This is a genomic window from Paenibacillus sp. sgz302190 (genome assembly GCF_059820445.1).
Genome location: NZ_JBZYAO010000015.1, coordinates 1 through 115,343, shown reverse-complemented (window position 1 = coordinate 115,343; position 115,343 = coordinate 1). Strand labels below are relative to the sequence as shown.

The 115,343-nt window shown below is 53.2% G+C and carries 92 protein-coding genes, 1 tRNA gene, 1 riboswitch and 2 other annotated features (1 of these 96 running past the window's edge); of the genes, 71 read left to right on the top strand and 22 right to left on the bottom strand.

The window, feature by feature from the left end; genetic code table 11:
* Both AC6RNO_RS18090 and AC6RNO_RS18085 read left to right on the top strand, forming a co-directional pair.
* Positions 1-429: the 3' portion of a hypothetical protein gene (locus AC6RNO_RS18090; protein WP_474680612.1), read on the top strand. The gene continues 114 nt to the left of window position 1, outside the view; 429 of the gene's 543 nt are visible here — the last part of the coding sequence; the start codon falls outside the window, past its left edge; its stop codon occupies positions 427-429.
* Between the two features lie 273 nt (positions 430-702).
* Entirely contained in the window at positions 703-1,566 is an 864-nt protein-coding gene (locus tag AC6RNO_RS18085; RefSeq protein ID WP_497106262.1) for a peptidoglycan-binding protein, read from the top strand.
* Positions 1,567-2,741: 1,175 nt separating this feature from the next.
* Here AC6RNO_RS18085 and AC6RNO_RS18080 read toward each other — a convergent pair.
* Together AC6RNO_RS18080 and AC6RNO_RS18075 are read right to left on the bottom strand one after the other, a co-directional pair.
* The gene (locus tag AC6RNO_RS18080; RefSeq protein WP_497106261.1) at positions 2,742-3,773 is read right to left on the bottom strand and encodes an anthranilate phosphoribosyltransferase; all 1,032 of its coding nucleotides are present in this window, start codon (positions 3,771-3,773) and stop codon (positions 2,742-2,744) included.
* Entirely contained in the window at positions 3,770-4,420 is a 651-nt protein-coding gene (locus tag AC6RNO_RS18075) for an ANTAR domain-containing response regulator (RefSeq protein ID WP_474680607.1), read from the bottom strand. Before AC6RNO_RS18075 ends, AC6RNO_RS18080 begins: the two co-directional genes overlap by 4 nt.
* A 504-nt stretch (positions 4,421-4,924) precedes the next feature.
* Between AC6RNO_RS18075 and AC6RNO_RS18070 the strand changes: the two genes are divergently transcribed.
* From AC6RNO_RS18070 to AC6RNO_RS18040, 7 genes are all read left to right on the top strand, one after another.
* Positions 4,925-6,160, top strand: a complete 1,236-nt coding sequence (locus tag AC6RNO_RS18070; RefSeq protein ID WP_474680606.1) for a nitrate/nitrite transporter — start codon at positions 4,925-4,927, stop codon at positions 6,158-6,160.
* A 355-nt stretch (positions 6,161-6,515) separates the two neighbouring features.
* Positions 6,516-8,933, top strand: a complete 2,418-nt coding sequence (gene nirB, locus AC6RNO_RS18065) for a nitrite reductase large subunit NirB (protein ID WP_497106260.1) — start codon at positions 6,516-6,518, stop codon at positions 8,931-8,933.
* A 34-nt stretch (positions 8,934-8,967) separates the two neighbouring features.
* The gene (gene nirD, locus AC6RNO_RS18060; protein ID WP_497106259.1) at positions 8,968-9,318 is read left to right on the top strand and encodes a nitrite reductase small subunit NirD; all 351 of its coding nucleotides are present in this window, start codon (positions 8,968-8,970) and stop codon (positions 9,316-9,318) included.
* A 32-nt stretch (positions 9,319-9,350) separates the two neighbouring features.
* Positions 9,351-11,459 carry a molybdopterin-dependent oxidoreductase gene (locus AC6RNO_RS18055; RefSeq protein ID WP_497106258.1) on the top strand — a complete coding sequence of 703 codons (2,109 nt, stop codon included), beginning with the start codon at positions 9,351-9,353 and terminating at the stop codon, positions 11,457-11,459.
* Positions 11,460-12,125: 666 nt separating this feature from the next.
* Positions 12,126-13,607, top strand: a complete 1,482-nt coding sequence (locus AC6RNO_RS18050) for a spore germination protein (RefSeq protein ID WP_488434685.1) — start codon at positions 12,126-12,128, stop codon at positions 13,605-13,607.
* 25 nt (positions 13,608-13,632) lie between these two features.
* The gene (locus tag AC6RNO_RS18045; protein ID WP_474680601.1) at positions 13,633-14,733 is read left to right on the top strand and encodes a GerAB/ArcD/ProY family transporter; all 1,101 of its coding nucleotides are present in this window, start codon (positions 13,633-13,635) and stop codon (positions 14,731-14,733) included.
* Positions 14,720-15,898, top strand: coding sequence for a Ger(x)C family spore germination protein (locus tag AC6RNO_RS18040; RefSeq protein ID WP_497106257.1), 1,179 nt, complete (start codon positions 14,720-14,722; stop codon positions 15,896-15,898). Before AC6RNO_RS18045 ends, AC6RNO_RS18040 begins: the two co-directional genes overlap by 14 nt.
* 250 nt (positions 15,899-16,148) lie before the next feature.
* Here the strand turns inward: AC6RNO_RS18040 and AC6RNO_RS18035 are convergent, their stop codons facing one another.
* Together AC6RNO_RS18035 and AC6RNO_RS18030 are read right to left on the bottom strand one after the other, a co-directional pair.
* Positions 16,149-16,427 (bottom strand): hypothetical protein, encoded by a 279-nt coding sequence (locus AC6RNO_RS18035; protein ID WP_497106256.1) that lies wholly within the window; start codon positions 16,425-16,427, stop codon positions 16,149-16,151.
* Positions 16,428-16,577: 150 nt separating this feature from the next.
* Positions 16,578-20,969 carry a DEAD/DEAH box helicase gene (locus tag AC6RNO_RS18030; RefSeq protein WP_497106255.1) on the bottom strand — a complete coding sequence of 1,464 codons (4,392 nt, stop codon included), beginning with the start codon at positions 20,967-20,969 and terminating at the stop codon, positions 16,578-16,580.
* Positions 20,970-21,321: 352 nt separating this feature from the next.
* Between AC6RNO_RS18030 and AC6RNO_RS18025 the strand changes: the two genes are divergently transcribed.
* Entirely contained in the window at positions 21,322-22,356 is a 1,035-nt protein-coding gene (locus AC6RNO_RS18025; protein WP_497106254.1) for an HD domain-containing phosphohydrolase, read from the top strand.
* A 204-nt stretch (positions 22,357-22,560) separates the two neighbouring features.
* Here AC6RNO_RS18025 and AC6RNO_RS18020 read toward each other — a convergent pair whose 3' ends face one another.
* Positions 22,561-22,992 carry a DUF6398 domain-containing protein gene (locus AC6RNO_RS18020; RefSeq protein ID WP_474680597.1) on the bottom strand — a complete coding sequence of 144 codons (432 nt, stop codon included), beginning with the start codon at positions 22,990-22,992 and terminating at the stop codon, positions 22,561-22,563.
* A 445-nt stretch (positions 22,993-23,437) separates the two neighbouring features.
* On the opposite strand from AC6RNO_RS18020, the gene AC6RNO_RS18015 reads away from it, so the two are divergent.
* Complete coding sequence (locus AC6RNO_RS18015) at positions 23,438-23,695, top strand: hypothetical protein (RefSeq protein WP_497106253.1); 258 nt, start codon at positions 23,438-23,440, stop codon at positions 23,693-23,695.
* Between the two features lie 491 nt (positions 23,696-24,186).
* Here the strand turns inward: AC6RNO_RS18015 and AC6RNO_RS18010 are convergent, their stop codons facing one another.
* From AC6RNO_RS18010 to AC6RNO_RS17995, 4 genes are all read right to left on the bottom strand, one after another.
* Positions 24,187-25,149: a phosphatidylglycerophosphatase A family protein gene (locus AC6RNO_RS18010; protein WP_474680595.1), complete on the bottom strand. Its 963-nt coding sequence runs from the start codon at positions 25,147-25,149 to the stop codon at positions 24,187-24,189.
* Between the two features lie 113 nt (positions 25,150-25,262).
* Complete coding sequence (locus tag AC6RNO_RS18005; RefSeq protein WP_497106252.1) at positions 25,263-26,234, bottom strand: MBL fold metallo-hydrolase; 972 nt, start codon at positions 26,232-26,234, stop codon at positions 25,263-25,265.
* Positions 26,235-26,244: 10 nt separating this feature from the next.
* Positions 26,245-26,976: a class I SAM-dependent methyltransferase gene (locus AC6RNO_RS18000; RefSeq protein WP_488434679.1), complete on the bottom strand. Its 732-nt coding sequence runs from the start codon at positions 26,974-26,976 to the stop codon at positions 26,245-26,247.
* Between the two features lie 72 nt (positions 26,977-27,048).
* Positions 27,049-27,822, bottom strand: a complete 774-nt coding sequence (locus tag AC6RNO_RS17995; RefSeq protein WP_497106251.1) for a DUF6483 family protein — start codon at positions 27,820-27,822, stop codon at positions 27,049-27,051.
* Between the two features lie 87 nt (positions 27,823-27,909).
* Here AC6RNO_RS17995 and AC6RNO_RS17990 point away from each other — a divergent pair, with 87 nt between their 5' ends.
* From AC6RNO_RS17990 to AC6RNO_RS17965, 6 genes are all read left to right on the top strand, one after another.
* Positions 27,910-28,131, top strand: coding sequence for a helix-turn-helix domain-containing protein (locus AC6RNO_RS17990; protein WP_488434677.1), 222 nt, complete (start codon positions 27,910-27,912; stop codon positions 28,129-28,131).
* 213 nt (positions 28,132-28,344) lie between these two features.
* Positions 28,345-30,900, top strand: a complete 2,556-nt coding sequence (locus AC6RNO_RS17985) for a response regulator (RefSeq protein ID WP_497106250.1) — start codon at positions 28,345-28,347, stop codon at positions 30,898-30,900.
* A gap of 334 nt (positions 30,901-31,234) precedes the next feature.
* Positions 31,235-31,864 (top strand): hypothetical protein, encoded by a 630-nt coding sequence (locus tag AC6RNO_RS17980; protein WP_474680474.1) that lies wholly within the window; start codon positions 31,235-31,237, stop codon positions 31,862-31,864.
* A gap of 751 nt (positions 31,865-32,615) precedes the next feature.
* Positions 32,616-33,665: a GerMN domain-containing protein gene (locus tag AC6RNO_RS17975; RefSeq protein ID WP_497106249.1), complete on the top strand. Its 1,050-nt coding sequence runs from the start codon at positions 32,616-32,618 to the stop codon at positions 33,663-33,665.
* A gap of 228 nt (positions 33,666-33,893) precedes the next feature.
* Entirely contained in the window at positions 33,894-34,655 is a 762-nt protein-coding gene (gene rph, locus AC6RNO_RS17970; RefSeq protein WP_474680472.1) for a ribonuclease PH, read from the top strand.
* Positions 34,639-35,280, top strand: a complete 642-nt coding sequence (locus AC6RNO_RS17965) for an XTP/dITP diphosphatase (protein WP_474680471.1) — start codon at positions 34,639-34,641, stop codon at positions 35,278-35,280. Before rph ends, AC6RNO_RS17965 begins: the two co-directional genes overlap by 17 nt.
* A gap of 72 nt (positions 35,281-35,352) precedes the next feature.
* Here the strand turns inward: AC6RNO_RS17965 and asnB are convergent, their stop codons facing one another.
* On the bottom strand, positions 35,353-37,197 hold the full coding sequence (asnB, locus tag AC6RNO_RS17960) for an asparagine synthase (glutamine-hydrolyzing) (RefSeq protein ID WP_474680470.1): 1,845 nt from the start codon (positions 37,195-37,197) through the stop codon (positions 35,353-35,355).
* A 175-nt stretch (positions 37,198-37,372) separates the two neighbouring features.
* Here asnB and AC6RNO_RS17955 point away from each other — a divergent pair, with 175 nt between their 5' ends.
* The 4 genes from AC6RNO_RS17955 to AC6RNO_RS17940 all read left to right on the top strand — a co-directional run bounded on the left by AC6RNO_RS17955 (position 37,373) and on the right by AC6RNO_RS17940 (position 40,099).
* Positions 37,373-37,729, top strand: coding sequence for a hypothetical protein (locus tag AC6RNO_RS17955; RefSeq protein WP_474680469.1), 357 nt, complete (start codon positions 37,373-37,375; stop codon positions 37,727-37,729).
* 46 nt (positions 37,730-37,775) lie between these two features.
* Positions 37,776-37,889 carry a DUF4023 family protein gene (locus tag AC6RNO_RS17950; protein ID WP_474680468.1) on the top strand — a complete coding sequence of 38 codons (114 nt, stop codon included), beginning with the start codon at positions 37,776-37,778 and terminating at the stop codon, positions 37,887-37,889.
* Between the two features lie 151 nt (positions 37,890-38,040).
* Positions 38,041-38,172 carry a hypothetical protein gene (locus AC6RNO_RS17945; RefSeq protein ID WP_474680467.1) on the top strand — a complete coding sequence of 44 codons (132 nt, stop codon included), beginning with the start codon at positions 38,041-38,043 and terminating at the stop codon, positions 38,170-38,172.
* Between the two features lie 166 nt (positions 38,173-38,338).
* Positions 38,339-38,538, top strand: a riboswitch (cobalamin riboswitch).
* Between the two features lie 1,192 nt (positions 38,539-39,730).
* Complete coding sequence (locus AC6RNO_RS17940) at positions 39,731-40,099, top strand: (2Fe-2S) ferredoxin domain-containing protein (RefSeq protein WP_474680466.1); 369 nt, start codon at positions 39,731-39,733, stop codon at positions 40,097-40,099.
* Positions 40,100-40,229: 130 nt separating this feature from the next.
* Here the strand turns inward: AC6RNO_RS17940 and AC6RNO_RS17935 are convergent.
* Positions 40,230-40,303: transfer RNA gene (locus tag AC6RNO_RS17935), tRNA-Arg, on the bottom strand.
* Between the two features lie 236 nt (positions 40,304-40,539).
* Here AC6RNO_RS17935 and AC6RNO_RS17930 point away from each other — a divergent pair.
* The 6 genes from AC6RNO_RS17930 (at position 40,540) to AC6RNO_RS17905 (ending at position 47,830) form a co-directional block, all read left to right on the top strand.
* Positions 40,540-41,436 carry a HEAT repeat domain-containing protein gene (locus AC6RNO_RS17930; RefSeq protein WP_488434619.1) on the top strand — a complete coding sequence of 299 codons (897 nt, stop codon included), beginning with the start codon at positions 40,540-40,542 and terminating at the stop codon, positions 41,434-41,436.
* A 141-nt stretch (positions 41,437-41,577) separates the two neighbouring features.
* Positions 41,578-42,879 (top strand): trigger factor, encoded by a 1,302-nt coding sequence (gene tig, locus AC6RNO_RS17925; protein ID WP_497106248.1) that lies wholly within the window; start codon positions 41,578-41,580, stop codon positions 42,877-42,879.
* Positions 42,880-43,131: 252 nt separating this feature from the next.
* Positions 43,132-43,722: an ATP-dependent Clp endopeptidase proteolytic subunit ClpP gene (gene clpP, locus AC6RNO_RS17920; RefSeq protein ID WP_474680463.1), complete on the top strand. Its 591-nt coding sequence runs from the start codon at positions 43,132-43,134 to the stop codon at positions 43,720-43,722.
* A 12-nt stretch (positions 43,723-43,734) separates the two neighbouring features.
* Positions 43,735-45,000 (top strand): ATP-dependent protease ATP-binding subunit ClpX, encoded by a 1,266-nt coding sequence (gene clpX / locus AC6RNO_RS17915; RefSeq protein ID WP_474680462.1) that lies wholly within the window; start codon positions 43,735-43,737, stop codon positions 44,998-45,000.
* Positions 45,001-45,095: 95 nt separating this feature from the next.
* On the top strand, positions 45,096-46,193 hold the full coding sequence (gene ispG / locus AC6RNO_RS17910) for a flavodoxin-dependent (E)-4-hydroxy-3-methylbut-2-enyl-diphosphate synthase (protein WP_474680461.1): 1,098 nt from the start codon (positions 45,096-45,098) through the stop codon (positions 46,191-46,193).
* Positions 46,194-47,011: 818 nt separating this feature from the next.
* The gene (locus AC6RNO_RS17905) at positions 47,012-47,830 is read left to right on the top strand and encodes a divergent polysaccharide deacetylase family protein (protein ID WP_474680703.1); all 819 of its coding nucleotides are present in this window, start codon (positions 47,012-47,014) and stop codon (positions 47,828-47,830) included.
* Here AC6RNO_RS17905 and AC6RNO_RS17900 read toward each other — a convergent pair.
* Complete coding sequence (locus AC6RNO_RS17900) at positions 47,827-48,498, bottom strand: N-acetylmuramoyl-L-alanine amidase family protein (RefSeq protein ID WP_474680460.1); 672 nt, start codon at positions 48,496-48,498, stop codon at positions 47,827-47,829. The genes AC6RNO_RS17905 and AC6RNO_RS17900 overlap by 4 nt on opposite strands.
* A 172-nt stretch (positions 48,499-48,670) precedes the next feature.
* Between AC6RNO_RS17900 and lonB the strand changes: the two genes are divergently transcribed.
* The 15 genes from lonB (at position 48,671) to hemG (ending at position 66,209) form a co-directional block, all read left to right on the top strand.
* Complete coding sequence (lonB, locus tag AC6RNO_RS17895; RefSeq protein ID WP_474680702.1) at positions 48,671-50,389, top strand: ATP-dependent protease LonB; 1,719 nt, start codon at positions 48,671-48,673, stop codon at positions 50,387-50,389.
* A 167-nt stretch (positions 50,390-50,556) separates the two neighbouring features.
* Positions 50,557-52,905 (top strand): endopeptidase La, encoded by a 2,349-nt coding sequence (lon, locus tag AC6RNO_RS17890; protein ID WP_474680459.1) that lies wholly within the window; start codon positions 50,557-50,559, stop codon positions 52,903-52,905.
* Between the two features lie 19 nt (positions 52,906-52,924).
* The gene (gene yihA, locus AC6RNO_RS17885) at positions 52,925-53,545 is read left to right on the top strand and encodes a ribosome biogenesis GTP-binding protein YihA/YsxC (protein ID WP_474680458.1); all 621 of its coding nucleotides are present in this window, start codon (positions 52,925-52,927) and stop codon (positions 53,543-53,545) included.
* A gap of 232 nt (positions 53,546-53,777) precedes the next feature.
* A complete protein-coding gene (locus AC6RNO_RS17880) occupies positions 53,778-54,365 on the top strand; it encodes a non-ribosomal peptide synthetase module (protein ID WP_474680457.1) in 588 nt (195 codons plus the stop codon).
* A 304-nt stretch (positions 54,366-54,669) separates the two neighbouring features.
* Positions 54,670-55,071 carry an adenosylmethionine decarboxylase gene (gene speD, locus AC6RNO_RS17875; protein WP_474680701.1) on the top strand — a complete coding sequence of 134 codons (402 nt, stop codon included), beginning with the start codon at positions 54,670-54,672 and terminating at the stop codon, positions 55,069-55,071.
* Positions 55,072-55,183: 112 nt separating this feature from the next.
* On the top strand, positions 55,184-55,720 hold the full coding sequence (locus AC6RNO_RS17870) for a hypothetical protein (protein WP_497106247.1): 537 nt from the start codon (positions 55,184-55,186) through the stop codon (positions 55,718-55,720).
* A gap of 161 nt (positions 55,721-55,881) precedes the next feature.
* Positions 55,882-57,285 carry a glutamyl-tRNA reductase gene (hemA, locus tag AC6RNO_RS17865; protein ID WP_474680455.1) on the top strand — a complete coding sequence of 468 codons (1,404 nt, stop codon included), beginning with the start codon at positions 55,882-55,884 and terminating at the stop codon, positions 57,283-57,285.
* Between the two features lie 35 nt (positions 57,286-57,320).
* Entirely contained in the window at positions 57,321-58,151 is an 831-nt protein-coding gene (locus tag AC6RNO_RS17860) for a cytochrome C assembly family protein (protein WP_474680454.1), read from the top strand.
* A 7-nt stretch (positions 58,152-58,158) separates the two neighbouring features.
* Positions 58,159-58,872: an NAD(P)-dependent oxidoreductase gene (locus AC6RNO_RS17855; RefSeq protein ID WP_497106246.1), complete on the top strand. Its 714-nt coding sequence runs from the start codon at positions 58,159-58,161 to the stop codon at positions 58,870-58,872.
* Positions 58,873-58,877: 5 nt separating this feature from the next.
* Positions 58,878-59,825: a hydroxymethylbilane synthase gene (gene hemC, locus AC6RNO_RS17850; protein WP_474680452.1), complete on the top strand. Its 948-nt coding sequence runs from the start codon at positions 58,878-58,880 to the stop codon at positions 59,823-59,825.
* A gap of 7 nt (positions 59,826-59,832) precedes the next feature.
* Positions 59,833-61,371, top strand: a complete 1,539-nt coding sequence (gene cobA, locus AC6RNO_RS17845; protein ID WP_497106245.1) for a uroporphyrinogen-III C-methyltransferase — start codon at positions 59,833-59,835, stop codon at positions 61,369-61,371.
* Between the two features lie 40 nt (positions 61,372-61,411).
* Entirely contained in the window at positions 61,412-62,404 is a 993-nt protein-coding gene (hemB, locus tag AC6RNO_RS17840) for a porphobilinogen synthase (protein WP_474680450.1), read from the top strand.
* Positions 62,405-62,706: 302 nt separating this feature from the next.
* Positions 62,707-63,771 (top strand): uroporphyrinogen decarboxylase, encoded by a 1,065-nt coding sequence (gene hemE / locus AC6RNO_RS17835; RefSeq protein ID WP_474680449.1) that lies wholly within the window; start codon positions 62,707-62,709, stop codon positions 63,769-63,771.
* 1 nt (position 63,772) lies between these two features.
* Positions 63,773-64,717, top strand: coding sequence for a ferrochelatase (gene hemH, locus AC6RNO_RS17830; protein ID WP_474680448.1), 945 nt, complete (start codon positions 63,773-63,775; stop codon positions 64,715-64,717).
* 34 nt (positions 64,718-64,751) lie between these two features.
* Positions 64,752-66,209 (top strand): protoporphyrinogen oxidase, encoded by a 1,458-nt coding sequence (gene hemG, locus AC6RNO_RS17825; RefSeq protein ID WP_497106244.1) that lies wholly within the window; start codon positions 64,752-64,754, stop codon positions 66,207-66,209.
* Between the two features lie 8 nt (positions 66,210-66,217).
* Here hemG and AC6RNO_RS17820 read toward each other — a convergent pair whose 3' ends face one another.
* Positions 66,218-66,880 carry a cyclic nucleotide-binding domain-containing protein gene (locus tag AC6RNO_RS17820; protein WP_497106243.1) on the bottom strand — a complete coding sequence of 221 codons (663 nt, stop codon included), beginning with the start codon at positions 66,878-66,880 and terminating at the stop codon, positions 66,218-66,220.
* Positions 66,881-66,952: 72 nt separating this feature from the next.
* On the opposite strand from AC6RNO_RS17820, the gene hemL reads away from it, so the two are divergent.
* Positions 66,953-68,251, top strand: a complete 1,299-nt coding sequence (gene hemL / locus AC6RNO_RS17815; RefSeq protein WP_497106242.1) for a glutamate-1-semialdehyde 2,1-aminomutase — start codon at positions 66,953-66,955, stop codon at positions 68,249-68,251.
* Positions 68,252-68,701: 450 nt separating this feature from the next.
* On the opposite strand, the gene AC6RNO_RS17810 is transcribed toward hemL, so the two are convergent.
* On the bottom strand, positions 68,702-70,180 hold the full coding sequence (locus AC6RNO_RS17810) for a phosphodiester glycosidase family protein (RefSeq protein WP_497106241.1): 1,479 nt from the start codon (positions 70,178-70,180) through the stop codon (positions 68,702-68,704).
* Positions 70,181-70,446: 266 nt separating this feature from the next.
* On the opposite strand from AC6RNO_RS17810, the gene AC6RNO_RS17805 reads away from it, so the two are divergent.
* From AC6RNO_RS17805 to AC6RNO_RS17770, 8 genes are all read left to right on the top strand, one after another.
* Positions 70,447-71,334: an RluA family pseudouridine synthase gene (locus AC6RNO_RS17805; protein ID WP_497106240.1), complete on the top strand. Its 888-nt coding sequence runs from the start codon at positions 70,447-70,449 to the stop codon at positions 71,332-71,334.
* A gap of 120 nt (positions 71,335-71,454) precedes the next feature.
* Entirely contained in the window at positions 71,455-72,483 is a 1,029-nt protein-coding gene (locus AC6RNO_RS17800) for a LysM peptidoglycan-binding domain-containing protein (RefSeq protein ID WP_474680442.1), read from the top strand.
* 322 nt (positions 72,484-72,805) lie between these two features.
* Positions 72,806-73,062 (top strand) — a binding site (T-box leader).
* Between the two features lie 411 nt (positions 73,063-73,473).
* Positions 73,474-76,143 carry a valine--tRNA ligase gene (locus AC6RNO_RS17795; RefSeq protein WP_497106239.1) on the top strand — a complete coding sequence of 890 codons (2,670 nt, stop codon included), beginning with the start codon at positions 73,474-73,476 and terminating at the stop codon, positions 76,141-76,143.
* A gap of 61 nt (positions 76,144-76,204) precedes the next feature.
* Entirely contained in the window at positions 76,205-77,590 is a 1,386-nt protein-coding gene (locus tag AC6RNO_RS17790) for a glutamate ligase domain-containing protein (protein WP_497106238.1), read from the top strand.
* Between the two features lie 7 nt (positions 77,591-77,597).
* Positions 77,598-78,986 (top strand): UDP-N-acetylmuramate--L-alanine ligase, encoded by a 1,389-nt coding sequence (murC, locus tag AC6RNO_RS17785; protein WP_497106237.1) that lies wholly within the window; start codon positions 77,598-77,600, stop codon positions 78,984-78,986.
* 157 nt (positions 78,987-79,143) lie between these two features.
* Positions 79,144-79,641, top strand: coding sequence for a hypothetical protein (locus AC6RNO_RS17780; RefSeq protein ID WP_497106236.1), 498 nt, complete (start codon positions 79,144-79,146; stop codon positions 79,639-79,641).
* A 474-nt stretch (positions 79,642-80,115) separates the two neighbouring features.
* Positions 80,116-81,576 carry an IS66 family transposase gene (gene tnpC, locus AC6RNO_RS17775; protein WP_497106235.1) on the top strand — a complete coding sequence of 487 codons (1,461 nt, stop codon included), beginning with the start codon at positions 80,116-80,118 and terminating at the stop codon, positions 81,574-81,576.
* Between the two features lie 461 nt (positions 81,577-82,037).
* The gene (locus AC6RNO_RS17770; RefSeq protein WP_497106234.1) at positions 82,038-83,390 is read left to right on the top strand and encodes a hypothetical protein; all 1,353 of its coding nucleotides are present in this window, start codon (positions 82,038-82,040) and stop codon (positions 83,388-83,390) included.
* Positions 83,391-83,567: 177 nt separating this feature from the next.
* Here AC6RNO_RS17770 and AC6RNO_RS17765 read toward each other — a convergent pair whose 3' ends face one another.
* Complete coding sequence (locus AC6RNO_RS17765) at positions 83,568-84,851, bottom strand: N-acetylmuramoyl-L-alanine amidase (protein ID WP_497106233.1); 1,284 nt, start codon at positions 84,849-84,851, stop codon at positions 83,568-83,570.
* A gap of 148 nt (positions 84,852-84,999) precedes the next feature.
* Between AC6RNO_RS17765 and AC6RNO_RS17760 the strand changes: the two genes are divergently transcribed.
* The 19 genes from AC6RNO_RS17760 (at position 85,000) to AC6RNO_RS17670 (ending at position 100,449) form a co-directional block, all read left to right on the top strand.
* On the top strand, positions 85,000-85,242 hold the full coding sequence (locus AC6RNO_RS17760) for a DUF4321 domain-containing protein (RefSeq protein ID WP_474680436.1): 243 nt from the start codon (positions 85,000-85,002) through the stop codon (positions 85,240-85,242).
* Between the two features lie 174 nt (positions 85,243-85,416).
* Positions 85,417-86,019 carry a Maf family protein gene (locus tag AC6RNO_RS17755; RefSeq protein WP_474680435.1) on the top strand — a complete coding sequence of 201 codons (603 nt, stop codon included), beginning with the start codon at positions 85,417-85,419 and terminating at the stop codon, positions 86,017-86,019.
* An 86-nt stretch (positions 86,020-86,105) separates the two neighbouring features.
* A complete protein-coding gene (locus AC6RNO_RS17750) occupies positions 86,106-86,558 on the top strand; it encodes an RrF2 family transcriptional regulator (RefSeq protein ID WP_474680434.1) in 453 nt (150 codons plus the stop codon).
* Positions 86,559-86,733: 175 nt separating this feature from the next.
* A complete protein-coding gene (gene radC, locus AC6RNO_RS17745) occupies positions 86,734-87,423 on the top strand; it encodes a RadC family protein (RefSeq protein ID WP_474680433.1) in 690 nt (229 codons plus the stop codon).
* Between the two features lie 52 nt (positions 87,424-87,475).
* A complete protein-coding gene (locus AC6RNO_RS17740) occupies positions 87,476-88,510 on the top strand; it encodes a rod shape-determining protein (protein ID WP_474680432.1) in 1,035 nt (344 codons plus the stop codon).
* A gap of 35 nt (positions 88,511-88,545) precedes the next feature.
* Positions 88,546-89,415: a rod shape-determining protein MreC gene (mreC, locus tag AC6RNO_RS17735; RefSeq protein ID WP_497106232.1), complete on the top strand. Its 870-nt coding sequence runs from the start codon at positions 88,546-88,548 to the stop codon at positions 89,413-89,415.
* Between the two features lie 12 nt (positions 89,416-89,427).
* Complete coding sequence (mreD, locus tag AC6RNO_RS17730) at positions 89,428-89,958, top strand: rod shape-determining protein MreD (protein WP_497106231.1); 531 nt, start codon at positions 89,428-89,430, stop codon at positions 89,956-89,958.
* 72 nt (positions 89,959-90,030) lie between these two features.
* Positions 90,031-90,690 carry a septum site-determining protein MinC gene (minC, locus tag AC6RNO_RS17725; RefSeq protein WP_474680429.1) on the top strand — a complete coding sequence of 220 codons (660 nt, stop codon included), beginning with the start codon at positions 90,031-90,033 and terminating at the stop codon, positions 90,688-90,690.
* A 40-nt stretch (positions 90,691-90,730) separates the two neighbouring features.
* A complete protein-coding gene (gene minD, locus AC6RNO_RS17720) occupies positions 90,731-91,525 on the top strand; it encodes a septum site-determining protein MinD (RefSeq protein WP_474680428.1) in 795 nt (264 codons plus the stop codon).
* Positions 91,526-91,531: 6 nt separating this feature from the next.
* Positions 91,532-92,674, top strand: a complete 1,143-nt coding sequence (locus AC6RNO_RS17715) for an FtsW/RodA/SpoVE family cell cycle protein (RefSeq protein WP_497106230.1) — start codon at positions 91,532-91,534, stop codon at positions 92,672-92,674.
* 203 nt (positions 92,675-92,877) lie between these two features.
* The gene (locus tag AC6RNO_RS17710; protein ID WP_497106229.1) at positions 92,878-93,762 is read left to right on the top strand and encodes a peptidoglycan DD-metalloendopeptidase family protein; all 885 of its coding nucleotides are present in this window, start codon (positions 92,878-92,880) and stop codon (positions 93,760-93,762) included.
* Positions 93,755-94,630, top strand: a complete 876-nt coding sequence (locus AC6RNO_RS17705; protein WP_488434597.1) for a M50 family metallopeptidase — start codon at positions 93,755-93,757, stop codon at positions 94,628-94,630. Before AC6RNO_RS17710 ends, AC6RNO_RS17705 begins: the two co-directional genes overlap by 8 nt.
* Positions 94,631-94,651: 21 nt before the next feature.
* Positions 94,652-95,815, top strand: coding sequence for an Rne/Rng family ribonuclease (locus tag AC6RNO_RS17700; protein ID WP_497106228.1), 1,164 nt, complete (start codon positions 94,652-94,654; stop codon positions 95,813-95,815).
* Between the two features lie 55 nt (positions 95,816-95,870).
* Positions 95,871-95,959: a sequence feature (ribosomal protein L21 leader region), on the top strand.
* A 13-nt stretch (positions 95,960-95,972) separates the two neighbouring features.
* Positions 95,973-96,284 carry a 50S ribosomal protein L21 gene (rplU, locus tag AC6RNO_RS17695; protein ID WP_474680423.1) on the top strand — a complete coding sequence of 104 codons (312 nt, stop codon included), beginning with the start codon at positions 95,973-95,975 and terminating at the stop codon, positions 96,282-96,284.
* A gap of 11 nt (positions 96,285-96,295) precedes the next feature.
* Positions 96,296-96,649, top strand: a complete 354-nt coding sequence (locus AC6RNO_RS17690; protein ID WP_497106227.1) for a ribosomal-processing cysteine protease Prp — start codon at positions 96,296-96,298, stop codon at positions 96,647-96,649.
* 4 nt (positions 96,650-96,653) lie between these two features.
* Positions 96,654-96,965, top strand: a complete 312-nt coding sequence (gene rpmA / locus AC6RNO_RS17685) for a 50S ribosomal protein L27 (RefSeq protein WP_474680421.1) — start codon at positions 96,654-96,656, stop codon at positions 96,963-96,965.
* A gap of 141 nt (positions 96,966-97,106) precedes the next feature.
* The gene (locus AC6RNO_RS17680; RefSeq protein WP_497106226.1) at positions 97,107-97,862 is read left to right on the top strand and encodes a Spo0B domain-containing protein; all 756 of its coding nucleotides are present in this window, start codon (positions 97,107-97,109) and stop codon (positions 97,860-97,862) included.
* 9 nt (positions 97,863-97,871) lie between these two features.
* Complete coding sequence (obgE, locus tag AC6RNO_RS17675; RefSeq protein WP_497106225.1) at positions 97,872-99,173, top strand: GTPase ObgE; 1,302 nt, start codon at positions 97,872-97,874, stop codon at positions 99,171-99,173.
* A 190-nt stretch (positions 99,174-99,363) separates the two neighbouring features.
* Complete coding sequence (locus AC6RNO_RS17670; protein ID WP_497106224.1) at positions 99,364-100,449, top strand: anthranilate phosphoribosyltransferase; 1,086 nt, start codon at positions 99,364-99,366, stop codon at positions 100,447-100,449.
* Between the two features lie 145 nt (positions 100,450-100,594).
* On the opposite strand, the gene AC6RNO_RS17665 is transcribed toward AC6RNO_RS17670, so the two are convergent.
* The gene (locus tag AC6RNO_RS17665) at positions 100,595-101,506 is read right to left on the bottom strand and encodes a LysR substrate-binding domain-containing protein (protein WP_497106223.1); all 912 of its coding nucleotides are present in this window, start codon (positions 101,504-101,506) and stop codon (positions 100,595-100,597) included.
* 200 nt (positions 101,507-101,706) lie between these two features.
* On the opposite strand from AC6RNO_RS17665, the gene AC6RNO_RS17660 reads away from it, so the two are divergent.
* Complete coding sequence (locus AC6RNO_RS17660) at positions 101,707-102,183, top strand: DinB family protein (RefSeq protein ID WP_497106222.1); 477 nt, start codon at positions 101,707-101,709, stop codon at positions 102,181-102,183.
* A 239-nt stretch (positions 102,184-102,422) separates the two neighbouring features.
* Here AC6RNO_RS17660 and AC6RNO_RS17655 read toward each other — a convergent pair whose 3' ends face one another.
* The 6 genes from AC6RNO_RS17655 to AC6RNO_RS17630 all read right to left on the bottom strand — a co-directional run bounded on the left by AC6RNO_RS17655 (position 102,423) and on the right by AC6RNO_RS17630 (position 114,771).
* Positions 102,423-102,842 carry a hypothetical protein gene (locus AC6RNO_RS17655; protein ID WP_497106221.1) on the bottom strand — a complete coding sequence of 140 codons (420 nt, stop codon included), beginning with the start codon at positions 102,840-102,842 and terminating at the stop codon, positions 102,423-102,425.
* A gap of 393 nt (positions 102,843-103,235) precedes the next feature.
* On the bottom strand, positions 103,236-103,760 hold the full coding sequence (locus AC6RNO_RS17650) for a hypothetical protein (RefSeq protein WP_497106220.1): 525 nt from the start codon (positions 103,758-103,760) through the stop codon (positions 103,236-103,238).
* Positions 103,761-104,044: 284 nt separating this feature from the next.
* Complete coding sequence (locus AC6RNO_RS17645; protein ID WP_497106219.1) at positions 104,045-104,881, bottom strand: hypothetical protein; 837 nt, start codon at positions 104,879-104,881, stop codon at positions 104,045-104,047.
* A gap of 243 nt (positions 104,882-105,124) precedes the next feature.
* Entirely contained in the window at positions 105,125-105,898 is a 774-nt protein-coding gene (locus tag AC6RNO_RS17640) for a hypothetical protein (protein ID WP_497106218.1), read from the bottom strand.
* A 12-nt stretch (positions 105,899-105,910) separates the two neighbouring features.
* Positions 105,911-114,100 carry a polymorphic toxin-type HINT domain-containing protein gene (locus tag AC6RNO_RS17635; protein WP_497106217.1) on the bottom strand — a complete coding sequence of 2,730 codons (8,190 nt, stop codon included), beginning with the start codon at positions 114,098-114,100 and terminating at the stop codon, positions 105,911-105,913.
* The gene (locus AC6RNO_RS17630) at positions 114,097-114,771 is read right to left on the bottom strand and encodes an RHS repeat domain-containing protein (protein WP_497106216.1); all 675 of its coding nucleotides are present in this window, start codon (positions 114,769-114,771) and stop codon (positions 114,097-114,099) included. Before AC6RNO_RS17630 ends, AC6RNO_RS17635 begins: the two co-directional genes overlap by 4 nt.
* Positions 114,772-115,343 lie beyond the last annotated feature (572 nt).

Genomic DNA, 115,343 nt, shown 5'->3' with positions numbered 1-115,343 from the left:
GGGCCGGCATTCGCGGGCAATTTCATTCAAGCCGATTATCCGGAAACATCGGGATTTTTTAATTTTGACGGCCCTATAAGAACCTCGCATTTGAGTAAAGCCGAGAACTGGAAAAATACGTGGCGCGATCTGAGATACCGGAAGCTGCGGGACATCGGCGAGCCGAAGCCCGGCGTGCGGAATTATGCGCAGTGGTTTCGGGTGTGCCGCATCGGGACGGATAAATCGCTATTCAGCGGCCGAGTCAGGATGGCTACGGATTACGGCAAGGCGTCATACCGTACCGCATCCGCTGAATTCGCGTTCGGCGTTCGCGGCAATGAGGCAGGCGGATTCAAGCCGATCTTTACTGTCGATGGCGACGGGTTTAACGGAACGAGCGATGCGTATGCCAAATTTGCTGTCTACGCAGATGATCTTGACGCTTGATACGGCGAGGCGGATGACCAACCACTTTGCGGGCTGGGGAACCGAGTAGGTGTCAAGGCAGCAGTGTGTGCAATTCCGGATTGGCGGCCGGAGCGCGATTCCGTTATGCCCCCGTCAATCGGCTGAATTCCGGCTCACCGCCGCACAAGCTGAGACCGAGAGCACAAATAATTAAGCCGTTTCATCGGATAATCCTCCTTAATTAGGAAAATCTAAGCCTATCGTCATTTCTACAGGCGAAAGATTCCTTTTGACGAGGAGTGAAGGCAGCTCATGTTTCGAGGCAAAAGTAAGCAAATCTGGATAGCGCTGATCTGTGCGTTCATGCTGTTTGCGTCGTCTACGACGGCGTATGCGTTCGGCAAAGGCTCCAAAGGCCCTGATGTATATGCCGTACAGGGGATGTTGAAATCGCTGGGCTTCTACGGCGGTCCCATAACCGGCTATTACGGCAATCAGACGCGGGCCGGCGTCAAAGCTTTTCAGGAAAAATACGGACTCCCCGTCACCGGCAGAGTGGACGACCGGACGCTGGAATCGATCCTTTGGGCGTACGGCAGGTTGAAAATAACGAAAAACCCCGCTTCGCCCTCTCCGCCGCCGCCAAGTCCAAAGCCGGTGCCCGAACCGCCCCCGCCGCCGCCAAGTCCGAAACCAAAGCCGGTGCCCGAACCGTCCCCGCCGTCGCCAAGTCCGAAGCCAAAGCCGGTGCCCGAACCGTCCCCGTCTCCCGCGGCACCCGCTTTGCCGGCTTTGACCGTGGAAGAGCAGCAGATGGTCGATCTGCTCAACAAGGAACGGACCAAAGCGGGTCTCGCACCGCTTGCCGTAGATACCGAACTGACGCGGGCGGCGCGCCTGAAAAGCCAGGACATGGTCGACCGCAACTATTTTGCTCACAACTCGCCAATCCTCGGCACGCCGTTTGACATGCTGAAGAAGCTCAATATCAAATACAGTACGGCGGCCGAAAACATCGCATGCAACAAAGATGCAACGGCAGCGCATGAGGCTATGATAGACTCCCAGCCTTATCACGCCAACATGCTCAACCGGAGCTTCAAGCAAATCGGCATCGGCGTTATGAACGGCGGCCCGTGCGGCAAAATGTTCACGCAGCTGTTTATAGAAAAGTAGCGCTAACTACTGCCCCACTTTTTGCAGCCTACGGAGCGCAAGGAGTGGGGTTTGTTGTCCAGGAAGTGCATGGAAAGTTATTCAGCCGGGGAAGTGCAAGTTGTTCGAAGGAGAGCAAAGAGTGGGTTTTGCTGCCGGGAGAGGTGCAAGGGTGGGTTTTGTTGTCTGGAGGAGCGCAAGGAGTGGGAAATTAGTGCCTGTAGTTCGCGTGCGTGCAGAAAATCTGCAAAAATCAAGCTACTCAGAGACCCATGCACCAGAGCTGGTCGCACAATCTGCCTGGTTGCGTGAAGAAAAAAACTGCAAAAGTACAGTTTTTGCTCGACGGATGCGCTGACTACAACAAATTCCTGCAAATGTGCAGGTTTTTCGCCGCGGATATGGGATCGGGCTCATTTCGAGCAAAAATTCCTGCACAATTGCAGGCTTTTCGCCAAAATGAGCCGCATACACGGAAAAAGCCTGCACTTTTGCAGGCTTTTCCCTGCCAAGCGGCCTAGCGCCCCCTGCTTCAGCACCTCAACCTGTTGCCTGCCTGGTTGCGTAAAGAAAAAACCTGCTTGCTCGATGGATGCTCACTTTCGCAGGTTTTTCCCTGCCAAGCGGCCTAGCGCCCCCTGCTTCAGCACCTCAGCCTGTTGACTGCCTGGTTGCGTAAAGAAAAAACCTGCAAAAGTACAGTTTTTGCTCGACGGATGCGCTGACTACAACAAATTCCTGCAAATGTGCAGGTTTTTCGCCGCGGATATGGGATCGGGCTCATTTCGAGCAAAAATTCCTGCACAATTGCAGGCTTTTCGCTAAAATGAGCCGCATACACGGAAAAAGCCTGCACTTTTGCAGGCTTGCGCGCCGACGATCCGCCGTTGACCTGCGCGGTGTTTCGGCCGTTGCCGGCGAGCCGCCGTGGACGCCACGCGGTCCTTCGCCCCGTGCCGGCGAGCCGCCGTGGACGCCACGCGGTCCTTCGCCCCGTGCCGGCGATCCGCTGTCGACGCCACGCGGTCCTTCGCCCCGTGCTGGCGTGCCGCCGTGGACGCAGCGCGGCCTTTCGCCCCGTGCTGGCGAGCCGCCGTGGACGCAGCGCGGCCTTTCGCCCCGCAGCGGGCAAGCCGCGCGTGACCGGTCCGAGCCTCGGACCGGTAAAAAAGGGCTGCCACAAACGGCAGCCCCCTTTACATGGCCGTAACCGCGCTTATCGCTTCCGACCATTCCGTATATTTCCGCAGCGCCGTTCCTTGTTCGATAGCGTGGCGGGCCAAATAAATGCCTTCTTCGATGGAGCCGGCATGCCCGGCGACCCAGAGCCGCACGGCGCTGTTCAGCAGCACCATGTTCAGGTAAGGCAGCTCGGCTTCGCCGCGCAGCACGGCGAGGGCGGTTTGGCCTTGCAGCTCAGCCGTCCATTCGACTTCGGGCACTTCCACCATCAGCTCGAAAATTTCCGGATCGACGATGAACAGTTCGCTCGCCCCGTCCCGAATCAGGTAGGTCCGGGTCCGCTTGTCGACGGCCAAGTCTTCCGAACCTTCCATGCCTTGAACGACGATGCCGCGGGTGACGCCCAGATCGATCAGCATATTCGTAATTTTCTCAAAAACGGTGCCGTGAAAAACGCCGACAGCCATGTAAGGCGCTTCCGTAAAACGCAGCAGCTTTTCCGCCGTGTTGAACACGGTGCGCAGGCCGAGCTCCTGGCGCAGGCTGCGCAGCTCGCCGAGCGGCGGGCACCAGCTTTCCGTGGGCACGAACAGGAAGCCGCTGCGTTCTGCGGCCGCAATGAGCGCCTCACGCGAGGCGTGCGCCACCGGGATTTTCAGATCGTGCAGCACGTCCGGCAATGTAATGCCCCATTTGGGCGGCATGGTGGAGGTGCCGTGCAGCGTGCTTGGCAGCCCGCAGGCCGCCAGCACGAACGCCGTAGGGAATGTCGCGATGAATGTGCGCGTGCGGCCGTCGTACGGCCCTGCGCAATCGAAGCTTCCCTGCACAGGATAAGTGCTGCTGCGCTTGCGCAGGGCGTCAATGAACGCTCTCAGCTCTTCCGGCGATTCCATCTTGATCCGCTCCGCCACGAGAAAAGCTCCGATTTGAGCCGGCGTGGCAGCTCCGGTCAATATTTGCTCCGCTGCATTCAGCGCTTCTTCATAAGTAAGATCTCTCGCGCCGCGTTTGCCGCGGCCAACTTCTTTTATCAGGGAAATCATCGTTTACGCCCTCCTTTATTCTCATCCTGCAGCAGTTGATACACTTTGACGATGGAGGTGGCAACGTCTACCATCCGCTTGCGTTCGTTCATAGCCTGCTTGCGCAAAAACTCGTAAGCCTCGGCTTCGGAAATATGCTTGATCTCGCATAAGATCCGCTTGGCCTGATCGATCCATTTGCGCTCCTCCAAACGGGACAAAAGCTGTTCCCGCTCCTGCTGCCACTCCGTCCGCTGAAAATAATGATTGACTCCGAGCAGCAGGGCGCAGTGAACTTCCAAAGCGTTCATCGTCGGGCCGATCAGCCCGTCAATGCCTGCGTCCATTTTGCATTCGTTGCTCGGAAACGTGTGAGGATCGCACCACCAAAAGATCGGGAGGCTGCGCTCCGCATGGGCCCGCAACCGCCAGGGCGCTACCTGGTCGGGGCTTACGGACAGCAGAACCGCATCGGCTTTTCCTATTATGAAAGTTAACTCTTTGGTTGTGGAGGCCGCATAGACACGAAATCCCATATCTTTCAGCATGGATTCGGGCAATGATTCCCTGGCAAGCTCGGTCGGGTCATTCCGCGAATACGAAGACGAAGTGGAGGAGGCTGTGCGAGTCGGTTTCAACTCGTCGATCAGTATAAATGTTTGCAGCATTTGAACACTCTCCATCATGGTTTAGCTTCAAGGAAATGACATATTCATGTTAGGTTATATCGGCGAATGTAATTTAATATACCAAATAATATAGCATAGCCCCTTAATTTTTGTCGATAAAATCCGCTTCAAATCCTTTTCAGAAAATTTATGTTAAGTTTATTGACATAACCTAAAATGAATACTATAATAACATCATGAACCCGCAAGGTTACGGACACAATGGTGTGTCGGTCCCAAAAGGCAATGGCGCCTATCCCTTACAAATACGTAATAGGATAGGCTTTTTATGTTCTCTTATGTGAAAAATGATTACATGTCAGTCACAGCGACGTGGCTGCAGTGGCAAAGAAGCCGATGAACGTTCCGCATTTCTGCGGTTACGTCTGTCGGCTTTTTCTACTGCTGTCAACTACGGCAATCGCGCAGGGAGAACAAGCGGGCAAGTTCGGATAGGAAGCAGCATATAAGGCAATATGCCGTATACAAAGGAGAGGGTACTGTATGGTCGATCGGAAAAGTTTTTTGCAAAGCGGGCACAAAGGGTCTCTGTTCAGCGCATTCATGTATTTTGACATGAGCTTCATGATTTGGGTCATGCTCGGTCCGCTGGCCGTATTGATCGCCAAAGATTTTAATCTGGACGCCGCGCAAAAGGCGAACCTGGTCGCGCTGCCTGCGCTCGGAGGCTCTATTCTCAGAGTGGTGCTCGGATATTTGACCGACAGAATCGGTCCGAAAAAGACGGGAATGATCGGCATGCTGCTGACGGTCGTTCCGCTGGTATTCGGGTGGCAATTTGCGAATTCGCTCAGCGATATGTACTTCGTAGCGTTGATGCTCGGCATTGCGGGGGCCAGCTTTGCGGCCGCTCTGCCGCTGGCCAGCAGATGGTATCCGCCGGAATATCAAGGGCTTGCGCTGGGAATTGCGGGCGCCGGCAACAGCGGAACGATCTTCAGCACGCTGTTCGCCAACCGTCTGGCGCAGCATTATGGCGACTGGCACGTCGTATTCGGCCTGGCTTTGATCCCGCTGGTCATTGTATTTATCATTTTTCTGTTCACGGCCAAAGACAGTCCGACGCAGCCTGCCCCGGCCAAACTCGCCGACTACGGACGCGTGCTGAAGCAGAGGGATACCTGGTTGTTCTGCATCCTTTATATGGTGACGTTCGGCGGTTTTTCCGGTATGGCCAACTATTTGACGATTTTCTTCAACACGCAGTACCAGTTGAATCCTGTCGCCGCTGCGGATTTTGCCACCATTTGCATTATTGCGGGCAGCTTTTTCCGCCCGATCGGCGGCTGGCTCTCCGATAAAATGGGCGGTATCCGGATGCTGATGACTTTGTACGGGGGAATCGGTTTGATGTTGGCTGCCGTCTCGACGCTTCCTGCGCTTGGCCTTACGACGGTGCTTCTGTTCATCGGGATGATGTGCATGGGGATGGGCAACGGGGCCGTGTTCCAGCTCGTTCCGCAGCGGTTCAGCAACGAAGTCGGCATGATTACGGGCGTCGTCGGCGCAGCCGGCGGATTGGGCGGATATTTTCTCCCCAAAATTCTCGGCAACCTGAAGCTTTCCACAGGCTCCTTCACTCCGGGCTTCCTGGTGCTGAGCGGCATTGCGATCTGCTGCATCCTGATCATCGCCATCGTTCAAGGCCAGTGGAAGCGCTCCTGGATCGGCGAGGGCGGCAAAGTGAAGTCCGCACCGACAAGCAGCGTTCACGCTTAAAATTACAGGTTCGGCTGCCGGCCTCCGGGCCGGCGGCAGCAACGAACCGCGTAAAAGCTTTGCTCGTGCAGCTTGAGACCGCCGCCTGCCGGCCTACTGCCCCCCTGCTGCAGGCTGCAGGAGCAAAGACGTTTACGACCACTCGTCTTTGGTAGTTCGAATCGAACTACTCCAGGAGTCGGTCCGACGAAAGTATCATCGGGCCGGTTCCAAGCTCCATATCCCAACTTTTGTCATTCGGGAGCAGTCGATTTTCAAAGCGGTTATGCGCTCCCGGGTGGCCCTTTTTCCCGGAAGGATATGGATCATACACGCAGGGATATAGAGTTTGATCATTTGGAGAGGATGATTTGTAATGGTACAGAAAGAGAAGCTTGTATTGGTCGGGAATGGGATGGCTGGAGTAAATGCGATTGAGCACCTGTTGAAACTGGCGCCGGGCAAATACGAGGTGACGATTTTCGGCAGCGAGCCTTATCCGAACTACAACAGAATTATGCTGTCTTACGTTCTATCGGGAGATTCCAAAGTGGATGATATCGTCATTCATCCGTTTGAATGGTACGCCTCCCATGGAATTACTTTATATACGAATCAAACCGTTACCGGAATCGACACAACCGCCCAAACCGTCACAAGCGATAAAGGGGTTACGGTATCTTACGATAAATTGATTTTGGCTACCGGCTCGAATCCGTTTATGATCCCGCTGCCGGGCGCCGACAAAGAAGGCGTCATGGCTTACAGGACGATTCGCGATTGCGAAGTGATGATCGATTCGGCCAAAAAGTACAAGAAGGCCGTCGTCATCGGCGGCGGACTGCTCGGTCTTGAGGCGGCCCGGGGCTTCCTGAATCTGGGCATGCAGGTCGATGTCGTTCATATTGTCGACACGATCATGGAGCGGCAGCTCGACCGCCCGGCATCGAAGATGCTGCAGACGGCGCTGGAAGAGCAGGGCATGAATTTCCTTCTCGACAAGCAATCGGTGGAAATTATCGGAGACAAGCGCGTCAAGGGCTTGAAATTCAAGGACGGTTCCGTCGCCGACGCCGATCTGATCGTCATGGCCGTGGGCATTCGGCCGAACGTGCAGCTGGCGAAAGATGCGGGCCTCGAATGCAACCCGGGCATTGTGGTCAACGATTATTTGCAAACGAGCGTACCGAACGTATACGCAGTCGGCGAGTGCGCCATGCACCGGGGCATCGCTTACGGTCTCGTAGCCCCGTTGTACGAGCAGGGGGCCGTTCTCGCCAAACATTTGGCCGGGGTGGAAACAGGGCCTTATGAGGGCTCGGTCGTATACACGAAGCTTAAAGTTTCCGGCGTTGACGTATTTTCCGGGGGTAAGTTCATGGATGCCGAAGGGACGAAAGCGATCCGCATTCACGACGAATTTTCCGGCATTTATAAGAAAGTCGTCGTCCAGGACAACAAAATTATCGGCGCAGTCCTATTTGGAGATACTTCCGACGGCACGCGGTTGATGCAAATGATCCGTGAGGGCACCGACGTCAGCGGCATGGAAAAAACGTCCATTCTGAAAGACCCTGCAAGCGGCGGAACAGGCTCGGCGGTTGCGGATATGAGCGACGATACGATTATTTGCGGGTGCAACGGCGTCACCAAAGGAACGATATGCTCGGCGATCAGGGAGCAGGGCTTGACCAGCGTGGAAGAGGTCAAAAACTGTACGACGGCGTCGCGCTCCTGCGGCGGCTGCAAGCCTTTGGTCAGTGATTTGCTGGCTTTTACACTGGGAGATTCTTACGACAAAAACGCGGCGAAAGAAACGATTTGCGGCTGCACCGACCACACTCGCGACGAAGTAGTGGAAGCGATCCGCGCCAAAGGGCTTACTCATGTGCGCGAAGTGATGAACGTGCTCGGCTGGAAAAACGAAGAAGGCTGCTCCAAATGCCGTCCTGCCCTGAACTACTACCTGGGCATGGTGAATCCGGAAACGTACCGCGACGACAGCACGTCCCGTTTTGTCAACGAGCGGATGCATGCGAATATTCAAAAAGACGGCACCTACTCCGTCGTTCCCCGGATGTATGGCGGCGTGACGAATCCTGCGGAACTGAAACGGATCGCCGAAGTGGCCGAGAAATTCAACGTGCCGACGGTGAAATTGACGGGCGGACAGCGGATCGACCTGCTGGGCGTGAAAAAAGAAGATCTTACTGCGATGTGGGAAGAGCTCGACATGCCGTCAGGCTATGCTTACGGTAAAGCGCTGCGCACCGTGAAAACGTGCGTGGGCGAGGAGTTTTGCCGCTTCGGAACGGGCGATTCGATGGGTGTGGGAATCGCCATGGAACAACGTTTCGAGCGGCTGAATACGCCGGCGAAAGTGAAAATGGCCGTATCCGGCTGCCCGCGCAACTGTGCGGAATCCGGCATCAAGGATTTGGGCGTCGTGTCGGTTGACGGCGGTTGGGAGCTGTATGCCGGAGGCAACGGCGGCGTGAAAGTCCGCGTCGGCGATCTGCTCACGACCGTGAAGACCGAGCAGGAAATTATCGAATATACGGAAGCTTATTTGCAATATTACCGCGAAACGGGCAAATACGGGGAGCGGACGAGCGAGTGGGTGCACCGTCTGGGCATCGATCATATTCGCGACGTCGTGCAGGATGAGGCCAAACGTCAAGAATTGTGCGCGAGAATGGATGTCGCCTTGTCCGTGACGAAAGATCCTTGGAGAGCGGCGATCGACAGTAAAAAAATCCGGCAAGATCTGTATGAAGTGGTCGATTTGAAATAGAAAAATACGGTTTCCATGGGAGGAGAGCATGAACATGAACGTAATAGAAGAACAAATGGTATGGGTGAAAGCCGTATCTTATGAAGAATTGGCCGTGAATACCGGCAAAACGATCCGTTATCAAAACGAGGAAGTGGCTTTGTTCAAGCTGAGCAGCGGCAAGCTGCATGCGATTCAAAACCGCTGCCCGCACAAAGACGGGGTACTGGCCGAAGGGATTGTGTGCGACGAGCACGTCTTCTGCCCGATGCATGACCGGAAAATCCATTTGCCGTCCGGCCTGGTACAGCTTCCCGACACCGGCTGCGTACGGACGTATTCGACGAAAATTCAGGACGGCATGGTGTATATCGGCTTTCCGAAAGCGGAAGAGCTGGCCAGCTGATTGCGATTTTCCAAGCAGGGGGGTGAGGCGCCGTGCAAGCAGCGCTGACGGTATTGCCGAAAGAACAAACCTCCTCCCACTGCTGCTTTTGCAGTATGCAGTGCGGATTGGAGCTGGTGCCCGGGGACAAGAGCCCGGGCGTCGCGATCAAACCTAGCCCGACCTTTCCCGTAGCTACAGGCCGGTTGTGCCAAAAAGGGCTGAACGCGCTGGACCACGTGCTCCATCCCGAGCGCATTACGGAGCCGCTGGCGCGGACCTCGGCCGGGCAGGGGAACTGGCAGACTGTGCCATGGAGCACAGCGCTGCCGCAGATTGCGGAGCAAATCAAGGAGCTGCAAGCCGCGTACGGGCGGGATGCCGTTGCCGTCTACGGCGGCGGTTCGCTGACCAATGAGGTCAGCTATTTGCTCGGCAAATTCACCCGCGTGGCGCTGCGCTCCAAATATATCGATTACAACGGTCGATACTGCATGTCCTCCGCGGCGGCGGCGAGCAATCAGGCGTTCGGGCTGGACCGCGGCATGACGATGCCGCTTTCCGAAATTCCGAATGCGAAGTACATCATTTTGGCCGGGACGAACATTGCCGAATGCCAGCCGACCATGATGCCTTATTTGCTGGATGCCAAAAAGAAAGGCGCAACGATCGTCACGATCGATCCCCGCAATACGATGACCTCGAAGGTAGCGGACATTCACGTCCGCCTGCAGCCGGGGTTTGACTCGGTATTTGTCAACGGACTGCTGCACGTCATCGTCAGCGAAAAGCTGTATGCGGAATCGTTCGTCCGGGACCGCACAGCCGGCTTCGAGCAGCTCTCCGAAGCGGTAAAAGCTTACACTCCTGCCCGCGTGGAGGAGCTGACCGGGGTACTCGAGGGCGTCGTGCGGACGATCGCCCGCGGCTTTGCCAAAGCGGAGACCGGCATCGTGCTGACGGCCCGCGGTCTGGAGCAGCAGGTGAACGGTGTGGAGAACACGCTCAACTATATCAATCTGGCGCTCGTGACCGGCAAGATCGGGCGCAAAGGCTGCGGTTACGGGGCCGTAACCGGGCAGGCGAACGGCCAGGGCGGGCGCGAGCACGGCCAGAAGGCCGACCAGCTTCCCGGATACCGCCTGATCGAGGACCCCGCAGCCCGGGAGCATGTCGCCCGGGTATGGGGGATCGATCCCGGCGAGCTGCCGGGAAAGGGCGTCTCCGCCTACGAGCTGCTGCAAAAAGCCGACGAAGGCGAGATCAAGGCGCTCATCGTGCTCGGCTCGAACCCGATCGTCTCCAGTCCGAACAGCGCCATGGTGGAGCGAGCTTTGCAGAAGCTGGAGCTGCTGGTCGTAGTCGATATGTTCGAGACGGAAACGGCCAAGTACGCGGATTATCTTCTTCCCGGCTCTTCTTTTCTCGAAGGGGAAGGGACGCTGACGAACCTCGAAGGCCGGGTGTTTCATCGCGGCAAGGCGCTGGAGCTGCCGGGAAACAGCAAGCTGGATTATCAAATCATTTGCGAGCTGGCGGAGGAACTCGGAAGAGGAGCTTATTTTCAATATACTGGAATTGAAGACGTATTTGACGAACTGGCTCGGGCGTCCGCTGGAGGCAAGGCCGATTACAGCGGCATCACGTATGCCCGCCTGAAGGAGCAGAACGGTTTATTCTGGCCTTGCCCGTCCAAGGAGCATCCGGGAACGCCGTATTTGTTCGAAGACGGCTTCTACCATGCGGACGGGAAGGCCCGAATGTTCGGCATCGTACCCAAAATGCCCGCCGAACCGATTGATGCGGAGTATCCGTTCGTGCTGACGACCGGACGGCTGTCCAATCATTATTTAAGCGGCGCGCAGACGCGGCGGACCGAAGGATTGAACAAAAAAATGCCGGTGCCTGTCGCGGAAATCCATCCGTGGCTGGCCGGCAAAATCGGACTCGGCATCGGCGGCAAAATCCGCATCACGAGCCGCAGAGGCTCGATCGCGCTGCAGGTGAAGGTGACGGAAGGGATTCAGCCGAGGACGGTGTTCGTGCCGTTCCATTGGGGCGACGAACTTTCCGTCAACAAGCTGACGGTCGGCGCGCTCGATCCGACGAGCCGGATGCCGGAATTCAAAATTTGCGCGGTCAAAGTGGAACGCGCCGAATAAAAAAGGACTGCACGACAAGCGGTATGCCGCCGCTTGTCTGCAGTCCTTTTTTTGCGGCCCGGCCGGGGAGAAAGCCTGCAAAAATACATCAATTTGCGCTCTCCATCCGCTGGTCGCGAACAATTCCTGCAAAAGTGCAGCCTTTTCGCCGAACACATAATCTCATGCTCACTTTCAACGAAAATTCCTGCACTTTCGCAGGCTTTTCGCCAAAACAAGCCGATTCCAGAGGGAAAACCTGCACTTTCGCAGGTTTTCTCCCTGGCAAGCTGCTTCCTGCCCAGTTGTGCGGTTCGCGACCTGCACGGGGAGAGGCGTACGCCCGGAAAATCGGTTGTCCTCCTAATTATCCACACTCGCTCCCCTAGCCCTTACAGAGTGTCGCGACTTGCTCGGGCAGCCTGACAATCGCAGGTTTTCCCGCCGGCCCGGCGTGCCGGTTTTTTTGCAGAGGTGCTCCAAAATAAATCTTGAACATTTTGGCATAATAACGATAGAACATTTTGACAATAAAGAGAGGAATTCGGATATGTTTCCCAAGGCAGCGGACTATTTTCTAAAATGGGATACATGGATGGGAGCGTTTGCCGTTTTTGCCGTTCCGTTTACGATATCCAGAATATCCCACTGGCTGCAAGGCAATGATCGGAAGAAAAGGTGAGTTCGATGACGCCATATAACTTAACGGAAAACCTGGATGAGAATTTGCAAATGATCAAAGAAAGCGTAGGGCACAGGCCGGACATTATGTTCCGCAAGTTTAAAATAAACCGTTCCGATTGGGAAGCCAGTGTCGTTTACATGGAAGGTTTGGTGGATAAGGCTGTTCTTCAGGAGCAGGTGATCAAACCGTTGATGAGGGCAAATGATCTGCCTGACCCCGATGCTGCGATTACAGTAGAAGAAATGAAGGCATGCCTGGAGTACTCCGTTATTTCCTTAGCCCAAATTCGTGAGGTTCAATCTTTGGAAGAATGTCTGTCCGAGATTTTGGGAGGAGACGCCGTTCTGTTTATAGAGGGCCTGCCGGAAGCGTTCATCTTGGGCACTGCCAATTGGATAGGCCGGTCGATCGAGGAGCCTGTATCGGAAGCGGTTGTCCGGGGGCCGAGGGAAGGCTTTAATGAAATTTTGAGCCAAAATATGGCGCTCGTTCGCCGCAGAATCAAAGATCCCAATTTAGCGATGATTAATTATCAGGTCGGAAGACGTTCAAAAACAAACGTGTCGCTCCTGTATATCAAAGGCTTGACCAACGAAGGATTGGTGGAGGAAATCAAAAGCCGTATCGAACGCATCGATATCGATGAGGTTGCCGGATCAGGCTATTTGGAGCAGCTGATGGAGGAAAATTGGCTGTCTCCGTTCCCGCAGATACAAAATACGGAGCGTCCGGACAGGGTGGCCAGCGCCCTGATGGAAGGCCGCGCAGCTTTGATGGTGGACGGAACTCCGTTTGCTTTATTGATGCCCGTTACGTTCTATATGCTCATAACGTCATCCGAGGATTACTACGAGCGCTGGCTGCCGTCTTCGCTCATTCGTCTTCTCCGGTTCGGGGCGGCATTTATCGCTCTGTTCCTGCCGGCTCTTTACATCGCTTTGATCTCTTACAACCACGGATTAATTCCGACGAAGCTGGTGATTTCCATCGCCGCGGGGCGGGAAGGGGTTCCTTTCTCGTCGATTATAGAAGCTTTGATTATGGAAATCACGCTGGAAATTTTGCGCGAAGCAGGGCTTCGGCTGCCCAAACAGATCGGGCAAACCGTCAGCATAGTAGGCGGGCTGGTCATCGGCCAGGCCGCCGTGCAAGCCGCCATCGTAAGTCCGATCATGGTGATTGTAGTGGCGTTAACGGCAATCTCTTCTTTTGCCATACCGCAGTATAACGGAGGGCTTGCCATCCGGATGCTGCGCTTCGCCATGATGATGGCGGCGGCTGTAATGGGGCTTTACGGGATTATCCTCTTGTTTATCATTATAACGGTCCATATGTCGAAGCTAAAGAGCTTTGGAGTAGGCTATTTGGAGCCCTTCGTTCCTATTCATGTGAGCAACTGGAAAGATCTGCTCCTCAGGCTGCCTCTTCATATGATGAAACGCCGGCCAGAGATGAATAAACCGCAGGACCGCACGCGGCAGTAGCAGAAAACGAACGGGAGAAGATGCCATGACGATAAAAAGCGAAGAGGGGCTCACAGCTACACAGGCTTCCTTGCTTGTAGCGAAAAGCATGATCGGAACGGGAATTCTCATCCTCCCGTCGGGAGAAACGCGAGACGTCGGTACTTCTGACGGCTGGATTGCCGTCTTTCTGAGCGGAATCATCGTTTTGTTCCTGGGGTATGCAATTGCCAGGCTGAGCCAACATTTTCCCGGGCAAACGTTCTTTCAATACAGCCGGACGATAGCCGGGAAATGGCTGGGCATATGCCACGGCATCGTTTTCGTTCTGTATTTCACCTTTGCTTCCGCATACCTGGTGCGCTTGATGGGCGAAGTGATCCGCATGTACTTGCTGGATACAACCCCTATTGAAGTGATCATCATTACATTTATGAGTGTTGCGGCTTATGTTACGCTAGCTGGCATAAGCTGTATCGCGCGAGTGACCGAACTGTACTTTCCGGTCATTTTGATTATCCTGGTCGCGCTTATTCTGGCCAGCTTGGGCGATTTCAAGACGGACAATATCCGGCCGATTCTAGGCAGCGGATGGGCGCCGGTGTTGAAGGGAATCAAGACCTCCGCTCAAGCGTACAGCGGCTTTGAAGTGATGCTGCTATTTACGGCTTTCATGAAAGAACCGCAGAAAGCGGTGAAAGCTACGCTAAGCGGCATCGGGGTCGTCGTTGTTTTTTACACGCTGATTGTCCTGCTTTCGATCGGTACGCTGACGGCAGAAGAAGTGAAAACGACCACATGGCCGACCATGTCGGTAGCCAAAAACATTGAACTGCCGGGGGGCTTCTTCGAGCGGTTCGAATCGATGTTTTCCGTCCTGTGGGTGCTGTCGATGTATACGGCTTTCGTACCGTACCAATATGCGGCAAGCCTCGGAATAGGGCAATTGTTGAATAAGGATTACCGGATCTTTGTCTTTGCCATTCTGCCCGTGATTTATATGATCGCCATGTTTCCGCGTGATTTGAACGGCGTGTTCAAGTTCGGCAGCATGGTCGGAAACGTTGTTTTGTTTGTTTCGATGGCTATGCCTTTGTATTTTTTGCTTTTGTTAAAGCTGAGGGGGAACCGCCTTGTCAAAAGCTAGAAGAGTCCTCATGCTGTCCTCCCTTCTGCTGCTCGTTCCCGTCGCAGGGTGCTGGGACAGGGTTGAGATCGAGAACGTGGGCATAGTTCTGGGGATCGGATTTGATTTGCCCGCCAAGGAAAACAGCACAAAGACCATGCCTGACGAGCAGAGGCTGTCCATGATTCATCATATTGCCATACCCAAGAGGTTCGCAGCCAAGGAAGGCGGGCTCGCCGTCAAGAACTATGTCAACCTCGCCAGCGAAGGCAGCGTCGTTTTCGATAATATTAAAGAGGTATCAACGAGGATTTCCCGCATTCCCAGCTATGAGCATTTGGCCGTGATTGTAATTAGCGAGGAGGTAGCGCGGACTTTCGAACTGCAAAATATGATCAACTTCCTGCTTCGCAATACAGAGGCAAGAAGATCGATCCGAATCGTGATATCCGAAGGAAAAGTAAACAGCGTTTTTGAAAAGCAAGGAATCAATGACAATCCGGCCCTGAGATTAAGAGGGATGGTCGATGAATTCAATAAGACCCTGCTCATGACATCCGCGATGAAAGTAGGAGACATGTCGGCAAATTTGAGCGGGAAAAATAGCTTCGTCATTCAGCGGGTCGTAACTTTCGGCAAGGAATCGAAAATTTCCGGAGCGGCCGTCATCAGCGGAAAGAAGGCGAAAATGGTCGGTTTGCTGGATGAAAAGGAGGTCGTTGGGCTCAATTGGCTGAGAGGGGAGAGGAAGGAGGACGGGATCGTCAAAGGCATAGAACCCAAAAGCGGAGCGGCGGTCGTCTACGAGGTCCGAAAAATAAAAAGAACCGTCAAACCTAAAGTCGATGGGGATAACATCTCTTTTGACGTCATGATTCAATCGGAAGGCAGATTAAGGGAAGATTGGGCCATCCCCGGAAACGCTCTTGAAGAGGATTTTGTAAAAAGAGCGGAGCAGGCCGCGGAATTATCCGTCAAGGAATCTGTAGAAAAAACGCTCGCCAAAATTCAAAAGGACTTGAAAACAGATGTGGCCGGGTTTGGGAAAAAGCTGGAAATTAAATATCCGCAAGTTTGGAAACGGGTCAAGGACAATTGGGATACCGAGTTTGGTAAAGCGTCCGTAAATGTCCGTGTAAAGATGCAAATTAACGAGTATGGCACGAGAGGAACGAAGAAAGGCTGACCGCTCGGAGCAAACCGCAAGGCCGCGGGTGCAGCTTGGCAAACCCGAACAGGCCGGCAAAGCCGCGCCGCGGCCTTATGCGGACGCTTAAAAACTGCACGGCGGGAGCATGAGGGGGCTTGCTTTGGACACGGCGCGGGCCTCTCACGACCCGGGTTGTTGCGCGGCGAGGCGGGGGCGTGAGGTAGGCGAGAGGTTATGAGACGGCTCGGCCTGCCGAGCCGATGGGAAAACTTGCGAAAATGGCTCGTTAAGTCGAAAAGCCTGCAAACGTGCAGGCTGCCCAAAAACCCTCCACTTTAGGGGAGGTAGCCATAATCTGCCTGGCTGCGCGAAGAAAACCTGCAAAAATACATGAATTTGCGTCCTTGTTCACTGGCCACGAACAATTCCTGCAAAAGTGCAGGCTTTTCAGCGGGGAGATGGGCTCAGGCTCACTTTCAGCGAAAATTCCTGCACTTTTGCAGGTTTTTTGCCAAAATGAGCTGATTTCAGAGGAAAAACCTGCACTTTTGCAGTTTTTTTCCACCTCGATGTCTCCCTACTCATTTTGTTCAGTTCCGCGACCTCACAAGGGGAGGTGTGCGCCCGGAAAAAGTGGTCGTCCTCCAAATTAGCCCCGCTGCTTCCCCAAACCCTCGCAGATTATCGCGACTTTCTCGGGCGGCAAAAATTTCGTTCAGCCGTTCAGCTGGCTGGGCCACAGCACATAGCTGGCGCGGTCCTTTTCGGCGCCCAGCAGCTGCAAGTACTGCCGCTCGGGAGCTTCGGCGATGCGGACGCCGTTCCAACTGTCGACGACGATTTTGCGGAGATGGTTTTGCTTCATGAACAAGCGGAAAACCGTCTTGAGCAGTTGGCCAACCTCCGCTTCGTCGACCGGCACGGCTTGCCCGGTCTGATAAATCCGCTTTCCGTTGTTTTCGATCCAGTACAGCCATTGATCGCCCCGGAAGACGAGATAGTTGCCGTTTTTGCGGGCAAACGAGATGCCCGGATAGTCCGGCCACGGGAGCAGAAGACCGAACGGGTTAGCCGGATCAACGGAGCAGATTAGCGTAACGGGCTCCCCGGCCGGCACCTGCAGGGCCGGAGCCCGGCCCGCGTCCTGATGAAGAAGCGTAATAAAATCTTTGGACGCGAACTGCAAATACGGCAAGTTTTGAATAAACAGGCCGCGCACGACGAGCCCCCATTCTTCCAACTGCCGGAGCAGCGGCAGCAGCGTTTCCCAGGGGAACGGGCAGAGGGCGGCGGCCAAATCCCGGGTTATGATGCCGTAGCTGTCGAGCAAATGCCGGACCCAGGCCGCGGCCGAAGCTTCTTTGTCGTAGCCGGAGCCGCCAAAGATGTCAAGCGGGTACCAGCGGCCGAGCCCGGACTGAAACTTCCCGGGCTTTTTAGTGCCCGCTTGCGCATGCAGGCGCAGCGGGGCGAACTGATCGCCGGCCGCCCGGCCGTCCCAGACGAGATCGAGCAGCTCGGCCAGCAGCGCCGAAGGCGGCCTTCCGGTTTCGATGCCGAGCTTGCTCAGAAAGCAGGCTCCTTTTTGTTCCAGAAGGCCAAGCAGCTCCGGATGGGAGGCCGGTCTAAGCTGCGCCGCCGACAGGCACGGCTGGAACAGCGAACCGCTTTCGGCCGCAAAGAAGGCGATTTTGCCTTCTTTTTCGTCAGGCTCCTTTTTGCCGATCCAAAAAATATCGCCGGACGAACAAAGTAAGTCCAGGTCCTGCTTCCGGTAGCCCGGCTGACGGGCGGGAAACAGCGCCGCTTCCCAGAGGGAAACCGGAAGGAAGAAGCCCTGCAGGTCGCCGATAATTCCGCGCAGCCGCTCTGCGCCGGTATGCTCCGAAGCTGCGGCCAGCTTGCGGCGCAGCGGCATGTGCCGCAAATACGTCTGCGGAGAGATCGCCTCTCCGTTGCGGCGGAAAGCTTGCAGCGACATGCGGATGAGCCGCGATGCGACTTTGCTGCTCGTCCACAGCTCCTCGACGTCCGGGTCGGCAAAGGGAGCCGCTTCCAGCGTGCGCGCTTCCGCCGCCGCGCGGACCCAAGCAGCCGCGGCATCCGGCGGCAGCGCATAGCGGTCCGACAGTTCCTCGACCTTGAAGGACAGCCTGCCATCGGCATACCTTTGCAAAATAAACGTTTTCGCGCTGTCCGAATCGGCGAGGGACGCGTACAGCTCCTTCTCGTCGCTGCAAATGTAATACGCGGCGCCGCGCAGTTCCGTCGTCGCGACGACGCCGCGGTCCTGCAATTGCCGCAGCCATTCCGGCAGCAGCTCTCCGTCCAAAGCGTGCACTTGCAGCAGCTCGGCAAGCGTAGACTCTCCGCGCTCCTTCAAATAGCGGAGCACGTCGTCCGCTGCGCCGAGCGGCGCGTCGGCTTTGGCGAGCCGCCGCTCTTCCGCGGCGATGGCCTGCGGGCTGACCGCATTGCGTACGGCTTCGGCACCGAACACGTCGGCGGCCATCCGCCGGCTGAATCCGAGCAGCTCGATTTGCAAGTCCTGAGAGAGCGCATCCGACTCATACAGCCGGGTCTGCACGTAGTCGGCCTGGAACTGCCCGGCAAGCGGCGACGGAAAATGGCTGCGCTGCACGGCGAAGCGGATTTGCAGGCGGGACACGCCATCCAGCACCTGCTTGAGATGCCCGATATCGACATGTTCCTCCAGACATTCCCTCATCGCCTCCTGAAAAAGCGGGAACCGCTCCTTGAACGGCAGCGCCTCCTTCAGCAATTCCTGGCCGCGCAGCCGCTTCTTCCAGGCCGGCATCCGCGTGAAGCTGCGGGTCAGCAGCAGCGCAGTTTCGGCCAGGCGCTGGAACGCCCCGCCGAACATCGCGGATTGGGCGACCGCTTCGACGACCAGCGTCTCGGCTTGTTCGGATGCGAGCGACATGATGCTTTGCACAATAGCTTCGTCGTAGCCGTCAAAAATAAGCTCGATCCCGTTATCCCGCGCATTCGTATATAGTGCGGAATAGCCGGCTTGCGCCAGCTTCCGGCCGATGGCCATCAGCCAGGTCCGGTTGAGCTTCCGGCCCATCAGGCTGTGTACAATGTAATGCGTATGATTTTGCTCGTCCAGGAACGTCTCGATGACGAAAGTGCGGTCGGTAGGCACCGGAGCGACGGCCATTTGATTGCGGACGAGCCCGATCAGGCTATCGGCGGCTTCCGTATCCATGCCATACTCGCGCATCAGCCATTCCTGGACGCCCACGTCGGCGGCTGTGCGGCTCGTGGCAGGCTCGGGGCCGGCGGCGCCATCCGGCTGCATGTGCAGGCGCGCCTGCAGCTCCCTCCACAGCGCGCCGGTCTGCATGCCGAGCTCGAACGATTTGCCGCCGGCCTCGCCGCGCCAGAACGGAATTTCGCTGTAGCGGTTCTCGGCTTCGCGGACGTAGATCCGCTCCGGCCGGATGCGGACGATGCGCCAGGAAGCCGTGCCCAGCTGAAAGACGTCGCCTACCGACGACTCCTGGATGAATTCTTCGTCGAGCTCGCCGAGATGAAGCCCGGTGTCGCTATGGTGCACGGGGTACGCCGTGCTCTGCGGGATCGTGCCCGCTCCGGTGAGCGCGGCCATCTGCGTTACGGCCAGGGGGCGCAGCCGGCCGGTTGTGCGGTCCCATTCGATCAGCGGCCGCACGAACGGATAGAAGCCGGCGAGCACCTCGAGCATCGCCTCAAGCTTGCCGCGCGGCAGCCCGCGGAAGCTGTCGCTGCGCTCCAGCAGACCGGCGAGCGACGCCGCGTCCCAGTCGTCGCCGAGGCTGACGATGGCGACCGTCTGCTGCGCCAGCACATCGAGGCCGCCCTGCGGGATGCGGATCGCCTCGATGTCGCGCGCCGCGATGCGCCGGCCGAGCACGGCCAGCTCCGGCAGCACGCTGCGGCTGCGCGCGAGCAGCACGCCGCGGCTGACGTCGCCGACGGCGTGGCCGGCGCGGCCGATGCGCTGGATGCCGGCGGCCGCGCTGAACGGCGAGTCGATCTGGATGACCAGATCGACATGACCGACGTCGATGCCGAGCTCCAGCGACGAGGTGGCTACAAGGCAGCGCAGCTCGCCCGCTTTCAGCATGCGCTCGACTTCGAGCCGCTTCTCGCGGGCGACGCTGCCGTGATGGCTCTTTGCGTACTCATACCCGACGTGGTCGTTGAGCCGCAAAGTGAGCCGTTCGCAAAGCCTGCGGCTGTTCGCGAACACAAGCGCCGTGCTGCAGCCTTCCATCAGCTGCAGCAGCTTGACGACAAGAGGCGTCCATACGGCCTCCTTGTCGGCTCCGGCCCGGGCGGGCTCCGGCATCGTCACCCGCAGCTCGTACCGCTTGTCCGCTTTGCTTTCGACAATCGCCACATGCCGCGGCCCTTCGACTTCCCAGCCGCCGAGAAACTGCGCGACGCGCTCGATGGGCTTCTGCGTGGCCGACACGCCGATCCGCTGCACGCTCCGGCCGCACCACGCATCCAGCCGCTCCAGCGAGAGCGACAAATGCATGCCGCGCCTGTCGGCGGCCAAATCGTGGATCTCATCCACGATGATGCGCTCCACGCGCCGCAAAATCTCTCTTGCCCGCGGGGAAGTGAGCAGCAAATACAGCGACTCCGGCGTTGTGACCAGCACATCCGGCGGCGTCCGCAGCATGGAAGCGCGCGTGCTCTGCTTCGTATCCCCCGTGCGCACGCCGGCTGTGAGCGGCTTCCAATCCGGCTGCTGCAGCGACTCGGCGGTATGCTGGATCTCCTCCATAAACTGCAGCAGGTGATGATGGATATCGTTGTTCAGCGCTTTCAGCGGCGTAACGACGAGCGTGCGGACACCGGCGGCATAGCCGTCCTTGTCCTGCATTTTCCGCCTGGCGGTTTGATCCAGGCACGGCAGTAGAGCGGCCAACGTTTTGCCCGATCCGGTAGGGGAGGAAATGAGCGTATGATGTCCGGACGAAATTTGCCGCCAGGCTTGCCTCTGAACGTCGGTCGGTTCTCCGAACCGGGAGGCGAACCACTCCGCTAAAACCGGATGGAAGCCGTATTCATCCTGCAAAAATCGTGTCATTACCGACATCTCCTCGCTCACATTTTCTTCCAAGATAGCATATCTCATCTTCCCGTTCCAGACAGACAGGCATTTTGCTTAAGTCACGGCTCTTATTCCCGCTCAAGTTCGGCAAGGCCGAATAGTTAGGTTTTCTTACCACATAAGAATGTTTAAGTTCTTTACATCGCTAAAGCGCGTAGAACACATTCTTATTGGCGAATAAACCTACCTCTAAACGCGGTCGCTCATCTTCGAAAGACCTCGATAGAGGTTTATCTCAATTTTTTTTCGGGCAAGAAGGGGATGCGCAAGTATATGGATAATTATACTATAGTAAATAAAAGTTAACTGGGCGAGAAGGTAGGGTCCGATGGATAATTTGCACTTTTTTAAAAGTGTCGTGCGTTCCGATTCAATCACTGAGTCTCTGGAGCATTTGCAGAGATTTTCCAAGTACTTGCTGGGCAGCGAGCAAATATGCATTTTTCTTTTTGACAAGAGACGCGGGGTCGAGCATATGGATTCTTATACCAGAAATATTCCCGCAAACAAACTGTCCGGATTGATCAAAGCTTCGAGAAAGACGAATTTGTTCTACGCCGTTCCTGAGGGCAGCGATGTCATTACGGCAATCCCCGCCCAGACGGCCGGAATCGAGTATGGCGCGCTGTTCGCGTTCAGGCTCCAATGCGACGGTTACGTCGGAACGTTGGCTTTTTGCTTCGACGAAAGAACGCAGCCTTCGGAAGACGCCCTCGGCGTATGCAACCTGATCCGTCTGCACATGGAACATTTGATCGATAAAATTCATTTCCGCAAGCAGCTGCATCATTACACCAAATACGAAGGCCTGTTCAACATGCTCAAGATCAAAGACGAGTTCACTTTCGACCATTCTTATAATGTAGCGTTTTATGCCTCGCTGCTGGCTTCGAGGATCGGGCTGCCCGCACCCGCCATCGAACAGATCAAAATCGCCTCGCTGCTTCACGATATCGGGAAAATTATGATCCCGGACAATATTTTGCTGAAGCCTTCGCCATTGAGCGAGGACGAAAAGCAATTCGTCAAGCGTCATCCCTTGCTCGGCTGCAAGCTGCTGAAAGCTTTTCCGGACTCCGACGCCGCCATGCCTGTAGTCAGATGGCATCATGAACGGATGGACGGAAGGGGCTACCCGGACGGGCTGCAAGCGGACGAAATTCCTCTGCAGGTGCGCATCGTCACAATCGCCGACGCATTCGACGCGATGACCTCCAATCGCGTATACCGGCCTTCCTTGCGCATCAATGAAGTCAAGGAACAAATGCGGCAAAATGCGGGCACGCAGTTCGATCCTGTATTAGTCGACGAATTCCTGAAAGCATTGACCGATCAAAGCAAGCTGAGGCTGCTCCAGCAGTGAGAGTAAGCGGGAGCGCCATCCGCAGCAAAGGGCCGAGCGGGCTGTTGAAGCAGCCGCAAGGCCCTTTTTTCGGCTTGTCCAGGCAGGCATTCCATGAAAATACTGAAAATAGCTGAATCGAAGGAACGCAGTACCGTGGAAGCCGGGCCGAATCATGAGAAGCGTCGAATGCTTGCATGGATCCGTTTGCTTCCCCGCTTCCCGTTATTTAAAAAAGCTTTTTGGAATAATAAACCCATCGAGGGATACCAACTGGTTTAATGGATTGCTATGTAGTGACCTTTCCGTGCCAAACTCATTATCCAAATAGCTCATCTTGAACATATCCCGAATCAATTTGGATTTTTGCGAAGAAGTGCTTTGAGCTACACCGAAATATTGACAGATATCCTGGGCAGTCACATAAGGGAGAAAGCTTTTGTCGAACAAGAAATTGACAGTTCCTATTGCATGAATAATTCCCGCCGCCCAGACTTCCAGCTTGCCCGACATAAAGGGAACCGTGCGCTTGCGCCCAAGCTTTTCCACCATTTTAGTAGACAATTGCTCGTACTCTTCATCCAAATATTCTTGACAAAAGCTCTTCACCAATTGGAGCAATCGCTCCTTCTTTTCGAGCATTTTCGGGTCTTTCATTGAAATACTCCCTCCTTTTACTAGAGTTTATCATAGTTCACTAGCCGCTTCCTAGCATGTTGGAATAGTACAGGTTTACACCCTGGATTAGGGGAGTGATTGCATCCCCCATGCCAGAGTCGATGCCTATAATCTGCCTGACGGGTACGAAAAAAGCCTGCAAAAATACATGAATTCGCGCCCTCGATGCGCTGGCCTCGCGCAATTCCTGCAATTGTGCAGGCTTTTCGCCGGCACCTGGGCTCAACATGCATGTTTGTTAAAAATTCCTGCACATTTGCAGGCTTTTCACCTAAATGAGCCGTTATCGCAGAAAATTCCTGCACTTTCGCAGGTTTTTCCATTTATTCAGTATATTTATTTTGGAAGGGCTCTATATACTATTCATTGCTCTTTTAACGTGTATGCTATAATCAAACAAAGACAACCAAGCGAGGTGAAGCTGATGAAATGGGGAGAAATTACTGGGTTGCACCCAGGTCGTTTTGTATTAGTGGAAGCGATCAAAGCAAGCACCAATAACCGAATGCGTCAGTTGGAGGATATGGCGGTTATTCAGGATTACGACAATCCGCAAGAAGCGTGGAGCGGGTACAAGCATTTTCACAAGCTGTATCCGACACGCGAACTGTACGTATTCCACACCAGCCGAAGTGATGTAGAGGTTGTTGAAGAGTTTTTCTCAGGTGTACGGCAACGGTAATGAAGATACAACTCCAGTATGGCTTGCCTATTGTCTCCTTGACCTTAACTCACAACAATCAATCGATTATTTTACCGAACGTCTTATTCGATACCGGATGTGCCGCAACGGTGTTTGATACCGATGTACTTACTCGGATTGGCATTTACATTGACTTTATAAACGGAAGAGCAAAGCGAATGTATGGAGTAGGGGAACAAGTGAAATTTGCTATGAACAGATCATCCCTGAGCTTCAAATTGAACATTTTGCTTTAAACGATTTTCCTATCCAACTCGGATCCATACAAGAGTCTTACGGTTTTGACGGCATACTGGGCATTGATTTTATGATAAGAGCCAAATGTAAAGCCGACTTTGAAACAATGGAAATTACGTTTGCAGATTAAAACAAGCAATGTCCTATATGTTGGGATAGGTATTTTTACTAAATGAATTTAACAAAAATAGCCCCTTCTCCGTTTGTGGAGAAAGGGGCTCACCGTACTGCAATCAATCCTGGGGTTTGTTGAACGTTGAAATATTGTTATGCGCCAGCCGGCCGCAGGCGGCCGCTACGAGCCCGCATACGAGATCGTCCACGAACGTATTGCACTTGCCGCCTGTATGGTCGCTGTCGAGTTCTTTAATGATGCCGATTTTGGCTTTATCCAAATAGCCGAAGTTCGTAAGCGCGATCGTGCCGTACATGAGCGGGATCGCTGTCGCGATCGATTCATCCACGCCAAACAGCCCTTCATCGGTGCCGACGATATGGTTGTACTGCTTGTTGAATTCGCCCTGCTCCACGGCCGTGTCGATTTTGATGGCCAACTGCACCGTATGGAACGTCTGCTGCTTGCGCAAAACGGCCAGCACATGATGCTCGCAAATTTTGCGGTCCAAGTCGGGGGTGTACGGCCGCTGCAGCATATCGACGATATCCACGAGATCGTCAAGCTTCACTCCGCGCGATGCCAGCAGCGCCAGGTTGCGCTGAGTGTAGTCCTCTTTTACATTCTCGGAAATGACTACGCTGGCCGTAGAGGCGACGAGGGCGCAAATCCCTTTGGACAAAAACGATTTCGGCCTTTTATTCGGAAAAAAGAACCGGAATTTGCAATCCACGAAACCGAACAACGAACTCGCCCCGCTGCCGTACATGCCGCAGATGGACATCGCAATCGTCCGGTGAAGGTTATAGGCAGGGTCTTTCATGCTGGCGAGCAGCTCGGGATCATGCTTCACTTTCTTGTCCAGCTCCAGCAGCGTCGTCATAACATTGTACGTTTCCGTCTTGCCGAGCACACCCAGCAAAGTTTCGGCGATCAGCTCGTAAGGAATTTTTTTGATGCCTTTCACTTCAACCAATAAACGGGCTACCGCCGTTTCAATATCCGCCTGCGGGAAATGGTGGAAAACTTCTTCCCTCATTTCTTTCAGGACGAGCGATTTTTCTTTCAGAAAAGATCTCATGACTGAATGCCTCCGTTTCTACGCCGTTTCTGGTTGAATGCGGCGCCCGCTCCCGCGAGCAAAGCCGCCGACTACCATCGTATACCCATTCGCTTCCGAAAACTCGCATTCCTCTAATTCGCTATATATAGGATACGGTCCGCACCCGGCTCCAGCTGCCTGATCCGGCCCTCCGCTTCCAGCAGCACAAGATGCGCGATCGTCTCCGACAGCGCGAAGCGCAGCTGGTGCACGGTCAGCCGGTCGCCGAAGGAGGCGCGACAGACGTCATAGGCGCTGAGCGCCTCGCGCAAGTACCCTTCCATGAGTGCAAGCCGCTCATGATGATGGCGCACGAGCTCCGCTGCGCGGGCGCCAAAATCGGACCAAGGCTCCCGGTGCCCCGGGTAAGCCGTTGTCACCCGCAGCCTGCCGATCTCCTGCAGGCTGGAGAGGTACGCGCCGAGCGGATTGTCTTCCACCTCCGGAAGGAAGCTGACGTTCGGCGATATTTGCGGCAGGACGTGGTCGCCGCAAAAGATCGCCTCCGCCTCGGCGTCGTAGAAGCACAGATGACCCGCGGCATGGCCGGGGGTCTCGATCGCTTCATACGCCCGGTCCCCGAGGCGCACGGGTCCTTCCCGCAGCAGCGTCACCTGCGGCTGCGGCGACACCATCGGGACGAAGCTGGCCATGTGCTTCGTCATCTCTTCCAGCCCGGCGGCGGGCAAACCGTGCCGGGCGAACAAATCGAGCAGCAGCGCCGACATCGGCTGCTCGCCCTGCCACAGGAGCTGTACCTGCCGCCAGCCGGCCTCCGAGAGGAGGACCGGCGCGCCCGTGCGCTCCTGGAACCAGCCGGCCATCCCGTAATGGTCGGGATGGTGATGAGTGAGCACGATCTGCTCGACGTGCTCGAACGCGATCCCGCGCTCCTGCAGCACCGCGTGCCAGAGCGCCTCCGCATCCGGGGTGCGCAGCCCCGGATCGATGAGCGTCCAGCCGGCTTCGCCGCGGACGAGGTAGCTGTTCACCCAGCGCAGCGGGAAAGGCAGCGGAACTTTGACTTGAACGATGTAGTCGTTGCAATCGATAGCTGTTTTCATTCTTGACTCCTTATCCTTCCCGATGTCCGACAAAAATCATGCGGCTGGATTGCTCCGTACTGTAAGGCTGGCCGTCGTAACCGCCGTAGACATGATCGATATGCAGCCCCGCCCGGCCCAGCATCGCTTCAAACTCGCTGCGGCCGTACAGCTTCACCTGTTCCAAATAGCGGCGATCCGGCTTGCCTTCCTCGGAAATGACGATCCGCTTGCGGACGTATCCGTCTTCAATGGCCCGGGTTTCTCGAATCGTAAGCCCCTCTTCCGTCCGTTCCGACAGGGGAACGAGATTGGCCTGCACATGCTCAGGATTGAGGTAATCGACGATGAACTTGCCGTCCGGCCGCAGCAGGCGGCGCATTTCGTGAAAAACCCGCTCGTTTTGCTCCATTTCTTCAAAATATCCGAAAGAAGTAAACAAATTCACAACCGCATCAAAGCTGCGGTCCAGCGGCACCTCCCGCATATCGCCGCGCAGCCATTCCACCTGCTTGCCGCTGTCCTGCTTCACGGCTTCGGCCAGCAGCACTTCCGACAAATCGACGCCCGTCACCTGATAACCGAATTCGGCCAAAGCCATCGAATGGCGCCCCATGCCGCAGCACAAATCCAGCACCTGAGCCCCCCGGCCCAAATGGAGCCAGTCCATCATTTTCTTCACTTCATGGTATGCACCTTGCAAATCTCTGTGCTTATAAACGACTAAATAATCATTCCCAAAACTTTCCTGATACCAAACCATTGCCCCTCACACCTCTGTCTGCAAAAAAATAAAATTTTCCGGGCCGCATGCCATGCCGCCAACGATCAGCAATCAGCCGAATTTTTCATTCAATTGGCTTAAGCCTTCCAGCACTTCTTCCTTGCTCAAATTGCCCGCAAGCAAAACGTCTTCCTCCGCAAGCAGCAGACGCTCATAAAACAACCGGGCCCGCTCCATAAAGAGCTCATCCCCGGGGTGATCCTCCATATAATGAAACAGCACATCTTCCGCCTTGGAAAATCGCCCGTTCTCATCATAATATTCAAACAGCAGCAGCTTCACCTCCGCCGGCAGGTGCAAGCGTGTCAACCGTTCGAGCGCCTGCTCAATGCGGGGAGCGGCCTCTTTGCGAATATCGGCCTGATCCTCCTCGTCCAATCGGTCCAGCATCAGCAGCAGCTCCAGCGATTTCAGATGATACCCGTACGCTTCTTCAGGCTGCTTGTCCGCTTGATGGAGGTCGCCCTGCTCCCTGAACAAATCCGCGACGATCAGCGCTTTGCCCGAATCTAGATTGCCCTGATACGTCAAAAAATCCAAAATGTCCTTGCAGGACAAAGACTGCAGGGAATGGACATTCAACCCCAGCAAATGCCTGCTGGCTTCTTCCAGCAGCCGCTGCGCCTCGCCAAACTGATGCTGCTCCTTATGAAACAAAATGCGGTTCAGCGTAACGGTCAACTGCTCAATTTGCCGCATAAAATAGTCGCGCCTGAACATCGAAGCCGTCTCCTTTCCGGCAAAAATACCTCTTTTCAGCTTACCACGGCTCAGGATGAAACTCAAAAGCGGAGAACGCCCATTTTTGCCGATTGACAGCACCATTGATTGCGGCTCTTCATAAACTATTTTGACTGTATCCCTATACCTTGTATTTCCCAATACCCGAGCAAGGAGGGGTGACACACATCCATGAGCAGCGACCACAAAAACAAGTTTCTACTCACCAACCGCGAACGCGAAGTCTTTGAACTCTTAGTGCAGGACAAAACTACGAAAGATATTGCGCAGCAGCTCTTCATCAGCGAAAAGACCGTGCGTAATCATATTTCCAACGTCATGCAGAAGTTGAACGTAAAGGGTCGTTCACAAGCGGTTGTAGAACTGATCAAGCTTGGGGAATTAAAGATCTGATCCCGGTCAGCGAACGGATCCATGTAAGCCTTCGATGCTTCTTACCCAGGAGCGATTCGAGGGCTTTTTATGTGGAGAAAAAAGCAATCGTGCAAAGGATCCTTTCTCCACAAACGGAGAAGGGACTATTTTTGTTCTTGACCTATACCTTGGGCGTGGGATAATAAAAATAGGAATTTTACCCAAAAATTTTACAGCATAGAGGGGTGGATTATGAGGAAATTTATCGTAATCGTAATCTTGGGCATGATTTTGGTCTATTTGTTGTCGTATGGGAAATCTCTGTTGGACAAGAAGGCGCATGACGCTAATGGCATGCTGAAGCTGTCGTATTGGCAATACAGGGAAGGCGATTCGCCTGCGGGCGAAGACGGCAAACCGCTCTGGTCCGATCCGTCCGGGTATGATGGAGAGGGATGGAGCCCGATAAAGCGGGTGCAGCGGTTTGAAAAGAGCGCCGATCCCGGGATGTATTGGATAAAAACGAAGCTGCCCGAACAAACTTGGCGGGACGCCGGGCTTTATTTGATCATTTACGGAAATTATGAGGTTTTTTTGGACAAGTCCTTGATATACAGCTTCGGAACGATCCGTCCTTCAGGGAAAGTAGCTTACGCGGGAACTCCGAACCGGCTGATCCCCCTTCCGCCGGACAGCGCGGGCAAAACGCTGCTAATCCGCGTCCAGGCTACGAGGGATCGCATCGGAGTGGCTGGAGAAGCGACAATCAGCGAACGGAGCGAACAGATTTTGCTGCTTGTCAAAAAAGAAGCGTTAGCGGCGCTGCTTTCCTTCTTATACGGAACAGCGGGTATCGTCGCCTTGTTGATGTACAAAAAATCCCGAGGAGAGCCGGCTATGTTTGCCTTCGGATGGTTCGCCCTCTGCCTGAGCATCTACTTGTTTGCCCGGCTAGATATTAAAGATTTTTTTGTTGATGCCCCTCTATTGTGGAGCTGGGTTGAAATGACTTCTCTTTATGCGGGTACCGGGGGTTTTATTTGCTTAGTCAGCCATACGGCGGGGGCGGGCCATTATTTCGTTCTGCGGCGCTTATGGCAGGCAAGTCTGCTGTATGCTTTCGGCGCGGCGGTTTTATCCGGAATCGGAGTCATTCCTGTCCAATCGACGCTGGCCCCGTTTCAACTATTCATGATCGCCTCCGCGCTCATTACTTTCGGGGTTGTTTTCTTGCAGGCAATGAAAAACCGCGCGCAAGCCCAGCTTGTTCTAGCCGCGATTGCCATCGTAACCGCATGCGCGCTTCATGACGTCGCGTCGTTTTTATTTGTGCTGCACAGTCCGTTTACTTTGCTGCATGCGGGTATGCTTGCTATGCTTATTATTTTGTTTGTCGTTTTGCGGTTCCGGTTGACCGACACGTTTCGGGCGTACAAGCGGCAGATTGAGCGCAGCAACGAAGCGCGTTCCCGGTACGATAAGTTAAAGGACAGCTTTTTGACGGTTGCATCCCGTGATTTGCAGACGCCTCTAAGCGGCATTGTCGGGATCGCCCAGTCTTTGCTGGATGATGCAAGCGGAAATGCCCGCAGGAGCTTGGAGCTGATCGTATCCAACGGCAAAAAGCTGAACAGGCTGGTGGACGACATTCTCGATTGGAACAGCTTGAAAAATGAGCGGATTGTTTTGCAGGATCGGGTTTTCCCGCTCAGATCCGCCGTGGACAACGCCGTGCTGCTGCTCCGCCCGCTGCAAAAGCCTTCGGTCTCTTTGATCCGGGAAATTCCGGATATGCTGATTTGTGCGGACGAGAGTAAAATGCAGCAAATTATCATTTATTTGCTCGGCATTGCGCTCAAACTTACGGAACAGGGCTGCGTCAAAATTTCCGCCGTTCAGAAACCGGATGTTTTGCAAATCAGCATCGAAGATACGAGCGATGGGATTCCGGAAGAACAGCTTGACATGATTTTTGAAGAGTTTTATCAAATCCTGTCTCTTGATACTGCGGGGCACCCAGGCCAAGGCTTCGGCCTCCCGATCGCCAAAAAATGGATTGAATTCATGGGCGGGACGATAACCATCCGCTCTGTTCCCGACGCAGGCTCCCAACTTATTTGCGAGCTGCCCGTTCCGGTTTTGGATGGCGGTTTGCAGCATGAAGTAGCGGCAGCGGCCGAAGAGGAAGAAGCGGCGTTCTATCCCGAGATTCACCCGGAAACAGCGACGATCCTCGTTGTGGAGGATGAGGAAGCGGACCGGCATGTCATCCGGAATTATTTAAACAAGCTGCCCCAGTGGAGGCTGGTTTTTGCCGCAAATGCCGAAGAAGCGCTGGAAATGGCGCATAAGGTTTACCCGGATCTAATTTTGCTTGATGTGCTGCTGTCGGACAAGGACGGCTACGAGCTGTGCAAAATGCTGCGCCAGTCGCCGCCGGTAGACGATTTGAAAATCATCCTGTTGACGGCAAAGGGGGCCGATGACGAACAAAAAGGGTATGATGCGGGAGCGGACGAATATCTTGCCAAGCCGATTGACCGCTTCGAATTAATCAACCGGATCAATGCTCATATCCAGTCCAGATGGTTTTTGCGCAAAGAAAGACAGCAGTTTTTTACAGACAGGCAGCTCGAGTTTTTGCGGCTGGCTTTCGAATTCAAGGAGGAGAACAAGGAAAAGCTTGCCGATAAGCTGTATGTAAAGTACGAAACGATTAAAAAAGATGTCAGGAAGATCAATCAATATTTCGCTTCCCGTTCTTTTTCGGAAGCGGCCGTACAAGCCAAGCGCAGAAACATCATTTGACCGCGCCCTGAACAAGAAGAGCCCGCGCTCGAACCGGAAGGTTCCGAGGCGGGCTTTTGTTCGCTCAAGCGGCGCCATCCCCCCGAAGCAGCCTTCTCCCTGTTCTTCCCGGAGCGCGCCTCTCCAGGCGAGCATCGCGCCGCTGCTTTGCCGCTCCTTTCGGCCGGTGATGGGCCAGGCCCGCTTGATATCACCGCTTTTGTTATGGGGGGGATCGAAATTCCCCCCGGCAAAAAGTGCGGGGGAACACACGTATACTGTCCGGTATTGGGCATCTCCGGTATAAAGGTGTTAGGTTCATCGAACCCAAACCATACCAACGGAGGAATGCTTCATGAAATTATGGAAAATTGTTTTAACTTTGGTTTTAGCGGTAACAGTCATCTTACCTTCCCAAGCGTTCGGCGCCTCCTCGACTTACAGCGGAGTTAGCGGGAAAAGATGGGTGCAGGAATTCCCCGGGTCCAGCAGTGTCAACGATTTGAGCAGCGGCTTCAAACCGAAGGCCGAAAAGTTCATTAAAGCAATGAAAGACGCAGGCATCACAGTTACGGTGAACGCTACTTTAAGGCCTAAAGAGCGCGCCTATTTGATGCACTATTCGTACAAAATCAGCAAAGGGCTGATCAGTCCGAAAGATGTCCCTGCCATGACCGGAGTCAACATCAAGTGGGTACACCCCGACGATGACAAAAGCTACACAAAATCGAAAAAAGGCGCAACGGAAATGGTCAACGCTTACGGCATTGTAGCGGCCCCTGCGCTTGACTCCGATCATATTCGCGGCAATGCGATCGATATGAACTCCCCGGTTACGAAATCGACTTCGATCAAAAAAGCGGACGGCACTTCCGTTACGATCAAAACGTATGCGGATCTCGTTGCAGTCGGCAAAACGTACGGCGTCTATCATCTGATGCCGATCGATAAAGACCCGGTCCATTGGTCCAGCGAAGCAAACTGAATAAGCGTCAAGCTTTTAAAACCGCCGGTACATCCGGCGGTTTTGTCATGCCCGGAGGGCGTTTGCGGCGCTGCATGGCGGGCAGGCATGAGACTTGAATGGCAGGCCGAGCCGATGGAGAAACCTGCGAAAACCCTATGACGCCGTGGACGTCTACTACGTTCTATTTGCGTATAAAGTGCAGGCTGCCCGGGAACCCACACGCCAGAGCTGACCGAACCATTTGCCTAGTTGCGCGAAGAAAAACCTGCAAAAGTACAGTTTTTGCACGACGGATGCGCTGGCCACGACAATTTCCTGCAATTGTGCAGGCTTTTCGCTTTGAACAGGGGCTCAGGTTCATTTTCATCGAAAATTCCTGCACAATCGCAGGCTTTTCGCCAAAATGAGCCATTCGCATGAAAAAAACCTGCACTTTTGCAGGTTTTCCCTCTGCCAGACCGCCTTCCTTGCTCCACAACCCGTGCAGGAGAGGCACGGCATGGAGAGAGCGTCTGTCCCCCCGCTGGTTCCTCTAACCCTTCATTTTTTCAGTAATCTGATTTTCCAGGTTTTTTGTACGTGTATAGAGATGTGCAGAGAGGGCGGTTTTCTCCCGCTGACAATAAACTTTGTCCCTGCTTGGACAAAAAGTAGTTATAAATCGGACAAAGCCCCGTATACATAGTAGTACCGGAAAGCAGAGTACAGGTTAGACGCGAGGGAAGAGGCAGTTGCAAAACTGCGTACCATTAAAGGAGGAAACAAGCATATGAAACATCAAAATTGGATTCGTTCAGCCGCTATCGCGGGGGTGATTGCCTTGCTGACTACGGGGTGCTCGATTTGGGGCTCCGGGCAAAAAGGCGACATCGATGCTCCTCCGCAAGCCGGTGCGGAGACAGACGCCAAGACAACCTCGTCAGCGGTAACGATCGATATGGCGGCGGACAATTCGTCGCAAATGACGGTTTATGTGAAGGACGCGAAAGGGTTTGTCGCGCCTGTAAGTCTGGGATTGCCGAAGACGCAGTCCGTAGCCCGCACAACGCTGGAGTACATGGTCGACGGAGGCCCGGTTGCGAGCTTGCTTCCTTCGGGATTTCAGGCGCTGCTTCCGAAAGGTACCAAGGTGCTCGGAGTTAATGTGCAGGCGGAGAAGAAGCAGGCTGTGGTAGACTTTTCCAAGGAGTTTTTGAATTATGACCAGCAGAATGAGCGCAAAATTTTGGAAGCAATCACGTGGACGCTTACCGGATTTCCGACGGTTGAAAAAGTGCAGCTTCGCGTGGACGGCAAAGAACTGAAAGAAATGCCGAAAGGCAAAACGCCGCTGGATACGCCGATGTCGCGTCTGATGGGCATCAACATCGAGAAGGCGGGGGATGCCGACTTCGGCCAGGCGACTCCGGTTACGCTGTATTTCATGAATCAAAACGATCAAAATTACAAATATTATGTACCTGTTACTCGCCTTGTCAAAAGAACCGACGATGTCGCCAAAGCGGTTGTCGACCAGCTGATCAAAGGGCCGGATCAGAAAAAAGGCTTGACCGCGGTCATGAACGCGACGACCGAAGTGAAGAGCGTAACGAAATCCGACGGGCTGATTACAGTCGATTTCTCCAACAAGCTGCTCGGTACGGATCAAAAAGCTTCCGCAGACGCGCTGCAGTCGGTGATCCTTTCGCTCACGGAAAATACGGGCGCCAGCAAGGTGCAAATCAAAGTGGACGGCGCCGTAAAAATTACGTCGACCGACAATCAAAACTACAGTAAACCCGTATCACGCCCAGCACATGTAAATCCGGTGAAGCTGTAGGCTGACCGGCTCACGACCTCTACGCGGCCGCTTGTTCGAAGGGCGACTGCGCTAGAGGTCTTCTCGATTACGAAATTCAAAAAAATGTAACTTTCCACATTTAAATGGAAATAAAACGGAAAATTGTTGGGAAAATCCCCTATTTTTTTTACAAAAGCGCTGCACTACATTACAATGATGCATATGGAAGAAGAGCTTCCTACCGGAAGCCCACAGGAGGAGAACTGCATGATGAGAATCAATGGAAGAACAAATGACGAATTACGGCCAATGAAAATAACCCCTCACTATAACAAACATGCGGAAGGGTCGGTGCTGATCGAGGTAGGAGATACCAAAGTCATCTGCACGGCGACCATCGAGGAGCGCGTCCCTCCTTTTATGAAAGGGCAGGGCAAAGGCTGGGTGACGGCGGAATATTCCATGCTGCCGCGGGCTACGCAGGTGCGCAATCAGCGCGAAGCCGCCAAAGGCAAGCTGGGCGGAAGGACGATGGAAATTCAACGGCTTATCGGCCGCGCGCTGCGTTCCGTCGTTAACCTGGAGGCGCTTGGCGAACGCTCGATCACGCTGGATTGCGACGTCATCCAGGCGGACGGCGGCACGCGGACGACGTCCATTACGGGGGCGTTCGTGGCGATGGCTTTTGCGATCAATAAGCTGGCAACGGATAAGCATTTGGCAAAGTTCCCGATCAACGACTTTCTGGCGTCCGTCAGCGTCGGCGTCATCGGCAGCGCGTCCCGTCTGGATCTCAACTATGAAGAGGACTCCCAGGCGAAGGTGGATATGAACGTCGTGATGACCGGGCAGGGCAAATTCGTGGAAATTCAGGGAACCGGCGAAGAGGCGCCGTTTTCGCGTCAAGAGCTGGATGAGCTGCTCGCACTGGCGGAGTCCGGCATTCGGACGATGATCGAGGAGCAGCGCAGGGTGCTCGGACCGATCAGCGATCGCATACGAGGGGTGCAACATGCAGCTGCAGAGTAAATTTGTCGTTATCGCAACGCGCAACGAAGGAAAAGTCAAGGAGTTTGCCGAGCTGTTCGGGCAAAAAGGGTACAAAGTCCGCAGCTTGGCCGATTACACGGATTTGCCGGACATCGTGGAGAGCGGCTCCACGTTCGCGGAAAATGCGCGCATCAAAGCACAGGTCATATCCGCGCATTTGCATGTGCCTGTGCTGGCGGACGACTCCGGCCTGTGCGTAGCCGCTCTCGGCGGAGCGCCGGGGGTGTACTCCGCCCGGTTCGCCGGCGAGGATGCCGCGGACGCCGACAACAACGCCAAGCTGCTGCGGGAGCTTGGCGCCATTCCTCCGGCGGACAAGCCCGCCGCCCAAAGCGGGCATCCGGAGCTGCTCAGCGAAGCTGCCTTCGTCTGCGCCCTGGCGCTGATCGATCCGGTCGGCAACGAGCTCGTTGAAGCCGAAGCGAGCTGTGACGGCTATATGATCGGCGAGCCCAGGGGCAGCGGCGGTTTCGGCTACGATCCGCTGTTTTACATTCCCGCTCTCGGCAAGACGATGGCGGAGCTGACGATCGAAGAAAAAAACCGGATGAGCCACAGAGCCAAGGCGCTTCGCATCTTTTTGGACAAGCTTTCCGCGAATTAGGAAAAAACAATAACAAACCTGCTTATCCGTTCTAAGGATTTAAGCAGGTTTTTCGCTTCTTCCGCCGGCCGATCAGCGGATCGATATTTTGTAAGTGCGCAGCCAGGTGTCCACTTGCGCCAAATAGGCGAAAAGCTGCGGACCGGTCATCAGCTGGCCGAACCAAGGGATATTGAAGTCCGTCGATTCGGATCTCGCCAGGTCACGGATTTTTTTCACGTCGATAAACGGCAAAATCGGGGACGAAGTATCGTCGAGGATGTCGAGCACCCAATTTCTTACCGCCGCCAAATAGTTCGGGTTGTGCGTTTTCGGATAAGGGCTCTTTTTGCGGGTGAGCACGTCATCGGGGAGAACGCCTTTGAGCGCTTTGCGCAAAATGCCTTTTTCCCGGTCTCCGGCCGTTTTAATTTCCCAGGGAATATTCCATACGTATTCGACCAGCCGGTGATCGCAGAACGGCACCCGCACTTCCAGCCCGACGGCCATGCTCATGCGGTCTTTGCGGTCCAGCAAAGTCGGCATGAAGCGGGTGATGTTCAAATAGGACATTTCCCGCATCCGGTTTTGCCGCTGCGTTTCTCCGGCGAGCCGCGGCACTTCGGCCAAAGCTTGCTGGTAACGGCTGCTTACGTATTCCGCAGGCTTGATCCAATCGACCAGATCCGGGGCGAGCAGATCGACGCGATTGGCCAGCTTGAGCGACCAGGGGAAAGTGCCGGCCTCCAGCGCTTCATCCCGGTGAAACCAGGGGTAGCCGCCGAAAATTTCGTCCGCAGCTTCGCCGGATATGGCGACTGTCGCTTCTTTTTTGATTTCGCGGCAAAACAAATACAGCGAACCGTCGACATCGGCCATCCCCGGCGTATCGCGAGCAAAGACGGCGGTTTTCAGCGATTCGACGAGCTCGGGAGTGTCGAATTCGATGGCGTGGTGCACGGTGCCCAAATGTTCAACCATTCTTTTGATCCACGGGGCATCCGCATTCGGCTGAAAGACACTCTCTTTAAAATGTTTGTCATTATCGACATAATCTACCGAAAAAGTGTGCAGGGCGCCTTTTCCGCTCTCCTTATAGCGGCCGGCGGCCAAAGCGGTCAGCGCGCTGGAATCGAGCCCGCCGGACAGCAGCGTGCAAATCGGCACGTCCGACACGAGCTGGCGTTCCGCGGTATCTTTCAGTAGCTCGCGGATGCGGAGCGCCGTCGCATCGACATCGTCCGGATGCGGCTGGCTTTCCAGCTTCCAGTAGGCCCGTATGGACAAGCCGTTGCGGTCAAACACGGCGCAGTGTCCGGGCTTCAGCTCCGCCATGCCCCGGTAAATGCCGTGTCCCGGCGTGCGGGCAGGGCCTACGGCGAATATTTCCGCCAAGCCTTCGGCGCCGACCTCCGCTTTAAAATCGGGGTGAGCCAATATCGCTTTGGGCTCCGACCCGAACAGCAGAACTTCGTTCTGATGAGAATAAAAAAGCGGCTTTACGCCGAGCCGGTCTCTGACCAAGTATAGGGTCTGTTCCTGATCGTTCCAGGCGGCGAAGGCAAAAATGCCGTTGAGCCGGTCGACGCAAGCCCGCCCCCATTCGATAAAGGAAACTAGCAGCACTTCCGTATCGCAAGTGGTGTGAAAGACGTGGCCGCGGGCCTTGAGCTCTTGCGTCAGCTCCGGAGCGTTGTACAGCTCCCCGTTATATACGATCGTGTACGTGTAGTCGCCTTGTTTCCGAATCATCGGCTGGGCTCCGTTTTCCGGGTCCATGACGCTGAGTCGGCGGTGGCCAAGCGCGCAATGCTGCGAGATCCATGTGCCGGAAGCATCCGGTCCGCGCAGGTTCATGGTTTCCGTCATATTTTCTAGAATGGACGGGTATTGAGTCAGGTCTTTCCGCCAATCGATCCATCCCGTGATTCCGCACATAGACGTTCATCCCTTTCCTTAAGAGAGCATGATGATAAAGGGTATGCGTACGGCATTTGGAAAATGTCTGTCCCCCGGGAGGCGCCCCGGCATTTCGGCAGTTTTGTATTTTATTACAAGGACTGTTACAATAAATAAAATCAAACTAGTTACTAAACGATAAAGGTGATGACCGATGAAAAAGAAACATTCCAAAGCCCAGATCGATTATTTGGCAGCGAGAGAACATTTTCTGCAAATCAGCAAGCAAGCCGATAAACGCATTGCCCAGCTGAAGGAGCAAGGCAAAGAAGTCGGACAAGCGGAAATGGAAGAAATTGTGGAGCGCGTCGGATTGCATCGGGCGTACAACGATTTGACGCATGCCGAGAACGTTCTGATCAACTGGACGCATACGGCCATTAAAAGCGAACCGACGTTCGTCAGCAAGCGCGCTGAATTTGAAGAGCTTTACGAAAACATCAAAACGAACGCAGAGGCGAGAGGCGCTATTTTGAATCTGGCGATGCGTTTAAATTTAGAGCTTGCGTGAGACTCTATAGAGGCAGTGCCATTATTTCTTCAGGAGGCGAATGCTCATGGATAGCCATTTCATCAGCAAGCTGCACGACAAGCAGAGAAAAGCCGAGAAGAATTTAAGGACTCAAGGCCACAAACGGCCCGGCGACAAATTGCCGAACCGCAAGCACTGACGTCTGATGGCACCACCAAGAGCCTGTCGGGATATGTTCCCGGCGGGCTTTTGCACCTGCTCTTCAATAACCTGATAGTTACAGCATACTTGAGCGGCCGCGGACCCATACTATAGTTGTAATTACTCAATTCGTCGGGAGGCAGGCCATCATGAGCAAAAGGAAAAGCATGAACTCCAAAATGCAAAGCGCGGCAGACCATTCCAAACAGTCCGAGCGGATTCAAGAAAACCTGAACTCGACCGAGCCCGGTCATCATCCGCCAAACAGACCGTCCGTATAAGCGTACGGAGATCCAGAAGAGCCGCAACCGAACGGGTTGGCGGTTTTTTTCGTGAATGCGAAAGCGCTGCCAAGTAAAATTTAGTTGTCCGCCTCCGCACTATACGGTAAGATGGGTAGTAGAATTTCAGCTAGACTTGAAAATTTCATAACGGAAATGGGTGTTTGTCCGATATTCGTCATGAGCTGTTCGCTTATGCGGTCACCGGCAAGCTTAAAAGGGAAGTCCGGTTCAAAGCCGGCGCGGTCCCGCCACTGTAAACAGGAGAGTCGCAGCAACAAAGCCACTGATTGCACAGCCGATCGGGAAGGCCGCTGCAGACGATGACACTGAAGCCAGGAGACCTGCCTATTTGCACAGCACTGTTAGGTACCTACGGGAGATAGGGAAGGTGTGAGATGAGCTATCGGCAATTCATGAGGATAGGCGTCTTTCCCTTTTTGGTTAAAGGGGAGGGCGCTTTTTTAGATTTGCGCCTAAATGGCGGACGCAGCCGCGCGTGACGCGAAGTGACCTGGCCTGGCCGGATGCGGCCGATTGTTCCCAGCGCGCCTCTCCCGCGCAGGTTTGCTGGGCTGGCTAGTAAGTGTAAAAGCCCCTCCATGCCGTTGGGCGGCGGAGGTACCCGCGCAGGTTTGCTGGGTTGGCTAGCAAGTGTAAAAGCCCCTCCATGCCGTTGGGCGGCGGAGGTACCCGCGCAGGTTTGCTGGGTTGGCTAGCAAGTGTAAAAGCCCCTCCATGCCGCTGGGCGGCGGCACCCACGCAGGTTTGCTGGGCTGGTTAACAAGGGGGTACGAAATGGCCGGGTATGGAGAAAACCTGCGAAAGTGCAGTTTTTTTCTATGAAAATAGTTCATTTTGGCGAAAAAGCCTGCGAAAGTGCAGGAATTTTCGATTAAAACGGTTCTTAGTTTGCGTATCCACCGAAAAGCCTGCACTTTTGCAGGAATTTTTCGCTGCCAGCGTATCGGCGAGCAAAAGGATGTACTTTTGCAGGCTTTTTCGGGTTGCCGATGACATACCAGCCCTAGAGGGCGCGTTTTTCAACGTTTAAGCTTTTTTTGTGCATGTGAACATTTAGTCGGTTTCCGCGGCCAACCGGATTGCGGAATTTTTAAATGCGGAAAAGAAGGTTGACAACTTGCAGCAAGTTATTGATAATCAATAGTAATTATTACTATTAAAATCGAGACAAACAGTTGTGATTGCAACGGGCAATTGCGGCGCATCCGCATCTCCCGGGCGCTCGTACCGGATCCTGAGCTGATCTGTGCCGAACCTTTCTGCCTTGGACGTTTACGTTCAGTCGCGTGTGCTCGACCGACCGCCATTATGCAGTGAAGGCGAGTGAGCTGCTGAAGGAAGCGGCCTATTGCTTTCTTTCCCGCGATATTGCCGTAAGAGCCTCGTTGTGCGATCGTATCGCATTTATCGATTAGGCGTTATTGTCGAAGCGGGGAGCGCGTCAGAGCTTATTTACAGGCCCAGTCACGCTTGTACGGCGGCTTTGATGGCGGATGTGCCATTCTACCTGAATTCGGTTGAAAGGATGATTGAAATGACAACGTGGGATTTATCGACAGTCAGGCATCATGTTCTGATTTGCAACGGCGGCTCGTGCCTGCGCAAACAGGGCGACGAAACGACGGCGGCAATCCGCGAAGAGATTTCCAGGCTCGGCGCCGAGCGGCTTATACATACGACGCGAACGAGATGCAACGGCCGCTGCGAGGATGCCTGTGTCGTTACGGTGTATCCTGAAGGCATATGGTATCAAAAAATGACGCCGGAAACCGGCCGGCGGCTCGTTCGCGAGCATTTGCTGGACGGCAAGCCGCTTGAGGAACATATGATTTATACGTACGAGCATCGCTTCACACCAACGGGAACAAGCGTCCCCGGCGTCGATCGCGCCAAATCGAAGTGACAAGCTTCGCCATCCGCATCAAAGACGATCGGATATGTTTTTGCCCTGCCGCTTGCGGGGCGATTTTTTTTATAGTTTGATAGACGGCAAAAAAGACCGCGAAATCTCGCGGCCTCTTTCATTTAAAGGACGTCCCAGGAGGGATTCGAACCCCCGACCGTACGCTTAGAAGGCGTATGCTCTATCCTGCTGAGCTACTGGGACACATACGTGAATCGCCTGCGGTTTCAATCCGTTTTTGGCGAAGCAAGAGTTATATTATCATATGGTTTTCGTTCAAGTCAACCCCCGAATGAAAAGTTTATTTTGCAATCCGCATCGCAATCAAGTACACTGACACCATCGAGGAGTCCGGCGGTTGGAGCTGCTTTTGTGTTTGCCGAGTTCGCCCGCCAGACTTCCAGATCGTTTTTGAGGTGATGAAAATAGCCGGGCAATTTTTGAATAACGTGGTCCTTTTCCCGAAAACGGAGCAGTTTTACGAGGAAGAGCTGACCCGATTTTTGCAAAGAGAGCAGTATGGCGAAGCTGTGGAGCTGCTGTCTTTTTTGCTGAGATTTCCGCGGGACGGCGACCGCAAGGCGGAACAGTGGGAAGCGCTGCTGAGCTGGCTGCAAACGATGATGCCGAATGCGGTGATTCCCGGGGCGCTTTCGCCGGAAGAGGAGCAGGAGACGACGGAGGAGGAAATGCTTCGCCAGTACGTCGAGGAGAAGGCGTCCGTCGACACCGCTTTCGTCGACAAGCTTTTGCGCATGCTGCGCAAGGGGACGCTCGAACAGCAGCTGGCTGCGCTGGAGCAGCTCGGTTTTGTGAAACATCCGGAGGCCGCCGCTGCGGTCCGGGAATGGCTGCGGGACGCGCCGCGCCATCCGATCCTGCAATTCAAGGCGCTGCAGGCTCTGAAGCACATGGGCGAGAGCGGGGCGATACACCTGTTCAAAAACGGGAAGCACGTTTTCGTCGAGATCGAGGAGACGCCGCTGTGCGCCGAGGAATTCCCGGCTCAAATACGCGACATGATCCGCAGAATCGCGGACACCAGCGAAAGGAATCAGCCGGACTTCGCTTTTTTTGCCGAGCGGACTTGGCAGGAATTTCTCGCCTACGCGTACGGAACCCCCCTCTACAGCGGTCTGCTCGCGCAGGAAGAGGGCATCGTCGATATTTGGGCCTCGGCTCTGCACGCCGTGCTGCAGGAGAAATTGTTCGGTTCCGCCGACCATGAAGAGCATCGGGAAATGTACGGCATCACGGATTCCATGCACCTTTCCTGGAAGCAAGCTTACGCCGCGCTCCGCAAGTATTTGGAGTTCATGACCCCGGAGCAATCTTAGTTCTAAAGCGCGCCTTGAAATGAAAAAGTAATATGTTATAATAGAATGGTTATAATGGCAAGTAGAGGTGTTAGAGTTGTCGCTTCACTCGCCAGAACGTGAAAATATGTCATGGTACATTTTTGGAGGGGAAGGCATAAAATGAAAGCAAGTTGGGAAAAAATAGAGAAGAACGTAGGCGTTCTTGAAGTGGAAGTTGGCGCAGAGCGCGTCGCAGATGCACTTGATAAAGCATTCAAAAAAGTATCCGCGAAAGTGAACGTTCCGGGCTTCCGCAAAGGCAAAGTGCCTCGTTCCATCTTTGAAGCTAAATTTGGCGTGGAAAGCTTGTACCAAGACGCTCTGGATATCATTTTGCCAGAGGCATACGTGCAAGCGGTTGAAGAAGCGGGCATCGATCCGGTCGACCGTCCTGAAGTGGACGTTGAACAATTCGGCAAAGGCCAGGCTTTGAAGTTCAAAGCGAAAGTAACCGTTAAACCGGAAGTAACTCTGGGCGATTACAAAGGACTCGAAGTTGAAGTTTCCGACGCCAACGTTACGGACGAAGAAGTGAACGAAGAGCTGAAGCGTCTGCAGCAGCGCCATGCGGAACTTGTCGTTCTTGAAGAAGGACAAGCAGCAAACGGCGACGTTGTTGTTCTCGACTTCGAAGGATTCGTTGACGGCGAAGCGTTCCAAGGCGGCAAAGCGGAGAAATATTCCCTTGAGCTTGGATCGGGCAGCTTCATCCCGGGCTTTGAGGATCAACTGGTTGGTCTGGCCAAAGACGAAGAGAAGGAAGTTAACGTAACGTTCCCTGAGAACTACCATTCCGAAGAGCTGAAAGGCAAAGAGGCTGTGTTTAAAGTGAAAATTCACGAGATCAAACGCAAAAACCTGCCTGAGCTCGACGATGAGTTTGCCAAAGACGTAAGCGAGTTCGATACGCTTGACGAATACAAGGAAGACACGAAAAAACGTCTTCAAGAGCGTAAAGAAAACGATGCTGCGGCTGCAAAAGAAACGGCGGTTGTCGAAAAGGCGGCTGCTAACGCGGAAGTGGAAATTCCGGCGGCAATGGTTGAAGCCGAGCTTGACGTTATGGTAAAAGAGTTCGAAAGACGTCTCCGCTCGCAAGGCATGACGCTTGAGATCTACTACCAGTTCTCCGGCCAAAACGAAAGCGTGCTGAAAGATCAAATGAGAGAAGACGCCGAGAAGCGCGTCCGCAACAATCTCGTTCTGGAAGCGATCGCGGCGGCAGAAAATATGACCGTATCGGAAGAGGAAATTGACTCGGAACTGGAAAAATACGCGCAATCTTACCAAAGATCTGCTGAAGAGCTTCGCACCCTCTTTGCTTCCAACGGAAGCCTGGACGGTTTGAAGAACGACCTCGTTGTAAGAAAAACCGTAGATTTCCTGCTTGAAAATAGCAAGAATGTTTCCGCAGCAGTGTAAATAAGGTAAGTAAAGGCACGTACGTAATGTTGGCGTGCCTTTCTTTTACCCTATTTTACCTCGGATTATTGCCCGATTGCGCGCGAATTGTCCGGCGGCGCAGGCATTGCCCGAAAAAATGACTTTGCTGCGCAAACGTGTTAAACTAGTGACTAAAGCTGGAAAAAGAGGGCCTGTCGTATGCCGTTCTCTTCTCCGGTGAAAATCCCGTAAAGGGTGAAACATGGCAATTGCCGTTAAGGAGTTGGTACAATGAGTCTTATTCCTATGGTAGTGGAACAAGAGAGTCGTGGCGAAAGGTCTTACGACATTTATTCGCGTCTGCTCAAGGACCGCATCATTTTCATCGGCAGTGCGATCGATGACGATGTTGCTAATTTGGTCATTGCCCAGCTGCTCTTTTTATCCGCTCAGGATGCTGAGAAGGATATCCACCTATATATCAATTCCCCGGGAGGATCCGTAACGGCAGGGATGGGTATCTTCGATACCATGCAGTTCATCAAGCCGGACGTGTCCACCATTTGCGTGGGAATGGCGGCAAGCATGGGGTCTTTGCTGCTGACGGCAGGGGCCAAAGGCAAGCGATTCGCGCTGCCTAATGCGGAAGTCATGATTCACCAGCCGCTCGGTGGCGTCAGAGGTCAAGCGACTGATATCAAAATCCATGCGGATTGGATTATCAAAACGAAGCAAAAGCTCAACCAGATATACGTGGAGCGTACGGGACAGCCGCTTGAAAAGATCGAAAGAGACACCGATCGCGATAACTTTATGAGCGCTGAAGAAGCGAAGGCATACGGGTTAATCGACGAGGTTATCACTCGAAACGACTTGAAATAAAGGAGTGATCCCATGTTTAAATTTAACGATGAAAAAGGCCAACTCAAATGTTCCTTTTGCGGGAAATCCCAAGACCAAGTTCGCAAGCTTGTTGCCGGTCCGGGAGTCTACATTTGCGATGAATGTATAGAGCTTTGCACGGAGATTGTTGAAGAAGAGCTGGGCCACGAGGAAGAGCTGGATCTGAAAGACGTTCCCAAGCCGAAAGAAATCCGCGCCATTTTGGATCAATACGTGATCGGCCAGGAGCAGGCGAAAAAGTCGCTGGCTGTAGCCGTTTACAACCATTACAAACGGATTAATTCGCAAAACAAGCTTGAAGATGTGGAACTGCAAAAAAGTAATATCGTCCTTTTAGGACCGACAGGAAGCGGTAAAACGCTGCTTGCACAGACGCTTGCCAAAATTTTGAACGTTCCGTTCGCCATCGCCGACGCGACTTCTTTGACGGAAGCGGGCTACGTGGGCGAAGACGTGGAAAACATTTTGCTCAAGCTGATTCAAGCGGCCGATTACGATGTGGAGAAAGCCGAGCGCGGCATCATTTACATCGATGAAATCGATAAAGTGGCGCGCAAATCGGAAAACCCGTCGATTACAAGAGACGTATCCGGCGAAGGCGTACAGCAGGCGCTGCTCAAAATCTTGGAAGGTACGGTTGCTTCTGTTCCTCCGCAAGGCGGACGCAAACACCCGCATCAAGAATTCATCCAAATCGATACGACCAACATTCTGTTTATTTGCGGCGGCGCTTTCGACGGCCTGGAGCAAATCATCAAGCGCAGAATCGGTAAAAAAGTGATCGGCTTCAGTACGGACGGCGGCAAAGTCGATCTGAAACCGGGCGAATATTTGTCCATGGTGCTTCCTGAGGACTTGCTTAAATTCGGGTTGATTCCCGAGTTCGTAGGGCGCCTTCCGGTCATTTCCACTTTGGAGCCGCTGGACGAAGAAGCTTTGGTGCGCATTCTTTCCGAGCCGAAGAACGCTCTCGTGAAGCAATATCAAAAAATGCTCGATATGGATAATGTCGCACTGGAATTCGAGGCGGATGCGCTTGACGCTATCGCCAAAGAAGCGATCAAGCGCAACACCGGCGCGCGCGGCTTGCGGGCGATTATCGAGAGCATCATGCTCGACGTGATGTTCGAGGTGCCTTCGAGAACTGACATTTCTACCTGCAAGGTGACGAAAGAAACGGTGCAAAACAAGCTTGCGCCTGTTCTGACGACCAAAGACGGCCAGTCGGCCGGCAAAAAGAAGGAAGAAAGCGCGTAACCCACAATTTCACATTCAATCCTACAGCCTCCAATCCGGTTTCCGTCAGGAAATTGGAGCGGAGGATGTTTGGTGTCATGGGGAGAGAAACCAGGATGTTTCACAGAAAAGAGACGAGAGCTGTTCGGGTCGGGGATTTGACGATCGGCGGCAGCAATGAAGTCATTATTCAAAGTATGTGTACGACGAAAACTGCGGATGTGAAAGCGACTGTAGCCGAAATTCTCCGTTTGGAAGAAGCCGGCTGCCAGATTGTTCGTGTAACGGTCAACAACAAGGAAGCTGCGGAAGCTATCAAGGAGATCAAAAAGCAGATTCATATCCCTCTGGTGGCGGATATTCATTTCGATTACCGTCTGGCGCTTATGGCGATCGAAAACGGCATTGATAAAGTCCGGATCAATCCGGGAAATATCGGACGCCGCGAGAAAGTGGAAGCTGTCGTAAAAGCGTGCAAGGAGCGCGGCATTCCTATCCGCATCGGAGTTAACGCAGGCTCACTGGAGAATCATCTGCTGGAGAAATACGGCTATCCTACCCCTGAAGCGATGGTGGAAAGCGCGCTGTTCCATATCAATATCCTGGAAGAACTCGATTTCCACGATATTATCGTATCGCTCAAAGCTTCGGACGTGCCGATGGCGATCGCCGCTTACTCCAAAGCTGCCCAAGCCTTCAACTATCCGCTGCATCTCGGGATTACCGAGGCAGGCACGCTGTTTACCGGCTCCGTCAAGAGCGCCGCGGGTATCGGAGCGCTCTTGAACATGGGCATCGGCAACACGGTGCGCATTTCACTCAGTACGGACCCTGTGGAAGAAGTGAAGGTGGCCCGCGAACTGCTGAAGACGTTCGGCCTCATTACGAACGCCGCTACGCTGGTGTCCTGCCCGACCTGCGGCCGGTTGGACATCGACCTGTTCTCCATTGCGAATGAGGTGGAGGACTACATTTCCCGGATCAAGGTGCCGATCAAAGTGTCCGTGCTCGGCTGCGCGGTTAACGGGCCGGGAGAAGCCCGCGAAGCCGATATCGGCATTGCCGGCGCGCGCGGAGAAGGCTTGCTGTTCCGCTACGGCGAAATGATCCGCAAAGTCCCGGAAGCAGATCTGCTGAACGAGCTGAAAAAGGAAATCGATTCAATTGTCGATGCATACGAAAAAACCGGAGTCATACCGGGACGCAAACACTAACAGAAATGTGAAGAAGCCGTTTAAGGTGCAGCAAAGGGCCTGAACGGCTTTTTTGCTTTTTGCAGGCCGCGGCAGCACCTGTGAGAGCGCAGCCTGCCAAACAGCAGCCTTGCCAGCCCTTCAGCTCCCCACCTGCCAGAAGTTTTGAATAGCCTCGATCATTCTCGCCAGTTCCATCACAAGTGTCTGGAAAACCCGCCAAATAGTATTCGCTCCCACCAAATAGCATGCCGCCGCACACCGTCTTAAACTAGCTTGTCACCCTGCAAAACTGTAAAAGTGCAGGTTTTTTCTGCGGAAATGGCCAGTTTGGCGAAAAAGCCTGCGATAGTGCAGGAATATTTGGTCATGACGGGCATAACTCAAGTTTCAGGGTTAAAAAACTGCAGATTTGCAGGAATTCATCGTGCCAGGCGCATACGTGAGCAAAAAGATGCACTTTTGCAGGTTTTTTTACCATACGAAACTGCCGACGTGTTTGCACCACGCCATCAGCACTCATCGCACGGGGCCGGTAACGCTTTCGCACCGCGCGATCAGCGCTCACCGCGGGGCGAGAGCAGCACAACAGCGGTCAACCTCGCGCCATAGTAAGCGAGCTTTGCGACGAAAGACCGCCTCCCGCAATGGGCGAGCGATGTTTCACATGCGCGCAGCAAGGGCGAAGCCCGCGGCTGAACGCCGCGATGCATCCGCCATTTGGGCAGCGTCTTTTTTGTCGCGAATATTATGCCGCAACCGGAAGCATAATGAATGAATCTGGAAAGCATTTGCTTTCTATGCTAATTTTTGGCGAAAAATAATAAGGAGAATGAATGATGATCAGGATTCAATTACAACGCATCGGCAAACTGGCGCTCCCGCTGCTTATTGGCGCGTGCCTGCTCCTGCTTCCGTACCCGTCGGCCGCTTCGGCCGATCCGGCTGCGCCGCTGCAGCTGCCTGCCGTGCCGTCCGGCAAGCGGGTTGCAATCGTCATCGACGATTTCGGCAACGGCATGGACGGCACCGAACAAATGATGAGCATGCCGATTCCGCTCACGATCGCCGTCATGCCTTTTTTGCGGACGACTAAGCAGGATGCCGAACTGGCACACGAAAAAGGCCACGAGGTCATTCTACACCTTCCTATGGAGCCTGTGTCAGGCAAGCCGAGCTGGCTCGGGCCGGGAGCGATCACAACCGATCTGTCCAACGAGGAGATCCGCAAGCGCGTAATAGCGGCGATCGACGACGTTCCTTATGCGGTCGGCATCAACAACCATATGGGCTCGAGAGCTACGTCGGACGAACGCGTCATGAAAATCGTCGTCGAGGTATGCAGGGAAAGAGGCTTGTTCCTGCTCGACAGCCGAACTTCCCACAAAAGCGTGATGACGAAGCTGGCCGCGGAAATGGGAGTTCCGTATGCGGAAAACCAGCTGTTTTTCGACGATACTTATACGTACGGCCACATCAGCAAGCAAATGGCCAGATTCAAAAAGCTCCTGCAGCAGCAAGAGCAATGTATAGCAATCGGCCATGTAGGGCCGCCCGGCAAAAAAACCGCGCAAGTCATTCAAGAAGCGATTCCCTCGATTCAGAAAGAGGCGACATTTGTTACGATCTCCCAAATCGTCAAAATGCCGGCGCGTTAACGCGGATGGATCATGGCAAAATATTGCTGGACCGCGCTGCTGATCGCTTCCGCGATGCGAGCTTGATGATGGGAGTCGTTCAGCAGCTTCCGGTCGGTTTTATTCGAAATAAATCCCATCTCCACGATGACTGTCGGACATTTGGTGTAGCGGAGAACGAAATATTTTTTGCCCGGCACGGGAAGCTCATGGGTTCCGTACAGCCGGTTCAGGGAATGCTGCAGCAAATTGGCGAGCAGAATGCTTTCCGATTGATTTTGATAAATGACGAGCGGCCCTCGCCGGTCCGATTTGCCCGACCAGTTAATGTGCATGCTGAGCATCATTTTGGGACGAATGGCATTGGCGATCCCCGCGCGCTGCGCCAAGTCTTTGCGGTGCCTTCCTCCGTACGACCAATGATTGTCCTCGCTTAAGGCGTAGTCCGTATTGCGGTTTATGATAACCCGGTAGCCTTTCTTTTTTAACAGCTTATACGTTTTTTTCGAAATGGCGAGATTCAGGTCTTTTTCCTGGTATTTTCCATACAAGGCCCCGCTGTCGATACCGCCGTGTCCGACATCGAGCAGCACATCGGCATTCGGCAGGAGCGGGTTATCCGCGTGAGCGTCTGCACCTCCGAGACAAAGGCTTAATAACAGCATAATGACAGCCGAACCTAGCTTCATGACGCCACATCCTTTTTACATCAATCTCTCCCCTTTATCCTTCTTCCGAATGAAGACGATCATTCATCCTGCAAAAGTTTGCATAGTTTGGATTAACCTGCTTGCGCCTCGGGAATAATGGGGATAGGGTGCTGGTACGATGGCCATTTTCAAATTTGGGAGGTTATGTATGATGAGTTTAAGTATTATTCTCATGGTAATTCAAGTTTTTTTCGCCGTTGTGATCGGACTGTATTTTTGGAATTTGCTGCGCAATCAGCAGACGAACCGTTCTGCTGTCGATAGAGAATCCAAGAAGGAACTGGAGAAGCTGAGAAAGCTCCGCTCCATATCGCTGACAAAGCCGTTGTCCGAGAAAACGAGACCGTCCTCCATGCAGGATATCGTCGGGCAAAAAGAGGGGCTCAAAGCTCTGAAAGCCGCGCTGTGCGGGCCAAATCCGCAGCACGTCATCATTTACGGCCCTCCGGGCGTCGGCAAAACGGCCGCGGCGCGGGTCGTTCTGGAAGAAGCCAAAAAAAATCAGGAATCCCCTTTCCGGCATGATTCCAAATTTACTGAGATTGACGCAACGACAGCGCGTTTTGACGAGCGGGGCATCGCCGATCCGCTGATCGGTTCGGTGCATGATCCGATTTATCAAGGAGCGGGAGCTATGGGCGTAGCCGGCATTCCGCAGCCCAAACCGGGCGCTGTGACGAAAGCGCACGGCGGCATCCTGTTTATCGATGAAATCGGCGAATTGCATCCGATTCAAATGAACAAATTATTAAAGGTGCTGGAAGACCGCAAAGTATTTCTCGAAAGCGCCTATTACAGTTCGGAAGATACGAATATTCCCAACTATATCCACGATATTTTCCAAAATGGGCTGCCTGCCGATTTCCGCCTGGTCGGGGCTACGACACGCACGCCTAGCGAAATTCCGCCGGCCATACGCTCGCGGTGTCTGGAAATTTATTTCCGCCCGCTGCTTCCCGAAGAAATCGGTGAAATTGCCGAAAAAGCGCTGCAAAAGATCGGTTTTCAAGAAAGTCCGGCAGCGGTTAATGTCGTGAAGAAATACGCCACGAACGGCAGGGAAGCCGTCAACGTCATTCAACTGGCCGCGGGCATTGCGCTGACCGAGAAGAGAAGCGGAATTGCAGCCGCCGACATCGAGTGGGTGGTGAACAGCTCGCAAATCCCGCCCCGGCCGGAAAAGAAAGTACCGCAGCAGCCGCAAATCGGTTTCGTCAACGGGCTTGCCGTGTACGGCCCGAATCAGGGAACGCTGCTGGAAATTGAAGTGATTGCGATCCCGACCGCGTCCGCCGGTGCCGGGAAATTCAATATTACGGGCGTTGTCGACGAAGAAGAAATGGGCGGAGGCTCCCGCACCATTCGCCGAAAAAGCATGGCCCGCGGCTCCGTCGAGAACGTGCTGACCGTGCTCCGCAAGCTCGGGATGAACACGGCCGATTACGATCTGCATATCAATTTTCCGGGCGGCGTTCCGATCGACGGCCCTTCGGCCGGCGTTTCAATGGCGACGGCGATTGCGTCGGCCATACATAAAGTTCCGGTCGACAACAAGCTCGCGATGACGGGCGAAATGAGCATCCACGGCAAAGTGAAGCCCGTAGGAGGTGTCGTAGCCAAAGTGGAGGCGGCTTTTCAGGCCGGAGCGACAAAAGTGATCATTCCTAAGGAAAACTGGCAGGAAATGTTCGCCGATCTCCCGGGCGTTGAAGTGACGGCGGTGGAATCGATCGAAGAAGTGCTGAAAATCGCTCTCGGCATCGAGCTGCAGGATAACGTCATCCCGATGCCGCTATCTCCGGAACGCTCGATCTCCGCTTCCTCCCTGCCGATTCTGCATGCCAAATCGCCAAATACGATCGATTCCTAGGAGTCTGGCGGGTGAATCGCGTACCCCGCTATGCACAAAAGTAACTCCGCCCGCCAGACTCCTAGAAGACTTGACGCAAAATGTCAGGTTGCCGATTGGTGTTTTGCTTGCAGTTTTGATAAAATGTAAAAGCGATAAAGGGATACAATTTCTAGGAGGTGCAGAGGATGGGACCCGGTAAAAACAAAGTGCGCAGACTGCCGCTATTGCCTTTAAGGGGATTGTTAGTCTATCCGAGTATGGTGCTACATCTGGACGTGGGACGGGAGAAATCGGTGAAAGCCCTGGAGCGGGCAATGGTCGATGACAGCATGATTCTCCTCTGCTCCCAGTCTGAGATCAACATAGAAGAACCCTCCAAGGAGGATATTTACCGCGTAGGCACGATCGCCAGAGTCCGGCAAATGCTGAAGCTGCCCAACGGGACGATCCGCGTTCTGGTCGAAGGCGTGCTGCGCGCCGAAATCAGCGAGTACCTCGCAAATGACGAGTACTACGAAGTCACGGTCAGAGAGCTGCCGGAGCAGGAAGTCACCGACCCTGAGATCGACGCTTTGATGCGGACGGTGCTTAACCAGTTCGAGCATTACATCAACCTTTCGAAAAAGGTGACGCCCGAAACGCTTGCGGCGGTTTCCGATATTGACGAGCCCGGCCGGCTGGCCGATGTCATATGCAGCCACTTGTCCCTGAAAATAAAAGACAAGCAGGACATTTTGGAAACGGTCGATGTGCGCGAGCGGCTGGAGAAAATGCTGAACATTTTGAATAACGAGCGGGAAGTGCTCGAACTCGAACGCAAAATCAGCCAGCGCGTCAAGAAGCAGATGGAGAAGACGCAGAAGGAATATTACCTTCGCGAGCAGATGAAAGCGATCCAGAAAGAGCTTGGCGACAAGGAAGGCCGGGCCGGCGAGGCCGATGAGCTGCGCAACCAGCTCAGCGAAGCCGAGCTGCCGGAGAAGGTTAGAGAGAAGGTTGAGAAGGAAATCGAACGGCTGGAAAAAATGCCGTCCACTTCCGCGGAAGGCGGAGTGATCCGCAACTATATCGATTGGCTGCTCAGCCTGCCTTGGTCGAAAAGAACCGAGGACGACCTTGATATCGCCAAAGCCGAAGCGATCCTGGATGAGGATCATTACGGGCTGGAGAAGCCCAAAGAACGGGTGCTTGAATATTTGGCCGTACAGAAGCTGGTCCAAAAGCTGAAGGGCCCCATTCTTTGTCTGGTCGGTCCTCCGGGGGTAGGGAAAACCTCCATCGCGCGTTCCATAGCCAGATCGATGAACCGCCAGTTCATCCGAATTTCGCTCGGCGGCGTCCGCGATGAAGCGGAAATCCGCGGCCATCGCCGCACTTATGTCGGCGCCATGCCGGGGCGCATCATCCAAGGGATGAAAAATGCCGGCTCGAACAATCCGGTATTTTTGCTGGACGAAATTGATAAAATGGCGATGGACTTCCGCGGCGACCCGGCTTCGGCGCTGCTCGAAGTACTCGATCCCGAGCAGAACAGCACTTTTAGCGATCATTTCATTGAAGTACCGTTCGATCTGTCCAGCGTCATGTTTGTGACTACCGCCAACGCCGTGCACAATATTCCCCGGCCGCTTCTGGATAGGATGGAAGTGCTTTACATCCCGGGCTACACGGAAATCGAGAAGCTGCAAATTGCAAAGCGGTATTTGCTGCCCAAGCAGAAGAAGGATCATGGCTTGCAGGAGGAGCAGCTGGCCGTCGATGAAACGGCTCTGATGAAAATGGTCCGCGAATATACGCGCGAATCGGGCGTGCGGAACCTTGAGCAGCAGGTCGCGAGCATGTGCCGCAAAGCGGCCAAACAGATCGTTTCCAACTCGTCCGAGACGGTTCACGTAACCGATGACAACTTGAAAGATTTTCTCGGCCCTGCCAAATTCCGCTACAACATGGCGGAGGAGAAGGACCAGATTGGCGCCGTGACAGGCCTTGCCTGGACGGAAGTAGGCGGCGATACGCTCGTCATTGAAGTGACGGTGATGCCGGGAACGGGCAAGCTGACGCTGACAGGCAAGCTCGGCGATGTGATGAAGGAGTCCGCTCAGGCCGCCTTCAGCTATACGCGCAGCCGCGCGGAGCATTTCGGCATTGCGCCGGATTTTCACGAGAAGAACGATATACACATTCATATCCCGGAAGGCGCAATTCCGAAGGACGGACCGTCCGCAGGAATTACGATGGGAACGGCGCTTATCTCGGCGCTGACGAACATTCCGGTGTCCCGCCAAGTGGCGATGACCGGCGAAATTACGCTGCGCGGCAGAGTGCTGCCGATCGGCGGATTGAAGGAAAAGGCGCTTGCCGCGCACCGCGCAGGCATTCGTACGATCGTTTTACCGCAGGATAACGAGAAGGATATCGTAGAGATTCCCGAGAGCGTCCGCAGCGAAATCACCTTTTTCCCGGTAAGCCATATGGATCAGGTGCTGGAGCATGCGCTGGTAGGCGGCAAGCCGGCCGCACCGGTCGGATCATAACGGAAAGTAGTGAACAAACATGAAGGTCAATCAAGCTGAGTTCGTAATCAGCGCGGTCGGACCTGGCCAATACCCACAGGATGCCTTGCCGGAAATTGCTCTGGCAGGGCGTTCTAATGTCGGGAAATCGTCGCTCATCAACCGGATGATCGGACGTAAAAATTTGGCCAGAACCAGCTCGCAGCCGGGCAAAACCCAAACATTGAATTATTACCGGATCAATCAGGACTTATATTTTGTCGATCTTCCCGGATACGGTTATGCGAAAGTATCGAAAACCGAGCGGGAGCGGTGGGGCAAATTTATCGAAAGCTATTTATTGGGCAGAGAGCAGCTAAAGCTGGTCATGCAGCTCATCGATTTGCGGCATCCGCCGACGAAGGACGATCAGGCCATGTATGAATGGCTGAGGCATCATGAGGTGCCTGTTTTCGTTGTCGCGACCAAAGCCGATAAAATTTCGAAAAGCCAGTGGCAGAAACACGCTAAGATCGTCAGAGAGACGTTAGGCATGGGCAAGGGCGAGCAGCCGCTGCTGTTTTCCTCCGAGCTTGGCCTGGGCAAAGACGAACTGTGGTCCGTTCTGGAACGGCATATCGGGTATGAAGGCTTATCCGAGCAAGCGGAGGAACGTTCCTGATTTTACGAAAAAAATTGATTTTTTATTGTAAATTAAGGAGAGAACTCGGAAAAAGCCGCAGGGATAGCGAGTTTTATTAGTGATAACCCGATGGCATTCCGGCTTTATTTCGATTTTTTCAGATTTTTGGCTAAATTCCATGAAAAGAACGCAGGAATATTAATCCCTCATGTAGTATAATATTAAACAAGGCAACACCAATGGCTTGAAAACAAAGAATCGAGGGATTTTTATGGCACAAAGGTTAGCGACTGAATATGTCAAAACCTGCCTCCAGTTAACAGAAGCCGAGATGTTCAAGTTTTTTCAAATGTTCGTGGATCATCAAGTGACTTTGCAAGTCAAAGTTCTGGAAAACGGCAACCAGGAGGTTGTGTTCCAGGATGGAGCGGGTCAGGAGATCGTCCTGTCGTTTGAGCGGAAATCGGGCCTATATGAATGTACGGGATCCTGTAGATTGAGCAATACTTTGCTGGCTAATTTAATGCGCAAAGCGGTATCCGAGTTCAAGGGAAGCGCGATTGTGAACCGGATTTATACCGGCTACACGATGGTTTATTATTATGAGCGCGGCACGGTCGTCAAAATTGTTGAACAAAAGGACCAATTGGCTACGGTTATTTACGAATTTAAAGATACGCTCGGCCGGTTGGAGCAGTTGTTCCACAAAAAAGAAGTAGAGCGGGAAATCGAGAACATCTACCACGAAATCAATCATTTCCTGGATCTGCGCAATACGGTGCAGGAGCAGGAAATCCGCAAGCAAATCGACGAACGCCTCGAGCAGCTGACACATCGTTTGTTTACGTTAGAGGCTTAATAAATTTCCATACATGAATAAACAAGCGTATAAAGGCCCTTTACAAAAGGGTCTTTTTTGTTGCTGCAGCCGGCAAATACCGCATCAAAACGCATAAAATAATTTGTCAAAAAAAAACTATTGCATTTCTGGACGATAGATGGTATTTTTATTTTCGTTGACAAACAATATAGGAACCAGGATTCACTCAGGACATTGAATGTTGCGAGAGATTATTCCCTCGGGAAGTGAATGACGTAGGTCCTAGCGGATGAAATTTTTTTCAAACATTTTATTCCTAGGAAGGGGGAACCGAAAGATGGAAATGGAATACTCAACTTTCGGAAGACACGTTGCTGTAGATACTTGGGGGGCAGATTTTGAACTACTGAACAATGCAGAATGGCTGCAGGCTCAGATGGTAGAAGCTGCCGAGGTATGCGGAGCAACCGTATTATCTGTACAATCCAAGCAATTTGAACCACAAGGAGCAACAGTGCTAGTCATGTTGTCCGAGAGTCATCTCTCCATTCATACGTATCCTGAGAGAGGTTTTGCCGCGCTGGACTGCTATACTTGCGGCGAGACAGTTGACCCTCAATTGGCAATCGACTTCATGGTGTCCGTTTTGAAACCGGAAACGGTGTATGCGAAGAAACTTGTTCGCGGCATTGGTGAACTGCAAGTGGAAACTCCAGTAATTATGCAAGCAGAGCTTGTAAAATAAGAAGACGATGCGCTAATAGCGGTAACCACGGAGAAATCCGTGGTTATTTGTTTTGTCCCGATCCCATACAATGTTACAGCCAGACATGTCCGCTTAACTTGGAGGGATCGAAGTGAAAAATAAAATGCTGCGCAAAACGGCGATGTTCGCAGTTGTACTTTTTTTGATCGGCTGGCCTTTGTATCAGACGATCGGCATGTTCAGCGACCGCAAGGAAGAACATGATGCTTCGCATTTGCTTTACCAAGTCTCGCTGTTCCAGATCGAGCTGCTGAACAGCTGCCTGGGCGAAGCGGGAAAAGCCAAAAACACCGGCGAGCTCGATGCATGCAGACAGACGCTGTATTCCGCAGGATATACGCATGAGCGGTTTGTGCTTGCCGCCGGCGGGAACGGGTACCTGACGACGCTGGACAGCGTCTCCCAGCTCATGCAGTATGTCCAGCGGCTGCAGATCGGCGGGGAGAGAAAGCTGAAGGCGGACGAAGTCCAGACGCTGCAGGCTGCGGCTGCGAAATTTCAGCAAATTTATGAGGTTTACGAGAAGCTGATGGCTTCGGGCGGGGGAGTCATTGCTTCGCAGAACGAGAAATTGATTTCGCTGGACAAAAGCCTTGCCGAGCTGGTCCGGAAAAAATTGCTTGAATAACGGCCTGGCCGGCATGATTGGTATATCTGGGCAGCAACACGTGCAAACTAACGAAGATAGGCGGAAAAAGCATTCATAAATTATTCAAAAAAAATGTCGGAATGCTTGTTTTGCTGTGCTATAATGATTCATAGAACTTTGGAGAAAGGCAGGTGGAACACATGCATATTATGGCAGTAGGCTTAAACTATCGCACTGCGCCCGTCGAAATCCGCGAGAAGTTTACTTTTGCGGCTTCGGAATTATCGCAGGCACTGACCGAACTGAAACATACGAAAAGCATACTGGAATGTGTCATTGTGGCTACCTGCAATCGTACGGAAATCTATGCTGTAGTGGATCGTCCGCAGGTTTGCAGCCATTATGTAACCAGCTTTATCGAACGTTGGTTCGAAGTGCCGAAAGATCAATTTCAAAAACATTTATATACGTACGAAAATGAAAAAGCGATCGAACACCTATTCCGAGTGACAAGCGGTCTCGACTCGATGGTTATTGGAGAAACGCAAATTCTCGGCCAAGTACGGGACGCCTTTTTATTGTCGCAAAACCTGAAAGCGACTGGGGCGTTTTTCAACACGCTGTTCAAGCAGGCGGTCACCCTTGCCAAGCGGGCTCATTCCGAGACGGGAATCAACGACAATCCGGTATCCGTAAGCTATGCCGCGGTAGAGCTGGGCAAACGGATTTTCGGTACATATGCTAACAAAACCGTGATGATTATAGGCGCCGGCAAAATGAGCGAGCTGACGGTCAAGCATTTGTATGCGAGCGGAGCGAACAAAGTTATCGTTGTGAACCGCACGTACGAGCGCGCTGTCGAACTGGCGGCCAAATTCAACGGCATCCCCTGCGCAGCCGATCAAATGCTCCGGCATTTGGCGGAAGTCGATATTATTATCAGCTCGACGGGGGCTCCCGGCTATGTGCTGACAAGAGACCACTTGCAGGCTGTTTTGCAAAAAAGAAAGTCGCGCCCGCTCTTTATGATGGATATTGCCGTGCCGCGGGATCTTGATCCGCAAATCAGCGAGCTGCAAAATGTGTTCCTGTATGACATCGACGATTTGGAAATGATCGTTGACAAGCATCTGCAGGAAAGAAAGAGGGAAGCGGCGAAGATTGAGACAATGATTGCTGCCGAAATGGACATTTTCGATCAATGGACCAAGACGCTTGGCGTAAGCCCGGTCATCAAGGCGCTTCAGGCGAAAGCGAACCAGGTGCACGAGGAAACGATGGAAAGCATGCTGAAAAAGCTTCCTGATCTGGATGAGCGGGAAGTGAAAGTAATACGCAAATTGACCAAAAGTATCGTAAACCAGATGCTGCGCGATCCGATCCTGCGCATCAAGGAAATGGCTGGAGAGCGGCACGGCGACGAGGCGCTTGACATGTTTACGAAGCTGTTTGCGCTTGAAGAGGTGCTGGAACAGCAAGAGCAGGCAGATGAGCAGGCACAGGAAGCAGAACGAAAAGCGATCGAAGCGGAGGCAAAACGCGCCCAGGAAGACAAACTGCTCGCTATCGGTCTGAAACACGCCGACGCTGTAGCGCAATCTTAAGTGATTCGGCGCTAACAATGCCCAGGAGAGGTGCCATGGTCACACGAAGCTTTTTGATGGACGCGATGATTTATATATATGCCCTGAGCCTGCTGTTTTACTTTTCGGATTTCGCTCACGCGAACCGGAACGCAAAACGGATGGGGACGGGGCTCCTTTTATTTGTATGGGTTTTGCAAACCGCGTATATGGCGTTCGGCTTGTACGGACGCGCGTTCGAGATGGGATTTTCCCGTTCCGACGTGCTCTATTTGTTTAGCTGGCTGCTTGTGACGATATCATTAATTATAAGCAGGTTTGTCAGGATTGAATTATTCGTTTTTTTTATCAATGTGTTCGGCTTTGCCATTCTCGCTCTTAATGTGTTCGGCAATCCTCAAATGATACCGATTTCGAGCCAGTGGGATGTGAACAGCGAGCTGCTGTTTATTCATATTTCGATGGCGGTCGGCAGCTATGCGGCTTTTACGGCCGCGGCGATCTTTTCCGGCATGTATTTGTTCCTCCACCGCAAGCTGAAGGAGAAGGAGTTCTCCGATACGGTCATGAGGCTGCCTTCTTTGGAAAAGATGGAGCAGTATACGTACAGGTCGGTCATTATCGGGGCGCCTTTGCTGCTGCTCGCTTTATGCTTGGGCATTGTCTGGATCGCGCTTCAAGGGAACGGCGGCCTGTTTTTCGATCCGAAGGTTGTCAATTCCGTTTTTGTATTGGCGGCTTACGCCTTTTACTTGTTCCAGCGCCATTCCATGCGTATCTCGGGCAATAAGCTGGCGGCGTGGAACATTGCGGCTTTCCTTATTGTCATGATCAATTTTGTAGTGTCGAACTTTTTTTCCGGCTTTCACAGCTGGATTTGGAGCTGATTCGAATTTGAAGCACCCGTACCCGGTGATGTTGAATGTGGAAGGCTGCCGATGCCTCGTCGTCGGCGGCGGTAAAGTGGCGGAGCGCAAAGTTCTTGCGCTGACGAAAGCCGGGGCGGACGTTACGGTAATCAGTCCGGATGTGACGGACGAACTTACCGGCATGGCGGCCCGCGGCGAGGTAGTTCTTCTCAGGAAGACTTTCGAGCCCGGCGACCTCGCCTCCGGCGTATCGGACGGTGCAACCCGCTACATGCTGGCCGTAGCCGCGACGGATCAAGCGGAGGTCAACAAGCGGATTCACCGGGAAGCGCAGCGTCTCGGTATGCCGGTCAATGTGGTGGATGAACCGCAGATCAGCAGCTTTATCGTGCCTTCCGTCGTCCGCAGAGGGAAGCTTGTAATCGCAGTGTCAACGGGAGGGGCCAGCCCTTCTGCGGCGCGCAAAATTGCGAAAGAACTCGAAGCGGCTTACGGCGACGAGTACGAGGTCTATCTGGATTTTCTCGGCGATGTGCGCTCGAAAATTCAAAGCCTGGTGGAGGATAAAGCGGCAAGGCAGCGGATGTTCAAGCAGATGCTGGAGTGGGACGCGCTCGGACGCATACGGTCCGGGACGTTTGGGATATGGAAGGACGAATTGTTTGCTGAGCTGGAAAGAAAGCCGAATATAGATACAATTATGGCTTTCAGTGGTCGGAATAGAGAGGCAGGGGACTAGTAGAGATGAGAACTATCGTAGTTGGCACCAGACAGAGCGCGCTTGCATTAACGCAAACCGGTCAGGCTGTGAAGCAATTGGAAAAACTGGCTGCCGGGTATGGAATCGAATGCCGGTTCGAGATCAAGAAGATTGTGACCAAAGGGGACCGCATCCTGGACGTGACGCTGTCCAAGGTCGGCGGCAAAGGCCTGTTCGTCAAGGAGATCGAACAGGCTCTGCTGGACGGCGAGATCGACATCGCCGTCCACAGCATGAAAGATATGCCCTTCGAGCTTCCCGAAGGGCTTGTCATAGGAGCGGTGCCCGAGCGCGAGGACGCGCGCGATGCGCTGATCACGCGAGGGCACCGGTCGCTCGACGAGCTGCCGCAGGGCGCGCTCGTCGGCACGAGCTCGCTGCGGCGCGCCAGCCAGCTGCAGCACCTCCGCCCGGACCTCCGCATCGAGTCGCTCCGGGGGAACATCGATTCGAGGCTGCGCAAGCTCGAAGAGGGCAACTTCGATGCGATACTGCTGGCGTCGGCCGGTTTGCACCGGATCGGCTTTCAGGATCGCATCACGGCGTATTTGCCGCCCGAAGCATGCCTCCCTGCCGTAGGGCAGGGAGCGCTGTGCATCGAATGCCGGGGCGGCGACGACTTCGTGCTGGACCTGCTCGGCAGGTTCCAGCATGAGCCTACCGCGCTCGCGGTGCGGGCGGAGCGGAGCTTCCTCGGCAGACTCAACGGAGGCTGCCAGGTGCCGCTCGGCGCTTACGCGAGCGTGAGCGTCAACAGCGGCGGCGGTGCCGCGCCGCTGTTGACGCTCACGGGCATGGTCGGCACACCCGACGGACAGACGCTGCTGAAGGAGACGGCCAGCGGCAGCGATCCGGAAGCGCTCGGCCTGCTCATCGCCGACAAGCTGATCGCGCAAGGTGCGGACCGCATCCTCGCTGCGGTAAGGGAGTGAGCGCGCGATGATCAAAGGAAAAGTATATCTTGTCGGAGCCGGTCCCGGCGACCCCAAGCTGATCACGGTACGCGGTCTGGAAGCGATCCAAAAGGCGGACGTGATCGTGTATGACCGCCTGGCAAGCCCCCGTTTGCTAAAACATCGAAAACCCGGAGCTGAGCTCATTTTTGTAGGCAAGCTGCCGGATAAGCATATGATGAAGCAGGAAGAGATCAACCGCTTGCTGGTCGATCTCGCGCTGCAAGGAAAAGTTGTTACGCGGCTCAAAGGCGGCGACCCGAGCGTCTTCGGACGCGTCGGCGAAGAAGCCGAACTGCTGGCCGACCATGAGGTTACGTACGAAATCATACCGGGAATCACTTCATCCATCGCGGTGCCGGCCTATGCCGGAATACCGGTGACTCACCGTGATTTTACGTCATCCGTGGCGATCGTCACCGGGCATGAGTACCCGAACAAAACGTACTCCAGCCTGGATTGGGAGCATTTGGCGAAGGCGATCGGCACGATGGTGTTTCTGATGGGCGTAGCCAATCTGGAGCAAATCTGCCGGGAGCTGATCCGCTGCGGCAAGCCGCCGCAAATGCCCGTCGCTCTCGTGCGCTGGGGGACGTGGACGGATCAGGCGACGATCACGGGGACGCTGGAGGACATCGCCGAGAAAGTGAAGCAGGCGAATTTCCAATCCCCGGCCGTCATTATCGTCGGCGAGGTTGTCAAACTGCGCGAGAAGCTGGCCTGGGTGGAGAAAAAGCCGCTGTTCGGCCGCAGAGTGCTGGTTACGCGGGCGCGCAGCCAGGCGAGCGAGCTTGTCGATCTGATCGACGAAATGGGCGGGGAGCCGGTGGAGTTCCCGGTCATCCGCATGCAGCCGACAAGCCGGCCGGAAGCGGTCGAGGCTTTGGACCGGGCGCTTGAGAGTTTGCCCCGATTCGATTGGATATTGTTCACGAGCGTTAACGGCGTGGAATATTTCTTCCGCAGACTGCGCGAGAAGCGCATCGATGTTCGCCTTATGGGCGGTGCCCGGATCGCGGCTGTCGGCCCGAAGACCGCTGAAGCTTTGGCTGAACGCGGTTTGATTGCCGACGTGCTGCCGTCCAGATTTCAGGGTGACGATCTGCTGGATGCCATCCAAACCGAGCTGAAGGCGGGCCAGCACGTGCTGCTCCCGACAGCCGATATCGCCAAGGAATACATTCCTGCGAGACTGGCGGAGCTTGGCCTTCACGTTACCGAAGTGGACGTGTACGAGAATGTGCTCGATACCGAGGGCGGTGAGGAAGTGATCGAGCTGCTGCGCAATCAGGCCATTCATATCATTACTTTTACAAGTTCGTCGACAGTGACCAATTTGCTCGAAGCTTTGCGCCGGCTCGGGGCCGAAGATCCCGTCAGCCTGCTGCAGAGCGCCGAAATTGCCTGCATCGGTCCGAAAACGGCGGAAACCGTCCGCCAAGCGGGCCTGCCGATCGCTTATATGGCCGAAGAAGCGACGGTTGCTTCTTTGGCGCAAAGCTTATCGGCGCGCAAGCCGCACTAATGCATATCCTTATTCAAAGAGTCAAGGAGGCCGTAACTATATGAGTTTTCCGATTGTACGCAACCGCCGTTTGCGCGGGTCGGCAGCGATCCGCAACCTGGTCCGTGAGAATCAGGTAACGATTCATGATTTGGTTCAGCCGATTTTTGTCACCCATGGAACGGGCATCAGGGATGAGATCGCTTCTATGCCCGGAGTGTTTCATTTTTCGCTCGACCGGATGGAAGCCGAAATTGATGAGATCGTGCAGCTAGGCATTCAAGCGATTTTGCTGTTCGGCTTGCCTGAGCACAAGGACGCCGAAGGCACCTCGGCCTACGAGGAGAACGGTATCGTTCAGCAGGCGGCCCGCCGCATCAAGGAGCTGCATCCGAACCTTTTGATCATTGCCGACACTTGCCTGTGCCAATTTACGGATACCGGGCACTGCGGCGTTGTCCATCATCATCCGATTACGGGACAAGCCGACGTAGCGAACGATGCGTCCCTGGAACTGCTGGTCAAAACAGCCGTATCCCAGGCCCGGGCAGGCGCCGACATTATCGCGCCCTCCAATATGATGGACGGCTATGTGCAGGCGATCCGCTCAGGGCTCGACGAAGCCGGCTACGAGCATGTGCCGATCATGGCGTATTCCGTCAAGTACGCGTCGGCGTATTACGGCCCGTTCCGCGACGCCGCGCATTCGGCTCCGCAGTTCGGCGACCGCAAAACGTATCAAATGGACCCGGCGAATGCGCGGGAGGCGCTGCGCGAAGCGGAAACCGACGTGATCGAAGGCGCCGACTTCCTGATGGTCAAGCCTGCGCTCGCTTATATGGACGTGATCCGCATGCTCAAGGATAATTTCGATCTGCCTGTCGTCGCTTACAACGTCAGCGCGGAATATTCCATGATCAAAGCGGCTGCGCTGCAGGGCTGGATCGATGAAAAGTCCATCGTTATGGAAACGATGACGGGCTTCAAGCGCGCCGGCGCGGACATTATTCTTACTTACTTCGCCAAAGATATCGCACGCTGGCTGCGTGGCTGATGATTCGCTTCGAATAGCGATTCACGACCGGCAGTCCGGCGGATGAACTCGGCAGAAGGCATACGTATGTGCAATGACGGATTTTATGCGGGCGAACGCATAAAATCCGTCATTATTCATTGGGCAAGCCCAAAGGCAGTTCCGCCCGCCGGACTCCTGAAACTGCTGTGCACCGGAGGGTCTTTTGTCATACTTTTGTCGGAAACCGAAAGCTCCCATCGGTTGTTACAGGCGTATAATTAGGGCATAATGGATGAGAAAAGCACGGAATATTATGGTTTGGAAAAAGAGGAAGGTGCCTCGTGAGTTATAACGATAATTTTATTAAGGCTTGCCGGAAAGAACCGGTAGATACGCTGCCCGTATGGTATATGCGCCAGGCAGGCCGCTACGATCCGGATTACCGCAAAATTAAAGAAAAGTACTCGCTGCTTGAAATTTGCAGCCAGCCCGAGCTTGCCGCAGAGGTTACCATGATGCCGATCAGGAAGCTTGGTGTGGATGCGGCCATTTTGTACTCGGATATCATGAATCCGGTTGCTTCGCTCGGGGTTGACTTCGATATTGTAAAAAACATCGGTCCCGTCATTCATACGCCGGTCCGCACGGCGCAGGATGTAGAAAACCTGCGTCCGATAGACGTTGAAAAGGATTTATCTCACATCATTGAAACGATTCGGATTTTGCACCGGGAGCTGGAGGTTCCGCTGATTTCGTTCGCCGGTGCGCCGTTTACGATCGCGAGCTATTTAATCGAAGGCAAGCCTTCGAAAAGCTATATCCGCACGAAAACGCTGATGTACAGCGAGCCCAAAGTTTGGTACGCCTTGATGGATAAGCTGGGGGATATGGTGATCACGTATCTCAGAGCGCATATCGCCGCCGGCGCCAAAGCGGTGCAAGTGTTCGACAGTTGGGTGGGCGCGCTTTCGCCTTCCGATTTTCAAATGTACGTGCTGCCGACGATGAAGCGGATTTTCAAGGAGCTTGCGGATTTGACCGAGCCGAAAATTTATTTCCCGGGCGTCAGTTCCGGCGAATTGCTGCCTTATTTGAAAGATTTGCAGGCGGATGTCATCGGCCTAGACTGGCGGATTCCGATCCCGGAAGGCCGCAAAAGACTCGGAGACCGGTTTGCCGTTCAAGGCAACCTCGATCCTTACGTGCTGACAGCGCCTATGAGCGTCATCGAGCGGCAGGCGAAAGCCATCATTGACGAAGGCATCGGCAGGCCCGGCTACATTTTTAACCTGGGGCACGGCCTGTTTCCGGAAGCCTCGTTGGAGAAGCTCAAACATTTAACCTCGTTTATCCACGAATATTCGCATGCCGCATTATCCCAGCAAACAGAGAAGAGTGGTGTCTAACATGACAAAACGCCGTATCGGTGTATTGGTAATGTCTTACGGAACTCCGGAAAGTCTGGATCAGGTCGAAGCGTATTATACGCATATTCGGCGCGGCCATCCGCCTACGCCGGAGCAGCTGCATGAATTGACGTCGCGTTATGAAGCGATTGTCGGCGGTTTTTTTCCGCTGCGCGAAAATACGAACAAACAGGTTCAAGGGCTGGAAGATACGCTGAACCGCGAGCATGGAGATATGGAGTTCGTCTGCTATCAAGGTCTGAAGCATGCTCAGCCATACGTGGAGGACGGCGTGGAGCAGATGGTCAAGGACGGCATCGAAGAAGCGGTCGGCGTCGTGCTGGCGCCCCATTACTCGGTCATGAGCGTGGGCGGATATGTGAAGCGGGCGCAGGATAAAGCCGCAGAGCTTGGCTTGCGCATTGATTTCGTACTGAGCTATCATCTGCATCCGAAGCTGATTCAAGCATTGACGGAGCGCGTGGAGTCCGCGCTGGCGAAGTTCGACGCCGCGAGCCGGGACGATGTCCGCGTCATTTTTACAGCGCACAGCCTGCCTGAAAAAATTGTCGAAATGAAAGATCCGTATCCCGATCAACTGCTGGCAACCTCCAAGGCGATTGCCGAGCGGGTGGGCGTGACGAATTGGCAGTTCGGCTGGCAAAGCGCCGGGCAGACCGCGATGCCATGGCTCGGGCCGGACATTTTGGACGTGCTGCAAACGATTCGCAAGGAAGAAAACGTGAAGCATGTGCTGCTGTGCCCGATCGGCTTTGTATCCGACCATCTCGAAGTGCTTTACGATATCGATATCGAGGCGCAGGCTTTGGCCAAGGAGCTGGGCATCCATCTGGAACGTACGGAGTCGCTGAACACGGACCCGCTCTACATGGAGACATTAAGCGACGTCGTTTACGATAAAGTGAAGGAAAGCACGAGCAAATAAATTTTTTCGTATGTGCGCGAAAGGGGAGATTTCCATGAGTGCAGAACGACCGCACATCATCATTATCGGCGGAGGCATAACCGGTCTCAGCGCCGCTTACTATGTCAAAAAGAGATTATCTGCCGAGGGCGTAAGCGCGCGTCTGACGGTCGTGGAGAAATCATCCTCTTTTGGGGGCAAAATTCATACGATTCAGCGCGACGGCTTTGTTATCGAAAAAGGCCCGGATTCCGTCCTCGCGCGCAAGCGGCCGACGATCGATCTGGCCCGCGAGCTCGGCCTGGAAGGGGAACTGACGGGGCTCAATCCGCAAGCCAAGAAAACGTATATCGTACGCAGGGGCAAAATGCACCGCATGCCGCCGGGTCTCGTGCTGGGCATCCCGACGGAAATAGCGCCTTTTATGAAAACAGGGCTGATCTCGCCGCTCGGCAAAGCCCGGGCTGCGCTGGACGTAGTGCTGCCTGTGCGCGAGGAGACGACGGACGAATCGCTCGGGCATTTTCTGGAGCGCCGGCTCGGTAAAGAGGTGCTGGAAAACGTCGTGGAGCCGCTGCTTGCCGGCATTTACGCGGGTGATACGTTCAAGCTGAGCTTGAAGTCCACCTTTCCGCAATTTCAAGCTATGGAACAAAAGCACAAAAGCTTGATCAAAGGAATGATGGCAAGCCGGAAAAACAATGCGGGGGAAAACGCCCATGTGCCCGAGCCACTCAAGGCATCTGCTTTTGTCACTTTCAAAAAAGGGCTGCAGACGCTGGTTGAGGGGCTGCTCGAAAGCTTGTCCGACTGCGACCTGCGGACGGACACCGGCGTCGTATCGGTAAGGAAGACGGAGCTTGGCCTTACGGAAGTCGTGTTTGAGGACGGGCATACGGAAACGGCGGACGGAGTCATCATCGGTACGCCTGCGTATCAGACGGCCCGGCTGCTGGCTCATTTGCAGCTTGCGGAGCATTTGAAGCAGATCGAATATATTTCGGTCGCCAATGTCATTATGGCTTTTGACCGGAAAGACATTCCGTTCGAGCTGGACGCCTCCGGCTTCCTGGTGCCGCGCACAGAAGGGCGCACGATTACGGCGAGCACGTGGACATCGTCCAAATGGCTGCATACGGCGCCGGACGGCAAAGTGCTGCTGCGCTGTTACATCGGCCGCTCGGGCGAGCAGGAATGGCTGAACTGGAGCGACGAGCAGCTCGTGCAAAAAGCCCGCCACGATCTCGGCGAGCTTCTGGGTCTGCATGCAGAGCCGTTGTTTTATGAGATTACACGGATGCCTCAATCGATGCCGCAATATCCGGTTGGCCATTTGGAGAAAATAGATCGGTTTCGCAAGGAGCTGGCTGCGGAAATGCCGGGGGTGTTTGCAGCCGGTGCGGGATTTCACGGGGTCGGTATTCCCGACTGCATCCGCCAGGGGCAAGAAGCCGCTGTACAGCTGGCTGACTACATGGCGCAAAAGCTTCCCGACCCTGCATATGCCCGTTAGGCGCCGGACTAGCGAAGCTTGGACAAATCCAGCCTGAAATCGACGGGCGAGATCGTAAGAATCTGCTTTTCCTCCAGATCGCGGATCACCTGCATGAGCGTATTTTTTTGGACCCCTGCGATCTGGGATATTTCGTCATAATTCAGAACAAGCTTGATGATGATGGAGTTCTCGCTGCGTATGCCGTGTTTGTTCGCCATTGTGATCAGGCTTTTGATGACGCGGGTTCTGGCGTCGAGGAATGTCAGGTCGTAGACGTGCTGGTTCGTATCGCGCAGCCGGCTGCTCAGTTCCCGCATAATGCCGAGCGCTATGTCAAAATGATTGCGCAGCAGGCCGAGGAAATTTTGCGCAGTCAGCGTGACGAGCGCGCATTCTTCCAACGTTTGCGCGGAAGCCGAGCGCGGCTTGCCGTCGATCAGCGACAGTTCGCCGAAGCTTTCTCCCGATTTGCAGATCGACAATATTTTCTCCTCGCCGCTATTGCCGGTCGTATAAATTTTGACGGACCCGCTGATCACCATGTAGAACACCGAGCCCGGGTCTTTTTCGGAAAAAAGCACCGTATTCGGCCGATATGATTTTTTGCTGCAAATTTCGGCTACGGCACCCAGTTGGGCATCGGTCAATTGCGAAAATAAAGGTACCCGTTTGACGAATTCTAGCATCATGTACCGCCTTTAGTCATAAATTGGATTCCGTTTTATTTTACCATATATGGTCTTCGTGGAGGTATGAAGAAAATGAAAAATTCGAGCAGAATCGATACGCGTTCGGCTGCCGCATTCAGCGAAGCGAAGAAAGTGATTCCCGGCGGTGTGAACAGTCCTGTGCGCGCTTTTAAATCGGTAGGCTTGACCCCTTTGTTTATGGAAAAGGGAGCCGGCTCCAGGGTCACCGATATCGACGGAAACAGCTACATCGACTACGTCGGTTCATGGGGACCGCTCATCGTCGGCCACGCCCACCCGGGAGTGGTGGAAGCGATCAAAGAGGCGGCTGAAAAGGGAACGAGCTTCGGCGCACCGACCGAACTTGAAACGGAAATGGCCAACCTCGTTATCGAACGGGTGCCTTCAATCGAGATGGTACGCATGGTGAGTTCGGGGACCGAAGCGACGATGAGTGCCCTCCGGCTGGCACGCGGCTTTACGAAGCGCAACAAGATCGTGAAATTCGAAGGCGGCTATCATGGGCATGCCGATGCTCTTTTGATCAAGGCGGGTTCCGGGGTCGCTACATTGGGCTTGCCCGACAGCCCGGGGGTTCCCGAGAACGTAGCGGTCAATACGATTACGGTGCCTTATAACGACCTGGAGTCGATTAAACTTGTTTTCGGGAAGTTTGGCGAAGATATCGCGGCAGTGATTGTAGAGCCGGTCGCCGGCAATATGGGCGTCGTTCCGCCTGCGGAAGGCTTTTTGCAAGGACTGAGAAGCATTACGCAGCAGTACGGCAGCTTGCTGATCTTCGACGAGGTGATGACCGGCTTCCGGGTGCACAAACATTGCGCTCAAGGGCTGTACGGAATTACGCCCGACCTGACGTGTCTTGGCAAGGTGATCGGCGGCGGATTGCCGGTAGGGGCTTATGGCGGAAGGCTCGATATTATGGAGCACATCGCGCCTGCCGGACCGATCTATCAGGCCGGAACGCTCTCCGGCAACCCGCTCGCTATGGCGGCCGGTTACACGACTTTAAAGCTGCTCGGCCAACCGGGCGTGTACGAGGAATTGGAGCGGAAATCGGCAATGCTGGAAGCCGGATTTAAGAAAAACGCCGCCGAGGTCGGCATCCCATGCACGATCAACCGCGTCGGCTCGATGCTGTGCCCGTTTTTTACCGAGCAGACCGTTGTCGATTACGAAACGGCGAAAACGTCGGATTTGGCCAAGTTCAACGCCTATTTCGGCCATTTGCTTGATCTGGGCGTTTCCGTGGCGCCTTCCCAGTTCGAAGGGATGTTCATTTCCACCGTTCACTCAGATAGCGATATAGCGGAAACGATCGAAGCTCACCGCGAGGCGCTTAAGCGCCTGTAAAAGATGGGCGGGGCACTTCACGCTGCGATGATGCAAATAAGCCCATTTGTAACCTGGAAATGGAAAAGCAGCGAAGGTGTGTTTATAGCCTGAGGAATGGAATGCTGCGAAAAGTATGATCGGTTACATTTACAGTTTGGAAAAAACTGCAAAAGTGCAGGCTTTTTCGATGGAAACGGCCCGTTTGAGGAAAAAGCCTGCAAATGTGCAGGAATTATCGGCCAAACCGGGACCAAGCCTCCGACCCGGCAGAAAAAACTGCACTTTTGCAGGAATGATTCAAGACAAGCGCATCGTGAGGGCAAAAAGATGTATTTTTGCAGGTTTTTTGCGCGTTTGCGCTAATGGTGTCCGAGGTGCAGGAGGGGCGCTGAATCCTCTGAAGCCGTTTACGGCGGCGGAAGAGGGGGAGCAGCAAAAAAAGGTTGACCCATTCGGGTCAACCTTTTTTTAGTTCGCCTTCGGAGAAGCCGCAGGCGCTTGCGTAGGGCTTGCATCGGTTTTCGCTGTTCCCCCTCCGTCAGGGGCAGGGCTCGCGGTTGCAGCAGGCGCTACGCTCGGTTTCGGCGTCGCCGACGGAGCAGGATTCACGCTGCCTGCTGCGGCGCCGGTTCCCGCAGGCTCGCTCGTGCTGCCGCCGCTCGCGCTCGGCGACACAGAAGGCGAAGCCCCGGGCTTCGCCGAAGCACCTGCTTTCGGCGATCCGCTCGCCGTTCCGCCGGGCCCCTCCGAAGCGCCCGGCTTGGCCTGGCCGGTTTCGTCCGTTTCGGCTTTCGCCGATGGCTTCGGCGTCGCTGCCGGCTTCGGCGTTGCCGTCGCCTTGGGCTGGCTCGCTTTTTTCTGAGCCTGCTCTTTCAGGAAATCAGGGTGATCGTAAGCGCCGCCCGGATCAATCGTAGTCAAGCCTTCCCAAACATTATCGACCTTAACGGACTCGGGATGATCGAAGACAAGGAAAGCGGACGGCAAACGGCGTTCGCCGTATCGGCTCGATGGCTTGGTAATCAGATCGTTGTCGTAAACCATTTCCGACGAAGCCCCGCCGTCCAGGAAGCCTGCGTTAATGACGCCGTCTTCAAGGAACAGGTCCTGGACTTCTTTGAGCGTTGCGCCTACGCTGTGCGCTTGGCGGCCGTCGATCACGATGAAGATGACGGTTCCGTCCGCTTTTTGCCCGACGGCTGTTCTGGGCGCTCTGCCCCAGCCGCCGTCCCCGCTTGTAATCAGCCCTTTGCCGTTGGCGATAACACGGGGATAAAACGAAACGGCCTCGGTTACATTAAGCTTCAGCAGCTCGTTGATGCTGTATTTACCGATAATGAGCGTTCCTTCCTTGGTAAAACCTACGATTTGCTGAGGAATGGAGCCTTCCTGGTCGGTGTACAAAATGTTGCCGCCGGACATAATGGCGCCGATCGGGGCAAATCCGTTGCCAAGCCCGTCGGGATCGTTAAATCCTCCGCCGTTCACGCCGGCTACGGCTCCCGTCCGCTGCACCATCGACGTAATCCGCTCGCCTTCACCCTGCTTGGAAGGGACGACTACGCGGATCGTTCTCGGATCGTATACATACATTTTTTTGCCTTTCCAGAATTGGCCGGAAATATCTTCAACCTTGACGAGACTTTCCATAGGACGGTTTTTGTTATACTTCACGGCTTGCAGATCTTGTTTTTCGATAGAGTTGATTTCCGTCAAATCCTGCATTTCTTTGACCAATTGATCGCGGCGCTCGGCGCCGACAAAGATCCAGGCCCAGTCACGGTGCTGCGTCGTGATGACCGTTTTGGCCAAATAAACACGGATGGTTTCGCCAAGAGGCGTTAAAAACAAAAAGCTCGAACAAAGAAACGTACATGCCGCTATAAGCAGAAGCAAGCGTTTCAGCCAGCTCCAGCTGCGAAAATGCTGTAAAATTGCAGTATTCAAAATAATTCCTCTCCTGCTCCATTTTTCTTCAAATTCTAAGATGTCGAAAAAAACAGTACTAGATTTCATTCTATCATATTTACGCATGCAATTGTTAATGGTAATTGTTAAAATAAAGTGGACTTGATTCAAGCATGAAGAAGGAGCTGCCCGATTGTGAAGCGATACTATTTTTTTGATTTTCCAATAGATGTGATGGCCGTTGTTTTTGTCTTTTTGCTGCTGCTGGCCGTATTGCTTATTTTCTTTCATAGAGGCAACCGGTCATGATCGGATGGAAGCGGAAAGGCGAGTGGATGGAGCTTCCTCTCCCCGGCGACGATTGGAGCCCTCTAGCTCCGCTAGCCGCTGAAAGGCTGGGGGCTCTGCTGCCTGTCCCCCGCAAGCTGTATTTGCGGCTGGCTGCTCAAGGGGGCGTGCGCGTGCAGGCGGGAAAGCTGCTGCTGCGGGTTTTTCCCGAGGATGCTCCCGGTTTTGAAGCGGAGTACGGCGAGGTGGAGGTTTTGTACGAGGATGATTTTTGTCTCGTCGTCAACAAGCCCGCCGGGATGTCCGTTCATCCTTCGGAGCGGGGACAGCAGGGGACGCTGGCTTCGGCCGTAGCCTATTATTATGCGTCTACGGGGCAGGCGTGCGCTGTCCGCCATATACACAGACTTGACCGGGACACGACCGGCGCCGTTCTGTACGCCAAGAACGAATGGGCGCACGTGCTGCTCGACGAGGCTATGCGCGACAAGCGGATCGACCGGAGATATGCGGCGATTGCCGAAGGGCGGTTTCGCGCCAAAGGAGGAGCGATCCGCGAGCCGATCGGCAAGGACCGCCATCATTCCGGCAAAAGACGCGTAACGCCGGGGGGCGATGCGGCCGTCACGCATTTTGAAGTCGCGGAGCAGTTGAAACGGGCGGCACACGTGCAGCTGCGGCTGGAAACGGGACGTACGCATCAAATCAGAGTCCATCTCAGCCATATCGGACATCCTCTTGCGGGGGACGTTTTGTACGGAGGGTCTTCTGCGCTGCTGGGGCGCCAGGCTTTGCATGGAGAGCGGCTGCTTTTTCAGCATCCGGTCACGCTGGAACGGGTCGAAGTGCAGGCGCCGTGGCCTGAAGATATGCTGCTTTTGCTAGAGAAGCTTCGAGTTTCGTAAAAATATAGTCATGCCATCTCTTTTTCACCCATATACTTTAGAGACAAATCTTAAGGTATTGGTTGAACATTCCAGTCGTTTGCCTTGCGGCGGGAATTGAAGGAAGGGAGGATTTTGCCAGTGGCTGAACAGCAACCGGGTTTAAGATTCGATATCTACGAGCGCGTCCACTTGCAGGAAGAATTGGCGGGTATTCAAGAGCTGAACGATGTTGAACTGGTGCCGCATATCCAGGTCTTAACGCAGAACGAGCAGGCGATCCTGAAAGGGAATCTGCTGCTCACCGGAAATTATGAAAGCGACGATGGAGCGTCACGACTGCTCGAACATTTGATTCCCGTCGAAATTACGCTGCCCCTCAATCGAATTCATCGGGTGGAAGACATTTTGGTGGAGATTGAAAATTTCGACATCGATCTTCTCTCGGCCAGGAGCTTGAATGTGACGGGAGTTCTGTCTCTGCAAGGCGTAGAGATGGTGTCATCGCCGCCTGACAGCTGGCGGGGGGAAGAGGAAATCACCTTTGTCCATGAAGCCGAGGAGGAGCGTGTGGAAAAGATAAAGCCGGCGCCTCCCGCACCGGTTCAGAAAGCTCCGACGGAGGTGAAGCAAGAGGCGAATGAGCAGGCGGTTCCTGAAGTTCCGGAGTCCAAACCGTTTCCGCCGGCTTACGAGGAACCGCTGCAAAACGAGGCCCCGGCCGCGGAAGCCCCGAAGGTGGAAGCCGAGTCGAAGGAAGTTCCCCAGCAGGAGGCGGCTTCGGTTATTCCGGAGGAGAAAAAGGAGAAAGAGCCTAAGCTCGCTTTCGGCAAAAAGGCGAATGAAGCGATGGAAGTGCAGCCTAGCGGCATAAAATCGCTTATTTCCAAAGCCGGGGCGCTTTTTCACCCGGAAAAACGGAAAGAGGAAGCCGAGGCAAAGGCCGCCGAGGAAGCGAAGGGCGAGGTTATAGAATGGAAGCGCCTGTTCCTGCGGACGGACTCGGGGGTGCAAGAATTCCGCAAATTAAGAATGTGCATCGTGCAAAAGGAAGAAACGCTGGAGTCGATTGCCAAACGCTATCAGTTGAATCCGCGGGAGCTGCAGCTTCTTAACCGGCTTGGCGATCAGGAGCTTGTCGCGGGGCAGGTTCTCTATCTTCCCAAATAACGGGTACATAAGCAAAAGTCTTTGGCTGCGCGAAGAAGCGGCCGAAGGCTTTTTTACTGCATAAGAATGTTTAATGTTCTTTACAGCGCTAAAGCGCGTAGAACAGCATTCTTATTGGCGAATAAACCAACCTCTGAACGCGGTCGCTCATCTTCGAAAAGACCTCGATAGAGGTTTATCTCAATCCCAAAAATGGGTCTAAGCATAAAATATGGAAAAACGGTTATAATGAAAATTACAAATCGACACAATCTGCACGGCAGTATATTGACTCTGATGAAAATGTTCGCTATCATATGGTGTAAATCATTTTGAGCAATACTTGGAAACGTTGATGGGGAGTAGTAGCCGGTATGTCCTTCAGAGAGTGGAACTGCAGCGCTGAAAGGTTCCATAGGTCGCAGCCGATCGAAGTCGCCCTGGAGTTGCAAACGTGATAGAACAATGCGCGCAAGTTGCCATCGGTTCCGCAGCGTTTGCCGGCCGCAGCCGTTATCTGTTTGAGAGCCATGCCTTTCCCTGGCGGGACAGGGCGTGGAATAAAGGTGGTACCACGGAAGCAAGCCTTTCGTCCTTTGCGGCGGGAGGCTTTATTTGTGTTTCTTTACCTCCCAAACCCTCCTACAAGGAGGGCCCCAGCGTATGCTTTCGAAGCCAGTTTTGCTCCGCAAAACTCTGAGGTTTCGCCCCCTGGACAACGAGCGATTGCAGCAGGGAGCGGGGATAGGCGCTTTTGGCGATGAGCAGGTAGAGGGAGCGCTTTCGTCTTTCATACGAGTTTCGGTGAAACTCTCGTCTTCGGACACGCTTGGACGTTATTGAGGGGGAAATGGAAGTATTCCTTACGGAAAACGGATCGCCCGTTCTCTACGAGAACGAAGCCAACAAGAGCGGATCGCCCGTTCCCTGACGGGAACGAGGCCAAGGGGAACGAGACCGCAAAAATTAGCGAACAAACTTCAATGCAAATAATGACATGGAGGTAACTATATGAGCGAAACGAATCAAACGGCTCAGCAATTGCAAATGCCTACGACATACGATCCGAAGGAAGCCGAGCGCAAATGGTACGACTACTGGATTAAAAACGAATTTTTCAAAGCGGGAACCCGTTCCGACGCCGAGACATACACGATCGTTATACCGCCGCCGAACGTGACGGGGATGCTGCATATCGGGCATGCGCTCGATTTTACGCTGCAGGATATCATGATCCGCACGAAGCGGATGCAGGGCTTTGACGCGTTGTGGCTTCCCGGCTGCGACCACGCGGGCATATCTACGCAGACCAAAGTGGAGCAGAAGCTGCGCGAGGAAGGCCGGACCCGTTACGATCTGGGGCGGGAAAAGTTTCTGGAGAAAGTATGGGAGTGGAAGGACCATTACGCGAACACGATTCACGAGCAGTGGGCGAAAATGGGTTTTTCGCTCGACTACTCCCGGGAGCGGTTTACCCTTGACGAAGGGCTGTCGCAGGCGGTTCGCGAGGTGTTTGTCAGCCTTTATGAAAAGGGCTTGATCTATCGCGGCAACTATATTATCAACTGGGATCCGGCCGCGCGGACAGCGCTCTCCGACATTGAAGTCGAGTATAAGGAAGTTCAAGGGAATCTTTACCATTTGGAATACAAAACGACGGACGGCACAGGCTCAATCGTCGTAGCTACGACGCGTCCCGAGACGATGCTTGGGGATACGGCCGTTGCGGTTCATCCGGACGATGAGCGCTATCAGCATCTGATCGGCAAAAAGCTGCTTCTTCCGATCGTCGGTCGCGAGATTCCGGTTATTGCCGACGAGTACGTGGAAAAAGAGTTCGGAAGCGGCGCGGTCAAAATTACGCCTGCGCACGATCCAAACGACTTTGAAGTGGGCAAGCGCCACGATCTGCCGCAAATTCTTGTGATGGACGAAACCGGTACGATGAATGCCAATGCCGGCCCTTATCAGGGCAAAGACCGCTTCGAGTGCCGCAAGCAGATCGTCGCCGATCTGAAGGAGCAGGGCGTACTGGTCAAAATCGAGGAGCATGTGCATCAAGTCGGCCACAGCGAGCGCAGCGGCGCGGTTGTCGAGCCGTATTTGTCCACACAATGGTTCGTCAAAATGCAGCCGCTCGCAGAGGCAGCGATCGAAGCGCAAAAATCCGGCAAGGGCGTCAACTTCGTCCCTGACCGTTTTGAAAAAATTTACCTGCACTGGATCGAAAATGTGCGCGACTGGTGCATTTCCCGCCAGCTGTGGTGGGGCCACCGCATTCCGGCGTGGCATTGCGCCGATTGCGGCCACACGACGGTAACGCGGCAGGACGCCGAAGTGTGCTCGCACTGCCAAAGCGGCAATATCAATCAGGACGAGGATGTCCTGGACACTTGGTTCAGCTCGGGCTTATGGCCGTTCTCTACGCTGGGCTGGCCTGGCGATACGGAAGATTTGAAACGTTATTACCCGACGGACGTTCTCGTTACGGGTTACGATATTATTTATTTCTGGGTGGCGCGGATGATTTTCACCGCTCTGGAATTTACCGGGCAAATTCCGTTTAAAGATGTGCTGATGCACGGTCTCGTCCGCGATTCCGAAGGGCGCAAAATGTCCAAATCGCTCGGTAACGGCGTCGACCCGCTTGAGGTGATCGAGAAATACGGCGCCGATGCGATGCGCTATATGATTTCGACCAGCAGCACGCCGGGGCAGGATCTTCGTTTCCGGTGGGAACGCGTCGAGCAGGCGCGCAATTTTGCCAACAAGATTTGGAACGCTTCGCGCTTTGCGTTGATGAATCTGGAAGGCGTAACCGCGGCCGACATTGATTTGACAGGGTCTTTGGGCACGGCTGACCGCTGGATTTTGCACCGTTTGAACGAAACGGTCCGCGATGTAACCCGGCTCATTGACAGCTATGAATTCGGCGAGACCGGACGCTTGCTTTACAATTTTATATGGGACGATCTTTGCGACTGGTACATCGAGTTCAGCAAGCTGAGCTTGTACGGCGCAGACCCTGCGGCGAAGAAAACGACGCAATCGGTGCTTGCCTATGTGCTCGATCAGACGCAGCGGCTCATTCATCCGTTCATGCCTTTCATCAGCGAAGAAATTTGGCAGCATTTGCCGCATGAAGGAGAAACGATTACGCTGGCGGCATGGCCGACTGTGAACCCGGCGTTCGAAGCGCCGGATGCGATCCGCGAGATGGAGCTGTTGATGGACGCCATCCGAGCAGTCCGCAACATCCGTGCGGAAGTCAATGTGCCGATGAGCAAAAAAATCGAGCTTCTGGTGAAGCCGGCCTCCGATGAAACGCAGGCGATTTTGCGCAGCAACGAAGAGTATTTGCGCCGTTTTTGCAATACGTCGCGGCTGGAGATTGAATCGGATCTGACGGCTCCGGAAAAAGCTATGACGGCTATCGTGACCGGTGCGGAATTGTTCCTGCCGCTTGCCGGGCTGATTGACATCGCCCAGGAGCTGGCGCGTCTGGACAAAGAGCTTCAAACGCTCCACGGCGAAGTGGAACGAATCGAGAAAAAGCTCGCCAATGCCGGCTTCGTTGCCAAAGCTCCGGCCAAAGTCATCGAAGAAGAAAAAGCCAAACTTGCCGATTACGCAGACAAGAGGGACAAAGTGATAGCTCGATTAGCGGAATTAAAAGGGTAATCGTGGAAATTAGAGCTATCGCCTAGTTGCTCCGACATAGTGATTCATATAGTAAATGAGGATGAGATCAATGAATGAAATCAAAGACTCAAGCTCGGCGGCATTCCGGACAGCCAAGGAAGCGATTGATTGGATCGTCGGCAGAATGGAAAAGCTGGGAATAAAACCGGGACTTGCCCGCATGCAGCTGATGATGGAAAAACTCGGCCACCCGGAACGCAGGCTGCAGTTCATTCATGTCGCCGGAACGAACGGCAAGGGCTCGACGTGCGCATACTTATCGTCGGTGCTGCGGACATGCGGTTACGATGTAGGGACGTTCACTTCTCCGTATTTGGAGAAGTACACGAACCGCATTCAAGTGAACGGCACAGATATCGACGACGCGTCACTGCTGCAATTGGTTAATGAAATGAAGCCGATTGTTGACGAAATCGGGGAGACGGAGCTGGGGGCTCCGTCTATGTTTGAAATCTCGACGGCGCTGGCGATTTTGTATTTTGCCAAAGTGGCCTACCCTGACTATGTAGTTTGGGAAACGGGGCTTGGCGGAAGGCTGGACTGCACCAATATCGTTACGCCGCTCGTTTCGATCATTACCAATGTCGGTCATGATCATATGGAAATTTTGGGCGATACGCTTGAGCTGGTAGCGTCGGAGAAAGCCGGAATTATTAAATCCGGCGTTCCCGTCATTACAGCAGTCCGGCAGCCCGAGGCATGGAGTGTCGTTGAACAAGCCGCCAAGGCCAAAAAAGCGACGCTTTACTCGCTGGACCGGCAATTCCGCTACACCGCGGTCACCAGCGAACTGGATCATCAAACTTTCGATTTTGAAGGTCCATTCCGCAGCCTGCGGGAAGTTCCCGTCTCGCTGAACGGCAGCCACCAGCTGACGAACGCCGCTGTCGCGCTGATGACGCTGGAAGTATTAAGGCAGTATTATGCAGTTATCGTAGAGGATGAGGATCTGTACAAAGGCCTTCAGGAAACCCGTTGGCCCGGCAGGCTGGAGATGGTTTCGAGCCATCCGCGCGTTTTGCTGGACGGGGCGCACAATCCGGAGGGAGCCGAGACGCTGGCGGCGGCGCTGCGCGGCGTATATCGCTATAAGAAGCTTCATTTTATGATCGGAATGCTTTCGACGAAGAATCATACAGGCTATCTGAGGCATATACTACCATTGGTGGATACTCTCATCCTTACCGAACCAGATTTTCATAAAAAAGGGGACGCCTCCATGCTCGCGGAACTGGCTCAAGAGCTGCTGCGCGAGATGAACCGCAAAGTGGATATCGTTGTGGAACGCGATTGGAAGCGGGCTTTGAAAACCCTGACTAGCAGAACCGAGCAGGATGATCTGGCGGTCGTATCCGGCACGCTGTATTTAATCTCCGATGTTCGTTCTTGGATTACCAATCAAACCGATTCTGAAAAAGGATGGTGAGAACGGCGTGAGTCAAGCTGAACACGTACATTTTATCGGCATCGGCGGATACGGAATGAGTGCCATTGCCAAGGTCATGCTTGAAATGGGATACCGCATATCGGGTTCTGATTTGGCCGAGCAGGATCTTACGGAAAAGCTGAAAGCCAAAGGGGCTCAAGTATTCATCGGTCATGAGGCGCAAAATGTGTCGGGTGCCGATTTGGTCGTTTATTCTACGGCGCTCGGCAAAGACAACGTAGAAATGCAGGCGGCCGAAGAGCTGAAAATTCCGATCATACATCGCTCGCAAATGCTCGCAAGGCTGATGAACGAGCGCAAAGGGATCGCCGTTGCGGGCGCGCACGGCAAGACGACGACGTCATCCATGATTGCGCTTGTCATGGAAACTACCGGACTTGACCCGACCTATATTATAGGCGGAGAGATTATGAATGTGGGCAGCAACGCGAAGGCGGGGAAAGGCGAGTTCGTCGTGGCGGAAGCCGATGAAAGCGACGGCACTTTCCTGCAGTATCACCCGACTTTGGCGCTTGTCAATAATATTGAAGCGGACCATTTGGAAAATTACAATGGCGACTTTGAAAATTTGAAAAATGCCTATGCGCAATTTCTCAGTCAAGTCAGGCCGGGCGGCAAAGCGGTCGTCTGCAAGGACGACAAATTTGTGAGGGAAATGATCCCGCAAATTCAAAGCGAGGTTATTACCTACGGCATCCACTCCGACGCCGACTATACCGCTTCGGACATCACTTTGGGAGACCGCAAGGTGACTTTTACAGTCAATCACCACGGCCAGGAATTGGGCCGGCTTGCTTTGTCCGTTCCCGGTAAGCATAACGTGTACAACGCGCTGGCGACGCTGATTACTTGTCTGGAAGCAGGGCTCTCCTTTTCGCAGATCGCCGAGGCGATTCAGGAATTCCGCGGCGCCAAACGGAGATTTCAGGTGCTGGGAGAAGTGCAGGACATTCTGGTCATCGACGATTACGCGCATCATCCTACGGAAATTCAAGCGACGATCAGCGCGGCCAAAGCGACCGGCAAACGGATTGTCGCCGTTTTTCAGCCGCAGAGGTACACGCGAACCTATTATTTATTCGAGCAGTTCAGCCGCTCATTTGAAGATGCTGATGAGGTGATTATCACCGATATCTACTCACCAGCCGGCGAAAAGCGGATTGAAGGCGTCGATTCCGCAAAGCTGGTGGAACTCATTCGAAGCAACAGCAACCCTAACGTTCAGCATATTCCGACGAGGGATGAAGTGCTCGAATATTTGATCGGCCACGTTCGTCAGGGTGACCTCGTATTGACAATGGGCGCAGGAGACATTTGGAAAGCTGCCGACGGCTTGGCCAAAGTACTGCGCAGCAAGTACGAACCCAAATCATAACCATCCGAAATCGCCGCAGGCTCCAGCGCTTGCGGCGATTTTTCGTTTTGCAAGACGGCGAAGCCCCTCGCGAAGCGGCCTGGCAGCCCGCGAAGCAGCGAGAAAGCGGTGCGCGGAGCGGCGAGAGAAGCGACGTGCGAGGCTGCGAAAGAGCGGTGTGCGGAGTAGCGAGAGAAGCGGCGCAGAGGCTGCGAGAGAGTGGCGTGCGGAGCAGCGGGAGAGCGGTGCGCGGAGCGGCGAGAGAAGCGGCGTGCGGAGCGGCGAGAGAGTGGCGTGCGGAGCGGCGAGAGAAGCGGCGTGCGGAGCAGCGGGAGAGCGGTGCGCGGAGCGGCGAGAGAAGCGGCGTGCGGAGCGGCGAGAGAGTGGCGTGCGGAGCGGCGAGAGAAGCGGCGTGCGGAGCAGCGGGAGAGCGGTGCGCGGAGCGGCGAGAGAAGCGGCGTGCGGAGCGGCGAGAGAGTGGCGTGCGGAGCGGCGAGAGAAGCGGCGTGCGGAGCAGCGGGAGAGCGGTGCGCGGAGCGGCGAGAGAAGCGGCGTGCGAGGCTGCAGGATGTGCGGCACGTCAAAACCTGCAAAAGTGCAGTTTTTTTCGGTGGAAACGGTTTGTTTTAGGAAAAAGCCTGCGATTATGCAGGAATTTTCGGTCAAGATGGGCTAGAGCGGGAGTTTGGGTGGAAAAACCTGCAGAATTGCAAGAATTTGTCGAGACAAGCGCATCAGGGAACAAAAAGATGTATTTTTGCAGGCTTTCCGTGCGTTGCCGAGCAGTTGTGGTTAGCGCAAGTGTGCAGGTTGATCGGTAGTTCCACTTTTGCAGGTCAATTTGTGAAGTGGTGTGTCAGTGTCGTGTTAGCTGGCACCGGATCGTTAGTCGGCGGCCCAGGATCAGGCAAAACCTGCAAAAGTGCAGTTTTTTTCGGTGGAAACAGTTCATTTTAGGGAAAAGCCTGCGATAATGCAGGAATTTTCGGTCAAGATAGGCCAGAGCGGGAGTTTGGGCGGAAAAACCTGCAGATTTGGTTACTACTTAGGTACTGAAGCAGAATTTTCTCTCAAAATAAAAAGGTATTTGGTTTCATACGCCGAAAAGGTAAGATAACCCAAAACGAAGAGAGGAGTGTCCCCTATGCATATGTCTGCTGAACAAGTTCATTCCATTTGCAAGGGCGACCCCGACATTATCGCTGCCTTCAACGCCTTGTTGCAGGTGATCGATGAACAGGCAAAGATCATTGAACGTCAAGCGAAGCGTATTGAAGAACTGGAACATCGTGTTCAGGATCTCGAACGTCAGCTCGGTCAAAATAGCAATAACAGCAGCAAGCCGCCTTCCAGCGACGGGTTTCGGAAAGTCAACAACCTCCGCCAATCCGGTGGCAAAAAGGGAGCGCCTAAAGGCCATCGCGGGCAGACGCTACATCCCGTGGCACAACCCGATGAGATTCGGGTTTATCCGTATCTGACGTGCACCTCCTGTCAGGCGTCTTTGGCAGATGTCCCGGCTCATGGGTTTGAAGCGCGACAAGTCTTCGACCTGCCTCCAGTGAAGTGGATTGTCACCGAACACCGGGCCGAAACGAAATGCTGCCCGTCTTGCATGAGCACAAGTACCGCCGTTTTTCCCGAACGTATCCAAGCTCCCGTTCAGTATGGTGAAACGCTACCGGCCTGGACCAGCTATCTAAGCGTCTACCAGTTGTTGCCCTTGGCACGGATTGCCCAGCTCTTCGAAGACTTAACCGGTCATGGCCCCAGTGAAGCCACGCTGCTATCGCAACTGCAGCAGATGTATACCGCCTTGGCACCTGTGGAAGAGCAGATCCGCCAGCACCTGCTCGAAAGCCCGGTCATCCACGCGGATGAGACCGGTTTTCGCGTGGGCGGCAGCGGGGTCTGGATGCATGTCGCGAGTAATGGTGAGTACACACAGCTAACCGTTCACAGTAGTCGGGGGACCAAAGGGATGGCCGAGGGAGGCATCCTGCCCATCTACAAGGGGACGGTTGTCCATGACTGTTATGGACCGTACTTCAATCAATCGCTGGTTTTCTTCCTTCACGCCCTGTGCAACGCCCATCTTCTTCGCGAATGTCAGGGAATCATAGAGAACGACAAGCACCAGTGGGCAACAGACATGAAGACGTTGCTGCAAGAAAGCTGGAAGATGACGCGTACAGCCCGTGAATCCGCCACGCCCCTCACGGAGCCCGTCATCACCGAAATTGAGCAGCATTATGACGACATTCTCGCTCGCGGCAGAGAAGAATGGAGCAAGGACCTGGTTGCCAGGAAAGAGGGCACACGTGGCAGACAAGCCAAAGGGAAGGCTGGAAATTTAGCGGAACGATTCGAAACAAAGAAATCCGCTGTTCTTGCCTTTCTTCGAGATGCCCGCGTGCCGTTTGACAACAACCAAGCCGAGCGGGATATTCGCATGGTCAAGGTGAAAACCAAAATTTCCGGTGCATTCCGTACGCCCGCAGGGGCTAGGCAGTTTGCCCGCATTCGCTCGGTCATCTCTACCCTTCTCAAACAAGATCGCCCTATCCTCGAATCCCTCTCTTTGGCCCTTCACGGACGCCTTCAATTCTAAACAGACCTAAGTAGTAACCAGATTTGCAGGAATTTGTCGAGACAAGCGCATCAGGGAGCAAAAAGATGTATTTTTGCAGGCTTTCCGTGCGTTAGCGCAAGCGTGCGGTTTATCAGCAGCCAGGCTTTTTGCAGGCTTTCCGCGCGTTGCCAAGTAGGTGCGTTAGCGCAAGCGTGCGGTTTATCAGCAGCCGGGCTTTTTGCAGACTTTCCGCGCGTTGCCAAGTAGATGCGTCAGCGCAAGCGTGCGAGTTCATCGACACCCCCTACACATCAACTTGCGCTGTAATGCCGGTGTGTGTTGGATGGCGCGTTTTTTTGGCGTGCTCCTTTTTCTGCTGCTAGTGGAATCGGGAGGCTTTTGATTAAGATTCTTCGCTTTTTGTGGCGTTTTTTTATCATATTTCTATTCTCTCAAACATAATCTAGTAGCAGAAGATTGGGACAAGGAGAGAATGGGATATGAATAAAGCAAGAATAACATATCGCTTCGGTCAAAATGAACAGCAGGCTCAAGACGGAACGCCGCAGCCGCTTAAGGAAAACAGGGACAAAAAAGTAATCCCCCTCTATGAAGAGGAGTTTGAAGTTATAGATTCATCCATGCCCGAAACCGCGGAACCCGTCTTGCACACGGATAAAGCGGAACGGCAGCAGGCGGAAAGTTTTTTTGAAACGCATGCTCTGAACGCATTAACGACGGATCTCGGCAACTGGGGCAGCCCGCTTGAAACGGAGAGCGACCGGGTGGAGCGGCTGATCCGCGAATCCCAAAAGGACCGGCTGAACGAGGAGGGCGAAGCTTCACAGCGTCCTGTGGGAAATGCGGACGATTGGTCCTCTTGGACAAGAAGAGAGCCGTGGATCGAGCAGGAGATGGGCACCAGGTACGCCAAGTCGTCAGGGGCGCCGTGGATCAGGATTGCCACGTCCGTTGCAGGGGCTGTCGTTACGGGTGTGGCTTTCGGATTTTTTGTGCTTTCGATGTTTTCGAACTCGGGGAATACGGGGAACACGGGGGCGGAAAATCCGGTCAAGCAGGCCTCCATCGCTTCCCCAAGCGCTCCGGCCGCGTCGCAGAGCAAACCCGCCGCAACCGCTTCAAACACGGATGCGGCCAAGACAAACGCTGCCGGAGGAGCGGCGGCCGTTCCGGCATCGGCGGGAATTGCCGTCACGCCTGTGCAAATTCCGGCCAAATCCTACGCCTTTTTGCAAAACGGCGTATTCAGCACCAAACAAAGCGCCGAAGCGGCGCAGGACAGCTTGAAAAAGAAAGGCCTCGCTTCCGCTTTGGACGAAAGCGACAAGATTACCGTCTTCGCCGGATTTGCGCTGAACCGCGACGATGCCCTTGCCTTAAGCCAGCAGCTGCAGGCGCGGGACAAACAGGTGGAAGTGTACGTTAAAAATATGGATCTCCCGGCCGTGACCGGCATTCGCTGGAGCGGCTCCAAGCCGGAAGCGGCGGTTTCATTCCTTACCGAGGGCGACAAGCTGATCCGGATGATCAGCGGCCTGACCGTCGTGCATCTGGAAGAAGCGAAGCCGACCGCTTTAAGCGATACGTCCGTGCAGGCGGTCCGCACAAGCCATCAAGCATTGACCGCATTGTCGGCCTCGATGAACGAAGGTCTTGACGACCAAGTCAAAGCCATCGTACAAAAGATGACGACTGCGCTGAACAGCTCGGTCCAATCGATGGAGGAATACAAAAAAACGCCTTCAACGGCAATGCTTTGGCAGGCGCAGACGTCGATGATGCAGTACATTATCGCGCAAAAAGCGCTGCTGAGGGAAGTCTCGGTTTCCTGAAGCAAAAAAAGGCACCCCGAACCGGTCATTTCCGGCTGCGGGGCGCCTTTTTGCGTTTAAAGTTCTTTACAGCGCTAAAGCGCGTTGGTCGACCGACCGCCGTCATGCAGCGCAACACCGCGCGCTGGGCGCTGCGCGCAGGCGCTCTTCTTCGAAAGACCTCGATAGAGGTTTATCTCATTTGGCTGCTTTGTTGCTGACGTAACGGTCCATCATCACGGCCATTTCGGCCCGGGAAATGGACTGGTCGGGTCTGAATTCCGTATCGGTTACGCCGTCGATAATACCTTGCTTTTTCAATGAGTAGATCGCACCGGCGCTCCATAGATCAGCGGGAACATCGGCGAAGGCGGAAACTCTTGCGTCCGCTTTGCCGCCTGCTGCGGGTTTACCGGCTTGAAGCAGCCTTTGGAAAAGGACGGCGACTTCTCCCCGCGTAATGGGCTTGTCCGGCCGGATCGTACCGTCCGCATAGCCTTGCAGCAGGCTCAGATTTTGCGCTTTTGCAAACACGGGGCTAGCCCAATGTTTGGCAGGCAGATCTTTATAAACGGCGCTGCTTATCCCGCCACCACTACCGGCACCGCCGGAAGCCGGCTTGCAGCCGTATACGGCGCTTGTAACGGTACTGCTTCCGGCGCAAGCCGTCTGCATGCCGCCGAAATTGAACGCCCGGTCCATCACGGTCAAAAATTCCGCTCTCGTCAACGCGCGCTGCGGTTCGAAGCGGTTGCCGATGCCCTCGATCAGCCCTTTATTTTTCATTCGCAAAATCGCTTCTCTTGCCCAATGGTTTAGCGTGTCGGTAAATAAAGGCGGCGCATACGCTTCAATGCCTTTTTCGATTCCTTTGGCCATTGCAGTGCGCACGGAATCGGTGGACAACAGCGCTGCGTCAGAGGCGTTGCTCAAAAAAGCGGTCTCTACCAAAATGCTGGGAATCGCCCCCATGCGAGTCACGTACACCGCGCTCGGTACGAGACCGAGATTGGCGGTGCCCGCCGCGTTAACCAGGGAATCGAGCACACGCTGCGCCAGATCCTTGCTGTAGGGCGTCAGAGCTGTCATGCTCTCGCTGGCCGGATAGTCATCTTGCGGGAAATCTTTGTCATAGTAAAGCACCATGGACCCGTTTACTTTCGAACTGTTGGTCGAGTTGGCATGAACCGAGACGAACAAGTCCGCTTGTTGCTTGCCTGTAAACTCTACTCTTTCGGCCAGCGACAAGTACCGGTCGTCCGTGCGGGTCATGGCCACTTCATACCCGCTGCGCAGCAGTTCATCCCGCAGCCTCAGGGCGATATCCAGAGTCACGGCTTTTTCCTGCAGCCCATTGCCGGTGGCTCCGGAATCGTATCCGCCGTGTCCGGGATCGACGACAACTTTGTAAGCGAAGGCTTGATAAGGAAACGAAATCGATAATAAGCCAGACAAGACCAGGAGTTTTTTACGTAAATTCATTGTGCGGCAGTCCCTCCACTCCTTATCTTACTAGGATCAGCTCTCTGTGTAAAAAGGTAAGATACGGCACCGGGTTCATCGTTTTCGTTGATCATTTGAAGAACTTGCAAGTATAATAGGCATGTACATACCGGAGAGGATGCTGGCGATGAAAAAAAACATCTTGACGCTCATCATATTTTTAATCATCGGACTGGTCACTGGAGTTATTGTCGGCCAACTGCTCACACCGGTATCGGCGTTGTCGTTCCTGACCAATACGGTGCCAATCAGCTGGGAGCCTAAAGCCGATTTGCAAGTTGTGAAATATGAGCTGCACCTTCTGGTGAAACTAAATTTATGCAGCATACTCGGGTTGGCGGGCGGGTTTTACCTGTTCCGCAAACTGTAGCAAGAGCATGGAGTCTGTCCGATGAACTCATGTAGATGCGAAATGACGAATTTCATGCGGCGTGAGCGGTATATATGCGCAGTCATTCATTTACCGGGCATGCACAAAAGCAGCTCTACCCGCCGGACTCCAGGGCCATTTTACTGAATACATTGTGATAGGAGATGTTTTATTTTGAAAGCAACGAGTCATCCCACTCTCATTCTTGCGTCTTCTTCGCCGCGCAGGCAGGAGCTGATCCAAACGCTCGGACTCCCTTATATTATTCGGGTCAGCGATGCGGATGAGTCCGTAGACCCCGGAACAACGCCCGCGAAGATGGTGGAAGTACTCTCTTTGCGCAAGGCGTCGACTGTGCGGGAAATGCTGCAAGCGGAGGAGCGGCAAGGCGTAATCGTCGGTTCGGATACGGTTGTGGCGTTCGGGGGCGAGGTTCTGGGCAAGCCCGTTGACGAGCAGGACGCGTTTCGCATGCTCAAAGCTTTGCAAGGCGCGACTCACGAAGTGTACAGCGGAGTGGCCTGTCTGGACGCGCAGTCGGGCGAGCACGCCGTGGCCCATCGGGTTACGCATGTGCGGATGAAGCCGCTCACGGACGAGCAAATCCGGAGATACATCGCGACAGGCGAGCCGAAAGACAAAGCGGGTTCTTACGGGATCCAAGGCTTGGGAGCGACGATTGTCGATTCGATTGACGGGGACTATTTTAACGTTGTCGGATTGCCGCTATCGCTGCTCAGCGATCTGCTCGCTCATTTTGACATTCGGGTGCTGTGATGCATCTCGGATTGACTGGATAATCTGTAACGGTTACAATGACAGTATACGACATCACTTCATTTTGTATCGGGAGGGAAGCTGTCATGAACAGCGAATTTACGATAGCCGTGCACAGCCTCGTTTTGCTGGCTCATTTGCCTGACCGTATGGCAACCAGCGAAGAGATTGCAGCGAATGTTTCCACGCACTCCGCTCGAATTCGCAAAGTAATGGGCTGCCTCCGCAAAGCGGGATATGTCGGGACGAAGGAAGGGATCGGCGGCGGGTTTATTTTGAAACGCGACCCGAACGAAGTCACGCTGGGTGAGATTTACCGGCTGACAAGCCACGGTTCGCTCAAGCCGAGCTGGTGCTCGGGGGATGAGAGTAAGTCCTGCATGATTTCCTCCAAGATGGATAAGCTGATGGGATATGTGTTTGCGGATGCGGAGAAGCAGATGGAAGCTTGTTTCGAAAAACACACGATCGGCAGCATGCTCGAACGTTTGCACGAATTTGATTGCTCAAAACCGAATCAATCGCAACAATTATCCTAGAAGCCCTCGGATTATTACAATCCGGGGGTTTTATTTTTTGCGTACGCCCTTTTATTCCCTTTACATGTCGAATAAGTCTATGCTGGCATCAAAAGGTGTCGAGCGGTTGAGAGGGTGGTATAATGAATGGGATGCAGCGCAGTGACATAATCTAGAAGATGGAAGAGGGGAATTCATGGGAGCAATCAACTTGACTTTGCGGGAAGTGCCGCTGGGGGAAAGGCCCAGAGAGCGAATGCTGCAGCATGGGGCGGAGGCGCTCAGCAATGCGGAGCTGCTGGCGATTTTGCTGAGAACGGGCACATACTCGGAGTCGGCCGTCGGGCTCGCGCAGCGGATTTTGAGCGAGTGCGGCGGGCTGCGCAGCCTGGTGGATATGAGCAGGGAGCAGCTGACGCAGATCAAAGGAATCGGCGACGCGAAGGCGCTGCAAATTCAGGCAGGCATTGAGCTTGGCCGCAGGCTGGCCCGAAGCAAGCTGTCCGATACCGTGACGATCCGCTCACCGAAGGATGTCGCCGATTTGCTCAGCGAAGAGCTGCGCTACTTGCAAAAAGAGCATTTTGTTTGCTTGTTTCTCAACACGAAGAACCATGTGATCGCCCAGGAGACGTTGTCTATGGGCAGCCTCAACGCTTCCATCGTGCATCCGCGCGAAGTGTTTCGCGCCGCGATCAAGCGCGGCTGCGCATCGATTGTTTGCGTACATAACCATCCGAGCGGTGATCCGACGCCGAGCCCGGAAGATATCGGGATTACGCAGCGGCTTATGGAGGCCGGCTCGATTATCGGCATCGAGGTGCTCGATCATATCATTATCGGAGACCAAAGATTCGTAAGTTTGAAGGAAGAAGGCTATATGTAATATAATAATAATTATGCTCATTGTCAGACACAACAGGAAAGGAGTAACAACCATGTTCGGTGGTTTTACAAAAGATTTGGGGATTGATTTAGGCACGGCGAATACTTTGGTTTATGTAAAAGGCAGAGGAATTATCGTGAGGGAGCCTTCCGTGGTGGCCTTGCGTACGGATACAAAAACGATAGAAGCTGTCGGAGACGCAGCGAAAAAAATGATCGGCCGCACGCCGGGGAACATCCGTGCGATCCGTCCGATGAAAGACGGCGTCATCGCCGATTTCGATACGACTTCGACGATGATCCGCTACTTTCTGAGGCAGGCGCAGAAGCAGCGCTGGCTTTTCCAGCGCCATCCGAACGTGATGGTGTGCGTGCCTTCGGGCATTACGGCCGTTGAGAAGCGGGCCGTAGAAGATGCGACCAAGCAGGCCGGGGCGCGGGACGCTTACACGATCGAGGAGCCTTTCGCTGCGGCGATCGGGGCGGACCTGCCGGTATGGGAACCGACGGGCAGCATGGTTGTCGACATCGGCGGAGGAACGACGGAGGTGGCGGTAATCTCGCTCGGCGGCATCGTGACGAGCCGTTCGATCCGCATTGCCGGCGATGAAATGGACGATGCCATCATCCAATATATTAAGCGGACTTATAATTTGATGATCGGGGAGCGCACGTCGGAGCTGCTGAAGATGGAAATCGGCTCGGCGCTGCAGATGGAACAGCCGGAATCGATTGAAATCCGCGGCCGCGATCTTGTATCGGGACTGCCGAAGACGCTCAGCGTTTCCTCCGACGAGATTACGGATGCGCTTCAGGACACGGTGGGGGCGATCGTCGACGCCGTCAAGGTAACGCTTGAAAAATGCCCGCCGGAGCTGTCGGCCGATATTATGGACCGCGGCATTGTGCTCACGGGCGGCGGCGGCTTGCTGCGCAATCTTGACCGTCTGCTCGCCAGAGAGACAGGCATGCCGGTGCTCGTGGCGGAAAATCCGCTTGATTGCGTAGCTATCGGTACAGGCCGGGCACTCGAAAATATTCATTTGTTTAAAACAAGGTCAGGGCCGACCTCCAAGTACAGAAAATAAAACAAGCGGAAAGCATCCGTTAAAAAGCCTAGAAGGTGTTCGAATTGTTTAAATTTATGGGGAATAAGAGGCTGATCTTCCTGATGTTCGGCCTGATCTGCTTTTTTATTTTGATGGGACTTACGCTCGGCAACCGGGCGCCCATGACGTGGCCGGAAAAGTTCGTCAAAGATTCGGTTTCATGGACGCAAGGTCTCTTCTACAAGCCCGCTGCCGCTATAGCGGGTTTCTTTGAGGACATTCGCCAGCTGCGAATCATTTACGAGGAAAACAAGACGCTCAAGCTGACGTTGACCCAATATGCGCGGGATACGCAGCGTCTTAACGAGTTGGAAGCGCAAAATAAGCGGCTGATGGAAGCTCTCGGTTTTACGGAGCGCCAGCGCCAATCCAACAATTACACTTACCGCATTGCCGAGGTCGTCACGGCCTCTACGGATCCCTACAACAGCGCGACTACGATTAATCTGGGAGATTCGGACGGCATCAAGGAGAATATGGCCGTTATGACGGTAGACGGTCTCGTCGGCAGAGTCAGCAAAGTGTTCGGCTTTCATTCCAATGTGCAGCTATTGAAAGAGATTAGCGATACGGACAATAACTCCAAGGCGATCGCCGTTACGATTAAGGGTAACGATGAAGTTTTCGGCATGATCGAGTCTTACGACAACAAAACGGACGAACTGGTTATGAACAAGGTCGATCAGGGCGATCAGATCAAAGTCGGCGATACGGTCATGACTTCAGGGCTCGGGCAAGTATTTCCCAAAGGGATTGAAGTAGGTACGATCGCTTCTATCGGGCCCGGGGAATTCGGGATTACACAGAAAGTTATGGTGAAGCCGAAAGCTTCATTCAGCCATATCCGCGAAGTGTTTGTCGTCGAAGTTCCCGAAGTGAAGTAAGGGGGCGGCAGCATGTTTACGCGGCACTTGCTTTGGATCATACTATTCGGCTTGTTCATTCTGCAGGGCTCCATCGTACCGCTGCTGATCCCTTCATCGTGGCAGGGACAAGTATTTGTGGCGCCTCATCTTACTCTAGTGTTCGTTATGTTTATCGGACTTTTCCATCATCGCCACTCCGCACTGGTTTACGGATTAGTGTTCGGTCTTTTGCAGGACTTCAATTATTACGTTTCGATGCTGGGCATTTATTCCTTCGGCATGGGCCTGACCGCTTACCTGGTAGGTCTCGTCCAGAGAAGGCAGCCCAATCTGATTTTTTACAATTTGCTTATTACGGGAGTAGGTCTGCTTCTCTTCGAATTGATCAACTACGGAATCAACCGGTTGTTCAACTTGGCCGACATCGATTTCGAGTTCGCCCTTACCCACTATATGCTCCCCAGCGTCCTGTTTAATTTGCTGTTAGCCCTGATTTTCTATGTCCCCATGCGCAAGCTGCTGGAATCCATGATCGCTCCGCCGAGCGGGACAGATGATTAATAATGTCACGGTGAGGCAGGAAATTCCAGAACGCGAACCGAAATGTATAGGTTGGGGGGTCGGAACGCGCTTATGACTGCAATCAAACATCATGTGACGATAAAAGGGGTCAAAGACGGCCTAGTTTTTCTGCTAAGCGATGCTTGCGAATGGGAGGTCCTGCTCAAGGAGCTCCAGCACAAGCTGGAAAAGACTCACCAGCAAATATTGACGGGTCCGATCATTCACGTACATGTCAAATTGGGAAATCGCGAAACGACGGAAGAACAAAAAGATGAAATTCGTTCGATTATCCGGCAAAAAGGAAATTTGCTTATCCAATCGATAGATAGCGATCTGCCGATCCAGCAGGAAACGGAACCGCCGGCAGCTTCGATCAAAATGTTAAACGGCATGGTCCGTTCCGGTCAAATCCTCGAGCACGACGGCAATTTGCTCTTTCTCGGGGATGTCAATCCGGGCGGAACGATTGTGTGCACAGGAAATATTTACATTATGGGTTCCCTCCGCGGAATGGCGCATGCCGGCGTGGATGGAAACGAAAAAGCGATCATCGCCGCTTCCCACATGCGCCCGACACAGCTCAGAATCGCCGGCATTATTAGCCGTCCGCCCGACGAATGGGGAATCGAGGAAGCTTTTATGGAATTTGCCTACATCAAGGACGGCAAGATGGAAATCGATAAGCTGCACCAAATTCATCGGGTATGGCCGGATCTGATTTCAGGGTAACAACTTTTACGCGGAAAATTGATTGTGGGAGTGAGAATATATGGGAGAGGCAATCGTAGTCACTTCGGGGAAAGGCGGCGTCGGCAAAACGACGACTTCGGCTAATTTGGGCACGGCGCTGGCGCTTCAAGGCAAAAAAGTTTGCATGGTCGACACCGATATCGGGCTTCGCAATCTGGACGTAGTGATGGGGCTGGAGAACCGGATTATTTACGATCTGGTCGACGTTGTGGAAGGCCGTTGCCGGCTGCCGCAGGCGCTGATCAAGGACAAGCGGTTCGATGAGCTGTATTTGCTGCCCGCCGCTCAGACCAAAGACAAGCATGCCGTATCGCCGGAGGACGTCAAGGCCATCGTTCTGGACCTGAAGAAAGATTTCGATTTTGTCATTATCGATTGTCCCGCAGGCATTGAGCAAGGCTTCAAAAACGCGGTAGCCGGAGCGGATAAAGCTATCGTCGTTACGACGCCTGAAAATGCCGCCGTCCGCGACGCAGACCGCATTATCGGGCTGCTGGAGAACGAAAAGATTTCGTCGCCCAAGCTGGTCATTAACCGCATCCGCCCGAATATGGTGAAAAAAGGCGAAATGCTGGATATCGACGAAATATGCTCGGTGCTGGCGATCGATCTGCTCGGCATCGTGCCCGACGACGAGCATGTGATCAAAGCCGCCAACTCCGGTGAACCTACTGTCATGAATCCGACATCGCGCGCAGCGATCGCTTACCGCAATATTGCCAGACGCATTCTGGGAGATACCGTTCCGCTGATGCCGCTTGACGACAAGACAGGGTTCCTGAAGCGAATGAAAAAGTTTATCGGGATAGGATGATCCTCCTTGCTTGCCAAACTGAAAAAATTTGATATTTGGATTGTTTTAATATTGCTCGTTTTCATGGTTATGAGCACGATGTTAATATACAGCGCCTCGAACGATAAAATTTCAATCGGCATTCCCAAAATTCTTGGCTTGTATGCCGTAGGCTTGCTTTCGTTTTTGGCCATCAGCCTGTTCGATTACCGCGTGCTCGTTAGAATAGCGCCGTATTTGTACGGCATCGGTGTGTTTTCGCTCATTCTCGTATACTTTTTCGGCATCGAAATCAATGGCGCCAAGGGCTGGTTCAAGCTGCCGGGCAATATGACTTTTCAGCCTGCCGAGCTCGTCAAGCTGATTCTGATTATTGCCGTTACTGCGCTGTTGGCCAGACGCGGGGGGGACGCTCTTGAAATAAAAAGAGATGTGATCCCGGTCGGATTTCTCGTTTTTTTGCCTTTCGTCCTCGTTTTGATTCAACCCGATCTGGGGAATGCAATTATTTTCGTCATTATTTTGACCGGCATGCTGTGGATCGGTAATATTAAATATACGCATGTGCTGATCGGTCTCGCCATTATCGTTGGCATGGGATTTCTGCTGTTTACTTTGTACACCCATTATCACGATAAGCTTTACACGCTCTTGGAACAATTTCATTTCAGCCACTGGATGAACCGGATCGACACGTACTTGTATCCGACCGAAGTAACCCAAGACAACAGCTATCAGGTGCGCAATGCGATCAGAGCGATCGGTTCCGGCGGCATGACGGGGGAGGGCTATATGCTGGGAACCTCGGTGCACAGCAACTTTATTCCTTTCGCCTATTCGGATTCGATTTTTGTTGTCGTCGGCGAGGAGTTCGGCTTCCGGGGCGCGGCCATGCTGCTGCTGCTGTACTTTTTGCTGATTTACCGGATGATTCTCATTTCCATTCAAAGCACGAACCGGAGCGGAGCCTACATCGTTGTCGGCGTAGTATCCATGTTCGTTTTCCAAATATTCGAAAATGTCGGGATGATGATCGGCATCATGCCGTTAACCGGTATCACGCTTCCTTTTATAAGCTATGGCGGGACATCGCTGGTGATCAACATGCTTTCACTCGGCATGGTGATGAGCGTCAAGCTGCATCAGGACCGGGAACCGGAATTGTTTTAACATAAAGCCCTCGATAAAGCCTGAACGCTCCCTCACTAGGGAACTGAAGGGCTTTTTCTTTTGCGCGGCCTCATAATCCCGTTCCTCTGTTCATAGGTTGTACTAAGGAGTCTGACGGGTGAATTCCGTAGCGGATATGCACAAAAGCAGCTCCGCCCGCCAGACTCCTATGGCAAGCTTTCGAATAGGAAAGGGGTACTTCCATGGAAGTCAAAAATAAAGTGAAGCAGCGCCGCCAGCAGCGGCTTCGCAGCTTGCAGGAAACGACGGAGGCGAACTACGGCCGGGAACACAGGATGCAGCCATCGCGCACCGGCGGGCCGCAGCGCCCTAACCCGGAGCCTCCGCCTTATCCGGACCCGGAATGGAAGCGGCGGATGGAGGATCCGGAGTACGCATGGAGGCACAAATTCAAAATGGACCCCGCCTTGAGCGGCAGGGATTACGCAGAGGAAGACAGCGGCCTGTTTTCTCCGCCTTCCAGCCGCTCCATTGCGGTGAAGCTGATCGTAAGCGGGATCATTTTTGCCGCGATATGGGGCATGTTTCAACTGCAGCAGCCATGGGCGGCGCAAGGGAGGCAGTTCGTCACTGCATCGCTGACGGAGTCGTATGATTTTGCCGCGCTGTCGGCCTGGTATGAAGAGCGTTTGGGCGGCTATCCTTCGTTCATTCCAAGCTTCCGCGGCAGCGCCCAGGAAGAGGCGGTCAAAGTCAACGCGTCGAAGCGGACGCTGTTTGCGCCGGCCCGCGGGAGCATAGTTGCTCCGTACGACGGCACTACCCGTCTGGGGGTAACGCTCCGTACGCAGGATGCCGCTCCCGTATATGCGCTCGACACCGGACAAATCATATTTGCCGGGGTCAAAGAAGATACGGGCCTCACGATCATCATCCGCCATCCCGGGGGGCTGCAATCGCTCTACGGCTCCATCGGCGAGGCTCACGTCGAGGTCAATGACTGGGTCAAGGGCGGTGAGGCGGTTGGCAAAACATCGAAGGCGGATCCGTCCAAGGGAACGTTATATTTCGCCCTTACGAAGGACGGGCATCCTGTCAATCCGGCGGATGTGATTTCGTTTGATTAAATTTGCCGGTATCACATACCGCTTTCATCCGTTGTTTACGCTCGTATTGCTCTCCTCGGCAGTTACCGGATTTTTGCTGGAGGCCCTTACTTTGTTCGGCATCGTTCTGATCCACGAACTCGGTCATTTGGCGGCTGCGAGCGGCTTTGGCTGGCGCGTTAAGGAGGTGCAGCTGCTGCCCTTTGGCGGAGTGGTTATCGTGGACGAGCTCGGCACGCCTCCTGCCCGAGAGGAGCTTATTGTCGCATTGGCAGGCCCCTTGCAGCATGTGTGGATGATTTTGCTGGCGCTGCTGTTCAAAAGTTTCGGAATCGGTTCCGCCGTCTGGTGGAATTATTTTATAGAGGCGAATCTGATGATCGGCTTGTTTAATCTGCTGCCTGTGCTGCCCCTGGACGGCGGGAAGGTGATGCAGTGCATGCTCGGTTACGTCATGTCCTACCACAATACGATCCTTTATTCCACATGGATCAGCATCGTGCTCAGCCTGGGGATTATCGGCGTATCCGCGGCTCAGCTTGTACACGGGCAATTGCATCTGAATTTGCTCGTCATCGGCATTTTTTTGCTGGTCTCGAACTGGATGTCGTACCGCCGGCTTCCGTACCATTTTATCCGGTTTCTGGTGGGGCGGGGCAGCCGCATCGGGTTGCTGCTGAACAAGGGGACGCTGGCACAGCCGATCGTCGTGACGCGGCAAAGAACGATGGCGGATACGCTGAAATTGTTTATGCGGGAAAAATACCATTTGATCTATGTCATCAATGAAAAAGGGCGCATCCAGGCGGTGCTGCCTGAACAGCAGCTTGTGAACAGTTATTTGGACGGCAAAAAACCGGGGAGTGCAGTTTCCGAGCTTTTCATGTAAAATAACTGTTGAGGTGAAAGCATGAAGCAGCTCATTATCCATTGCGCACCCGAACTCACCCAAGCGGCATTGCTGGAAGAAGGCCGTCTGGCAGAGTACGACACGCAGTATCCGCTTGGCTCCCAAAGGGCGGGCAGCATTTATATGGGCCGCATCGTCAATGTGCTTCCAGGCATGCAGGCTGCATTTGTAGATATCGGTCTGTCGAAGAACGCATTCTTGTATATAGATGATCTGCTCCCCGTCCACTTGGACAAACAGCCCAAAACGAAGCCTTCCATTACCGAACTCGCAACCGCCGGACAAACCTTCATGGTGCAAGTGACGAAAGATCCACAGGGGACCAAAGGGGCCAGAGTGACGACCCATATCTCGATTCCCGGACGATGGATCGTGTACATGCCCGATGCCGATTATATTGCCATTTCCCGCAAAATCGACACGGACGCGGAACGCCAGCGCCTGAAACAGCTTGCCGAAGGGATGCTGATCCCCGGCGAGGGCGTCATAGTCCGCACCGGAGCCGTCGGCCAAAGCGAAGAGGACATCCGCGGCGATCTGCAAAATCTCCGGGATCTATGGAACGCCGTCTCCGCCAAGGCCGGAGAGGTCCACGCTCCCGCGCAGCTTTACCAGGATCTGGACCTGCTGCCTCGGCTTGCCCGGGACGTGATAGGCGACGATGTCAAGGAAGTGTGGATTAACGAGCACAAAACGTATGAAGAAATGAAGCAGCTGCTTCGCAGGCAAAATTCCGCATGGCGGGGGCGCGTAGCCTTTTATGACAGAAAGGTCCCCTTGTTCGACCAGTTTGGCGTGACCGAGGAGCTGAACCGCGGGTTCCGGCGCAAAATCTGGCTGCCGAGCGGCGGATACCTCGTCATCGATCAGACGGAGGCTTTGACGGTCGTCGACGTCAACACGGGACGCTACACCGGATCGGTCAATTTGGAGCAGACGGTATTCGATATCAACCGGGAAGCTGCGAGCGAAATTCCCCGATTGCTCCGGCTGCGCAACATTCGCGGCATTATTATCGTAGATTTTATCGATATGAATTCGGAAGTCAACCGCATGGCGGTGATGGACATTATGACGCAGGAAGTGCGCAAGGACCGTTCCAAAACCGTCCTCGTCGGATGGACGAAGCTGGGTTTGCTGGAAATGACCCGGAAGCGCAAATAATGCGTTGCACGATGAGCTGCACATGTGCTATAATGTTCAAAGTGTGTTGTTTTAGGGCATGCTGTAACCGCTCGAGTCGGGTCGAAGCACGATGAAAGGCAGCTGCTTTTCCGTCACCTGGACAAGGCGAGTCTGAGACATGAGGAGGTAAAGTGAAATGTACGCAATTATTGAAACAGGCGGCAAACAGTACAAAGTTCAAGAAGGCGATGTGCTTTACATCGAGAAATTGAACGCGGCTGAAGGTGAAGTGGTTTCTTTTGACCGTGTCCTTGCGGTATCCAAAGAAGACGGTCTGGTTGTAGGTGCACCATTGGTTTCCGGAGCTGCAGTATCCGCGAAAGTGGAAAAACACGGCAAAGGCGCAAAAATCATCGTGTATAAATACAAACCGAAAAAGAACTACCATAAAAAACAAGGCCATCGTCAACCGTACACGAAAGTGGTTGTTGAGAAAATTCAAGCTTAAGAGGCTGTCCTATGATCTATGTGACCATAGAACGGACATCGCAAGCTTCCCCTCAGATCGCATCTTTCGTGGTGGAAGGCCATGCTGAGTATGACGTGCCCGGCAAAGACCTGGTCTGTGCCGCAGTATCGGCGGTAACGTTCGGTACTTACAATTCCATAGAAGCGCTGACCGGAGTTATTCCGATTCACGAGATGGAGCACGGGCTGCTGGATGTAACCATTCCGGACATTCCCGAATCCGATCCGGCGAAGCGGGATCAGATTCAGCTGATCTTGGAATCGATGGTCGTCATGTTAAGAACGATTGAGCAAAATTACGGTGACTATATAACGATTGAAACAACCTATCGCAAAGGAGGATGACACCATGTTGCAATTAAATCTTCAGTTTTTCGCTTCCAAAAAGGGAGTGGGCTCGACCAAGAACGGTCGTGACAGCATCGCAAAACGCCTTGGCGTGAAGCGTGCGGACGGCCAGACGGTAACTGCGGGCAGCATTCTTGTTCGTCAACGCGGAACGAAAATTCACCCGGGCAACAACGTGGGAATCGGTTCGGACGATACGCTGTTTGCTTTAGTGCAAGGCGTTGTGAAGTTCGAGCGCTGGGGGCGCGATCGCAAAAAAGTGAGCGTATACCCGGTTGATGCGGCTCCTGTAGCTGCTGCTGTAGAAGTGTAATAACGATCCCCGGCGAGCGATAAGTTCGCTGGGGATTTTTATTTGCATGAAGAACGGCAGGACGGGAATGGTGAACTTTTCCAGCTGACATGATATACTGGAGGAACGGTTACAAAGCGGTTGAGAACGGAGCGAAGCGGCATGAATCGAGCAAGCAGCGCGCAGATCTACTTGATGGCACTAACGTTCATCGGATTAACGGGTTTATTGCTGCTGGAGCCATGGATAATCCGGGGAGCCCTATTGTTGATAACGGTTATTTGCGGGTACGCGGCTTTCAGGCTGGAATCCAGCAGATTGCAGGAAAGAGCGTTCGGCGAGCAGTTGGCTCAGGAACGGCAGTATCAAGCCAACGTGCTGCAAATCGTCAACCGGCTGCGGCATGATTGGATGAATGACATTCAAATATTGTTCGGCTACATTCAATTGAAGAAATTTGATAATTTAGGGCCGTACATGGAAAAAATAAAGACGAGCATGCAGCAGGAAAGCAATTTGTCGAAGCTGGGCATACCCGCTCTTATTACATATTTAATGATGTTTCGCGTTCAGTCCAAATCGCTGCAGCTTGAAGTCGGTCTCGATCAGGAAGTAAATTTGCAGCAGCTTCCCCTTCGCGGCAGTCTGATCGAGGAATTGGTCCCGAGAACGGTGGAGCTGTTCCGGCAATATGCTGCCACGGGTGCGGACGAGACCGGCGTCATCAGTTTGGAATTTGACGTTCAGGAAGATCATTTACTGCTTGATTTCGTGTATCAAGGGCCGTTCGACCCTTCAGGGTTGAAGCAGGCTATCGATGCGCAGCTGCTGCGCACGTCGGCCGAATATTCAATTGAGCAGCAGGAATTGCAAGAGGAAGAAGCGGTCATCGCTTTGCGGCTGCCGTTTCGTAAATGAGGTGTAGCGATGTTTGTTGATAAGGCAAAAGTATTCGTAAAAGGTGGCGACGGCGGCGACGGTCTCGTCGCGTTCAGGCGTGAAAAATATGTGCCGGAAGGCGGGCCGGCCGGCGGCGACGGGGGCAATGGCGGCGACGTCATTTTTCGCGTCGACGAGGGGCTTCGCACGCTGATGGATTTCCGCTATCAGAAGCATTTTAAGGCGGCCCGCGGAGAGAAGGGACGCAACAAAGCGCAGCATGGCGCGAACGCCGACGACATGATCGTGCGCGTTCCGCCCGGCACGGTCGTCGTTGACGACGATACGCAGGAGATCATTGCCGACCTGACCCGTCACGGGCAGGAAGTGATTGTAGCGCGCGGAGGCCGGGGGGGCCGGGGCAACATGCGCTTCGCGACGGCACACAACACAGCGCCCGAGATCGCCGAGAACGGCGAGGATGGCGTCGAGCGCTGGGTTGTGCTGGAGCTGAAGGTAATGGCCGACGTAGGCCTCGTAGGCTTTCCCAGCGTGGGCAAATCCACGCTGCTCTCGGTCGTATCGGCCGCGAAGCCGAAGATCGCGGCCTATCATTTTACGACCCTCACCCCGAACCTCGGGGTCGTGGATGTGGGCGATGGCCGCAGCTTCGTGATGGCGGACCTGCCGGGGTTGATCGAAGGAGCCCACGAGGGCGTGGGGCTCGGTCACGAGTTCCTGCGTCACGTAGAGCGGACGCGGGTGATCGTGCACGTCGTCGACATGGCGGCGAGCGACGGCCGGGATCCTTATGAAGATTTCCTCAAAATCAATGAGGAAATCAAGCTGTACAATGCGAAGCTGGAGCACCGCCCGCAAATCGTCGTGGCCAACAAGATGGACATGCCGGAGGCGGAGGACAATCTTGTGTTGTTCAAGGAGCAGCTTGCCGAAGACGGCCGGGAAGCGGAGATTTATCCGATATCGGCGATAGCGCGCGGCGGCGTGCAGGAGCTGCTGTACAAAATCGCCGACGTCCTGGAGAGCATTCCGGACGTGCCGGAAGTGGAAGAAATCGCCGAGGTCGAGGAGCGCAAGGTGTACCGCTTCGAGAAACGGGACGAGCAGGATTTTACGATTCGCCGGGACAACGACGTGTTCGTGGTGGAAAGCCCGTCGATCGAGCGCTTGATCAAGCGAACGAACTTCAGCACGCATGACGGTGTCATGCGGTTTGCCCGGATTTTGCGCAATATGGGGATCGATAAGGAACTGCGCAGCCGCGGGGCGGTAGACGGTCAGACGATCCGAATCGGGGATTTTGAATTTGAATTTGTGGAGAAAGAATAACATAGGATGCTCACTCTTTCGAGGGTGAGTGTTTTTTTGTTTAGAAATGATAAATATATGTAATTAAACTTGACATGATGGTTGAAAAATAATAACATTTTATTAAATCTGTTATTTTTATGTAAAAATAATTGACATTGTTTTTGTTCATAAATCGTAGTAAGGAAGCAGGGGAGGAGGAGGGTTTTGGTTGAAGGAATGGATACAAGCGATCGGCGGGGGACGAACGGATGTGCGCGATCTTACCTACGACGAAGCGGTGCAGGCTGCGCATCAGATGGCCAGAGGAGATTCCACCGATGCGCAATGTGCCGCTTTCCTGATGGCGCTCCGCATGAAGGGCGAAGCCAGCGATGAACTGACCGCTTTTATCGATGTATTTCGCAGCTATTCGCTGGCCCATCATACGTTCGCCGACTCGCTCATTTGTGCGGGGCCTTCCGAAGGCAGACAGTTATTTCCAGTCACATTACCCGTCAGCCTGCTGCTTGCCTCGGTCGGTTTTCCCCAGGTGCTGCAAGGCGGCGATGCGCTTCCTCCCAAGCAGGGGACTTCGCTGAAAGAAATGCTGGAAGACTTTGGCGTTGCGCTTGAGCTTCCGATTGAGGCGTGGGAGACGATTTTTTTTCGGCTGCATATGGGATTTATGTGGACTGATCGGCTCTGCCCTCCTATCGGCAGGCTGAAGCCTGTACGCGAACAGTTGGGGCTGCGGACGATTTTGAACACGGTGGAGAAAGTTATGAATCCGATGCGCGCGGCCAACATGGTGATTGGCGTTCAGCCGGGCACCGCCATGGAACCCTTAATTCCGATCTCAATTCGTTCGGGATTTCAAAACGTATACATCATTCAAGGGATAGAAGGCTCGGAGGATTTGCCGATTTATCAAAAGAGCACGATCCGTATCGTGACTCCGTGGGGCGACGAATCCCGCCTGGTGGAACCGCAGAAGTTCGGTTTCCATAGCGACCCGCTCGTTCCGATCGGAAAGGAAGAGCAGATGTCGCTGGTGCAGCGCATCATTGCCGGCGACGATGCGCCGGAGTTGAAGCGGGAGCGGGACCATACGATTTTTAACGCCGGCTTGCGGCTGATGTGGTTTGATAAAGTAGGAAGCTATGAGGAAGGATTCCAACTGGCGGAAAATTTGCTGCAAAGGAAAGAGGCGCAAAAAGTGATGCGCCGCTGGATCGAGCACAGCAACCGTTACCGGGAGCAGCAGAAGCAGATACGCGATGGCGGCGACGACAATCATTCCGAGCGAACCGGATAAAAGGCCGCCGCTTAAGCTGCCGGAAGCACGCGGACCTGCCGCTCAGGCGACTATTTGCCGAAGGCGGCGGAGCCGTTCGTTGGGTGGCTGTGATGTGCTGTGCTGTGCTGTGCACCCGAAGCACCTCAAATTTTAGTGAGCGGTTTTACCCCAACGACCTATTGGTACGCTCCATTACGTTTTGAACGAAAGATTGCAATTTGCCTATGAATAACTTTGCTGCCTGCCCCATAAACTTGTCCTTCCGATGTATGATGCAGATATCCTGACTTGGTGTAGGATTGAGCAGTGTTACCGCTGCAATGTTATCGCGGTTCAGATAATCGAGCAGCATTCGTGGAAGAATGGAGGCTCCTATCCCTTGTTCGACTAAGGACAGAAGCGTCGATAACGTAGAGGTTACAATCGGATTTTCTATTGAAATTCCTTTTTCTTGGCAGCAAGTATGGATGACCCTCGTAATCTGGTGCTCAGGACCGAACATCACCATCTTAAGCTGCTGCAACTGCTCAAAGGGAATCGACTTTGCCTTCGCAACGGGGTGATCCGATTGGATGGCTAAAGCAAACTCCTCGTGGAACAAAGGGATGATAGAAATTCGATCATCCGGATTCGGAGGCACTATGGTAACTCCAAGATCTCTTGTACCGTCGACAATCTGTTCATACACATCCACAGTCTCCGTAACACTTATGGAGAGCTTGGGGTATGCAAGGTGGAAATCGATCAACAGTGCATCAAAAAGCAAGTCCCCATCGCCCGGCAGAATCCCGATATCCAGCCTGCCGCTTTCCATTCGCTTAAGATCCGTTATCGCCCCTTTTATGTAGTCGATGCGCCCGAAAATGATATGACATTGCTCCAATAAAATCTTACCCGCATCCGTTAGAGCGATCCGTTTGCCCATGCGATCGAATAGAGGAAGCCCGAGCTCGTTCTCCAGAAACTTAATCTGCTGGCTCAGATTCGATTGCGTGGTGCAGAGGTTCTCGGCCGCCCTTGAGAAATGCATCTCCTTACATACGGCAGCAAAATATTCAAGCTGTCTAAGTTCCATCCCCAGTACCCCTTCCTATGGCAATCTCCCCCTTACTATTATAGCTAACAATCCGATATATCCCAATATTTTCTATCCAATCATTACTAAAACCGATCAATTGCATCGGAATCTCGTGATTGTTGCTTCGAGTGAGAAAGGCTACACTTTAGATGTGAAAGCGAAACACATACAACAATTTATCGGGAGGCGTTTCAATAATGGCACAATCGATCATTAATACGGGAAAAGTTCTGCGTCAGATCGTTATCGGACAGCTTCAAGGCGTTTCGGAGGCTCAGATCGGCATTCAACCAGAAGGCTTCAATAATACAATTCGCTGGAATATCGGTCACATGATTTATTGGATGGATAAATACTCCGCGCTTTCCCTTGGATATCCGTCCGCGATTCCGTCACAGTATGAAACACTATTTGGCTCCGGGACGAAACCTTCGAATTGGACGGCAGCCCCTCCGTCGAAAGAAGAGCTGACGCAATTGCTAACGGCACAACTTTCCCGACTCTCTGGGCTAGAGCCCGAATTGCTAGACCAGAAATTGCAATCGCCGTTTGAAATGGGCCCATTCCAATTCATTACCGCCGGCGAGTTATTCAACTTCGCGCTGATGCATGAAGCCATTCACCTTGGGGTCATTTCGAGCCAGATTAAATTGATACAATATGATACAAAATAGGTTTGTACGAATAAAGAAAAGACCTTGAAAGGCAAGTTGGCCGATCAAGGTTATTTTATTATTTCGCGATCGTATAAACTAATGGAATCCGGGGGGTGAACCCCGATAGTTCTTAAAGTTCTAGAAGTTCTAGAACTCTACGATCTGCACGACTCGAGAAAGGGGTTCCTGCCGGATGCGTATGATAAATCAGCAATGCATTTTTATTAATTGGTACAGGCACGCTGTTTGAAGTACAGCTAATTTTTATCTTGATCATCTAGCTTGGCGATGTTTACGATCTCTCTTATGAAAGGTGTTACAGCAAAACAATTTTCCAAATCATCCTCATCCAACAAAGCCCAATAATAAACAGTATTTTTATGAATACTAATATCTTGAAGGATATGATATCTGATGGAACTAGCCCAACTCTCCTCATCCTTTCCTTCTGTTATAGCATCATTATATGATGAAATAATAACAATCATAAGAGCAAACTTTTCCTCTATATCTAATTCAACTTTTTCATAAGCCAATAAGAATTCGGCTACTCTCGAGGAATCTGAAACTTCGTACTCCCAATCTTGTGAGAATTCACTGGGAGCAGGTAGATTGATTTTCTTTATAAGACCTTCAATAGCACTTTTAGTAACATACTTAGGAGATATATATCCCATTTTTGATTTCTCCTTCTTAAATTATTTTCTTACACCTAAAGGATTGGCGCTACTATATGGGAAAGCAGTTCTAACCCCACCATTTTACTATTTCTCGCCCTCCAAAAAAAGAAACCTTTAAGTGATCTGTTACACGAAACGAAATTGCATTACATAGGGGATAATTGACAATCTCACTTGTATGTACCGTCTTTTGAGGAAAATATTAATTGGGGCGGATGAGGTTAAGTTCTTTCGGGAAATTCCACTCGATTCATTCGGCACTAGTGAGGGGTAAAAGAAAGACCTCAGGTACAAGATAACTGATGTTCCTCAAACTTAAAAGGACCATCAGGGCAAATTTCCTTGACGGTTTTTCTTACTATCTCACGATCGTAAAGAAGAATGTAGTTCCTATTTACTGCAAATATTTTTAATTTGAGTTTCTACTGGATACTTCCCGATCCTTGGTAACACCCTTTCCACAAAGTTCTCTTCCCAAAATTGTTTTTGTTCTAAACCACCTATATTAATTCCCGTAAATTGGGGATCTATAAATAAATCCTGCCCGTTTATTAATTTGATATGTAAAACATCACATATCAGCGCATTTTCCAAATCCTCTAAGTTAAAAAAAACTATACTGTCCACGCGATTTTCTGCTAAAGGATTGGTAAAAATAAATTCACCAATCTTAGCTCTGCAAGGAATCACATCTTCAATATCATTCTCATATCTAAGAGAATCCAGAATTGTAATACGGAGCTTCCCGTAACCGTCTATTGTCTCAAACTGGATGAATTGACCACCAAACTCCAAATATATAAAATTTGTATTAGAAATGAATTCAGCAATTCCATTTTCCTCTATGTGTACAACACCAGTTAAATGAATCTCATCTATATTATTACTTATGAGTTCTTTAATCTCCTTCAACATCTCCTAGACCTCCATTTTTATGGAATAAACATTATATTCAAATCCATCGCCTTACCTTGTTCAAGTAGTGTAACCCATTCACCATCTGGTTTTGTTACTACTGTCAAACCTTTTCCTCTTTCCAAAAATCTTTGTTACAATTAGGACAACAAACATATCCCTCTCCAATTGCGCTTCCATTAGTTTTGAGTATTGGTTAATTGATTCAAATTCAATATACTTCTCGCCTACGTCCTTACTAATCGACAAATGCATCATCCCTACATAAAATAATATCTACTTTCCTATCGCCCATCAGGCAGTGTAAAAATAACATCCAGCGGATCTCTCCCGCTAAAAAGTGTTTGATACAGGTTTAGGACTCTTGATGATTGCAGATCTATGGCTTCATCATGGATGAGCTTACCCAGTTCTTCAAATATAGCCCCTTCTCTCTTATCGATGATATTTTGTTTAACTAGCCTTAGAGAACTGCCTTCTCGACTAAACGGCCAATCGACAAGCGCTCCTTCATAATCATATACAAAATCAATGGAGCTTACCCTTTGGTATTTACTTACGAGAGGATGCAGAATAACCAAAAGTTGCGCAAAAATATAAGTACGCTCCCTGACCTTTTGCGCATCCTTCACTTCGGCTTGAAGCGTGGATGATTCAGGAGGCAAATCTCCCAATGAATGAATGTTTATATATGTCAACAATGAAATAGCTTGTTGTTTGTCTTTAAACATAGCGATCCTGACGAATATTTCATTACTGCTGATCCCCGATTCAATAAACCCTCTCAAACATCTGGCCGCATTTTCCAGCGTAGTAGCATACTGTGCCAATAGAGGAATGTACTCACTAAAAAGCTTTTCTATCATGCTCTTCTCAGCATTACCGTAAGTCGCTTCCACAATGGTCTCAATCACTAACGTCTTATTATACTTTTCATTTATTTTCGGCAACACTTCTTCTAAAAGGTGACTGGTAAATTCAACATCATAAAAATCTAATAAGGTTGAATAATCCTTCAAGCCGCGTAAGAAGGCCATAAATGTTTCAAATTCCGGAGAACCTTCATTACTATGAGTTAAATATTTAAATAAAGAGTTTATTTTTTGTACTTTATCCTCCATAAAAATCTCCTTTTAGTTGATATATTTTAATATTGAGAAATCGCCATCTTATCGGGTGTTAGTCTATTTGGTACAGTAATGCCCTGCTTTCCAAGTAAACTAGTTACATTAGAAACTAAAATGTCCATCTGAATACGGGCTGATGAGGGTTAAAGCCGCCTAATTAAATAGGTAATGAGTGAGGTAAAAAAGAGACCTTTAGGATTATTACCCCCAAGGTCTAATAATGACTTTTAATATTAACTATACTTTATAATTCGATAAACTGAAACTGACGTCTCCAAATAAATTATTTAATCTAGGCAAAACCTCGTCTTCAAAAAAACCTTGCACTTCCTCAACAATTTCAAGGTGAAAATCAGATTCTGCCTCGTAATAAATAATCGCACAGGAGTAGTCTTCAAAATTACTATTTTTCGTATGCAAAAGGCATTTAAAAAAAACCTCTGTTAGATTAATTGCTTCAACAATTTCATCCACGTCCTGAACAGCATACCACTTTACCTTAGCAAGCGGATTCGATTTAAGTTTATCCGTATCCATGTCATACCAAGAATTATTCGTAAAAATCACTTTTTCTCTAATAAAATTGAGGATTTTGGGATTCTCCTCTGTTAAAACCGCTTCATAGATATTAGTCTTAATATTCTCGATAATTTGCTCAGGAATAATAAGTTCTCCTGAGACAAATTTATTAAAGATATCTCCTTCTGTTTCATCACCAATAAAGTAATTTTGTAATATGTTTGAAATCCGCGATATCAGATTAGCTTTAGTACTTTCATGATGAAATAGTAAATAATCATTTAGAAATAAATCATAAAAATGTTCTTTATCATTTTCTATCATATTTTTATCCCAAAAATAGGGATCGGCACTAAAGAACTCAAAGAGTAATTGTTCGGAATCTTTGGTAACGAACTGGGTAAGTATTTTAGCTATTTCCCTTTTACTTAAGTCACCAATATTGCTTAAAGTATATCTTCCAGTTTGTTTCCTTATCTCTATTGCTTTCATGACTCACCCCGATTATTTGTCATTAAACCACCAGTGGATATTACCTTCAGCATTTTCTATATGAATATGGTCTGGATGGATATTTTTGCTTCTATAGCTATCCCTTTGACCTTTTTCAAATCTTCCGATATAAGTACCGGTTTTGTCATATACGCTGTAGGATATATACCCGTCATCCCTTCTGAAATTTTCTTTCAAAGAAAGTTGATTTTCTTTCTGGAATTGTCCCCATGACTTCCCTACTGCTCTCCAATCCCCTTTAGAAGGTAAATGTTTGCTTGTAGAATATCCACTTGTAGCCTGACGAATATAGAAGCAATTACTATTATGAACCCAAATACCAAGGTCACTAACAAAGTAGGTATGGAACTCATCAACCGTCATGTTATAGACCGTTACCTGCTTGTGCAACAGTTCAATGCTGTCTATCTTGAGTGTATTCCCATCACTCTGAACAAGCAAGTCTCCGACTTTGAGGTCTTTGACAAACGTCCATCCTTTATCTTTCACATAGAACGGATGATTGAAGGTCGATTCAATCACTTGGTCGCCCACATAGATTTTGTAAATCTCATCCGTTTCGTGGTTAAAAGTAGCCGTAACATCTTTATAAGCTACCTCGCCAGTCTCCTCATTCTTGGAAAGAACCTTATCTCCGACTTCAATGTCTTCGATGTTTTTCTCCCCTTCGTCTGTTTGAACCTTGGTTCCGGCTGTAAAGCAGTTACATTCTATGAGTCGCTTGACAGGATTACCGGCAACAGGACCGTCGAGTTTTCCTGCTCTTTTCACCAAAAGCCCTTCCAGCTTCTGCTCAGCGGCTATTACACCCTTGGTGAGATACTTGCCGCCGACTTTCAGGCCGGGGATGGGGATGATGCCGAGCGTAGCTCCGATGCCTTCACTCCAGCGGTCCGCAGCAGATAGCTGTTGGCCGGTGATCAGATTCGTGCCGGTGAACGCCTGCTGGAAGCCTTTTACTGTGCCGACCCATGGAATGATGTCGAGCAGGAAGCTGCCGCCTTGCGCCAGGTACGACGTATCGCCGTCGCGGCTGAGGCCGAAAGGATCGACGTACGAAACAGGGTTTCCGTTTACGTATGCATAACGGTTCAGCGATTGCGCCGCGCTGATCGTTCCCGTTACTACATCGCGGTTCACGAAACGGCGGATTTCCGGATTGTAATAACGCGCCCTCATGTAGTAAAGGCCGTTCGGGTCGGTCATCACGCCATCGCGTCCGTTGTAGCGGAACGGATTCGGCGTATTGCCTTCCTCGGAAAGCGGCTCGCCGTACGGTGCGTATGTGTACTTGTCAGTGACTTGACCGTTGATGTCGGTCAGTGCTATCGTGCTGCCCCTGCGGTCGTAGTGGTAGGCTCGATAATCGCCCGAGCTATTTTCCCGGCCGATCAAGCCGAGACCATAGACGTAGTAGGCTTGGGTATTGCCGTTTGCGTCTTTTTCCATCAAGATCTGCGAAAGCATGGCGTTCGGGTTGACGACATATTTGGTCGTAACGCCGTTCACTGTCATGCCGACGCGGATGTTCTCGCTGTTATAAGCGTAGCTGACTCCGCCTGCAGAGATCAAGCGATTTCTAGCGTCGTACTGGTACCCCTGAAGCTGGCCGCCAAGCGGGCCTGTAATCATGTTCCCATCCTGATCGTAGGCGGCATTCATGCCGTTAAAGGTGGCCAGCCTATTGTCAGCCGAATAGGTCATGGTGCCGTAAGCGACAGGCATTTTTGTTGCACCGTAGGTGCTGGAAGTCACGGTCGGCGCATTGTTCTTCTCAGTCAGAACGTTGCCTGTCTCATCATACGTGTACGCATACCGGCTGATCCATTCTCCGCTTGCCGCTTGGTCCGTCAAACCGGTTAATTGGCCGTTCGCGTCATAGGTTCTCGTCTCGACCGATCCGTCAGGACGGATTGTGGTCGTAAGCCGCCCAACGGCATCGTAGCCGTACGCGGTTTTGCGGCCCGCCCAATCTGTCACTTCTTTGAGCCTGTTCACGGCGTCATACGCGTAGGTTACTTTTTTGCCGTCTGGATAGGTCAGTACCGTTAAGTTGCCGTTCGCATCATATTCATAGCGAAGCGTGTTGCCGTCGGCATCGGTATAGGTCGATACTCTGCCCAGCGCATCGTAGGTGCGCAAGAGTGCGGCTCCTTTTTCGTCGGTGACTGCCGTTATGCTGCCGTTCTTATCATACGTATAGGTGACGGAGCCTGCCGGGTCGGTGAAACCCGCGAGTCTTCCTGCGTCGTCGTATTGATAGGAGGTGTTCTGGCCGCGTCCGTTCGTTTCCTGCTGCAAGCGTCCATTCGCATCGTACAAATAGCGGATCGCCGCGCCTGCCGCGTTAGTTTCGCTCAAGAGACGTCCGGCCCGATCATACGTGTAAGCCGTTTCGTTACGGTTCGGGTCATAGTAGGAGGCGAGTTGGCCGGCAGCATCGTAAGTCTGACCGCTGACACCGTTCTTGGCATCGGTCGCCTGTGTGATTCGGTTCATTTTGTCATACGCGTATTTTGTTTGGCGTCCTTTGGCGTCCGTTATTTGCGTTAGACGATTCAACGAATCGTACTGTTGGGTGAGCTTGTGATTGAGCGCATCCTTGATTGAAGCTGGGTTGCCCATGGTGTCATAATCAACGGCATACACTCGATTCCCGAGCGCATCGAAGGCAGCAACAGTTCTGTCAACGGCATCGTATTCGTAACGGATCGTTTGGCCGAGTGCGTTGGTGATCTGGGTCAGCCGTCCTTTGGGATCGTAGCCGTACGTCGTCGAGTTGCCGCGCGCATCGGTTTCCTTAACGAGCCTGTCTTCCGCATCGTAGAAAAAGCGTGTTGTATACCCAAGCGCATTGGTAATGCTGGCCAGATTGTCATTCGCATCGTAATCGTACGTCGTCGAGTTGCCCAATGCGTCGGTTTCGGCAAGCAGATTGCCTCTCGGGTCATAGGAATACGAAACCTGATTGCCCAGCGGGTCTGTTGATGTCAGGATCTGATCCTTGTTGTTGTAGGTCAAGGACAGCTTTTTGCCGTCGTTGCCCGCCAAGTTTATGACGCGTCCCGCCGCATCGTAGCCGTAATGCACGGCATTGCCCTCAGCGTTGGATACTGATTCCAGGATACCGCCCGTATAGCTAAAGGTCATCGTTCTTCCTGCGCCGTCTGTCGCGCTCAGCAGCAAGCCGTTGGCGTCATACGTATAACGAGTCGTACTGCCGTCCGGAGTCGTCAGGCCGGTCAGATTGTTGGCCGCATCATACGTGCTGAGAAGCTGATCTCCTGCAATGTTCGTCACGCTGACCTGATTGTTGTTCGCATCATACGCCATTGCAACCGTCTTGCCGGATGAGTCCGTCGCACTTGTCATATTTCCTGCGGCATCGTAAGCAAACGTATTGCTTTGGCCGAGCGCATCCGTAACGGAAGTCCGGTTTCCGTTCGCATTGTACGTGTAAGTCGTGCTTGCTCCCAGCTCATCCTGAACTTCGATCAAACGATTGCCGTTATGTTTCAAAATCCGCTTGTTACCCGTGCGGTCGGTTATCGTGGTGGTCAGGGTGCCGCCGTTTTCTTCGTACTTGAACGTTGTCGGCGCATGGTCGGCTACGGCGTCCTGTTGAGCGATTATGCGGCCTCGGCTATCGTACGTATTGGCGAAACGGAGCGTTCCCTGCTCGGTGCCTATCAAAATGCGTCCCGATGCATCATACGTATATTCGCTCGTACTTCCGTTTGCATCCGTAATCCCGGTCAAGCGATTATTCTTGTCATAAGTTAACCGCACCTGTCTGGACATGTTGTCCTGGACCGAAGCCAGCAAGCCGTTCGCCCCATACGCGAAGGTCAGGCTTTTACCCGATAGCGGTTCGTTTGCGGAAGCCAATTTCTCTGCCTGGTTGTAAGCAAAAAGCAGTCCGATTCCATTCTTGTTTTGCAGTTTGGTCAGTTTGCCTGCCGAAGAGAACTCATAGCTGGTTCCTTCTTTCCGCTCCAGCAGGTAGGAGCCGTCTGCTTTTTTAACAAGTTTGTCCTGCTTGGTTGCTTCGTCCGAAGACGTATAGCTGCCGCTGCCTGTGCTTATAAAATCGTTGTGGCGGTTCGCATTCCAATAAACCTGAACGCCGCCTTGTCCTGTGTCTTTCAGGCTGATCTCATAGAGATGTCCCCAGCCAGGTCCAACGTCGCCTTTATTAAGCAGCAAAGAGTAATATTGGAGCTGGAACGGCACTTCTACCGCACCGTGAACCGTCAGCAAAGTCCGGCTGATCCATTGCGCGCCAGTCGAAGTATCGACCGGATCGGCGTGCATCGATTGGACATCGTAGCTTGCAGGATCAAGCTTGCTGATATCCGTTGCGGTTCCGGCATCCGGCGCATCCTCGAACAGGAAGGAGTCGAAAGGTCCGAACACATCGTAAGCGGCGGAACCAGTGTTGGTAATTCTGAGCTTCTGCCCGGCTGCAATCGTCAACGAGCCTTGACCCTGCTGAGGCGTTCCCCCATCGGAGCCGGCATAGCTGAATGATCCGCCAAGTGTCAACAATTGCGGACCGCCGGCCTTGTTGGTCACCAGGATGCTTTTGCCGGAGGCGAGAGTTTTCGTCAGCAGCGCCGGAGCCACCCGATCCGTGACGGTAAAAGCGTTTTTGGCGCCCGTGACGGTAATCGTACCGCTGCTGCGGTTGGTAATGGCGATGCGTCCGGAGCTCGGGACGGTCATATCGCCGGGAGCCGCTTTTTGCCTATATTCCGCGGCAATGCCCGCACTGTCGCTAATCACAACATCTACGGAGCCGGTCACATTCAGCGGCATGTCCAGTGAAGCGTTATTTTGCGCTTCCATGCTCTGTCCGGGAGCCAGAGAACGGGTAAACACGCTCGCCGCCGTACCGTCATCCATCACGACCTTATCGAACGGAGCCGCAATTTCCAGTGGTTTGGCGTCCGCATTGACAACCACAAGGCGATAATAAGATCTTAGCAAAATAATGCCGGCAGGATGCTTGGTTCCTGTGCCTGCAGTTTTGCCCAGAGAGTCGAATAGCGTGTAATCGAACGCGCCGTCGAGTTGCGGCCAATAAGCGGATGACGAGGTGTTAAGAACCGATGCCGTTTGAGCGGGATTCAAGGTCTTGATCATCAAAGCGGGATCGGTACGGTCCGTGACTGTAAATGCATCGAACGAACCTTTCACAGTAAGAGTCCCCGTCCCGCGATTCGTAATAACGATCCGATCGCCTGCGCTGACGCTATTGCTTCCCGTGCCCGTCAGTTTGTCTAAGCCCCGCACTTGTCCTGCGCTTCCGTAGGAGGCATAGTCGTAAACGCCGCCGCTGTTCCTCACGGAAAAGCCCATTTTCGTGTGATTGGCGGCCTGAAGCGTTTGACCGCTTGCCAGATTCTTTACAAACGTAACCGGCGTTTGGCGGCTTTTGGCCTGGAATATGTCAAAAGCGCCCGATACTTCCGCGATTGCCGTTCCCGAGTTCGTGACCGCCAGTCGCTTCCCCGGATTCAGCTGCTTGAAATTTGAAGTGACATCCGGAAGGTAATAGTCAGGCTCCCCGGAGGCATCGTAAGTTGCGTAATCATACGTCCCTTTTATATGGAGCTCAGCGAGGGGAGTCGTACTTGTATTTGCTGCCTCCATGCTTTGTCCGGGAGACAAGCTCTGGATAAACAAAGCCGGGTTCTGACGATCCGTTACTGTAAATGCATCATAAGGACCTGCAACCTGAACGGTTCCGCTATCGGCATTCGTGACAACCGTTCGCTCGCCGGAGCTAATGCTCAATATTCCGGGAATTCGCATCCGGCTTGAAGTATCCAGATCGCCGCTCTTCTTGTAGTTGGCGAGATCGTACTTGCCTGATATCCGGATTGGAAATGCGGAGTCGGATGTATTGAGCGTCTGAAGCGTAGATCCGGGAGCGAGATTTTTGATAAAGGAGACCGGGGTTGCCCGATTTTGAACGGTAAAAGCGTCATAGGGACCCCATACTTCCAATGCGGCGCTGTCCGTATTCATAACGGCAAGGCGCTTGGCTGACGATACCAGCACAATTCCTGCGATGTTGTCGCCTCTATAGGACTCCAGCTTGTCGGTGCTTGCATATATAGCGCTATCGTACACTCCGGTGACATGAACATAATAGGGGAGCGAGGTTATATTGATCGCTTCCATGCTTTGCTGCGGCGCCAGCGTCTTAATGAATAAAGCCGGGTTCGACCGCGGGGCGACCTGAAATGCATCGTAAGGCCCGTAAAACTCCATGAAGCCAGCCCCTGCATTCGTAACCGCGAGTCGTTTGGACGCGTCCGCCGATATGGAACCGCCTGATACATTCCGCCCGAAACTGCCCACATCGTCCGTGCTGCCGTATTTGGCATAATCAAAATTGCCTGTCGCGTAAAGGGTAATCGCCCGGACTGTCCGATTGGTTACATCCAGACTGGAGCCGGGAGACATATTACGGATGAATAAGGCCGGATTCGTCCGATTGCTTACTTGAAACGCATCAAAAGGCCCGGTTACCGTCAAAGCGCCGTTTCCCGGATTGGTAACGGCCAAGCGATGGGAGGCCGGCACCAGATTCGAGCGGACGTCTTGTCCTCTTTTATATTCTGCAACTGTGCCATCGTCCGCATATTCGGCAAAGTCAAAGGCGCTGCTCAGGGACAAATTAAAGTTGGTCGCAGAGGTATTTACGGCATCCATGCTTTGTCCGGCAGATAAAATCTTCGTAAAAGAAACCGGATTGCTCCGCCCGGCAAACGAAATTGCATCGTAAGGCGCCGCCACATCGAATACGCTGCTGCCTGAATTCGTTATTGCTAATTTTTTGGAAGCGGGAAGGGGGACCCCTGTCTGCGCTCCTTGGCGGGTATAGGAGTAAATGTCTCCCGGCACATGATAAAGCGCATAATCATACGTTCCTCCGACCGCAACCGTAACGCTTCCTGCGGTTCGATTCACAGCTTCCAGGCTTTCGCCCAATGATAAAGTTTTGATGTACAAAGCCGGATTCGTGCGATTGTCTACTTGAAATCCGTCATAGGGCCCGGCGACCTCCATCGCGGAAGTTCCCCTGTTCGTCACATCCAGACGATCGGCTGACGAAATGGCGTTGGTTGCCGTTTTTTGATTTCGTCCATAGCTGATGACTTTTCCCGTTGCGTCGTATTCGGCGTAATCATAGGTGCCGTTTAATGTAAGGGTGAAGAGCCTGGGTGTCTTATTTGTCGCCTGCATGCTTTGTCCGACGGACAACGTTTTGACGAAGGAAGTCGGATTGGTCCGGTCGGCAAATACAAACCCGTCGTACGGTCCCGATACGTTAATGATCTTCGTATCCGAATTCGTAATCGAGAGCCGCTCCGATTTAGTGACGGCCTGACTGGTCGCTGCGCGTTTGCGCCCATAAGCGGATATGCTGCCGTCCGGCTCATAATTGGCATAGTCGAACACACCGCTCATGGATAAGCTGAAGCTTCTGCTGCCGGTATTCGTCGCTTCCATGCTTTGTCCGGGAGACAATGTCTTGTAAAAGACGGCCGGGTTTACCCGATACGTTATCGTCCATAAGCCGTTAGCTCCGTAGACGTCAATCGTCTTGGTATCCCGATTCGTAATGGCGATTCTGTTCATGGACAAGAGCGCCTTCGCGCCTTTGGCGCTTCCCTTGGCAAAAGAGGACAAATCGCCGTTCTCGTCATACTTTGCGTAATCGTGAACCCCGTCGATCGTGATCGACTTGCTTCCGCTGCCGGTGTAAGTGGCATCGATGCTTTCTCCCGGCGACAGGAACCTGTGCACTAGGGCAGGGGTGGATACATAGCTGATGTCAAAGTCAAAAACGCTGGAAAGGGTTAACGTCGCACTGGACGTATTGGTAATGACGAGCCTCTCCGTATGGATAATGCTGTATGAGGAGGCGGCAGTTTTTTTACCGTATGTACCCAGCCCGCCGTCCGAATTATACTCCGCATATTCATGCGCTCCGCTTACTTTGATTCCTACCGCTAACACACTGATTGCAGAGTTAGGCGTCAATTCCGCCGTAGCGCCGGGACTCAGATTGTACGAGTAATTATCGGCGGCGCTTGCCGTTGCCGCCCCAATGGACATCATCAGCAGCATGAAAAGGAGCGAGACAATCAAACGCTGTTTAATCACGGTTTACCTCCAGCCTGAAGCAAGCGAATTCCGCTGACGGCTACATCCGCTGACGAGCCTTCGGAGCCCAGACGTATGGTGAACTGAATTTTCGCTGTAACGGCATCAGAAGGAGCGATCGCACCAATCGACAGTGCTTGTCCAATCTTCCCCTGCGCAACATAAGTCGTGTTCGACTCACCAACCGGCTGACCGGAATCGTTTGAAAATTGAACGGTAACTTGAATGCTTGCATCATTCAGGGACAACGCATCTATTTCCCCCTGAAGCCGGTAGTAGGTATTTCCTGTTACGGTTGCCGTTTGGGAGATGGATACCTCACCCGGAGATTGGGCAAAGGCTTTGATGCGCACTCCGTCTCCGTATACGGAACTCGCGACCGATTCGTACTCAGCCGATACCCCCGGCGAAGAATAAGTTTCCCATCCATTTGCAGCGCCGGCAGCAGCCATCGGTTGTGAAATCGCCATAGCACGAGGAGCCTGCACTTGCCGGACACTCGTTATATTTCCGGAAGCATCATAACTGTACGTTACCCGTTCCCCTGAGTCCATCGTTGCGGAAATCAACCGATTCAGCTCGTCATACTCATATTCATCGGCCCAAGCGGAAGCTGGGTAACACAATAAACAAGCAAACAAAAGCACGCGAAAAACGTGGAGCAATTTCATAGTTCACCTCTCCAAAATGGTTAGTATTGGTAATGATTTAAAGCCTTTGCGGTCCTCCTCTACCTAAAAAGTATCTATATAAACCTATTTCCCCCGGAATATAGAATCCGGACGAAATAAGAGAGAAAATCCGTATATTGGAGCAGCGTATCCTTTGTTAAGAAGTGCCGGGCCAGGAATTTGTCCGACGAAACGTTTTGTGTGTATGATCCGTCGGACAGGCTCCCGGAAGAGCAGAGTGGACGCCTAATCCGGTTTGCGTCCGGTCTTTCCCATCCCGCGCGGCACCGTGCGTGCCTCTCCCGCGCACCTTGGTGCGAGAGGGAGTGCCTAATCCGATGTGCGTCCGGTCTTCCCCGATAAGCGCTGCGCCTTGCTTGTATCTCCTGCGCACACTCCCCTGCGCCTCTTCCCCCGCACAGTTTGCGGCGCTGCTCAGCGAGAGGGGGCTCCCGTGCTCGCATCCCGCAAAAACCTGCGAAAGTGGAGCGACCAAGCATAGGTCGAGTGAGGTAGCAGGTGGGAACCCTGCTTGGAAAGGTGTTAGCCACATCACCAATAACGAGTCTTGG

Coding starts and splice junctions, on each gene's coding strand:
- AC6RNO_RS18085 (WP_497106262.1), top strand. CDS start 703: ATGTTTCGAGGCAAAAGTAAGCAAATCTGGATAGCGCTGATCTGTGCG.
- AC6RNO_RS18080 (WP_497106261.1), bottom strand. CDS start 3,773: ATGATTTCCCTGATAAAAGAAGTTGGCCGCGGCAAACGCGGCGCGAGA.
- AC6RNO_RS18075 (WP_474680607.1), bottom strand. CDS start 4,420: ATGCTGCAAACATTTATACTGATCGACGAGTTGAAACCGACTCGCACA.
- AC6RNO_RS18070 (WP_474680606.1), top strand. CDS start 4,925: ATGGTCGATCGGAAAAGTTTTTTGCAAAGCGGGCACAAAGGGTCTCTG.
- nirB (WP_497106260.1), top strand. CDS start 6,516: ATGGTACAGAAAGAGAAGCTTGTATTGGTCGGGAATGGGATGGCTGGA.
- nirD (WP_497106259.1), top strand. CDS start 8,968: ATGAACGTAATAGAAGAACAAATGGTATGGGTGAAAGCCGTATCTTAT.
- AC6RNO_RS18050 (WP_488434685.1), top strand. CDS start 12,126: ATGACGCCATATAACTTAACGGAAAACCTGGATGAGAATTTGCAAATG.
- AC6RNO_RS18045 (WP_474680601.1), top strand. CDS start 13,633: ATGACGATAAAAAGCGAAGAGGGGCTCACAGCTACACAGGCTTCCTTG.
- AC6RNO_RS18030 (WP_497106255.1), bottom strand. CDS start 20,969: ATGACACGATTTTTGCAGGATGAATACGGCTTCCATCCGGTTTTAGCG.
- AC6RNO_RS18025 (WP_497106254.1), top strand. CDS start 21,322: ATGGATAATTTGCACTTTTTTAAAAGTGTCGTGCGTTCCGATTCAATC.
- AC6RNO_RS18020 (WP_474680597.1), bottom strand. CDS start 22,992: ATGAAAGACCCGAAAATGCTCGAAAAGAAGGAGCGATTGCTCCAATTG.
- AC6RNO_RS18015 (WP_497106253.1), top strand. CDS start 23,438: ATGAAATGGGGAGAAATTACTGGGTTGCACCCAGGTCGTTTTGTATTA.
- AC6RNO_RS18010 (WP_474680595.1), bottom strand. CDS start 25,149: ATGAGATCTTTTCTGAAAGAAAAATCGCTCGTCCTGAAAGAAATGAGG.
- AC6RNO_RS18005 (WP_497106252.1), bottom strand. CDS start 26,234: ATGAAAACAGCTATCGATTGCAACGACTACATCGTTCAAGTCAAAGTT.
- AC6RNO_RS18000 (WP_488434679.1), bottom strand. CDS start 26,976: ATGGTTTGGTATCAGGAAAGTTTTGGGAATGATTATTTAGTCGTTTAT.
- AC6RNO_RS17995 (WP_497106251.1), bottom strand. CDS start 27,822: ATGGTGCTGTCAATCGGCAAAAATGGGCGTTCTCCGCTTTTGAGTTTC.
- AC6RNO_RS17990 (WP_488434677.1), top strand. CDS start 27,910: ATGAGCAGCGACCACAAAAACAAGTTTCTACTCACCAACCGCGAACGC.
- AC6RNO_RS17985 (WP_497106250.1), top strand. CDS start 28,345: ATGAGGAAATTTATCGTAATCGTAATCTTGGGCATGATTTTGGTCTAT.
- AC6RNO_RS17980 (WP_474680474.1), top strand. CDS start 31,235: ATGAAATTATGGAAAATTGTTTTAACTTTGGTTTTAGCGGTAACAGTC.
- AC6RNO_RS17975 (WP_497106249.1), top strand. CDS start 32,616: ATGAAACATCAAAATTGGATTCGTTCAGCCGCTATCGCGGGGGTGATT.
- rph (WP_474680472.1), top strand. CDS start 33,894: ATGATGAGAATCAATGGAAGAACAAATGACGAATTACGGCCAATGAAA.
- AC6RNO_RS17965 (WP_474680471.1), top strand. CDS start 34,639: ATGCAGCTGCAGAGTAAATTTGTCGTTATCGCAACGCGCAACGAAGGA.
- asnB (WP_474680470.1), bottom strand. CDS start 37,197: ATGTGCGGAATCACGGGATGGATCGATTGGCGGAAAGACCTGACTCAA.
- AC6RNO_RS17955 (WP_474680469.1), top strand. CDS start 37,373: ATGAAAAAGAAACATTCCAAAGCCCAGATCGATTATTTGGCAGCGAGA.
- AC6RNO_RS17950 (WP_474680468.1), top strand. CDS start 37,776: ATGGATAGCCATTTCATCAGCAAGCTGCACGACAAGCAGAGAAAAGCC.
- AC6RNO_RS17945 (WP_474680467.1), top strand. CDS start 38,041: ATGAGCAAAAGGAAAAGCATGAACTCCAAAATGCAAAGCGCGGCAGAC.
- AC6RNO_RS17940 (WP_474680466.1), top strand. CDS start 39,731: ATGACAACGTGGGATTTATCGACAGTCAGGCATCATGTTCTGATTTGC.
- tig (WP_497106248.1), top strand. CDS start 41,578: ATGAAAGCAAGTTGGGAAAAAATAGAGAAGAACGTAGGCGTTCTTGAA.
- clpP (WP_474680463.1), top strand. CDS start 43,132: ATGAGTCTTATTCCTATGGTAGTGGAACAAGAGAGTCGTGGCGAAAGG.
- clpX (WP_474680462.1), top strand. CDS start 43,735: ATGTTTAAATTTAACGATGAAAAAGGCCAACTCAAATGTTCCTTTTGC.
- ispG (WP_474680461.1), top strand. CDS start 45,096: ATGTTTCACAGAAAAGAGACGAGAGCTGTTCGGGTCGGGGATTTGACG.
- AC6RNO_RS17905 (WP_474680703.1), top strand. CDS start 47,012: ATGATCAGGATTCAATTACAACGCATCGGCAAACTGGCGCTCCCGCTG.
- AC6RNO_RS17900 (WP_474680460.1), bottom strand. CDS start 48,498: ATGAAGCTAGGTTCGGCTGTCATTATGCTGTTATTAAGCCTTTGTCTC.
- lonB (WP_474680702.1), top strand. CDS start 48,671: ATGAGTTTAAGTATTATTCTCATGGTAATTCAAGTTTTTTTCGCCGTT.
- lon (WP_474680459.1), top strand. CDS start 50,557: ATGGGACCCGGTAAAAACAAAGTGCGCAGACTGCCGCTATTGCCTTTA.
- yihA (WP_474680458.1), top strand. CDS start 52,925: ATGAAGGTCAATCAAGCTGAGTTCGTAATCAGCGCGGTCGGACCTGGC.
- AC6RNO_RS17880 (WP_474680457.1), top strand. CDS start 53,778: ATGGCACAAAGGTTAGCGACTGAATATGTCAAAACCTGCCTCCAGTTA.
- speD (WP_474680701.1), top strand. CDS start 54,670: ATGGAATACTCAACTTTCGGAAGACACGTTGCTGTAGATACTTGGGGG.
- hemA (WP_474680455.1), top strand. CDS start 55,882: ATGCATATTATGGCAGTAGGCTTAAACTATCGCACTGCGCCCGTCGAA.
- AC6RNO_RS17860 (WP_474680454.1), top strand. CDS start 57,321: ATGGTCACACGAAGCTTTTTGATGGACGCGATGATTTATATATATGCC.
- hemC (WP_474680452.1), top strand. CDS start 58,878: ATGAGAACTATCGTAGTTGGCACCAGACAGAGCGCGCTTGCATTAACG.
- cobA (WP_497106245.1), top strand. CDS start 59,833: ATGATCAAAGGAAAAGTATATCTTGTCGGAGCCGGTCCCGGCGACCCC.
- hemB (WP_474680450.1), top strand. CDS start 61,412: ATGAGTTTTCCGATTGTACGCAACCGCCGTTTGCGCGGGTCGGCAGCG.
- hemH (WP_474680448.1), top strand. CDS start 63,773: ATGACAAAACGCCGTATCGGTGTATTGGTAATGTCTTACGGAACTCCG.
- hemG (WP_497106244.1), top strand. CDS start 64,752: ATGAGTGCAGAACGACCGCACATCATCATTATCGGCGGAGGCATAACC.
- AC6RNO_RS17820 (WP_497106243.1), bottom strand. CDS start 66,880: ATGATGCTAGAATTCGTCAAACGGGTACCTTTATTTTCGCAATTGACC.
- hemL (WP_497106242.1), top strand. CDS start 66,953: ATGAAAAATTCGAGCAGAATCGATACGCGTTCGGCTGCCGCATTCAGC.
- AC6RNO_RS17805 (WP_497106240.1), top strand. CDS start 70,447: ATGATCGGATGGAAGCGGAAAGGCGAGTGGATGGAGCTTCCTCTCCCC.
- AC6RNO_RS17795 (WP_497106239.1), top strand. CDS start 73,474: ATGAGCGAAACGAATCAAACGGCTCAGCAATTGCAAATGCCTACGACA.
- AC6RNO_RS17790 (WP_497106238.1), top strand. CDS start 76,205: ATGAGATCAATGAATGAAATCAAAGACTCAAGCTCGGCGGCATTCCGG.
- tnpC (WP_497106235.1), top strand. CDS start 80,116: ATGTCTGCTGAACAAGTTCATTCCATTTGCAAGGGCGACCCCGACATT.
- AC6RNO_RS17770 (WP_497106234.1), top strand. CDS start 82,038: ATGAATAAAGCAAGAATAACATATCGCTTCGGTCAAAATGAACAGCAG.
- AC6RNO_RS17765 (WP_497106233.1), bottom strand. CDS start 84,851: ATGAATTTACGTAAAAAACTCCTGGTCTTGTCTGGCTTATTATCGATT.
- AC6RNO_RS17760 (WP_474680436.1), top strand. CDS start 85,000: ATGAAAAAAAACATCTTGACGCTCATCATATTTTTAATCATCGGACTG.
- AC6RNO_RS17750 (WP_474680434.1), top strand. CDS start 86,106: ATGAACAGCGAATTTACGATAGCCGTGCACAGCCTCGTTTTGCTGGCT.
- radC (WP_474680433.1), top strand. CDS start 86,734: ATGGGAGCAATCAACTTGACTTTGCGGGAAGTGCCGCTGGGGGAAAGG.
- AC6RNO_RS17740 (WP_474680432.1), top strand. CDS start 87,476: ATGTTCGGTGGTTTTACAAAAGATTTGGGGATTGATTTAGGCACGGCG.
- mreD (WP_497106231.1), top strand. CDS start 89,428: ATGTTTACGCGGCACTTGCTTTGGATCATACTATTCGGCTTGTTCATT.
- minC (WP_474680429.1), top strand. CDS start 90,031: ATGACTGCAATCAAACATCATGTGACGATAAAAGGGGTCAAAGACGGC.
- minD (WP_474680428.1), top strand. CDS start 90,731: ATGGGAGAGGCAATCGTAGTCACTTCGGGGAAAGGCGGCGTCGGCAAA.
- AC6RNO_RS17710 (WP_497106229.1), top strand. CDS start 92,878: ATGGAAGTCAAAAATAAAGTGAAGCAGCGCCGCCAGCAGCGGCTTCGC.
- AC6RNO_RS17700 (WP_497106228.1), top strand. CDS start 94,652: ATGAAGCAGCTCATTATCCATTGCGCACCCGAACTCACCCAAGCGGCA.
- rplU (WP_474680423.1), top strand. CDS start 95,973: ATGTACGCAATTATTGAAACAGGCGGCAAACAGTACAAAGTTCAAGAA.
- AC6RNO_RS17690 (WP_497106227.1), top strand. CDS start 96,296: ATGATCTATGTGACCATAGAACGGACATCGCAAGCTTCCCCTCAGATC.
- rpmA (WP_474680421.1), top strand. CDS start 96,654: ATGTTGCAATTAAATCTTCAGTTTTTCGCTTCCAAAAAGGGAGTGGGC.
- AC6RNO_RS17680 (WP_497106226.1), top strand. CDS start 97,107: ATGAATCGAGCAAGCAGCGCGCAGATCTACTTGATGGCACTAACGTTC.
- obgE (WP_497106225.1), top strand. CDS start 97,872: ATGTTTGTTGATAAGGCAAAAGTATTCGTAAAAGGTGGCGACGGCGGC.
- AC6RNO_RS17665 (WP_497106223.1), bottom strand. CDS start 101,506: ATGGAACTTAGACAGCTTGAATATTTTGCTGCCGTATGTAAGGAGATG.
- AC6RNO_RS17660 (WP_497106222.1), top strand. CDS start 101,707: ATGGCACAATCGATCATTAATACGGGAAAAGTTCTGCGTCAGATCGTT.
- AC6RNO_RS17655 (WP_497106221.1), bottom strand. CDS start 102,842: ATGGGATATATATCTCCTAAGTATGTTACTAAAAGTGCTATTGAAGGT.
- AC6RNO_RS17650 (WP_497106220.1), bottom strand. CDS start 103,760: ATGTTGAAGGAGATTAAAGAACTCATAAGTAATAATATAGATGAGATT.
- AC6RNO_RS17645 (WP_497106219.1), bottom strand. CDS start 104,881: ATGGAGGATAAAGTACAAAAAATAAACTCTTTATTTAAATATTTAACT.
- AC6RNO_RS17640 (WP_497106218.1), bottom strand. CDS start 105,898: ATGAAAGCAATAGAGATAAGGAAACAAACTGGAAGATATACTTTAAGC.
- AC6RNO_RS17630 (WP_497106216.1), bottom strand. CDS start 114,771: ATGAAATTGCTCCACGTTTTTCGCGTGCTTTTGTTTGCTTGTTTATTG.